This is a genomic window from Streptomyces sp. NPDC020597 (assembly GCF_044335095.1).
In the GTDB taxonomy this organism is placed as follows: domain Bacteria; phylum Actinomycetota; class Actinomycetes; order Streptomycetales; family Streptomycetaceae; genus Streptomyces.
The window spans coordinates 221,436-334,901 of sequence record NZ_JBIRUL010000003.1; the positions used below are offsets into that span (position 1 = coordinate 221,436).

A 113,466-nucleotide genomic window follows, 5' to 3' on the forward strand; every position below is an offset into this window, starting at 1 on the left:
TGGTGCGGCGGCAGCGGCGGCCGGCTGATCCCGCTGTGCCTGATCCCCCTGTGGGACGTCGGCCTGGCGGTCGCCGAGATCCGGCGCAACGCGGCCCGCGGGGTGCGCGCCGTGACGTTCTCCGAGATCCCGAGCCACCTCGGGCTGCCGTCGATCCACTCGGGCTACTGGGACCCGTTCTTCGCCGTGTGCGAGGAGACGGGCACGGTCGTCAACATGCACATCGGCTCGTCCTCGCAGATGCCGGCCGCCTCACCCGACGCGCCCCCGGCCGTCCAGGCGTCCCTGTCGTTCAACAACGCGATGGCCTCGATGATGGACTACCTCTTCAGCGGCGTCTTGGTGCGGTTCCCGCGCCTCAAGCTGGCCTACTCCGAGGGACAGATGGGGTGGATCCCGTACGCCCTGGAACGCGCCGACGACGTCTGGGAGGAGCACCGCGCGTGGGGCGGCGTGCGCGACCTCGTCCCCGAGCCGCCGTCGACCTACTACTACCGGCAGATCTTCTGCTGCTTCTTCCGCGACAAGCACGGCGTGGCGTCCCTGGACGCGGTGGGCCGCGACAACGCGACCTTCGAGACCGACTACCCGCACGTGGACTCCACCTTCCCGCACACCAAGGAGGTCGCCCTCGACCACGTCAAGGGCCTCGACGACGAGACGGTCTACAAGCTGATGCGCGGCAACGCGATCCGCATGCTGGACCTGGACCTCGACAAGTAGCCGGTACGGACCCGGGCAGGGATCAGGACCAGGCAGGGGGATCAGGACATGGACCTCTCGGACAGCCCCGAGGACGCGGAGTTCCGGGCCCGGCTGCGGGAGTGGCTGGGCAAGGTGCTGCCCACGCTCCCACCGAAGCCGTCGCCGGACGACTGGCCGGGCCGCCGCGCCTACGACCTCGGCTGGCAGCGGGCGCTGCACGACGCCGGATACGCCGACGTGCACTGGCAGGCCTCGCCGGGCGTCCGCCTGATCTTCCTGGAGGAGACCGAGAAGGCGGGCGCGCCGTACGTGGGCGCGGGCTTCGTCGGGCTGCTGCACGCCGGCCCGACGATCGCCGCCGAGGGGACGGCCGAGCAGCGGGCCCGCTGGCTGCCGCCCATCCTGCGCGGCGAGGAGGTGTGGTGCCAGGGCTTCAGCGAGCCCGACGCCGGGTCCGATCTCGCGGCGCTGCGCACGCGCGCGTGGCGCGACGGCGACGCCTACGTGGTGAGCGGGTCCAAGATCTGGACCTCGCACGCGGAAGTCGCCGACTGGTGCGAGCTGTTGGTCCGCACCGATCCGGACGCGCCGAAGCACCGGGGCATCAGCTGGCTGGCCATGCCCATGGACGCGCCGGGCGTGACGGTCCGGCCGCTGCGCACCCTCGCCGGGACCGCCGAGTTCGCCGAGGTGTTCCTCGACGAGGTGCGGGTGCCGGTCGGCAACCGGGTGGGGGCCGAGAACGACGGCTGGCGCGTCACGATGGTGACGCTGTCCTTCGAACGCGGCACCGCCTTCGTCGGCGAGGTCGTCGCCTGCCGGCGGGTGCTGGGCGAAATCGCGCGCCGGGCCCGGCGCACCGGACGCTGGGACGACCCCGTCCTGCGGCGCCGGCTGGGGTCCCTCAACGCCGAGTTCCGGGCGCTGTGGCGGCTGACGCAGTGGAACGTGAGCGCGGCGGAGGCCGCGCACGGCGGGGTGCCCGGCGTCGGCGGCTCGGTGTTCAAACTGCGGTACTCGCAGGCGCGCCAGGAGCTGTACGACGCCGCCGCCGAGGTCCTGGGCGACGCCGCCCTGGACGCCGACCGGCCGTGGACGGCCGACCGGCTCTCGTCGCTGTCGTACACCATCGCGGCCGGCACCTCGCAGATCCAGCGCGACATCGTGGCCGAGCGGATCCTGGGTCTGCCGAAGGGGAGGTGAACGGTCCGTGCGTTTTCGACTGACGGAGGACCAGCGGGCGCTGCGCGCCGGGGTGCGGGAGCTGCTGGCGCGCCGGTTCGACCGGGTGGCGCTGCGGGCGGCCGTGGACCGGCCGGGCGTGCTGGACCGGGCCCTGTGGCGGGAGCTGGGCGCGGCCGGATTCTTCGCGCTGCGGCTGCCGGAGGCGGACGGCGGGGTCGGACTCGGGCTGCCCGAGGCGGTGCTGGTCTTCGAGGAGGCGGGCCGGGTGCTGCTGCCGGGCCCGTTGGCGGCCACGCACCTGGCGGCCGGGCGTGTGCCGGGCGCGGCCGAGGGCGAGACGGTCGTGGCGGCCGCCGACGGCGGCGGGCTGGTGGAATGGCTGGCGCAGGCGGACGTCGTGCTCGGCGACGTCGAAGAGGCCGTGCCCCTGCGGTCGGTGGACCCGCTGACGCCGCTGCACGCCGTGCCCGCGCGCGGGAGCGCCGATCCCGCCGCCGTCCTCCTCACCGCGGCGGAGCAGCTCGGCACCGCCACACGCGCGTGCGAACTGGCGGTGCAACACGCCCGGGCGCGGGAGCAGTTCGGACGGCCGATCGGGGGCTTCCAGGCGATCAAGCATCTCTGCGCGGAGCTGCTCGTGCGGGTCGAGACGGCCCGTGCCGCCGTCTACGCGGCCGCCGTCACCGCCGACCCCGCCGACATCGCGGCGGCCCGGCTGCTGGCCGACGAGGCTGCCGTGCGCGGCGCGCGCGACTGTCTCCAGGTGCACGGCGGCATGGGGTTCACCTGGGAGGCGGACGTCCACCTGCTGCTGAAACGGGCCTGGGTGCGCACCCGGCGTGCGGGCGGTGTCACGGAGAGTGAGGAGCTGCTCGCGGCCGATCTGCTGGCCGAGGCGGACCGTTAGCGGTTCCCGCCTGCGCGGACGGGCGGGGTGACGGGCGGTCGGCCGCCCGGGTGTCGCGGATCGTGGCATACCGGAATCACGGAGCGTTGATATCGGGTTGTGTCCGATGCGTGACCCGTCACGGCCCGGAGTCGGCGGGCCGCTCCGGTACCTTCTGTGGGATGCGAGTGGTTCCGAGCATGAGCCATGCCGGCGGTGCCCCTGGGGCGATGCCGGATCCGGCGGTGCGCGCCGCCGCTCGCTGGGCGGACGGGCGTATGGCCCCCGCCTGTTCGACTCCCCGCAACGAGCGTCGCACAGTATGCCGCACGGGTACTCCTTCGCGCTGGAATATGCCCGAAGCGCTTGTTGGGGTGACTGTACGTCAACCAAGCTGTCTCGTAAGGGATTCACGTTCCGTCACCCTGCCTCTGACCGTTGTTCTGGTCATGCAGAAAATGGCTACGATCGTGGCCCCCGTCGTCATGGCGCACACGCGATCAGCGTGGCCGGCGTGGCGTACGGCCATGTGTCCGCCGGTTCGGATGGTGTGAGCGGTGCAGGTGCTTCAAGTGCAGCTGGAGATCCGGCCCGACCCCGCTGAGGTGGGGCGCGCCCGCAGGTGGGCCCGTTCGCGCCTCGTCGGGTCCGGGATAGGGGACGAGGAGCCGCTCGCCGAGACGTTGATCCTGCTCGTCTCCGAGCTGGTCACCAACGCCGTGGTGCACACCGGCTGTCCGGCCGTGCTGCGGCTCTCCCTGCCGGGCGGGGCGGTCGGGCCGTCCATCGTCCGGCTGGAGGTGGCCGACTCCAGCGACCGGGCCCCGGTGCCCCGCTGCGCGGGCGACGAGGCGACCGGCGGGCGCGGCCTGGCCCTGGTCGACGGACTCGCGGACCGCTGGGGATGGAGCGTCGAGGGCGCGGGCAAGCGCATCTGGTGCGAGCTGGACCGCTGTGCGGCCCCGGCCGAGGTCTCGGTGGACCGGGGCGGCGCGGCCGAGTGCGCAGGCATGGCCGACCGTGCGGCGGGCGTTCGGAAGGAGCCCCGGCCGGCCTACGGCGGACTGGCCTACGAGGCGGTCTGACGGGTCGGCCGGCGGGTGCACGGCGCACAGGTGCGGAAGCCCCGGCAGTCGTGGGGCGCGGGCGCGGAAAGCGCTGCCGGTCCGGGCCGGCCGCGGGATCGGTGCGCCCGGCCGTGCTTCCGTGCGCGCCCATCATGAATCGGGCGTAAGTAATAAATCCCCTTCCGGGTGTTGACGTCCGTTGTCCGTTTGATCACGCTTGTGGTCAGCGATTCGCCGTGAGGGGACGGCGAGGGCCTCGGTGACGGAGGTCCTTGCCGGGCGCGGATCGTGATTCGGCGTCGGATCCCTCAGGGGCGAGGGGAGTCGACGAGGGTCCCCCCGCCCGGTGGGTCGAGGGCGGGGAGGCACGCCGAAGTCGGATGGCGGTGCGCGGTGCCGTGCTCGGGGCGGACGGCCGCGCGCCGCCGGCCGACCTCGTCCGGGCGGCGGGCCCCGGGCCGTCAGAGAACCGCCACCGGGGCCACCGGCGTCCCCGTCCCGCCGACGAACGGCTCGGGCATCGCCGACAGCAGGAACGCGTAGCGGCCCGCTTCTCCACAGGCTGTGGACAACTCTTCGAGATTCCAGTTCTGGCCCTGCAGCATCCCCATCTCGACCAGGTGGAGCGCGTGCACGGGCAGCCACAGATCGTCGATCTCCGGTGGGAAGACCTCGAACGTGAGGGTGTCGTTGGCGACGGCCGCCACGTCGCGCGCGTGGAACCACTCCGGCGTACGCACCGACAGTCCCGGCGACGGGAACCCGTACCCCTGCCGGTCGCCCGCCAGGTAGACCTGGACCTGCCCCGTCCGCACCAGCACGATGTCCCCGGCGCGCACGCGCGTGCCGGCGAACTCCTCGGCCGCCTCCAGGTCCTTTGGCGTCACCGCGTGGCCGCCCGCCAGCCGGTCGACGCCACGCGCGCGTGCCACGTCCAGCAGCACTCCGCGCGAGACGACGTGCCGCGCCTTGTCGATGCCGCTGAACTCGGCTCCGCCGTGCGCGGTGACACTGGCCGCCGGGCGGCCGTTGTAGACCTTTCCCGAGTGCGACACATGGGTCAGCGCGTCCCAGTGCGTGCCCGCCTGCAGGCCCATCGTCACGGCGTCGTCGCTGCACGCCACCGTCCCCGGGCCGAAGATCTCCTGGTTGATCTGCACCATCGTGTGCAGCGGGTTGATCCGTCCCGGGATCAGACCCGTCTGCACCCCGTCCTCCCGCAGCGGGAGGGCGAGCGGGACGCGACGTCCGGAGCGGACCTCGGCCGCCGCCGCGCGGACGACGTCGTCGGTGACGAGGTTCAGCGTGCCGATCTCGTCGCCCGCCCCCCAGCGCCCCCAGTTGTTGACGCGCTTGGCGATGTCGTGGAACTCGGCCGGCAGTGTCATTCCATGCCTCCCCGGGGCTTGTCCCCGACTGTCCGACAGGTCAATCTGGTCCTCGCGTCTAGAATCTAACGGACCGTCAGAAACTGTGGGAGGGGGCTGGGCATGGCGAACTTCCTGGCCGGCAGGACCATCGCCGTCACGGGTGCGGGACGAGGCATCGGGCGGGCGGTGGCGCTCGCCGCCGCCGCGGAGGGCGCACGGGTCGTCGTCAACGACTACGGCGTGGCGGTGGACGGGGCCGCGCCCACGAGTGAGGTCGCCGAAGCCGTCGTCAAGGAGATCGAGGCGGCCGGCGGCGAAGCCGTGGCCGTCGCCGACGACATCTCCACCATGGCCGGCGGCCGCCGGCTGGTCGACGTGGCGGTGAAGTCGTACGGGCGGCTCGACGGAGTCGTGTGCGTGGCCGGCATCCTGCGCGAGCGGATGCTGTTCAACATGTCCGAGGAGGAGTGGGACCCGGTCGTCGCCACCCATCTGAAGGGCACGTTCACCGTGTTCCGCGCCGCCTCCGCGGTGATGCGCGAACAGCGCGGCGGCACACTGATCGGCTTCACCAGCGGAAACCACCAGGGATCCGTGTCGCAGGCCAACTACAGCGCGGCCAAGGGCGGCATCATCTCCCTGGTGCGCAGCGCCGCGCTCGGCCTGCACAAGTACGGGGTGACCGCCAACGCGGTCGCCCCCGTGGCCCGTACGCGCATGTCGGCCGGGGTGCCGACGGAACTGTCGGAGATCGGCGAACCGGAGGACGTGGCCGCGTTCGTGGTCTACCTGCTGTCGGACCGCGCGCGGGACGCCGGGATCACTGGGCAGGTGTACACCGTCGCCGGCCCGAAGATCGCGGTGTGGGCGCAGCCCAGGGAACTCCGCTCGGTCTACGCGGAGGGGGGCTCCTGGACGCCCGAACGGATCGCACAGTCCCTGCCCGCGTCCGTGGGGGTCGATCCCATGCCGATGCTGGCGCGGCTGGAGGAGATGGCCCGCGCCGCACGGGAGGGAAGCCGGCCCAACGCCCGGTGACCGGCCCGGGGACGCGCCCGGACCGGCGGGCGCGAGCGCGCAACCGGGGCCGGCGTGCGGTCGCCCCTTCTCGAGGAGGTCAGCGTGGATTTCGGATTCAGCTCGGCGGACGACTCCTTCCGCGTCGAAGCACGGGACTGGTTGGCCGCACACGCGCCGCAGGCCGCCGGCCGGCGGGCCTGGGAGCGGATGCTCGGGACGGCGGGGTGGATCGGCCTAGGCTGGCCGCAGGGCGGGTACGGGAACCGGACCGGGAGCCTCACCCAGCAGGTCGCCTGGGCCGAGGAGTACGCCAGGTCGGGCGCGCCGCCGCGCTCCGGGCACATCGGGGAGAACCTGCTCGCGCCCACCCTGCTCGCGCACGGCACCGCCGAGCAGAAGGCCCGCTTCCTGCCGCCGGTCGCCGCCGGCGAGGAGCTGTGGTGCCAGGGATACAGCGAGCCCGGCGCCGGTTCCGACCTCGCCGGCGTCCGCACGCGCGCCGAACCCAACCCCGGCGCAGGGTCGTACCGCGTCACCGGCCAGAAGATCTGGACCTCCCTCGCCCACGAGGCCGACTGGTGCTTCGTCCTCGCACGCACCGACCCGCAGTCGCGGCGGCACCACGGCCTGACGTTCCTCCTCGTGCCCATGGACCAGCCGGGCCGGATCGAGGTACGGCCGATCCGGCAGCTGACCGGAACCAGCGACTTCAACGAGGTCTTCTTCGACGGGGCGCACGCGCGCGCGGAGCACGTCGTCGGCGCGCCGGGAGACGGCTGGCGGGTCGCGATGAGCCTGCTCGGCTTCGAGCGCGGCGTGTCGACCCTCGCCCAGCAGATCGGCTTCGCCCAGGAACTGGGGCGCGTCGTGCGCGCCGCCGTGGAGACGGGCGCGGCCGGCGACCCCGTCGTGCGCGAGCGGCTGGTGCGTCTGTGGGCGGAGCTGCGGACCATGCGGTGGAACGCGCTGCGGACGCTGGGCGGCACGGGCGGGCCGGGCGCGCCGAGCGTGGCCAAGCTGCTGTGGGCGGGCTGGCACCAGCGGCTCGGAGAGGTCGCCGTGCAGGTGCGGGGCGCGGCCGCGAGCGTCGGACCGGCCGACTGGACGCCTGCCGCGCCGTACGAACTCGACGACGCCCAGCACCTCTTCCTGTTCTCCCGGGCCGACACGATCTACGGCGGCTCGGACCAGATCCAGCGCACGATCATCGCCGAGCGCGTGCTCGGCCTGCCCAGGCAGCCCAAGGGATGAGGCAGAGGGGAGCAGCGTGATGCGAGGCGTGGTGTTCGACGGGAAGCGGGTCGAGGTCGTCGACGACCTGGAGGTGCGGGACCCGGGCCCGGGGGAGGTGCTCGTCGCGGTCGCCGCGGCGGGGCTGTGCCACAGCGACCTGTCGGTCGTCGACGGGACGATCCCGTTCCCGGCGCCCGTCGTCCTCGGCCACGAGGGCGCCGGCGAGGTCGCGGCGGTGGGCGCCGGGGTCACGCACGTCGTGCCCGGAGACCATGTAGCGCTGTCCACGCTCGCCAACTGCGGCGCCTGCGCGGAGTGCGACCGGGGCCGCCCCACGATGTGCCGGCAGGCGATCGGGCGGCCCGGGAGACCGTTCACGCGCGCGGGACGCCCCCTCTTCCAGTTCGCGGCCAACTCCGCCTTCGCCGAACGGACGGTGGTCAAGGCCGTGCAGGCGGTGCCGATCCCGAAGGACGTCCCGCTGACGTCCGCCGCGCTGATCGGGTGCGGGGTGCTGACCGGCGTCGGCGCCGTGCTGAACCGCGCGCGCGTGGGCCACGGCGAGAGCGTCGTCGTCATCGGAACGGGCGGGATCGGGCTCAACGTGCTGCAGGGCGCGCGGATCGCGGGCGCCCTGCGGATCGTCGCCGTCGACGCGAACCCGGCGAAGGAGACGGCGGCCCGACAGTTCGGGGCCACGCACTTCCTGACGTCGGCCGACGGCGTGCGGGAGGTGCTGCCGACGGGCGCGGACCACGTCTTCGAGTGCGTGGGCCGCGTCGAGCTGATCCGGACGGCCGTCGACCTGCTCGACCGGCACGGGCAGGCGGTGCTGCTCGGGGTGCCGCCGGCTACGGCCGAGGCGTCCTTCCTCGTCTCCTCGCTGTTCCTGGACAAGTCGATCCTGGGCTGCCGCTACGGCGCCTCGCGCCCCCAGCGGGACGTCGCCCTGTACGCGGAGCTGTACCGCGAGGGCCGGCTGCTGCTCGACGAACTCGTCACCCGGACCTACCCGGTAGAGGACTTCGAGAAGGCCGCGGCGGACGCCGAGGAGGGACGGGTGGCACGAGCCGTGCTCACCTTCTGACGAGCGGCGGGGCCGGGGGTGAGGGTTGCCCACAGGCTGCGGAAAAAGTCCGGGACGGTGTCGGCACCGGCCCCTACGGTCGTCCCATGAGCTACCGCGATGTTGCCTCCCGGCAGGTCCTGGTCTGGGCCTGCACCGCCGTCGGCGCCCGCATGCCGGTGGCCATGGCCCCGCTGGCCCTGGTGTTCCTGGTGCGCGAACGTCCCGGCGGCTACTCGCTGGGAGCGGCCCTCGCGGCGGCCTACGTCATCGGTGAGATCGTGGGCGCTCCCGTGCTCGGGCTGCGGCTGCGCCCCGACCGGGCCCGCCTGCACCTGGCCGGGGGGCTGGTCTGCGGCGCCGTCGGCTTCGCGGGACCGGGGGCGGCGCCGGACGCGCCTCCGGCGGTGCTGTGCGGTTTCGCGGTTCTGGCCGGGGCCGCTCCCGCCGCCGCCACGGGCGCGCTGCGCACCCTGCTCACCGCGCTGGTGCCGGAGCGGGCGGCGAGCCAGGCGCTGTCGCTGGAGTCGATGCTCATGGCCGGGGTCTGGGCCGTGTCTCCGGCCGCCGTCGCCGGTCTGGCCCTCGGCGTCGCTCCGCGTGTCCCGTTGCTGCTGGCCGCCGCGTTGATGGTGTCGTCGGTCGCGGGTCTGTGGCTGCTTCCGGCCGGCTGGGGCGGGGAGAGCGGCACGGGGAGTGGCCGGGCGGCCGGAATGCCGCTGCTGCGGGTGCTGACCGAAGTCTGGCCGGTGTACGTCACGGGCGCGGCGAGCCTCGCCCTGCTCGGGCTGGCCGAACTCGTGCTGCCGGCCCTGCTCGAGCAGCGCGGCATCGGCGTGGGCTGGTCCGGCCCGCTGCTGACCGGCATGGCGGTGGGCGGGGGCATCGGCGGCTTCGTCCACGGCCTGCGGGTCTGGCCCGGGCTGCTGCGCACCCGCAGCGTGGTGCTGATGGCCGGGGTGTCGGTGTGCGTGACGACGGCCGCCCTGTCGCCGTCCGCCCTGGCGATGGCCGCGGCGCTGGTGGTGGGGGGCACGCTCCAGTCGGGTGCGATGCTCACCCGCAATCTTTCGCTGCGCGACGCCCTGCCGCCCGATGCCCTGGCCGCGGGCTACTCGGTCATGTACGCGGCCGCGGGCGCGGGTTACGCGGCGACGGGCTCGCTGGCCGGCGGGCTGCTGCGGGCGGTAGCGCCGTCCACGGCGATGCTGGCGGGGGTGGGGCTGACCCTGGCGCTCACCGCGGTCGGCTGGTGGGGCGAGGCCCGTGCGGCCGCACGGGCCTCGCGGGATGCCCGCCGGGCCGCGGACTTCGCCGAGGCGGAGGTCACGGGTCCCGCCGCCGGTGTGGAGGGCATGGGGGCGCGGGGCGTGGAGGGCTGTGGGTAGCTGGGGGCGCGGGCGGGGCAGGCGGAGGCAGCGGGCGAGGTAAAGGCGGGGAGGCGGTGTGCGGGCCGGGGTCAGCGGACGGCGTCGGTTCGGGTGGGGGCGGGTCGGGTGGTGTCGGGTCGGGTGGTGTCGGCGGTGCGGAAGGTGCGGCGGTAGGCGGTCGGGGTGACGCCGAGCGCCGCCTGCAGGTGCTGGCGCATCGACTGGGCGGTGCCGAAACCGGCGTCCCGGGCGATCCGGTCGACGGACAGGCCGCTGGACTCCAGCAGGTGCCGGGCCCGTTCGACCCGCTGCTGGGTGAGCCACTGGCCGGGGCTGATGCCGACCTCCTCGCGGAAGCGGCGGGTGAACGTGCGCACCGACATGGCCTCCCGTTCGGCCATGTCGCGCAACTGGATCGGCTCGTGCAGGCGGCCGAGCGCCCAGGCGCGGGCGGCGGTCGTGGTGGCCTGCTGCGGGTCGGGCACCGGCCGTGCGATGTACTGGGCCTGGCCGCCGTCGCGGTGCGGCGGCACGACCGTGCGGCGGGCCACGTCGTTGGCGACGGCGGTGCCGTGGTCGCGGCGGACCATGTGCAGGCACAGGTCGACGCCGGCGGCGACGCCGGCCGAGGTGAGCACGTCGCCGTCGTCGACGAACAGCACGTCCGGATCGACCCTGATCTGCGGGAAGAGCCGCTGGAGGTGTTCGGCGTCGGCCCAGTGCGTGGTCGCGGGACGCCCGTCGAGGAAGCCGGCCGCGGCCAGCACGTACACGCCGGTGCAGATGGAGGCGAGCCGGGCGCCGGGCCTGATGTGGGCGAGGGCGGCGGCGAGTTCGGGAGTGAGGACGCCCTCCTCGAAGACCGGGCCGAGCTCGTAGCTGGCCGGGACGATCACGGTGTCGGCGGTGGCCAGGGCCTCGGGACCGTGCTCGACCATGATCGCGAAGTCGGCGTCCGTCTCGACGGGGCCGGGCGGGCGCACGGAGCAGGTGACGACCTCGTACAGCAGCCGTCCGCGGGCGTCCCTGGGGCGGCCGAAGATGCGGTGCGGGATGCCCAGCTCGAAGGGCAGCAGGCCGTCCAGGGCGAGGACGACGACGCGATGGGGGCGGGGGGCGTGCTCGACGGGCATGGCCCGATCCTAGCGAACGCTGACCTTCGGGCCACTCGTCCGTCCCGCCCGGATGTCCGAAGCTCGGTGGCGTGCCTCAGTCGACCGAGACCCGGGAATCCGCCGGGGAACAGCAGCCCGTGTCCGACCGCGTCCCCGGCCGTCGCCGCGGACAGATCCATCGCGCCTGGTTCGTCGCCGCCGTCACCTTCGTCACGATCATCGGCGCGGCGGCCTTCCGCTCGCTGCCCGGCCTGCTCATCGACCCTCTGCACGCGGAGTTCGGCTGGTCGCACGGCACGATCGGCGCGGCGGTCTCGATCAACCTGGCCCTGTACGGCCTCACCGCCCCGTTCGCGGCCGCCCTGATGGACCGGTTCGGCATCCGCCGGGTGGTCGCCGCGGCGCTGACCCTGATCTCGGCCGGCTCGCTGCTCACGGTGTGGATGACGGCGGCCTGGCAGCTGCTGCTGTACTGGGGCCTGCTGGTCGGCCTCGGCTCGGGGTCGATGGCGCTGGCCTTCGCCGCGACCGTCACCAACCGCTGGTTCACCGAACGCCGGGGACTGGTCACCGGCATCCTGACCGCCGCCTCCGCCTCCGGCCAGCTGATCTTCCTGCCGGTGCTGTCCTGGACGGTCACCCGCTACGAGTGGCGCCCCGCGGCCGTCACCGTCGCGCTGGCCGCGCTCACCGTCGTCCCCTTCGTGTGGCTGCTGCTGCGCGACCATCCGGCGGACGTGGGCCAGAAGGCGTACGGCGCAAGGGAGTTCACGCCGAAGCCGCCGCCGGTGCGGGGCGCGGCACGGCGCACGCTGCGCGTCCTGTCCTCGGCGGTGCGCACCGGCCCGTTCTGGCTGCTGGCCGGCACCTTCGCGATCTGCGGCGCCTCGACGAACGGCCTGGTGCAGACCCACTTCGTGCCCGCGGCGCACGACCACGGCATGCCGGTGACGGCCGCCGCCTCGCTGCTGGCAGTGATCGGCGTCTTCGACGTGGTCGGCACGATCGCCTCCGGCTGGTTCACGGACCGCTTCGAGCCGCGCCGGCTGCTGGCGGTGTACTACGCGCTGCGCGGCCTGTCGCTGTTGTTCCTCCCGATGCTGCTGGGACCGTCCGTGCATCCGCCGATGGTCTTCTTCATCGTCTTCTACGGCCTCGACTGGGTCGCCACCGTGCCGCCCACCCTCGCCCTGTGCCGCGAGCACTACGGCGAGGACAGCGCCATCGTCTTCGGCTGGGTGCTGGCCTCCCACCAGCTGGGCGCGGCCGTGGTGGCCTTCCTGGGCGGTGCGGCGCGGGACGCCTTCGGCTCGTACGACGTCGTCTGGTACGGGTCGGGCGCGCTGTGCGCGGCGGCGGCGCTGATGGCCCTCGTGATCCGCCGCCGGCCGGCCACGGCGGCCCTCGCGCCCGCGGCAGCCTGAGCGCACGGTGACGGCCGGGGCGTACGGCCCCGGCCCGGGCGTACGGGCGTTGTGTCGCGCGTACGGGCGTTGCGTCGGGTCGCCCGCGCTGCGCAACCGCTCCCGGCCGGACACTCCGCGTACTGTGTGACTACATTCAGTGACGGGCGGCCGGGCTGCTGAGCGTCGTCCCGCCGTCCGCTGTCCGTGGAGGCGATTGATGACGTCGTTGGCCCGTCGTGACGTGCTGAAGTGCCTGCCGGTCGTGGCCGGCGCGGCCGTGACCGGGACGGCCGTGACGACCGGGACGGCGGCGGCCGGCGCGGTCCCCTCGCGTGCGGTCGCCCGGCCGGCGGCAGGCGCCGGGTTCCCGCAGCCGGAGACGCGCCGGGCGGACCCGGACACGGGGCGGCTGGTCACCGGACTGACCGTCGCGTTCACCGAGCTGGCGGTACCCGGCGCGGGCAGTGTGCTCACCCGCACCTACGAGGGGTCGGTCCCGGGGCCGACGCTGCGGGTGCGGCCCGGCGAGACCCTGGACATCACGCAGGTCAACGCGCTGCCGCCGAACGCCGATGCGAGGCGGGCAGGGCACGAGGACATGAACGTCCCGCATCACTTCAACACCTTCAACCTGCACACCCACGGCATGCACGTGGACCCCTCGGGCGAGTCGGACAACGTCTTCCGCGCGTTCGAACCCGCCGACGCTCCGGGGGGCACGACCGCCCACCGCAGCGTCGTCGACGTCCCGGAGGGCCATCCGGCGGGGACCTTCTGGTACCACCCCCACCTCCACGGATCCACGGCGAGCCAGCTGCTCAGCGGGATGGCGGGCGTGCTCGTCGTCGAGGGGGACGTGGACGAGGTGCCCGAGATCGCCGCGGCCAAGGAGGTCGTCGTCTGCGTCAGCGAGCTCAAACTGTCCGGCGGACGCGTGCCGGACCTGACCTCGCACGGCGTCTGGGACGACATCACCTCGACGTTCCTGGTCAACGGGGCGAAGAACCCCGTCCTGACCATCGCCCCCGGCGAGATCCAGCGCTGGCGGGTCGTCAACGCCGGAGCCCTCACCGCTCACTTCCTCAGCGTGGCCGGCCAGGAGGTGCACCAGATCGCCTGTGACGGCGTCACCTTCACGAAACCGGTCGCCACCACCGGGGTGACCCTTCCCATGGGCGGACGGGTGGACCTGCTGGTCCGCGGCGGCCGGCCCGGCACCTACAAGGTGACCGGCGGAGGGCCCTCCCAGCACCTGCTGACGCTCGTCGTCACCGGCGCCCCCCGCAAGATGTCGCTGCCGGCCGCCCTGCCGGGCCGGCGCACCGAGCTGCCCGAGCCGACCCGCACCCGGACGCTGATCTTCCGCAGCTACGAGAAAGTCTTCTCAGGCGCCTTCCCGAACGCCTACCGGATCCTGGGCGACGGCGAGACGCCGCCCGCCGACGCCCGGGCCGGCCGTGACGACTCCGCCTGGGGACGCCTCTCCGCCGACTACGTCAACCAGCGCGTGCGGCTGGGCGAGGTCGAGGAGTGGACGATCGTCAACGACTCCCACGCCCACAGCCATCACCCCTTCCACCTGCACACCAACCACTTCCTCCTCACGGCCGTCGACAACCGGGAGCTGGCCACGCCGGTCTGGCACGACACCGTCGCCGTCCCGCCGAACGGTTCGATCACCCTCCGGCTGCGGGCAGAGGACTTCACGGGACGTTCGATGCTGCACTGCCACCAGCTCCAGCACGGCGACGAGGGCATGATGCAGATCGTCGAGTACGTGCGCTGAGCGGCCCGCGCGCCGGCCGCCCGCCCGCCGGCGGCAGTGCGCCGGCGGTCAGCGGAACCGGCCCCGGTGGAACAGCAGGGGCGCCTCGTCCGCGCCGTCGGCCGTGCCGAGGGCGTTCACCCGGCCGACGACGATGAGGTGGTCGCCGCCCGTGTGCACGGCGTGGATCGTGCAGTCGATCCACGCGAGGGCGCCGGCGAGGCGGGGCGCGCCGGAGACCGGCGCCGGATCGTGGTCGACGCCCGCGAACTTGTCCGTGCCGCTCGCCGCGAAGGCGCGGCACAGCGCCTGCTGGCCCGCGCCGAGGACGTTGACGCAGAAGACGCCCGCGCGGGCGATCCGCGGCCAGGTCGTGGACGTCCGGGCGACCATGAAGGCGACCAGGGGCGGGTCGAGGGAGAGCGAGGAGAACGACTGGCAGGCGAAGCCGGCGGGGGAGCCCTCCTCGGCGGCGGCCGGCGCCGTCACGACCGTCACGCCCGAGGCGAAGCTCCCGAGCACACGGCGGAACTCGCCCGCGTCCACCGGCGCCCGCTCGTCCTCCCGGACACAGCGCAGCTCGGGCCGCGGCAGCGGTTCGACCGGCCGGCCCTCCGCCCGCAGATACCGCACGGCCGCGGCCGCCATTCCCGCATGTCCCATCACATCCCCATTGAAGCTGACGATTCGTCAGATAGGAAGGGGTGTGCGAGACCAGGGCGCGCAGGTCCCGGGTCCCCCGCGGTCAGCGGCGTCAGCGGCCCCGGAAGGCCGCCGCGCGGCGTTCCGCGAAGCTGCGCACGCCCTCCTGGGCGTCCGCCGTCGTCATGTTGATCTCCTGGGCGGCGGCCTCCGCGGCGAAGGCGGTCGCGCGGTCGGCGTCGAGGGAGGCGTTGACGAGCTGCTTGGTCAGGGCCAGGGCGCGGGTCGGGCCGGCGGCCAGCCGGGCCGCCCACTCGCGGGCCGTCTTGTCCAGTTCGCCGTCCGGGACGACCCGGTTGACCAGGCCGAGGCGTTCCGCGTCGGCCGCGGTGAGCGCGTCGCCGAAGAACATCAGCTCCTTGGCGCGTTGCGGGCCCACCAGGCGGGGGAGCAGATAGGCGCCGCCGCCGTCGGGGACCAGGCCGCGGCGGACGAACACCTCGATGAAACGGGCCGACTCGGCGGCCAGCACCAGATCGCAGGCGAGCGCGAGGTGCGCGCCCAGGCCGGCGGCCGTGCCGTTCACGGCGGCGACGACCGGCTTCTCGCAGTCCAGCACCGCGGCGACCAGGCGCTGGGCGCCCACCCGGAGGGTGCGCGCCACGTCCCCCGCGACCCGCTCGCCGGCCGTCGCCCCGCCCCGCAGGTCCGCCCCCGCGCAGAACCCGCGGCCCGTGCCGGTGAGGACCACCGCCCGCACCTCGGGGTCGGCGGACGCCTCCGCGAGCAGCGCGATCAGTCGGTCGCGCTGCTCCGGGGCGAGGGCGTTGAGCGCCTCGGGGCGGTTGAGGGTGAGGCGGGTGACGTGGTCGTCCGTCGTGGTCAGGATCGAGGGGGCGGGCATGCGTGTCCTCCGTTTCCGCTGGGGCGAACAGCCGGGGGGGCGGCCCCGCCCCTCGTCCCGGCACCGACCGTGACGGGTCCCGGGCCTCGGCCGCGCGGCGGACCTCACCGGCACACCGCCAGCGCGTCCAGCGCCACCGCGCCCTGCCCGCACGGCAGCACCACCAGCGGGTTGATGTCGAGCTCGGCGAGGTCGCCGCCGAGCTCCAGGGCCATGCGCTGCACCCGAAGCACGACCTCGACCAATGCGTCCACGTCGGCCGGCGGACGGCCGCGGACGCCGTTCAGCAGCGCCCGTCCGCGCAGGTCGTCGAGCATCGCGCGGGCCTGGTCCTCGCCGAACGGCGGCACCCGTACGGCGGCGTCCCGCAGGACCTCCACCAGCACTCCGCCCAGGCCGACCGTCACCGTCGGGCCGAACAGCTCGTCATGGGTGACGCCGACCACCGTCTCCACGCCCCGCTCGACCATCTGGCACACCAGGACGCCGTCCAGCGAGACGCCCTCGTAGCGGGCGATGTCGGTCAGCTCGCGGTAGGCGTCGCGGACCTGGCTCGCCGAGGTCAGGCCGATCTTCACCAGGCCCAGCTCCGTCTTGTGGGCGATCTGCGCGCCGGACGCCTTCATCACCACCGGGTAGCCGACCAGCCCCGCGGCCCGCACGGCAGCCGCCGCACTGGTCACCAGCTGCTCGCGGGGGACCCGGATGCCGTACGCGCGCAGCAGCTGCTTCGCCGCGTGCTCGCTCAGCTGCTGCCCGGGCCGCATCAGCAGCTGCGCCTTGCGGTAGGACGGCGACAGGGTGCGGGGGGCCTCGTCGAAGGGCGAGCGGTAGTCGCTCACGAAACGGTGGTGCCGCAGATGGGCGCGGACGGCCGTGATGCAGTTGGCCAGGGTACGGAAGGTCGCCACCCGGGAGGACCCGAGCAGCACGTCGCGGTAGGCCGGTTCGGTGCCCACCGGGGATCCCCAGACCACGCACACCAGCTTGTCGGTGTGCTCGGCGGCGTCCACCAGATCCCGCACGAGACGGTCGCTCAGCGGCGGGAACGGGCCGGTGATCGGGCAGATCAGAACGCCCACCCCGGGGTCGTCGAGAATCGCGTCGATGATCTTCCGGCCGCGTTCGTCGCCGACCGGATGGCCGCCGTTGTCGACCGGGTTGGCCACGTTCAGGTACTCGGGGATCCACTGGTGCAGCTCGGCCTGCTTCGCGGCCGACAGGGTGGGCAGCTCGAGGCCGGCCGTCGTCGCCAGGTCGGCCGCGTGGGCGCCGGTGCCGCCCGAGATGGAGTAGATCACCACGCCGGACGCCCGCGGCGGCCGGGCGCGCGCCAGCAGGGCCGCCGTGTCCTGGAGTTCGTCCAGGCCGTCGACGCGGATCACGCCGTACTGCCGCATCGCCGCGTCGACGACCTCGTCCGCGCCGGTCAGCTTTCCGGTGTGGGTGGCGGCGGTGCGGGCGCCGGTCTCGGTGCGGCCCACCTTGACCGCGACGACCGGCACCCCGCGCCGGGCGGCGCGGTCGGCGGCGAGGAGGAAGGAGCGGCCGTCCTTCAGGCCCTCGACGTAGCAGGCGATCGCGCCGACCTCCGGGCGCTCGGCGAAGTAGGAGAGGAAGTCCGCGGTCTCCAGGTCTGCCTCGTTGCCGGTCGGCGCCCAGTGGGAGAGACGTACACCGAGCTCCTGCAGTGCGAAGACCGGGCGGCCCTGGTGCCCGGACTGGGTGATGAGCGCGATCGACGGTCCGGTGAGATCGTCGCGGAACCGCTCGAAGGCGTTGAGGTTGGTGTTCGGGCCGAGAAGGCGGATGCCGGACCGCTCCACGGCCGCTGCCAGCCGCTCCTGCTCGGCCGCCCCCGCCTCGCCCGTCTCCGCGAAGCCGGAGGCGAAGACGACGGCGAACTTCACCTTCGTCTCCGCGAGCCCTTCGATCACCGGCACCGGGTCGGCGACCAGCAGGACGGCCAGATCGACCTGTTCGGGCAGCTCCGCGACGGAGGGGAAGCAGGGGATGCCGAAGACGGTGGCCCGGGTGGGGTGCACGGGATGCAGCCGCGCCCCCACCCGCTCGGCCCAGTCCACCAGTTGCCGGGTGACACCGGTGTTCGGGCGGCCTTCGGCGTCCGAGGCGCCGACGACCGCGACCGACTCAGGCCGGAAGAACCGGTCCAGGTCGGGGACGTCCGCGTAGAGCGGACGGCCGCTGACGTCGAGGTCGTCCGCCTGGGCCGGCCTGCCGTGGACGGCGGGCCCGGGTTGCTCGCCGCACGCGATGACCCGGGCCCGGCGGGAGTCGGTGGTGAGGGTGCCGTGGGTTGATCCAAGCATCGGTCCGCCCGCTCCTGTGTGACTGCCATGGGTGACTGTCAAGTAACTGACGCTCTGTCAGGTTACATTCCTGACGGACCGTCAGGAATGGTCGTGCACACAGTCGTCCACACCGAAACGAACGGAGGCGGCCGGACCGGACCGTCCCCGCCGTGCCGTCGGCGCACCCCGCCGACACCCTGCGGGTACTCCGCCTACAGCGCCGCCAGCACCTCCCTGGCCACCCGCTCGCCCGACCGCACCGCGCCGTCCATGAAGCCCATCCAGTGGACGGAGGTCTCCGTGCCGGCCCAGTGGATGCCGCCGACGGGCCGGCGCAGGGCCGGACCGTACTGGGTCAGCACGCCGGGCGCGCCGATGGAGACGGGGCCGCCGCGGGTGTAGGCCTCGTTGTTCCAGCGTTGCAGCACGAAGGAGGTCGGGGAGGCCGCTTTCGCGCCGAAGTACGTCACGTAGTCCTTCAGGACCGCGGCCTTGACCTCGGCCTCGCTCGCCGCGTCCAGCTTGCGGGCCTCGTCGGCCTCGATGAAGCCCATCAGCGCGCCGTACGAGGCGTCCGGCGGGGAGTTGTCGAAGGTCGAGCTGATCACGCCGGTGTCGCTGACCACCTGGCCGTTGAGGCCGTCCGCGCGCCAGAAGGGGGTGTCGTAGATCGCGATCGCCTTGCCCACCGAGGCCATCGGGAGGCGCTGGGTGAGCTGGTCGCGGTCGGCGGGCAGCAGCGGGTCGTACGTGATGCGCGCGGCGAGCGGCGGCGGCACGGCGACGACGACGCGCTTGGCGGTGACGGTGAGGCCGTCGGCCGTGACGACGTACTTGCCGCCGGACCGGCTGATCGTGCGCACGGGCGCGTTCAGCGCCACCCGGTCGCCGAGCGTCGCCGCGAGCTTGACCGGCACCAGCTGGGAGCCGCCGACGAAGCGCAGCTCCTGGGCGCCGTTCGCGGTCTCGGTGAGGCGCTCGAGGGTGCCGGGGGTCGACTCGTTGCCGGCGGCGGCGATGTAGAAGAGCACGAAGAGCAGCGACAGTTCACGGGGCTCGGCCGAGAAGATCGACGTGCAGGCCACGTCCAGCAGGAACTTGGCGGACGGGACGACGGCGTTGGCGCGCAGCCAGCTCTCGAAGGTCTGCCGGTCCCATTCCTCGGCCTTGGCCGCGGTCCAGGGCGCGTCGACCGGGACCGTCTTGGCCATGTCGTCCAGCGAGGCCTGCACGATCGCCGCGTTGGCGAGGCCCGCGACGTCGACCGGCGGGACCGAGCCGAGCGGGCCGTCCGTGGCGTACGGGGTCTTCTTGCCGTCCTTGTAGAGCAGGTTCTTGCCGGTGTTGTAGGTGGGGAAGGTGGCCACGCCCAGGGAGTCGGCGAGCGCCTTGATGCGGTCCTGGGTCGGGCCGATGAACTCGCCGCCGCCCTCGGTCACCCCGCCGTTCGCCAGGGGCAGGTTGACCACCCGGCCGCCCACGCGGTCGCGGGCCTCCAGGACGACGACCGTGCGGCCCGCGGCCACCAGGTCGCGGGCCGCGGTGAGGCCGGCCAGTCCGGCGCCGACGATCGCGACGTCGACGTCGCGGGTGGCCGCGGCGGCCGGACCGCCGGCGGTCGCGGTGAGAGCGGTCGCGCCGGCGGCCACGGCGGCCGTGCGGCCGAGCAGGGAGCGGCGGGACATTCTGGCGGTCGACTGGCTTTCACTTGCCACGTGCGTCCTCCGACGAGCTTGGGGAGCGAGAGGGGCTGGAAGAGGGTGGAACCTGAAAGATGAACAGGTCTCACATTCTGGCTCCGCGAGAGGGCGCGCGACAACGTTCTCGCCACATCTGGCACAGGTGTAACGAGCAGGTGATGCAGGGGAGTTACCGGTGGTTACACCAGTGGTCGCAAAGATTGCGCGGAGTCACCGGCTCCGGCGGCGCACCGCCTTGGCGATCCGCTCCGCGTCCCTCGCCAGCTCGCGGAGCGTGCCGCTGATGGGGGTGGTGTAGCCGGTGAAGAACAGGCCGGGGGCGTCGGCCGGGGTCCGGGGGCCGTGCGCCACGGGTCTGCCCTCGTCGTCGAGCACGCCGAGGTGGCCGACCAGGCCCTCCAGGGCACGGACGTACCCGGTGGCCGCGACGACGGCGTCCGGGGAGATCCGGGAGCCGTCGGCGAGCAGCACCTCGCCGCCGTCCGCGAAGCCCTCGACGGCGGCCACGATCTCCACCCGCCCCTTGCGCACGGCGTCGATCAGGCCGACGTCCTGCACCGGGATCGCGCCCTGCCGGGCCCGGGTGTACAGGCCGGTGTCGGGACGCGGCAGTCCGTGCGCGGACAGGTCGGGAATGCTCGCCTTCGCCATCACCCGCGAGATCCGGTCGACGAGGGCGACCGGGAGCCGCCGGATCATGATGCCGCTGTACTGGGCGGCCCAGCCGGCGGTCGAGCGGCGCACGATGTGCGGGACCGTGCGCACCGCCAGCCGCACCCGTCCCGCGCCGTTCTCCACCAGGTCGACGGCGATCTCCGCGCCGGTGTTGCCCACGCCGACGACGAGGACGTCCCGGCCGGCGTACTCCTTGCCGCTGCGGTAGTCGGCGGCGTGCGTCAGGTCGCCCGTGAACGCGTCGCGGCCGGGCCACCGGGGCAGGTGCGGGGTGTGGTTGTAGCCGGTGGCGACGACGACCGCCGAGCCGACGAGCTCACGCCCGCCGGTGGCGCGCAGCAGCCAGCCGTCGCCGTCGGGGGTGCGCTCGACGCGGGAGACCTCGACGCCGGTGACGATCTCCAGCTCATGGACCTCCGCGTACTTCTCGAGGTAGCGCACCAGGTCGTCGCGGGCCACCCACCGCCCGAAACGGCGCGGTATCGCCAGTCCGGGCAGGGCCGAAAGGCGCCGGGTGGTGTGCAGATGCAGCCGGTCGTAGTGGCGGCGCCAGGACGCGCCCACCGTGTCGGCCTTCTCCACGACGACGGCCCGTATGCCCTGGGCACGCAGTGCGTACGCGGTGGCAAGTCCGCCGGGGCCGCCGCCGATGACGTAGACGGGGCGGTCGGCCGGGTTCGCGGCAGTGATCGCCTGGGGGGCCGGGCGCGGTGCGGAGTCTTCCATAAGCGCGAGCGTATTCACGCAGGACGTTGATGGGTCTCGGTCAAGACCGGAATTGGTTGCGGATCGATCACGCATGCGTGAGATGCGGGTGGAGCCGGTGACGTAGACCACTCGCTTGTGTGTGAACGGAGAAAGAGGCGTTGCCTCTTGGCCGTCCCTTGGCAGTGCCGCGCCCCGCGGCTTCTCGTGGGGTTCCCGTGCATCGGCATCTGACGTACCGTCAGATTTATGGATGCTATCTGGCTCGGCGGGGCCGAGTGGCTGGCGGTGCTGCGGATCGGGCTCGGGCTGTGGTGGCTGGAGAGCTGGCGGCACAAGGACAAGAAGGCCTGGTTCGAGAGCGGCGCCGGCATCGGCTGGGCGGCGGACGTGGCCGCGAAGCACCGCTGGGGCGCTGTCCGTTCCGGGTTCGCCGCGGTGGTGCAGCCCCGCCCGCGCCTCATGGCGTACGTCGTGGTCTACGCCGAGTTATCGCTCGGTCTCGGCCTGGTCCTCGGGTTCCTCACCCCGGTCGCCCTCGCCGGGGGCCTGCTGCTCAACCTGCTCTACCTCGTTCTCATGATCCATGACTGGGCCGAGCAGGGGCAGAACTCGATGATGGCGCTGATCTCGGCGGTCGGGCTGGGCGGGATGGCCTGGCAGACATGGTCCCTGGACAGCGCGCTGGGGTGGTTCCGATGAGCACGCCCGCCCGGTACGACCTGCCCGAGGCAGACGCCTTCACCCGCACCTACTGGGACGCCGCCGCCGAGGGACGGCTGCTGATCCGGCGCTGCGGCGCCTGCGCGCGGGCCCACCACTACCCCCGCGAGTTCTGCCCGCACTGCTGGAGCGAGGACGTCACCTGGGAGGACGCGAGCGGCCGGGCCACCCTTTACACCTGGTCCGTCGTCCACCGCAACGACCTGCCGCCCTTCGGGGAGCGCACGCCGTACGTCGCGGCCATGGTCGATCTCGCGGAGGGGCCGCGCATGTCGACGGAGCTGGTCGGAGGAGCCGAGCCGCGCGCGGGCATGGCGCTGACGGTGGCCTTCCGGGACGGGGCGCCGGTGTTCCGGGCGGTGGCCGAGGGGTCGCCCGCGCGCTGAAGGGCCGCCCGCGCAGGTTCGGACCGGTGTTCAATGATCGGGTGACCGATATCCGTCAGCCCTCCGCCACGCCCTCGACGACGCCCGCGCCCTCTTCGCCGCCCGCGCTGCCCGCCGCGCCCGTCGTCGACGGCCACGGGCTGCGGCTGCGGGTCTGGGACCCGGAGTCCGCAGCCGACGTGGACGCCTGGCTGTGCGGGCTCACCGATCCGGAGTTCCTGCGCTGGAACACTCCGCTGCGGATGGTTTCGGACGCCGCCAGTGCGCGGGAGTCACTGGAGAGCAAGACGGCGGATGCCGCCGCCGGACGCTCGATGACGTTCTGCGTCACGGACGCGGCCGACGGCACGATTCTCGGGCAGGTCGGCGTCAGCGCGATCGAACGCGTGCCGAGCCACGCCAGCGTCGGCTACTGGGTGCTTCCAAAGGCGCGGGGCCGGCACGTCGCCACCCGCTCGCTGCTGCTCGCGGCCCGGTGGGCGTTCGCCGAGATCGGACTGCACCGGCTGGAGCTGGGCCACGCCCTCGGCCACGACGCCTCCTGCCGGATCGCCGAGCGCTGCGGGTTCCGTTACGAGGGAACCCTGCGCGGGGCGATGTGGGAGGCCGGCCGCCGGGACGCCTTCCGGGACGTCCACGCGCACGGCCGGCTGGCGACCGACCCCGAGCCCGAGTCCCCCTGACGGCGAGGTAATTGGCAGGCGGGGAGCGGCCCTCGCGCGTCACGATGGGCCATGCGCCCTGACGACTGGCACCTCACCCACGACCTCGACGCGTTCCTCGAGCGCGCCGGCGACTTCCTGCGCTCCCGCCCCGCGCTGCACACGGTCCCGCTGACCGTCGTCGACAGCCTGCGCCGCAGGGGCCCGCACGTGTACGGCACGGAAGACCCCCTGTTCGGCGCGCTCGACACGGGCGACGGCGTCACGGGGGTCTTCTTCCGCACGCCCCCGCACCGGCTCAACCTCACGTCTCTGACCGAGGAGGGGGCCGAAGCCCTCGCCGAGCGGCTGGCCGCCGACGGGCACCGCTTCCCCGGGGTGTCCGCGGACCGCGACACCGCCGCCCTCTTCGCGGCGGCCTGGGGACGCAGGACCGGCGTCGAGTCGCGGCCGGTCGAGCGGCAACGCCTCTACCGGCTGGGTGAGTTGACCTCCCCGGGACCGGTTCCGGAAGGCCGTGCGCGGGTCGCCGCAGCAGCCGACCGCGACCTGCTGACGCGTTGGCACGACGCGTTCATGGAGGACACGGGCGCGCACAACGGCCAGGACGCCGGCGCCTGGGCCGACTCCCGGATCGCCTACGGCGGGATCACCCTCTGGGAGACGCCCGACGGCACCCCCGTCGCCATGTCCGGCGTCACCCCGGAAGTGGCCGGCCAGGTGCGGGTCGCCCCCGTCTACACCCCGCCCGCACTGCGCGGCCGCGGCTACGCGGGCGCGGCGACCGTCGAGGTGAGCCGCGCGGCGCAGGCCTCCGGCGCGGCGGAGATCCTTCTTTTCACCGACCTCGCCAACCCGACGAGCAACGGCCTCTACCAGCGCATCGGCTACCGCCCGGTGACGGACTTCGCGGTGCACGCGTTCGGGTAGGGGCCGTGGGCGACTCGCGTTCCCTCCTCCGTTCGGGTGGAGGGGGCGGGCCTTTGAGCGCGGGCCCTGGAGACCGCGTCGCAGCGTCAGCGCCTGACGGCCACTGGGAGGTTCGCTTCGCCGACGCGGCCTCGGCGAAGGGCTGGGAGAACCCGGCGCAGCAGCCGCGCGAGAACACCTTTCGCGCATGGACCGTCATGCGCACCGAACCCGTACCTGCCGTCGAGACACCCCGCCATCACCGTCTCAAGGGCAGCCTGGCGCACGGCACCCACCGAGGGCGGACCTGCCATCAAGCGTAGATAGAGGTGACCGGGGCCGGGCGCGTCTGGTGCCTCCTCGACACATCCCGCGACACCTGCTGGATCACTTTCGCCGGGACCGGGCACCCGCGTGCCACCGACCGGCCCTGAGGGCGGCCTCAGGGCCACAGCCGGTCGGTGGACCAGGCGTCGCCCGTGCGGCGGTAGCGCAGGCGGGTGTGGCGGCGGGCGGCGTCGCCCTGGAAGAACTCCGCCTCGTCCGGGCGCAGCCGGTACAGCGTCCACGTCGGGGACTTGGCCGTCGGGTGGGCGCGGGCGTGCTCCCAGGCCGCCTCCGACGCCGCCGTCAGCTCCTCCGCCGAGGCCAGGACGTCGCTCTGCCGTCCGGTCAGGGCGGCGGCCAGCGCGCCGGTGGAGCGGGCGTGCAGGTCGGCCTGGGCCTCCTCGGAGGGGGCGGAGGTGACCGGGCCGCGGACCCGGACCTGGCGGCCCAGCACCGGCCAGTAGAAGGTGAGGGCCGCGTACGGGCGGGCGGCGAGCTGACGGCCCTTGCTGCTGGTGGCGTGGGTGGCGAAGGACCAGCCGGCCGCGTCCGCGCCGTGCAGCATGACGATCCGGGCGTCGGGCAGCCCCTCCCCGTCCGAGGTGGACAGGGTCATCGTGTGCGGTTCGCGCTCGCCTGCCGCGCTCGCCTGCGCGAACCACCGCGTGAAGAGGGACACCGGGTCGGCGGGGGCCGCCGACGCGTCGAACGGCGGCAGCTCCGTCACCTCCGGGTCCCACACCCGCAGCGTCCTCAGCAGTTCATGAAGATCCTCGGTCATGCACCGAGTATCCGGTCAGTGCCGGGCGAACTGGACCCGGGTCGGCTGCACCGCGTCCGGCCGGACCGAGATCCCGTCGACGGTCAGCCGCTCCCCGTAGATGTCGGTGAGCCGGATCGCGCCGCCGCAGCCGGTGCCGTGCTCGGAGAGGAAGTAGTTGTAGTCGGTGCGCGCCAGCCGGATCCAGGAGCCGCCGCTGCGGACCTCGAGCCGGGCCAGCGGGTTGCGGTGGCCGATCGCCTGGATGCCGCACCAGTACCGGCTGGAGCCGATCTTGTAGCGGATCGAGATGGTGTCCGACGTGGCCGGGCTCACCAGGCTCCAGGTGATCGGGATGCGGCCCGCCGAGAGCGGGGCGAGCTTGGCGAAGGCCTGCCGGCTGAGGTCGAGCTGACCGGGGGCGCAGGGCGCCGGGCACTCGTTGGTGATCCGGACCGTGATGGACGCCCCGCCCGCCGCGCGGACGGCCACGTACGCGCCGCACGCCTTCGACGTCTCGTAGTCGGCGGTGTTCATCGCCGCGGTCATCACGTCGGAGGTCGGGCCGAAGAGGCAGGCGCCGTTGCCGTCGGCGGCGTCGTAGGAGGTGGCGACGCCGGAGTAGGAGGCGCCGGGCCGGATCCGTCCGGCGAGCGGCCCCGCGCCGGAGGCCGCCCGTGCGGCGGGCGCGGGGGCCTTCGCCGAGGCCCGCTTGGACGGGGTGGCGGAGGCAGTCGTCGTCCCGCTCGCGGTCGGGCTCGGGCTCGCGGACGCCGAGGACGACGTGGACGGCGACGGCGAGGCGGACGTCCCCGCCGACGACGGCGTCGCCGACCCGCTCACCCGGGCGCCGGCGACGGGCGCGGCCGCCTCCCGCACGTCGTCGCTGCCGCCGCCCGGGCGGAAGGCCACGGCCAGGGACACGACGAGCGCGACGGCGGCCACGGCCACCACGGTGATCACGGGGACGCGGGCCTTGCGCCGTTCGGGGCGGTGGGAACGGCGGTGCGGGGAAGCTGCCACGGGAGAAGTCCTTACGCGTTTCGGCGGAGCCCGTCCGGCAGACGACCCTCCCGGACGCGGAGACCCCCGGACACGAAGGCCTCCGTCCCCTCAGTGGCCGCCGCCCCACGAAAGGTTGCCGCCCCTCCCGAAAAAGATCGCCGCCCCCGACTCGCCCCGGCCCGCGCTCCCGATTCGTCCCCCGGCCCGCGCTCCCGCCCCGGCCGCGCGGGTTCCCGCGCCGCCGTCGGCTTCGGCGTTCCGGCCGTCCCGGACGGCGGCCGCAGTTGCGCTTCTGCGCGGTCTCGCCGCACGGTCACTCCCGGCCCAGCACCACCGTGCCCGAGGAGCAGAACCAGCCACCGGTGCCGCAGGCCACGCCCAGACGGGGCAGACCGCCGTCACGGGCGTGCACCTGACGCGGGCCCGCCTCGCCCCGCAACTGCCGTACCGCTTCCACCAGCAGGAACAGGCCGCGCATTCCCGGGTGTTGGGCCGACAGGCCGCCTCCGTCCGTGTTGACGGGCAGGGCGCCGCCCTCGACCCGCAGCCGGCCCTTCTCCACGAACGGGCCGCCCTCGCCCTTCGCGCAGAAGCCCAGGTCCTCGAGGGTCACCAGCGTCATGTAGGTGAACGCGTCGTAGATCTGGGCGAAGTCCATCTCGTCCGGACGCACCCCCGCCCGGGCGAAGGCCAGCCGGCCCGAGGTCGCGGCCGGGGAGACCGTGAAGTCCTCCCACTCGGACATCGAGGCGTGCGAGACGTGCTCTCCCGTGCCCAGGATCCACACCGGCGCCGTGCGGCAGTCCCGCACGTACTCCTCGGCGGCCAGCAGCACCGCCGCGCCCCCGTCGGAGCGGACACAGCAGTGCAGCTTGGTGAAGGGGTCGGCGATCACGGGCCCGGCGAGCACCTCGTCGACCGTGACCGGGGTGCGGAACATCGCCTCCGGGTTCAGCGCCGCGTTCGCCCTCGCCTGTACGGCGACCTCCGCCAGCTGCTCGATCGTCGTGCCGTACTCGTGCATGTGGCGGCGGGCGGCCATCGCGTACTTGGCGATCAGGGTGTGCCCGTAGGGCGCCTCGAACTGGAGCGGGCCGCGTGCGCCGAAGGCGAACGTGCCGGCGCGGCGGCCCGCCCTGATGTCGGCCCGGGGCGTCGCGCCGTACGCCAGCAGGACGGCGTTCGCGTGGCCGGCGGCGATCGCGTCGGCGGCGTGCGCCGCCATCACCTCCCAGGTCGCGCCGCCGACCGACGTGGAGTCGACCCAGGTGGGCCGCAGGCCCAGGTAGTCGGCCAGCTCGACCGGGGCGAGCGTGCCCAGGCCGGCGGAGGCGAAGCCGTCCACCGTCTCCCGCCCGAGCCCCGCGTCCGCCAGCGCCCGGCGGGCCGCCTGGGCGTGCAGGGCGTGCGGGGTCGCCTCGTCGACCCGGCCGCAGTCGGAGAGTGCGACGCCGACGACGGCCACGTTCCGGGTCCGCACGGTCATGAGGGGCCACCTTCCTCTGGGCAACTCGCTGCCGAGCTTTTAATATGACGGACCGTCAGATCTGTAGGAAGGGGCGGCCATGGACCCCGGCTTCACCGCCGAGCAGGACGAGATCCGCCGCACGCTGCGCGAACTGCTCCACAAACGCTGCGGCCCCGCGGAACTCCGGGCCGCCCTCGACGCCCCGGCCGGGCACGACCCCGCCCTGTGGGCCGCCCTCGCCGAACAGCTCGGGCTGCCCGGACTCGCGCTTCCGGAGGCGTACGGCGGTGTCGGCTGCCTGCGCACCGATCTCGCCCTCGCCGCCGAGGAGACCGGCCGGGCCCTCGCCCCGAGCCCGCTGCTCGCGACCTCCGTGCTCGTCGCACCCCTGATCCTCGCCCTCGGCGCCGATGCCCAGCGGGCCGGCCTGCTGCCCCGGATCGCCGACGGCACGCTCACCGCCGCGCTCGCCGTGCCCGCGTCCGCCCTCGCCGCGGCCCTCGCCCTGACCGGACCGGGCGGCGGCGACTGGTCCGGCGGAGGGAGGGCGGGCGGTGTGCAGGCCCGCCGGTCGGGGGACGGCTGGCGGCTGTACGGGGAGGCCGCGCAGGTGCTCGACGGGCACAGCGCCGGCCTGCTGCTCGTCGCCGCGCACACCGGGGGCTTCGTACGGTCGCGGACCCTGCTGTTCCTGGTGCCGGGGGACGCCGACGGCGTCGTACGGACGCGGCAGACGGCCCTCGACGCCACCCGGCCGCAGGCGCGGGTACAACTGCGGGACGTCGCTGCCGAGTTGCTGGGCACGGAGGAGGGCGACGTGCCCGAGGCCCTTGCCGACACGGGGGACTTCGCCGCCGCCTTCCTCGCCTGCGAGGCCGTGGGCACGGCCGGACGGGCGCTGGAGCGGACCGTCGAGTACCTCGGGCAGCGGGAGCAGTTCGGGCGGCCGATCGGTTCCTTCCAGGCGGTGCAGCACCGGCTCGCCGATGTGTACGTGCAGCTCCAGGCGGCCCGCTCCGCCGCGTACTACGCCGCCTGGGCGGCAGGCGGGGACGCCCACGGCGCCGGGGGTGGCGCGGAGGGCGGAGCCGGCCGGCGGGAGCGGGTCGGCGGGCTCGCGCTCGCCCAGGCGCTGGAGGCGCTGCGCCGGGCCGCCGCCGAGGGCGTCCAACTGCACGGTGGCATCGGTTTCACCTGGGAGCACCAGGCGCACCTGTACTTCAAGCGGGCCTCCGGGGACGAGCTGCTGTTCGGGCCCGTGCACCGGTTGCGCGCCCACGCGGCCGAGCGGGCCGGACTGTTCGCGGACACGGAGGTGACGGTGTGATCGGCGTCAGAGCGGTGCAGAAGGTGTCCTCGACACGGGCCTTCGCGAAGGTGGCCCCGCACGTCATACCGGCCCTCGACCGGGCCGTGCACCGTCTCACCCGGGGAAAGGTGCTGCTCAGCGCCCAGTTGCTGCCCGGTGTGATCCTGACGGCCACCGGGGCTCGGAGCGGACTGCCACGGCGCACTCCGCTCGCCTGCATGCCCGAGGAGGGCGGCGGGAGCTGGATCCTGGTCGGCTCCAACTTCGGCCGCACCGGGCATCCGGCCTGGACCGCCAACCTGCTCGCCCACCCCGACGCCGAGATCAGCTGGAAGGGCACGGACATCCCGGTCACGGCCGTGCTGCTGGCGGGGGAGGAGCGGGCGGCGGTGTGGAAGACGCTGCTGACGTTCTGGCCGCCGTACGCCGCCTACCAGGAGCGGGTGGAGCGGGAGATCCGGCTGTTCCGGATCACGCCCCGGCCGTCCTCCTGACCGACGGGCCGCCCGCGGGCCGGTTCACAGTGTGGCCAGGCGCTGTACGAGCAGGAACGCGCCGATCCCGAGCATCGCCGCCCCCGAGGTGCGGGTCACCGCGCGGGCGGCCGCCGGGCGGGCGCTCAGCAGCCTGCGGGCCAGGACGCCCACCGTGAGGTAGACGGCCGCGCAGCACGCCATGTGCAGCAGGCCGAGGAGGGTCGTCTGCGCGGCCACCGGCAGGCGTCCGGGACCGGGGCCGAGGAACTGCGGCAGGACCGAGAGGTAGAGCAGCAGCCCCTTGGGGTTCAGGCCGCTGATCGTCGCCCCGCGCAGGAACACCCGCGGTCCGGCCGCCGCGAGCTCCTCGCCGGCGCCCGGCGTCCCCGGCCGGCGCAGCACGCTCCAGCCCAGCCAGACCAGATAGGCGGCCCCCGCCGCCGTCAGCCCGGTCAGCACCGCGGGCGACCCCGCGACCAGGACCGCCAGGCCCGCCGCGGCCAGCGCCGTGTGCAGCGCGTAGCCGCTCACCAGCCCGCCCACCGCCGCGCCCACCGAGCGGCCGCGCAGCCCGGCGGAGATCACATACGCCCAGTCGGCGCCCGGCACGCACACCAGCAGCAGGTCCACGGCGAGGAAAGAGAGGAGGGTTCCCGAGTCCATGGTGGGGACATTAGGCGCGATGCGGCCGAAAGTGTTCCCGATGTTTTCGCGGCCTCTCGCACAATGGGGGAAGATCTGCCCCATGGACGACGTGGACCGGAAGATTCTTGCGGAGCTGCAACAGGACGGGCGGCTGACGGTGACCGAGCTGGCCGCACGGGTGCGGCTGAGCGTCTCGCCGTGTCACCGGCGGCTGCGGGAGCTGGAGCGGTCCGGGGCGATCAGCGGCTACCGGGCCGTGGTGGAGCCGTCCGCCGTGGGACTGACCTTCGAGGCGCTGGTCTTCGTGTCCATGCGGCAGGAGGACCGGGACACGGTCGCCGAGTTCGAGCGGGCGGTGGGCGAGGTGGAGCACGTCCTGGACGCGCAGCGGCTGTTCGGGGAGCCGGACTACCTGCTGCGGGTGGCCACCGCCGATCTCGCGGCCTTCCAGCGGCTCTACGACGAGCGGCTCGCGACGCTGCCGGGGGTGCAGCGGCTGACGTCGACGCTGGTGATGAAGCATGTGGTGAAGGGACGGGCGCTGCCCGCCTAGGGGCTTCGTCGCGCACGTCCGGCCGGGCGCCGGCGGCCGGAGTGTGCCGCGGAGTGCGGCAGGCGGCAGCTCACCTGGGTGAACCGCCGCCCGGCAGACAGGACGTGACGTGGAGAACAGAGGCCGGCCGGCTACTTCGTCGGCTTCTTCCCGGTGATGCCGAGGTGCACCAACAGGGCCAGGTTCGGCTTGAGTTCAGCCTGCTTCACACCCCACGACTGGAAGCCCTTCTGGTGCGAGGCGACCGCCGCGAGCATCGCGACGAGCGCGCCGGCCACCGCCGCCGGGTTGACGTCCTTGTCCACCCTGCCCTTGGACTGGAGTTCGGCGACCGCGTCCGACAGGGAGTTGTTCACCGAGTTGAGGATCTTCATCCGGAGCTTGTAGAAACGCTTGTCGCCTTCGGCCGCGCCGAGGTCGACGACCCTGAGGATCGCGTCGTTCTTGCGCCAGAACTCCAGGAAGCCTTCGACGAGTTCCTGGGCCGTCTGCCAGCCCGTCTTGCCGACCCAGGAACGTCCCTCGACCAGAGCGGTCAACTCGGCGCCCTCGGCGGCCATTTGCTCGGCGATCTCCAGGACGGCGCCCTCGACGTCGGGGAAGTACTGGTAGAACGTCGCGGGCGAAGTGCCTGCCTTCCGGGCGACGTCGATGACCTTGACGTCCCGGTACGGAGAGGAGCTGAGCATCTCGCTGAGGCAGTCGAGCAGCTTCTGCCGCGTCGCCTGCCCGCGTCGACCGGCCACGCGGCCGTCGACGGTACGCACTTGTCCTGTCATGCCGTCAGCTTACCGAGGGGTGATCGGAGCGCGATTCGGCCGACTGCAAATGGGGTGCGCGGGGGTGCGGGGGCGGCTGTGCCTGGTCTGCGGCTTGCGTGAAGCGCCGTTAGTTTGGCTGCATGGCCGAAAACAGGGCATCGGTGTACGCAGAGGGCGTCCCCTGCTGGGTGGACGCGCAGCTCCCCGATGTGGACGCGGGCAAGCGGTTCTACGGTGAACTTTTCGGATGGGACTTCGAGGACGCCTACGGCTCCTCGGTGTGGGCCAGCCTGGACGGGGCACGGGTCGCCGGGCTCGCCCACAAGACGGACGGGCGGATGCCCACCGTCTGGACGGTCTATTTCGCCACCCCGGACGCGGAGGCGACCGCCCGCCGCATCCAGCGGGCCGGCGGCCAGATGGTGACGGCGCCGCTCCCGGTCGACGGGGGCGCCGCCGCGCTGGCCGCCGACCCCGAGGGCGCGGTCTTCGGCCTGTGGCAGGCGGCCGGCCACCCCGGCTTCGGCGTGCGGCACCGGCCCGGCGCGTTCGCGTGGGCGCAGCTCTACGCCCGTGACACCGAGGCCGCCAACACCTTCTACGGGCATCTCTTCCACGAGGCGCTGTTCGGCCCGCAGGCCGAGCCCGACTTCGGCCGGGCGCCGGTCGGCGACGTCTTCCCGGAGATCATGCCGGCGCACTTCCTCGTCCATTTCGGTGTGCGGGACTGCGAGGCCGCTCTGGGCGCGGTGAGCCGGCTCGGCGGGCGGGTGCAGGCGGGTCCGTTCACCGCTTCGTACGGAATCGTGGCCGTCGTCACAGACAATCAAGGGGCATCGTTCGCGCTGCTCCAGCGTTGAGCCGTGTTTTTTGCTCGGATATGACATGAGACACCCCGATTGCACCTGGGTTCGCAACCGGCCGCCCGGCCAGGAAGAATCAGGGTGCGTGCCGCCATGGCGGTGCGGTGGTGAGACGCTGCACGGGGCCGTGCGCACACGTGGGTGGCGCGGCTCGTACGGGGAGGTGGCAGGCAAGTGGTGGATCAGCTGACGCAGCACGATCCTCGGCGGATCGGGCCGTTCGAGGTGCTGGGACGGCTGGGTGCCGGCGGCATGGGGCTGGTCTATCTGGCACGTTCGGCCTCGGGCCGGCGCGTGGCGATCAAGACGGTCCGCACGGAGCTCGCCGAGGACCAGCTCTTCCGCGTGCGCTTCACGCGTGAGGTGGAGGCGGCCCGGGCGGTCTCGGGGTTCTACACGGCCGCCGTCGTCGACGCCGATCCGCGTGCCGCCGTGCCCTGGCTGGCCACCGCGTACGTGCCCGCGCCCTCCCTCGAGGAGATAGTGAACGACTGCGGCCCGATGCCGGCCCAGGCGGTGCGCTGGCTGGCGGCGGGCGTCGCCGAGGCGCTCCAGTCGATCCACGGCGCCGGGCTGGTCCACCGTGACCTGAAACCGTCGAACGTGCTCGTGGTCGAGGACGGTCCCCGGGTGATCGACTTCGGCATCGCGTCCGGCGTCTCGAACACGCGTTTGACGATGACGAACGTGGCCGTCGGCACCCCCGCCTACATGTCGCCCGAGCAGGCCAAGGACTCGCGGAGCGTGACCGGCGCGAGCGACGTCTTCTCGCTGGGCTCGATGCTCGTCTTCGCCGCCACCGGCCATCCGCCTTTCCACGGCGCCAACCCGGTCGAGACCGTCTTCATGCTGCTGCGCGAGGGCCCCGACCTGGAAGGCCTGCCCGACGAGCTGCGCCCGCTCATCGAGTCCTGTATGCAGATGGAGGCGACGGCCCGCCCCAACCCGGCCGACCTCCAGGCCCAGCTGGCCCCCCACCTCTTCGGCTCCGGCTCGGACGACAGCGGCACGGCGTCGGCGTGGCTGCCCGAGAAGGCCGTGGCCCTCATCGAGACGCGCCGCGGCGGCCGTCCCCAGGTGAAGCCCGCGCCCCCGAGCCCCCGCAGCGGCCAGGGCGTCGGCATGACCCGGCCGGTCGTTCCGCCCGTGCCGCCCCCGCCCTCCCACGACCCCGTGGTCCTGTCCCGTCCGGCGCCTGTCGGGGCCCCCGACACCGGCCCCGTCCGGCTGGCGGGCGCGGCGGTGCCGATCGGGCCCGGTCCGCGGGTCGCCGACGTCCGCGCCACGGCCGCCGTGAAGGCGCCGGTGGCCGAGCCCGGCCTGGTCGCCGGCTGGTCCCGCCCGCGTCCCGGGGTCAACGGCGCCGACACGACCATGCCGGCACCGCAGACCGCGCCCGCGGAGACCCCGGCGGGCTGGCGGCCCTGGCGGTTCCGCATGTCGAACGACGTGTGGGGCACGCCGTCCGTCGCCGGGGACCTCGTCTACGTCACCTCCTTCGAGGTGCACGCCCTGGACGTGGCGACCGGCCGCCGCCGCTTCAAGACGCGCGACGTCGCCTGGTCGATGGCGGTGGCCGACGGCCGGGTGCACGCCTCCGACGGCCCCACCCTGTTCGCCCTGGACGCCCGTGAGGGCGGCGACCTGTGGCGGCTGTCGACGGACGCCTGGGTGTACTCGCTCAAGGCCGACCGGGGCACGCTCGTCACGGGCACGCGCGGCGGCGGCGTGCAGGGCTGGGAGGCGTCCAGCGGCCACAAGCTCTGGGAGATCACCGGCTGCCAGACCGACTTCGAGTCGCCGGAGGCCGGTCCGGCGCTGCACGACGGCACGGTCTACGTGTGGCAGGACGCCCGGCTCAGAGCCCTGGACGCCCGCACCGGCGAGGAGCGCTGGTCCTACCCGATCGGCGACACCGCCTCCTGCGGCGGCGTCCCGGTCCGTGTCACCCCCGCCCCCGACGGGTACGTGTATCTCTCCGCCGGCACCCGGGTGCTCGCCGTCGACGTGGCGAGCGGCATGGTGCGCTGGCACTTCGAGGCCCCGGCGGTGTTCCTGTCCGCGCCGACCTTCGTGCCCGGGCCGGCGGTCACCGGCGGCGGCGTCTACCTCGCCGACTACCTGGGCACGGTGTATGCGATCGACGCGGTGGACGGCCGCGACCGCTGGCGCATCGCCACCGAGGCCCGGTCCTCCGTCGACCCCGTGCTGGTGGCCGCCGGCCATGTCCACGTCGGCAGCGGCAAGGGCCTCTACACCCTGGACGCGGTGACGGGCACCCCCAAGTGGCGCTTCCAGGCGGGCGGCGACATCGTGGGCGCCCCGGCCGTCGCGGAGGGCCGCATCCACTTCGGCTCCACCGACCATCTGCTGTACACCCTGAAGGCCGACGACGGGCGGCTGCGCTGGAAGCTGGCGACCGGCGGCGAGATCACCGGTTCCCCGGTGGTCCGCGACGGCGTCGTGTACGCGTGCAGCAAGGACCGCTGCGTGTACGCGCTGGACGCCGAGAAGGGCACGGGCACGGCCCGCACGGCCTGACCTCGGCGCCCCGCCCGGCCCCGGCCCCGGCAGGCCGATTCGACCCGCGTCCGGGACGGCCGTCGTGCCGGGGGTGCGGAAGGGGTCCGGACGGCGGCCGTCGCTGCGGGGAGCGGCCCGCCGGTCGCTCTCACCCCGGACGCTACGCCGGAGACCGGTCGGTCGCCATGCGGTGACATGACCGTGACAGCGTCCCCCTAGGCTGGCGGGATGGATCGACGGGGGCGCAAACTCAGGTTCACAGCGGTCGCGGTGCTGGTGGTGCTGGCGCTGACCGGCTTCTCCACCAGCCGGGGTCACGGGCACGGGCACAGCAGCGGTCACGGCAGCGGCGGCGGATGCAGCAGCTCCGGCCAGGACCACGACAGCTCGTCCTCGTCGTCGAGTGGCGGCACCTCGGGCTCGCGCTACCGCGACTACGACGATGACGACGACGACGACACGGGCGGCACGTCCGGCGGCTCCGCCCCGTCCGCCCCGTCCGCGACGCTGCGGGACGCCACGGTGAAGCTGCTGAGCTGCGCCTCGCAGAACCAGCCCTACGCCGTGGTCGAGATCACCAACCCGAACGCGACCGGCGGCCGCTTCACCGTGGCGGTCGACTTCCTCGACGCTGGTTCCGACCGGCTGACGAAGCAGACGGCGCAGCAGTACGTGGCGGGCAACGAGACGACGACGGTCCGGGTGGACCTGTCCGGCTCCGCCGCCGCCGAGGTCGACCACTGCGAGCCGGAGCCGTACGCACCGGCCGCCTGACGCCGCTCACCGCACCCGGAACCCCGCAGCCCGCCGGCCGGCGAACAGCTCCGCCTGCCGCTCGGCGGGCAGGTTGCCGAGGGCGATGAGGTGCGGGGCCTGCGCGAACGCCGTCGCGCGGGCCGCCTCCCTCGCCGACCACAGGGCCCGCACGGTGCCCTGGACGCCGCCCGGCGGATATCCGGCGACGACCGCGGCGCAGGCCACGGCGGCCGTCAACGCGCCTCCGGACTCCGTGAGTTCGCAGACGAGGCCGACCTCGTACGCGCGCCGGGCGGACATCCGTTCCGCGGTGCCCATCAGCATCATCCGGGCGACCTCCCCGTACGGCATGCGCTGCGCGAGCAGCACCGACTCGTACGCGCTGACCATCCCGTAGGCGGTGTGCGGGTCGAAGAACGCGGCGTCGGCCCCCGCGACGACGAACTCGCACTCCCCGAGCAGGTAGTAGGCGCCCCCGCAGGCCATCCCCTCCACCGCGGCGACGACCGGCTTCCACAGGTCGTTCGCCTTGGGGCCGACGGTGAGCAGGGGATCGTCCTGCATGAAGGGCGAGCCGGGCTGCGGCACCACGGCGTCCCGGTCGATCCCGGTGGAGAACGCCCGGCCGCCCGCACCGGTGAGGACGACGGCCCGCACGGAGTCGTCGAAGCGCAGCGCGCGCCAGATCCGCCGCAGCTCGTCGGCCGTCTCGAGATCGACGGCGTTGAGCCGCTCCGGCCGGTCGAGGGTGACGACGGCGACCGCGGTCTTCTCGTCGACGTCCAGACGCACGCTCACGGGCGCTCCAGGACCCACTGCACAAGCCCGTCCGCGTCGAACACGGCCTGCACCCGGGCGCCGATGCGCACCCGGTCGGGCGGGACGGAGCCGAGGGCCGCCCCGGGCTCGCTCACCAGGTTGCCGACCAGCCGGATCCGCGGCGCCTCGGCCAGCTCGACGAGGAGCACGACGTAGGGGGCGTGCGCGGCGTAGTCGGGCAGCAGGGGCGGATGCGGGACGACGTAGGACCAGATCCGCCCGCGTCCGGAGGTGGCCCGCCACTCGCTCGCGAACGACCGGCAGTGCGGACAGCAGGGGCGGGGCGGGAAGCGGGCCTCGCCGCAGTCGGCGCAGGCCTGGACCCGCAGTTCGCCTCGTGCGGCGTACTCCCAGAAGGGGGCGCCGTCGGCGTCGGGGACGGGGGTGAGCATCGTGGATCGCCTCCTCGGCGCGTTCAGTTGCGAAGCAGCAGGGCGGACGTCGGGACGCCTTCGCCGGCGGTGACGAGGCAGGTGGCGGCGCCGGGGACCTGGGAGGTGCTGGTGCCGCGCAACTGCTTGACGCCCTCGTTGATGAGGTTGAAGCCGTGCACGTAGGCCTCGCTGAGCCCGCCGCCGCCGGTGTTCAGGGGCAGCCGTCCGCCGATCTCCAGCGCGCCCCCTTCGGTGAACGCCCCTCCCTCGCCCCGGCCGCAGAACCCGTAGCCCTCCAGGGAGAGCGGGACCAGGGGGGTGAACGCGTCGTAGATCTGGGCGACGTCGACGTCGGAGGGGGTGAAGTCGGCGTGCTTCCACAGGTGTCGTGCGGCTGCCCAGGCGGGCCCGGTGAGCGGGTCGTCGTTCCAGTAGTTGACCATCCCGTGGTGCTGGGCGGGCAGGCCCTGGGCGGCGGAGTGGACGAAGACCGGGGTGCGGCGGCAGTCGCGCGCCCTCTCCCGGCCGACGATCACGCAGGCCAGCGCGCCGTCGGTCTCCAGGCAGTTGTCGTAGAGGCAGAGCGGTTCGCTGATCCACCGGGCGGTCATGTACATCTCGCGGGTGAGCGGCCGGTCGTACATGATCGCGTCCGGGTTCCGGTTGGCCCGGTTGCGGCAGGCGAGCGCGACGTTGAAGAGGTGGTCGCGGGTGGCGCCGTACTCGTGCAGGTAGCGGCGGGCCAGCATGGCTATCTCGTCGGCCGGCCGCAGCAGACCGAAGGGGCGCGTCCACTGGGCCGGGGTGGGCAGTTGGACGGACGTGTTGGTCCACGGGCGCGGCCCGCTGCCCCGCTTGCGCGAGCGCCAGGCGACGCCCACGGTGGCCTGCCCGGCGGCGATGGCGCCGGCGAGGTGCGCGACGGTGGCGCAGGAACCGCCGCCGCCGAAGCCGACCTTGCTGAAGTAGGTCAGGTCCCCGAAGCCGACGGCCTTCGCCAGCTCGACCTCGTCGGTCTCCTCCATGGTGTAGGAGGCCAGGGCGTCGACCTCGCCCGGGTCGATCCCGGCGTCGTCGAGGGCGGCGAGAACGGCCCGGCAGGCGAGGGCGCGCTCCGACTCGGGGAGGTGCTTGGCGAACACGGTCTGGCCGATGCCGACGATGGCGGTGGCGTCCTTGAGGGTCACGCTGCACGCACCTCCGCGATGCGAAATGGCGGCTGACAGGTCGTCAGGCTACAGCTAATCTGACGGGTAGTCAGCTAATGGGCGGGAGGCCGTGATGCGCGAAGACGCGGACGTGATGCGCGCGGACGTGGAGTGGGGCAGCATCCCGGGCCTGGTGCGCGCGGCGGCCGAGCGGTACGCCGACGCCGAGGCGGTGGTGGAGGGCCGCACCAGGATCGGCTACGCGGAGCTCGGCGCACGGATCGAGCGGGCGGCGGCGGCCTGCATGGCGAACGGGGTCGAGGCGGGCGACCGGGTCGGCGTATGGGCGCCGAACTCGCTCGACTGGATCGTCGCGGCGCTGGGCGCGGTGTCGGCGGGGGCCGTGCTGGTCCCGGTCAACACCCGCTTCAAGGGCGCCGAGGCGGCGGACGTGCTGCGCAGGAGCGGCGCGCGGCTGCTGTTCGTGACGGGCGCCTTCCTCGGCACGTCGTACGTGGCGTCGCTGCGGCGGGCGGCGGGCGAGGGAGAGCCCGCCGGGCCCGGCCCGCTGCCCGGACTGCCGGCCCTGGAACAGGTCGTCGTCCTCTCCGACGACGCCCCGGCCGACTTCCGGGCCTGGAAGGACTTCCTGGCGAGCGGCGAGACGGTCGGGCGGGCGCGGGTGCGGGAGCGGGCGGACGCGGTGCGCGGGGAGGATCCGTCGGACATCGTCTTCACCTCGGGCACCACGGGCCGCCCCAAGGGCGCGGTGATCACGCACGCGCAGACCTTGCGGGCGTACGGGATCTGGGCCGACCTGGCCGGGCTACGGCACGGCGACCGCTACCTCGTCGTCAACCCGTTCTTCCACACCTTCGGCTACAAGGCCGGCGTGATCGCCTGCCTGATGCGGGGCGCGACGATGATCCCGCAGCCGGTGTTCAACGTGGACACGGTGCTGGCGAACGTGGCCGCGGAACGGGTGTCGGTGCTCCCCGGGCCGCCGACCCTGCACCAGTCGCTCCTGGACCACGCGTCCCGGGACAAGCACGACCTCTCGGCGCTGCGGCTGGTGGTGACGGGCGCGGCGGTGGTGCCGCTGCGGCTCGTGGAACGGCTGCGGGGCGAACTGGGCGTGGAGACGGTCCTCACCGCGTACGGCCTCTCGGAGGCGAGCGGCGTCGTCACGATGTGCCGCCGCAGCGACGACCCGACGGTCGTCGCCGCCACCTCGGGCCGCGCGATCCCGGGCACCGAGATACGGGTGGACGCGGCGCCGGGGGAGCCCGGAGAGGTGCTGGTCCGGGGCTTCCACGTGATGCGCGGCTACTACGAGGACCCGGCGGCGACGGCGGAGGCGCTGACCCCGGACGGCTGGCTGCGCACCGGAGACGTCGGCGTCCTGGACGCGGAGGGCAACCTGCGCATCACCGACCGGATCAAGGACATGTTCATCGTCGGCGGCTTCAACGCCTACCCGGCGGAGATCGAGCAGCTGCTCGGCCTGCACCCGGACGTGGCCGACGTCGCCGTGATCGGCGTGCCCGACTCCCGCCTGGGCGAGGTGGGCAGGGCCTATGTGGTGCGGCGGCCGGGCGCGGTGTCCACGTCGGACGACCTGATCGCCTGGTCCCGGCGGGAAATGGCGAACTACAAGGTGCCGAGGTCGGTGGAGTTCGTGAGCACGCTCCCGCGCAACGCCAGCGGCAAGGTCCTGAAGGGCGAACTGCGGCGACTGCGCCGACGTCCCCCGGTGGAGTGAACGGGCACAGAACCCGCCCGGCAGACTTAATGCTTGCATTAATTTCCGGGGCATGGCTCAATGGGAAGTGGTTCTGGTCGCCGAAGTGGTGACCTGGTTCGAGGCGCTGGCGCAGTCGGACCCGGCCGGTGCGAGGCAGATCGAAGTCGCTGTGGACACGCTGGCGGATGAAGGTCCGGCTCTCGGCCGCCCTCTCGTCGATCGGATCAAGGGCTCTGAGTGGCATCACATGAAGGAGCTGAGACCCGGTTCGTCGGGTCACACGGAGATCCGCATCCTCTTCGCCTTCGACCCGGTTCGCCGAGCCGTTCTCCTGCTCGCGGGAGACAAAGCCGGAGGCTGGTCCAGCTGGTACGAGGTCAACATCCCGATCGCCGAGAAGCGTTACCAGGACCACATCAGCGAGCTGGAAACGAGGGAGTACGAATGAGCACCGTCGGCTGGGAGGAAGTCAAGCGTCGGGTCCACGAGCAGCAGCGGGCCGCCGGAATCCCGGTGATGACACCGGAGGAGAAACAGGAGGCCAAAGACCGCCTGCTCGCCGAGGTCCGGGCCTACAAGCTCGCGGAGCTCCGCCGGGAGCAGGATCTCACCCAGCGTGACATCGCCGACTCCATGGGGGTCTCCGCCCCCCGGATCTCGGCGATCGAGCACGGGGAGATCGATCGCACGGAGGTCGCCACCCTGCGCTCCTATGTGCGGGCCCTGGGCGGCGAACTCAGGATCGTCGCGGACTTCGGGGACACGCACTACACGGTGGCGTGACCTGCCGCGGGCAGCCGGCCGGCTCCGGACACGCCTCGGCCGCGGCGGCTCCCCTCCGCGCCGCCGCGGCCGATCCCCGTGCGATGTGGCTCTGTGTCAGGCCGTCTCGTCGGTCGCGTGGAAGTCGGCCGGCTTGTTCAGCGGCTCGGTCGTGGCGTGGAAGTCCTGGGTGGTGATCTCCTCGCCCGCGGCCTGCGCCGGCTTCGAGTCGGCGACGACCGCCGGGGCCTCGGCCTTCTCGCTCGTCGCGTGGAAGTCGGCGGGCTTGACGGTGCCGGTGTTGTCGGCCATGAGGTGACTCCTAGGAACGTGAAGCGGGATGGAACGGAGTGGGGCGGGACCCACCCGGCAGTTCCCCCGTGGATTGCCGGGCGGGTCTCGCAAGGCCGTTCACCCTAGGGGGTGTCCCGTGGCCTGATTCACGGGACCCCCGCCCACTGGCACGGCCGTCGTGCCGAGCCGTCTGCCCCCCGACGCGACGGTCCGGCCCAACTGACAGTGCCGGACGGCGATAAACAAACGATGAACGCGTTTCGGAACCACCGGCCGGACCCCCTCGGGACCACCGGCCGGACCCCCTCGGGACCGTCGGCCGGATCCCCTCGGGACCGTCGGCCGAGCTCCACGCCGGTCGCCGCTCGCGCACCACCGCCCGGTCGCCGCTCGTGCGCCGTGCCGCGTCGCCGGCCGTGCGCCGTGCCGGGCCGCCGGACGCGCCTTCGGGTCGCCCGGTCCCGCCCGCCCGCCCGTTCGGTCCCGGCCCGGTTCGGCCCGGCCGTGCGGGGGTCCGGCGCGCCCGCCGCTCATCCCACCGGCGCCGAGGCCAGCAGCGCGCGCACGTCCGCCGCCTCCGGGGACCCCAGCGTCTCGAACACGGACAGCGCCTCCTGCCAGCACACCCTCGCCCGGTCGAGCTGGCCGACGCCGTGCAGGCCGCGGCCGAGGGCCGTGAGCACGTTGGCGCGCCGCCAGTCACCGCCGATGCCGTGCAGGACGGCGAGGGCCTGTTCGGCGCAGGCCGCGGCGCGGGCCGGGCCGTGATCGGCGAGATGCAGCTCGGCGAGCCGGAACAGGGTCATGCCGTGCCACAGCTGCTGCCGGGCGTCCTGGAACATGCCGAGCGCGTCGGTGAGCGTGCGCAGCGCCAGCGTGATCTCGCCCGCGCTGGTCAGGGCCAGCCCCAGCGCGTACTTCCCGTTGGCCAGCCGCAGCGCCATGCCGGTGTCGTCGCGCTCGTAGATGGTGACGCCCTGCCGGGCCAGGGACACGGCGCTCTCCGTGCGGCCGGTCGCCAGGTGGACCCGGGACAGGTTGCACAGGGCGCTCGCCTCGCCCGGGGTGTTCCGGTCGGCGCGGAAGGCGGCCAGCGCCCTGGTGAGGTGCTGCTCGGCCTCGTCGTGCCGCCCGTTGTAGAGGGCGATGATGCCCTGCTGGTTGGGAGCCTGGGCGCAGACCACGGGGTCCCCGGCGGCGAGGCCCAGCGTCAGCGCCGCGCCCGCCTCGCGGTCCGAGTCCGCGAACTGGCCGGACACGCCGAGGATATGACTGTGCATCAGTCGTGCGCGGCCCTCCGCGTAGGGGTCCCGGGCCCGCTGGGCGGCCGCGACCACCGCGGTGGCGGCCAGCACGTACTGGCGTGAGCTGATCCCCGACTCGCCGAGGTCGACGGCCGCGAGGAGCAGATCGGCCGCCCTCCGCAGCGCGCCCGCTGTCCCCGTCTGCTGCACCGCCGCGAGCAGTCCGCTCGCCTCGGTGAACAGCCAGTCCAGCGCCTGGCCCCGGTCGGCGAAGGCCAGTCCGGGGTAGTCGGCGCGGCTCAGATGGTCCAGTACCCGCTCCCCGGGCCGCTCGATGGCGTAGACGCCCGTCGCGGTCGCCAGATAGAAGTCCAGCAGCCGCGACATCGCCACCTCCCGCTCGCCGGCCGCCTGTTCGTCCCGTTCCGCGCATGCCCGGGCGTACAGCCGGACCAGATCGTGGTACCGGTAGCGGCCGGGCGCCGCCGATTCCAGCAGGGAGGTGTCCACCAGGGACTCCAGCAGGTCCTCGGTGTCCTCCGGCGGCAGGTCCAGGACCGCCGCGGCCGCCCGCAGGGAGACGTCCGGGCCGTCCGCGAGGCCCAGCAGGCGGAACGCACGGGCCTGGGCCGCGTCCAGCGCCCCGTAGCCCAGCTCGAACGTCGCCTTCACGGCGAGGTCGCCCGCCTGGAGCTCGTCCAGCCGCCGCCGCTCGTCGGCCAGCTTGGCGGCGAGCACCGAGACCGTCCAGGTGCGGCGGGACGCCAGCCGGGACGCGGCGATGCGGATCGCCAGCGGCAGGAAGCCGCAGGCCGCGACCACGTCCAGGGCGGCCTCGCGTTCCGATGCCACCCGTTCCTCGCCGACGATCCGGGTGAACAGGGCCAGCGCCTCGTCCGGGGACATCACGTCCAGGTCGACCAGGTGGGCCCCGGCCAGGTCCACCATCCGCACCCGTGAGGTGACCAGCGCCGCGCAGCCCTCCGTGCCCGGCAGCAGCGGACGTACCTGGGCGGCGTCCCGCGCGTTGTCCAGCAGCACCAGGATCCGGCGTCCGTCCAGCAGCGAGCGGTACAGCGCCGCCCGTTCCTCCAGGGAGTCCGGTATCGCCGACTCCGCGGCGCCGAGGGCGCGCAGGAACGCGCCGAGGACGGTCTCCGGCTCGGCCGCCCGTGCGCCGGCGCCCTGCAGGTCGACGTACAGCTGCCCGTCGGGGAAGACCGGGCGGGCCTGGTGCGCCACGTGCACCGCGAGGGTCGTCTTGCCGACGCCCCCGATGCCCGCCAGCGCCGACACGGCCATCACCCCGCCGGCGCCGCCGCCGCCGGCCGCCGCCAGCACCTCGCTGAGCTCCGCCACGAAGGCCGCCCGGCCGGTGAAGTCCGGCACGGTCGCCGGGAGCTGTGCGGGACGCACCCGTACCACGGCCGGTTCCGCCGCGGGCGCGGAAGGCTCCGCCAGCTCCGGGTCGGCCTGCAGGATGCGGCGCTGCAACTCCCGCAGCCCCGCCCGGGGATCCACGCCCAGCTCCTCGGCCAGCAGCCGCCGGGTGTCCGCGTACACGGCCAGCGCCTCCGCCTGCCGACCGCTGCGGTACAGCGCCAGCATGAGCAGTTCGCGCAGCCGCTCGCGCAACGGGTAGGCCGCCGTCAGCGCGGTCAGCTCCGACACGGCGTCCGCGTGGCAGCCCTGCTCCAGGTCCATGTCCAGGCGGGATTCCAGCAGCCCCAGCCGCCACTCCTCCAGACGGACGCGCTGCGCCTCCGCATACGGTCCGGGGACGCCGGCCAGCGCCTCGCCGTCCCACAGGGCGAGCGCCCGGTTCAGCGTCTCCCGGGCCCGCCCCAGGTCGCCGGCCGCCCGCGCCTTGTCCGCCTCCGCGGCGAACTCCTGCGCCGCCGCCAGGTCCAGGGCGCCCTCGCCCAGCCCGCGCACGGCGTATCCGCCGGACTCGGTCACCAGGACGCCCGGGTCCAGCGCCTTGCGCAGCCGGGACGCGTACGTCCGCACCGCCGCCAGCGCCTGCGAGGGCGGGTCCTCGCCCCACAGCGCGTCGATCAGCTCGCCGGCCGTCGCGGTACGGCCCTCGCGCAGCAACAGGGCGGCCAGCAGCGCGCGTTGCTGGGGGCTGCCGGTGGGCAGCTGCTCCTCCCCGCGCCGGGCGCGCACCGGGCCGAGCACATCGAAGCGCAGCGCGGCCGGCTCCCCGGCCGAGCCGGAGCGCCTCTGCTGCGGCACACGCGGCTCGTCGTGCTCTGCGCGGTCGTCCATCAGGGCTCCCCTTAGGCATTCGAAGTACCGAGGCCCAGTTTGCCCTGTCCATGCCGGAACCGTCAGTCGCGCGAGACGCCGATCACAGACAGGCGCACGGGAGTCCACAGAGCCCACACAGTCCGCGCGCACACATCCGGCCACCGCCGGCCGGCAGCGGCGGCCGCACGATAGCTGACGCACCGTCAGATCGGCGCTACCGTGCCTTCCATGGACACCTCACCCGCCGGCGTCGCGCCGCCCGCCGCCGTCCCGCTTCCGCCGATCATCTCCGTCGACGACCACACCGTGGAGCCGAGCACCGTCTGGCAGGACCGCCTGCCGAAGAAGTACCTCGACACCGGACCCCGCGTCGTCCGGGCCCCGCTGAAGGAGATGACGTTCCTCGGCGGCCGCTTCAAGCCCGTCATGGGCGAGCCCGGCGACGACGGACCGATCGGCGACTGGTGGGTCTACGAGGACCTGCACCGCCCGCTCACCCGCCTCGACACCGCCGTCGGCTTCAGCCGCGACGAGATCAAGCTGGAGGTCATCACCTACGAGCAGATGCGCCCGGGCTCCTACGACGTCCCCTCCCGGCTCGCCGACATGGACGTCAACCACGTCCAGTCCGCCCTCTGCTTCCCCACGTTCCCGCGTTTTTGCGGACAGACCTTCACCGAGGCCGCCGACCGTGAGCTGGGCCTGCTGTGCGTGCGCGCCTACAACGACTGGACGGTGGAGGAGTGGTGCGGTCCGCAGGCCGCGGGGCGGCTGATCCCGCTCACCCTCGTCCCGCTGTGGGACGCCGAGCTGGCGGCCGCGGAGGTCCGGCGCAACGCGGCCCGCGGGGTGCGCGCGGTCGCCTTCTCCGAGATACCCCCGCACCTCGGCCTGCCCTCCGTGCACACCGACTACTGGGACCCCTTCCTCGCCGCCTGCGACGAGACCGGCACCGTCGTCGCCATGCACATCGGCTCCAGCAGCCGTATGCCGTCCACCTCGGAGGACGCCCCGCCCGCCGTCGGATCCACCATCACCTTCGCCAACTGCTGCTTCTCGATGGTCGACTGGCTGATGAGCGGCAAGTTCGAGCGCTTCCCGAACCTGAAGGTGATGTACGCGGAGGGCCAGATCGGCTGGATCCCCTACATCCTGGAGCGCGCCGACGTGGTGTGGGAGGAGAACCGCGGCTGGGGCGGGGTCGCCGACAAGGTCCACCGGCCGCCGTCCGAGCTGTTCGCCGACCATGTCTTCGGCTGCTTCTTCGACGACGCCTTCGGTCTGCGCAACCTCGACTCCGTCGGTGCCGGAAACGTCCTCTACGAGACCGACTACCCGCACTCCGACTCCACCTGGCCGAAGTCGCGTGAGGTCGGCGAGGCGCAGATGGGGCATCTGGCCCCGGACGTGGTGGAGCGGATCGTGCGGGGCAACGCGATCAGGCTGCTGGGACTGACCGAGGACGGCCTGTGGAGCCCCCGGTGAGCCTCGCGTACGGCATCCAGCTGCCGGTCCAGTCCCAGTCGACGATGTTCGCCGAACCGTGGGAGGCCGACGCCGGACCCGCCGACCTCGTCGAGATCGCCCGGGCCGCCGACCGGGCCGGCTTCGCCTACCTCGCCGCCTGCGACCACGTGGCGATCCCGCGCCGGCTGGCCGAGGCCATGAGCACGGTCTGGTACGACCCCGTGGCGACCCTCGCCCACCTCGCGGCCGTGACGACGCGCGTCCGGCTGCTCAGCCACGTCGCCGTCGTCGGCCTGCGCCACCCCCTCGTCACGGCCAAGCAGTACGCGACCCTCGACCATCTCAGCGGGGGCCGGCTGATCCTCGGGGTCGGCGCGGGGCACGTGCGGGAGGAGTTCGAGGCGCTGGGCGCCGACTTCGAACGGCGCGGCACGGTCCTGGACGAGACGATCGACGCCCTGCGCGCCGCCCTCGGCCCGGACGAGTTCCCCTCCCACCACGGGAAGGCGTACGACTTCGAGGGGCTCGGGCAGCGGCCCCGCCCGGCCCAGGCCCGCGTCCCCGTGTGGGTCGGCGGCTCCTCCCCGGCCGCCGTGCGCCGGGCCGCGCTCAAGGGCGACGGCTGGCTGCCGCAGGGCGATCCGAGGGAGCGGCTCCCCGCGCAGATCGAACGGATCGGGCGGCTGCGCGCGGAGGCCGGCGCCGAGGAGCCGTTCACCGTCGGCGCCATCACGGAGCCCCTGTACGTCGGCACGCCCTCCTGGAACGTCGGCCGCCGCACCCTCAGCGGGCCCCCGCAGGCCCTCGCCGCGTCCCTGCGCGCCTACCCGGCGATGGGCGTCGGCCAGATCCAGGTCCGGTTCCGCTGCCGGAGCCGCTCCGAACTCATCGACCAGATCAACGCGTTCGGGGCCGAGGTCGCCCCGCACCTGTGAACCCCGCGTCAGGGAGGACAGTCATGGGCAAGCTGGACGGTCGTGTCGTCATCGTCACCGGAGCCGCACGCGGCCAGGGCGAGCAGGAGGCGCGGCTCTTCGCGGAGGAGGGCGCGCGGGTGGTCGTCGCCGACGTCCTCCAGGAGCAGGGCCGGGCGCTGGCCGAGGAGATCGGCGCGCTGTACGTCCCGCTCGACGTCGCCAGCGAGGAGTCCTGGCAGTCGGCCGTGCGTGCCGCGCAGCAGGCGTACGGGCACGTCGACGGCCTCGTCAACAACGCGGGCATCCTGCGCTTCAACGCGCTCACCGACACGCCTCTCGACGAGTTCATGCAGGTCGTCAAGGTCAACCAGGTCGGTTGCTTCCTCGGCGTCAAGACGGTCGCGCCGGTGATGGCCGACGGGGGCACGATCGTCAACACCGCCTCGTACACCGCGGTGACCGGGATGGCGGCGGTGGGCGCGTACGCCGCGTCCAAGCACGCGATCCTCGGGCTCACCCGGGTCGCCGCGCTGGAGCTCGCGCCGCGCGGCATCCGGGTCAACGCCGTGTGTCCGGGCGCGGTCGACACCGCGATGTCCAACCCCTCGCTGCTGGACCCGGACGCCGACCGGGAGGAGAGCGCGAAGGCCGTCGACGGGCTGTACCGCAAGCTCGTGCCCCTGGGCCGGATCGGCCGCCCGGAGGAGGTGGCCCGTCTGGCGCTGTTCCTCACCTCGGAGGACTCCTCCTACATCACCGGGCAGCCGTTCGTGATCGACGGGGGATGGCTCGCGGGCGTCGCCATCATCTGACTGTACGTCAGCTATTGACCCTCCTTGCGGGTGGTGCGACAGTCGGGCCAGCTGATCTGACGGTCCGTCAGAATCAGATTCGTGGACATCAGAACCGGGGACGGTGAACCTCCTTGGAATTCGGGCTCTTTGTACAGGGATACGTGGGCAAGCGCGCCGAGACCGATCCGCTCGCCGAGCACAAGGCGCTGATGGAGGAGACCGAGTACGTCATCCAGGCGGACAAGTCCGGGTTCAAGTACGCCTGGGCGTCCGAGCACCACTTCCTGGAGGAGTACTCGCACCTCTCCGCCAACGACGTCTTCCTCGGCTACCTCGCCCACGCGACCGACCGCATCCACCTCGGCTCGGGCATCTTCAACCCGCTGGCGCAGGTCAACCACCCGGTGAAGGTCGCCGAGAAGGTCGCCATGCTCGACCACCTCACCGGGAACCGCTTCGAGTTCGGCAGCGGGCGCGGCGCCGGCTCGCACGAGATCCTCGGCTTCCTCCCCGGCATCACCGACATGAACCACACGAAGGAGATATGGGAGGAGACCATCGCCGAGTTCCCCAAGATGTGGCTCCAGGACGAGTACGCCGGCTTCCAGGGCAAGCACTGGCAACTGCCGCCGCGCAAGATCCTGCCGAAGCCGTACGGGAGGTCGCACCCGGCGATGTGGTACGCGGCCGGGTCGCCGCCCTCGTACGCGATGGCCGCCCGCAAGGGCCTCGGCGTGCTGGGCTTCAGCATCCAGAAGGTCTCCGACATGGAGTGGGTGCTGGAGCAGTACAAGACGGCCGTCGTGAACGCCGAGCCGATCGGGGACTTCGTCAACGACAACGTGATGGTGACGACGACCGCGATCTGCGCGCCCACGCACGACGAAGCGATCCGCATCGCCGTCGAGGGCGAACTGCACTACCTGCCCTCGCTGGTGTTCCGCTACCACGACACCTTCCCGCGCCCCGAGGGCTTCCCGGTCTGGCCGGAGACCCTGCCCGAGTACAACGCCGAGTTCGTCGAACTGCTCATCGAGGAGGAGCTGCTGATCTGCGGCGACCCCGACGAGGTGACGCGGCAGTGCAAGCGGTGGGAACAGGCGGGCGCGGACCAGCTGTCGTTCGGGCTCCCGGTGGGGGTGCCGAAGGAGGAGACGCTGCAGACGATCCGGCTGATCGGGGAGCACGTCATCCCGAAGATCGACACGGACCCCGTCCACCGCACCACGCGGTTCCGGCAGGGCGCGTAGCCGCTGTCGCGGACCGGCGGGGCGTGCACGCGCCGCAGGCGTGCGGGCCGTTCGGCGGCCGCGAGCCCGTCGTGGCCGGTCGCGCCCGGGGCGGAGCCGCACATCGATACAGTCCCGCGCCCCCTGAGCGGTGCTGCCGGCAACGGAGTTGAGGAGGAGCTCTCATGCTCGATCACGTCATCAAGGGGGCGACCGTCGTCGACGGGACCGGTGTGCCCGCCTTCACGGCCGACGTCGGCATCCGGGACGGGCGGATCGCCGTCGTCGGCACGGTCACCGAGGAGGCCCGGACGTCCGAGGACGCCGCCGGCCTCGTCCTCGCGCCCGGCTTCGTCGATCCGCACACCCACTACGACGCCCAGCTGTTCTGGGATCCGTACGCCACCCCGTCCCTGAACCACGGGGTGACCACGGTCGCGGCCGGGAACTGCGGCTTCACCCTCGCGCCGCTGCACCCGGACCGCCCCGAGGACGCCGACTACACCCGCCGCATGATGTCCAAGGTGGAGGGCATGTCGCTGGTCGCCCTCGAGGAGGGCGCGCCCTGGAACTGGAACGGCTTCGGGGAGTACCTGGACGCCCTGGAGGGGCGGATCGCCGTCAACGCCGGCTTCATGGTGGGGCACTGCGCGCTGCGGCGGTACGTGATGGGCCCGGACGCGGTGGGCGGGCAGCCCGACGAGGCGCAGCTGGCGGAGATCGTCCGGCTGCTGCACGACGCCATGGACGCCGGCGCCTGGGGATTCTCCACCACGCAGTCCTCGACCCACTCCGACGGAGACGGACAGCCGGTCGCCTCCCGGCACGCCCGGCCCGCGGAGCTGCTGGCGATGTCCCGGGCGGTGGGCGAGCACGAGGGCACGCAGATCGAGGCGATCGTGGCGGGCTGCCTCGACCAGTTCAGCGACGCCGAGATCGATCTGTTCGCGGAGATGAGCGCAGCCGCCGGACGCCCCCTGAACTGGAACGTCCTCACCGTCGACGCGGCCGTGCCGGAACGGGTGCCCCGGCAGCTCATGGCGAGCGAACGCGCGCGCAAGGCCGGCGGCAGGGTGGTGGCGCTGACCATGCCGATCCTCACGCCGATGAACATGTCGCTGGGCACCTTCTGCGCGCTGAACCTGATCCCCGGGTGGGGCCCGGTCCTCGCCCTGCCGGTCCCGCAGCGCATCGAGCGGCTGCGCGACCCGGCCGTCCGGGCGGAGATGCTGCGGCGGGCGGACTCGAAGGAGGCGGGCGTCTTCCGGCGGCTGACCGACTTCGGGCGGTACGTCATCGGCGACACCTACAGCGCGGCCAACGCGGGCCTCACCGGCCGGGTGGTACGGGACATCGCCGCCGAACGCGGCCTGGACCCCTTCGCCTGCCTGGTCGAGATCTGCGCCGCCGACGGACTGCGCACCGTCCTGTGGCCGATGCCCACGGACAACGACCCCGACTCGTGGGCCCTGCGGGCGGAGGTCTGGAACCACGAGGACGTCCTGCTCGGCGGGTCCGACGCGGGCGCCCACCTGGACCGCATGTGCGGCGCGCCCTACACCACCCGCTTCCTCGGCGACTGCCTGCGCGGCCGGAAGCTGGCCGGCCTGGAGCAGGCGGTGAAGATGCTGACGGACGACCCGGCGAGGCTGTTCGGGCTGCGGGAGCGGGGCCGGATCCAGGAGGGCTTCCATGCCGACCTCGTCCTGTTCGACCCGGAGCGGATCGACGCGGGCAAGGCCACCCTGGTGCACGACCTGCCGGGTGACGGTCCGCGGCTGGACTCCAAGGCCGTCGGGGTGCGCGCGGTGTGGGTGAACGGCGTCGCCGCCATCCGCGACGACGTGGTGACGGGCGCCGTGCCGGGACGGGTGCTGCGCTCGGGGCGGGACACCAGGACGGTGAGCACCAGGTGAACGACGCTCAGCGGCCGGTCGCCGGTGACGCGCAGCGGCTGTTCCTCGGCGGGGACTGGGTGGAGCCCGACGGCGGACACTACGACGTCGTCGACCCGGCGACCGAGAGGACCGTCGGCCGGGCGCCGGAGGCTTCGCCGGATCAGATGCGCGAGGCCTGCGCGGCGGCCCGCGACGCCCTCGGCCCGTGGTCGCGCACCCCGCCGGAGGAGCGGGCGGCCGTGCTGGCCCGGGCGGCCGACCTCATCCGGGGCCGGCTCGTGCCGTACGCGGAACTCGCGCAGGCGGAGACCGGCGCCACCACCGCGACCGCGCGCGCGATGCAGGTCGGGGTGGCCGCGGCCCGCTTCCGCCGGTACGCGCGCGTGGAGCCCGCCGAGTGGCCGATCGCACCGCAGGTCAACGAGGCCGGGCCGATGGGGAAGGCGGGCGTCATGGGCGCGCTGGCCGTGCGCCAGCCGGTCGGCGTCGTCGCCTGCGTCACCTCGTACAACAACCCGTGGGCGAATCCCGCGGGCAAGGTCGCGCCCGCTCTCGCCATGGGCAACACGGTGGTGGTGAAACCCGCCCCGCAGGACCCCCTGTCCGTCTACCGGATGGCGGAGGCGCTCCAGGAGGCGGGCGTCCCGCGCGGCGTCGTCAACGTCCTGTCCGGACGCGCGGTCGCGGTCGGCGAGACGGCGGTGTCCTCGCCGGACGTCGACATGGTGAGCTTCACCGGCTCGACGGCCGTCGGACAGCGCATCGCCGAGGCGTGCGGCCGGGACATGCGGCGTCAGCTGATGGAACTGGGCGGGAAGGGCGCCGCGGTCGTCCTCGACGACGCGGACCTCGCGTCGGCGGTGGCCGGCATCGGCACCACCTTCTCCTTCTACAGCGGCCAGATCTGCACGGCCCCCACACGGGTGCTGGCGCAGCGCGGGGTGTACGACCGGCTGGTGGAGCAACTCACGATGTACGCACGCCGGTTGAAGGTCGGCGATCCGAGGGAGCCGGACACGGTGGTCGGCCCGGTGATCTCGGCGGCGCACCGGGACCGGGTGGAGTCGTACGTCGAACTGGCGCGCAAGGAGGGCGCGGTGGTCGTCACCGGCGGCGAACGCCCGCCTTCGGAACGCGGGTTCTACGTCGCCCCGACCGTCCTCGCCGACTGCACCAACGACATGCGGGCGGTGCGGGAGGAGATCTTCGGCCCCGTCGTGGCGGTCGTGCCGTTCGACGACGAGGAGGAGGGCGTCGCCCTCGCCAACGACAGCGACTACGGCCTCATCGACTACGTCTGGTCGGCGGACGTGGCCCGCGCCTTCCGCGTGGCCCGCCGGCTGCGGGCGGGCGGCGTCGGCGTCAACACCGTCGGCCGCAACATGGAGGCCCCGTTCGGCGGGTTCAAGAAGAGCGGGGTGGGCCGCGACGTCGGCTCGTACGCGCTGCACGCCTACAGCGAGGTGCAGGCCATCGTCTGGCCGGGCTGAGCCCCCGGCCCGCCGGACAGGTGCGGGCCGGGGCCTGTCTGCGCGCGTAACCGAGCTGGAGGCAAAGGGAGTTGAGAATCCCCCTGTGGGGTTCGATGATGTACGAACAAGGCATCGAATGCCGACGGGGACTGCCGGTTTCCGGCAGTGCATCAGGTGGCGCACGGGGGTGAAGATCCTCGCAGCGACCGCCACATCACGGAGGAACACACTCATGCGACAGCATCGCGTTGCCCTGCTCGTCACCGCCACCGCCCTGGGCCCGGCCCTGCTCTTCGCCTCCCCGGCGTTCGCCACCGGCGGCGCGGCGACCGCGACCGCGGCGACGGCGACGACGGCGACCGCGGCGACGGCGACCGACACGCCCGTGGACGAGATGTCGCTGGACGACCTCCGCGTCGCGGTCGCACGCATCCTCGGGGACAAGACCTCCGGCAAGGCCGTCGTACGCGAGGCCAACAAGGCGCTGGACGCCGGCACGGCGGACGCCCTGCGCGCGTTCCTGAAGACCGGGTTCCGTCTCGCGCAGGCCGAGGACGACCGGGTCGCCGTCTTCCGCATCCTGGGGGACAAGACCTCCGGCAAGGCGGTGGTCCGGGAGGCCAACAAGGCGCTGGACGCCGGTACCCCGGAGGCGCTGCGCACGTTCCTGGAGACTGGGTTCCGTCTCGCGCGGGCGGAGGACGACCGGGTCGCGATCGCGCGCATCCTCGGCGACAAGACCTCCGGCAAGGCGGTGGTCCGGGAGGCCAACAAGGCGCTGGACGCGAATACCCCGGAAGCGCTGCGCACGTTCCTGGAGACCGGGTTCCGTCTCGCGCGGGCGGAGGACGACCGGGTCGCCGTCGCGCGCATCCTGGCCGACCCGAAGATCAGCAAGGCCCTGCGCGCCGCGGCCCAGAAGGCCATCAACGGCACGCCGGAGGAACTGCGCTACTTCCTGGAGGTCGGCCAGTACGAGGCCACGGCCAAGCGCTGACGTCCGAGCCCGCGCCCGCCCGAGGCTCCCTGGGCCTCGGGCGCGCACGGCGCTGTGGGCTCGCAGCGGTAATGCCGACCAGTCGGTATGGACAGGTGCCGTGTCGCCCGGTACAGATGGGGATCGCACCCGCACTCCCGGGGTCACCACCCCGCGACGACGCCGTCGACCGAGCCGCACGCAGCGAAAGGCCCGCCCATGCGCATCGCCGTCACGATCTTCCTCACCGACGAGACGATCACGCCCGTCCGCCTCGCCCGTGAACTGGAGCAGCGCGGGTTCGCCGGGCTCTACCTGCCCGAGCACACGCACATCCCCGTCGAGCGCACCACCCCCTACCCCGCCGGCGGCGACCTGCCCCGCGAGTACGGCCGCACCCTCGATCCCTTCGTCGCGCTCGGGCAGGCGGCGGCGGTGACGGAGAGGCTGGGCCTGGGCACCGGCATCACGCTCGTCGCCCAGCACGATCCGATCGACCTGGCCAAGCAGATCGCCACCGTCGACCACCTCTCCGGCGGCCGGTTCACCCTGGGCCTCGGCTACGGCTGGAACGTCGAGGAGGCCGCCGACCACGGGGTGCAGTGGCGGACGCGGCGCGAGCTGGTCCGGGACCGGATGCGGCTGATGCAGGCGCTGTGGGCGGACGAGCCGACGGCGTACGAGGGCGAGTACGGGAGCGTGCGGGCCAGCTCGGCGTATCCCAAGCCCGTGCAGAAGCCGCGCGGCCCGGTCGCCGGACCGCGCACGCTCGTCGGCGGGGCCGCCGGGCCGAAGCTGTTCTCGCACATCTGCGAGTACGCCGACGGCTGGCTGCCGATCGGCGGCCGCGGCCTGTCCGAGTCGCTGCCCGTCCTGCGGGCGGCCTGGGCCGACGCCGGCCGCGAGCCGTCCGCACTCCAGGTCGTGCCGTACGCCGTCCACCCGTCCCCGGGCAAGCTCGCCCACTACGCGGAGCTCGGCATCGACGAGGTCGTCGTCCAGCTCCCGCCCGCCGGCGAGGCGGAGGTGCTCGGCCTCCTCGACGGGTACAGCACGTACCTCGCCGACGCCAGTGGCACCGCGCAATGACCTCGCGCGAGGGACGGGCCGGGCGACCCGTCGGCTCTGATCAGCCCGAACGTATGCTCAAAGGATGACGACTCCCGAGAGCTCCGGTACCGGCCCCGGCCCGATTCCTGGCACGCACCCCGGCCCCACCGAGAACTCCCTGCGTCGCGCCCTCAAACGCGCCCGGGACGGTGTCGCCCTCGACGTCGGTGAGGCGGCCGTCCTGCTCCAGGCGCGCGGCGAGGCCCTCGAGGACCTCGCCGCGTCGGCCGCCCGGGTGCGGGACGCCGGCCTGGAGGCGGCCGGCCGGCCCGGGGTCATCACGTACTCGAAGAGCGTCTTCATCCCGCTGACCCGGCTGTGCCGGGACAAGTGCCACTACTGCACGTTCGTCACCGTCCCGGGCAAGCTCCGCCGCGCCGGGCACGGCATGTTCATGTCCCCGGACGAGGTGCTCGACATCGCCCGCAAGGGCGCGGCCCTCGGCTGCAAGGAAGCCCTCATCACCCTCGGCGACAAGCCGGAGGAGCGGTGGCCCGAGGCCCGGGAATGGCTCGACGCGCACGGCTACGACGACACCATCGCCTACGTGCGCGCCGTCTCCATCCGCATCCTCGAGGAGACCGGGCTGCTCCCGCACCTCAACCCGGGCGTCATGTCCTGGACCGACTTCCAGCGGCTCAAGCCCGTCGCGCCCTCCATGGGCATGATGCTGGAGACCACCGCCACCCGGCTGTGGTCCGAGCCCGGCGGGCCGCACCACGGCTCCCCGGACAAGGAACCGGCGGTCCGGCTGCGCGTGCTGGAGGACGCGGGCCGTTCCTCCGTCCCCTTCACGTCCGGGATCCTGATCGGCATCGGGGAGACGTACGAGGAGCGGGCCGAGTCGCTGTTCGCGCTGCGCAAGGTCTCCCGCGCCTACCACGGCATCCAGGAACTGATCATCCAGAACTTCCGCGCCAAGCCGGACACCGCGATGCGCGGCATGCCGGACGCCGAACTCGACGAGCTGGTCGCCACGGTGGCCGTGGCCCGGCACATCATGGGCCCGTCCGCCTGCCTCCAGGCCCCGCCCAACCTCGTCGACAGCGAGTACGGGCGGCTGATCGGCGCGGGCATCGACGACTGGGGCGGGGTCTCGCCGCTCACCATCGACCATGTCAACCCGGAGCGGCCCTGGCCGCAGATCGAGGAGCTGGCCGCGAAGTCCGCGGCGGCCGGCTTCACGCTGCGCGAACGCCTCTGTGCCTACCCGGAGTTCGTGCGGCGCGGCGAGCCCTGGCTGGATCCGCGGCTGCTTCCGCACGTGCGCGCGCTGGCCGACCCGGAGACCGGGCTCGCCCTGCCGGACGCCGTCGTCGAAGGACACCCGTGGCAGGAGCCGGAGGAGGTGTTCGTGTCGTCCGGGCGTACGGACCTGCACGCCTCGATCGACACCGAGGGCCGCACCTCCGACCGCCGCGACGACTTCGACGAGGTGTACGGCGACTGGGGCGCGCTGCGCGAGGCCGCCGCCCCCGGCATGGCGCCCGAGCGCATCGACACCGACGTGCGCGAGGCCCTGCGCACCGCCGCCGACGACCCGGAGAAGCTCACCGACGCCGAGGCGCTCGCCCTGCTGCACGCGGACGGCCCGGCCCTGGACGCCGTCTGCCGCATCGCGGACGACGTCCGCCGCTCAGCGGTCGGCGACGACGTCACCTACATCGTCACGCGGAACATCAACTTCACCAACGTCTGCTACACCGGCTGCCGTTTCTGCGCGTTCGCGCAGCGCCGCACCGACGCCGACGCGTACACGCTCTCCCTCGACCAGGTCGCGGACCGCGCCCAGCAGGCCTGGGAGCTGGGCGCGGTGGAGGTCTGCATGCAGGGCGGCATCCACCCGGACCTGCCCGGCACGGCGTACTTCGACATCGCGAAGGCGGTCAAGTCCCGCGTCCCCGGCATGCATGTGCACGCCTTCTCGCCGATGGAGGTGGTCAACGGCGCGACCCGCACCGGTCTTTCGGTCCGCGAGTGGCTGACGGCGGCGAAGGAGGCGGGCCTCGACTCGATCCCCGGCACGGCGGCGGAGATCCTCGACGACGAGGTCCGCTGGATCCTGACCAAGGGCAAGCTGCCGGCGGCGACCTGGATCGACGTCGTCACCACGGCCCACGAGCTCGGCATCCGGTCGTCCTCGACGATGATGTACGGCCATGTCGACCAGCCCCGGCACTGGCTGGGACATCTGCGGACCCTCGCCGGCATCCAGCAACGGACCGGCGGGTTCACGGAGTTCGTCACACTGCCGTTCATCCACACCAACGCGCCGGTGTACCTGGCGGGCATCTCCCGTCCCGGCCCGACCATGCGGGACAACCGGGCGGTCACGGCGATGGCCCGGCTGCTTCTGCACCCGCACATCCCCAACATCCAGACCAGCTGGGTGAAGCTGGGCACGGAGGGCGCGGCCGAGATGCTGCGCTCGGGGGCGAACGACCTGGGCGGCACGCTGATGGAGGAGACGATCTCGCGGATGGCGGGCTCGTCCTACGGCTCGTACAAGGCCGTCAAGGACCTGATCGCCGTCGCCGGGGCGGCGGGCCGTCCGGCGAAGCCGCGCACGACGCTGTACGGCGAGGTGTCCGAGGAGCGGCAGCGGGCCGCGGCGGCGTCGGACGGGCATCTGCCGGAACTGCTCCCGGTGCTGGACTGAGGACAGTCCTGGGGCATCCCCACAGTACGATGATCGGACCCCTCGTGGCCGAGGGGTCCCGTAGCTGAGGAGATGCGTGCCCGTGCCTGCCCGACGGCTTCCCTCCTGGGCCTGGGTCACCGGCCTGACCGCCGGTGCGATCGCCGCGGTCGTCGTGCTGACGGCGCAGGCCGAGAACGGCCCGCACCCGAAGGCGCCGGCGGCGAGGAAGCCGCACGCCTCGGCGTCCGCGACCGCGAGACCGCAGGCCTCGCCGAAGCCGTCCGCCTCGTCACAGGCGGCCGGGGCGCCCGCGAAGTCGGGCACGGGCCGCAGGGTCGTCTACTCCCTGGCGCAGCACCGCGTCTGGCTGGTCGACGCCGACGACACCGCCCGGCGCAGCTTCACGGTCTGGCCCGGCACGGTGAATCCGGCCGTCGGCAGCTACACGGTGTCGCTCCGCAAGGACGCCCTCAAGGGATCCGACGGCGTGCAGATCGAGCACGTCATGTACTTCACTGTCGCCTCGGGCGTCAACATCGCCTTCTCCAACGCCGTCGACGGCTCCTCCCCGCCCCCGGCCGCCGCCGGCGCGCAGACCGGCGGCATCCGGATGGCCAAGGCGGACGGGACGGCGCTGTGGGCGTTCGGCGAGACGGGGACGAAGGTCAGGGTCGTCGAGTAGAACGGGTCCCCGGAGCCCCCGGCCGCCCGCGGTGGCGCTCCCGCCCGGACGCACTCGTGCGCGGTCGACCGCCGGCGGTCCACCACCCCACCGAGTCTGCGCCACCCCTTCACCCGTCGGCCGGCGCACCGGCCGGAATCCGCGCGGCGTTCGATTACAGTGACGGACGTCGTACACACGGACGGTGGCCGGGAGGGCTTGGTGGCTGCGACTGCCGGTCCCGTCTGGGGCCGCACCGAACAGCAGGACTTCCGCAGCAGGGTGCGCGGCACGCTGCTGGGCGCGGCCGTCGGCGACGCGCTGGGCGCGCCCGTCGACGGGCTGGATCTCGAGGAGATCCGGCAGGGACACGGGCCCGAGGGCGTGGTCGACCTGGCGCCCGCCCACGGGCGGCGCGGCGCGGTCACCCACCTCACCCAGCTGACCCTGTTCACGGTGGACGGTCTGATCCGCGCCCATGTGCGGCGGGACACCGGCGCCTGGCACCCGCCGACGGATCTGCACCGGGCGTATCTGCGGTGGGCGGCCACCCAGCGCGACTGGGGCCCAGACCTGCGGCGCAAGGACGACGGCTGGCTCGCCCGCGAGGAGTGGCTGTACGCCCGCCGGGACCCGACCCGCACCCTGCTGCTCGGCCTGGGCGACGACGTGATGGGCACCCTCGAATCACCCAAGAGCCCCGGCGCGGCCGGTCCGGAGGTCGTCCCCCGCTCGGTGCCGATCGGGCTGCTCGTCGGCTGGGAGCCGCAGCTCGTCGCGCAGCTCGCCGTCGAGTGCGCGGCCCAGACCCACGGTCACCCCACGGCGTATCTGGCGGCGGGCGCGTACGCCGTCACCGTGCACGCGCTGGCGCGCGGCGAGAGCCTGGACGGCGCGGTGCGACTGGCGCTCGCGCTGCTGGCGGCGCGGCCGGGACACGAGCCGGTGTCCCAGGCGCTGCACGGCGCGCTGGGCGCCGTGCGGGAGGGGCCGCCGGAGCCGGCGCGGGTGGAGGAGCTGGCGCGGGCGGGGACCGCGGACGCGGTGCTGTCGGGCGCCGTCTACTGCGCGCTGGTCGCCGAGGACGTCCGGCACGGGCTGCGGCTCGCCGTGAACCACGGCGCCCCCTCGGGCCCGACCGCGGCCCTCGCCGGCGGTCTGCTCGGCGCCCTGCACGGCGAGACGGCCCTCCCGCCGGCCTGGCTGGCCGAGCTGGAGGGCCGTCCCACGATCCTGGAACTCGCCGACGACTTCGCCATGGAGATGACCCAGGGACCCGCCCTGCACGGCCCCTCCGGGGCTTCGCCGGGATGGCTGGCGAGGTATCCGAGGGGCCTGCCGAGTTGAGGCGGGGCCACACCCCGGCCGGCAGGCGCCGGCTGCTCAGACTCCTCCGGAGGGGGCGCTCCCGGACGGGCTGATGAGCTTGCCGTCCACCGTGTCCCGCGGTTCCGGCGCCGCCGCCGCTCCCGCCGAGCCCCCGTCCCCGTCGGTGTTGATGGTCTCGATGACGGCGAGGCGCTCCGGGGTGTCCTCGGGCTTGACGAACCCGATGACGACGTAGAGGACCAGCGACACGGCCAGCGGGATCGACACCTGGTACTGGAGCGGCACGCCGCCGTCGACGTTCCAGTTGATCGGGTAGTTGACCAGCCAGAAGGCCAGCAGACCCATCGACCAGCTGCCCAGCGCCGCCGTGGGACCGGAACGGCGGAAGGGGCGGAGCAGACCCAGCATCATCGGGATCGCCATCGGGCCCATCAGGCCGGCGACCCATTTGATGACGACGGTGATGATGTCCTTGAAGGCGGGGGAGTTGACCTGCGTGGCCGCCGCCATGGACAGACCGAGGAACACGACGGTCGTCACGCGCGCCGCGATCAGTCCCGAGCGCTGGTTCCACTCCCTTGCCCTGGCCCAGATCACGGGCGCGCAGTCCCGGGTGAAGACCGCGGCGATGGCGTTGGCGTCGGAGGAGCACATCGCCATCGTGTGGGAGAAGAAGCCGACGATGACGAGGCCCAGCAGGCCGTGCGGCAGCAGCTGTTCGGTCATCAGGGCGTAGGAGTCGGAGCCGTCCGGCTTGTTCGACGTCACCAGCAGCGGGGACATCCACATCGGGAAGAACAGCACCAGCGGCCAGACCAGCCACAGCACCGCCGACAGCCGGGCGGAGCGCTCGGCCTCCTTCGGGCCGGAGGTGGCCATGTACCGCTGGGCCTGGTTCAGCATGCCGCCGTTGTACTCGAAGAGCTTGATGAAGAGGAACGCGAGCAGGAACACCGTGCCGTACTGGGCGACGAGCGGTTTGTCGTGGCCCTGGAGCGCCGGCTGGTCCCAGGCGTCCAGGAACCCGATGCCCTTGTCGTTCAGCTTCAGCACGACGGCCACGAACATCGCGACGCCGGCCAGCAACTGGATGACGAACTGGCCGAGTTCGGTCAGCGCGTCCGCCCACAGGCCGCCGATGGTGCAGTAGACGGCGGTGATCGCGCCCGTGATGAGGATGCCCTGGTTGAGGGAGATGCCGGTGAAGACGGACAACAGGGTCGCGATGGCGGCCCACTTGGCGCCCACGTCCACGATCTTCAGCAGCATCCCGGACCAGGCGAGCGCCTGCTGGGTCTTCAGGTCGTAACGGTTCTTCAGGTACTCCAGCGGGGAAGCCACATGGAGCCGCGACCGCAGCCGGTTGATGCGCGGCGCGAACAGCTTCGAGCCGATCGCGATGCCGAGGGCGATGGGGAAGGACCAGGTGACGAAGGAGGTGACGCCGTAGGTGTAGGCGATGCCCGCGTACCCGGTGAACATCACCGCGCTGTAGCCCGACATGTGGTGCGAGATGCCCGACAGCCACCAGGGCATCCTGCCGCCGGCGGTGAAGAAGTCGCTCACGTCGTCGACGCGTTTGTGCGACCAGACGCCGATCGCGATCATCACGCCGAAATAGCCGATGAGCACGGCCCAGTCGAGACCGTTCATGTGCGCCCTCCCAGGGATCAGCCCGGCGCTCATCGTGGGCGCTCACGCGTGGACACGGCAAGTAACCGCGAGGTCAAGGAGAGGTAAAAGAATTCGGTATGATGACTTGCGTTCACCCATGTGAACTCAATGCATCAGCTCCCCGGCGTTGACCAGCAACGACTGTCCGGTGATGGCCCGCGCCCGGTCCGACGCCAGGAACACCGCCGCATTCGCCACATCCCCGTCCGTGGCGAGCTCGGGCAACGCCATCCGTCCCGTGAGCCTCCCCAGCACCTCCTCCTCGGGCGTCCCCTCGGTCTGCGCGGTGAACCGCACGTACGCCTGCACCGGCGGCCCCCACATCCACCCCGGCAGCACCGTGTTGACCCGGATCCGGTGCGGCCCGAGCTCCCGTGCGAGCGAGTACATCGCGCTCGTCAGCGCCCCCTTGGAAGCTGCGTACGCCGCCTGCCGCACCTGCGAGGGCGCCGCCACGGCCGACTGCGTCCCGATGAACACGACCGACCCGCCCCGCTCCTTCAGCGCCGGCAGGCAGGCCCGCGTCATCCGCAGCGTGCCCAGCAGATTGACGTCCAGCACCGCCTGCCACGTCGTGAAGTCGGCGTCCTCGACCCCTCCGAAGTAGGAGTCCCAGGCCGCCACGTGAACCACCGCGTCGATCCCGCCGAACCGCTCCCGCGCCAGACCGGCCAGCGCCTCGCAACTCCGCTCGTCGGTGATGTCGGCGGCCCGGTACGCGGTGCGCGCCCCCGCCGGGTCGATCTCGGCCGCGCTCTTCGCGAGGTTCGCCTCGGTCCGCGCCCCGAGCACGGCGTTGCCGCCGTCCCGCACGACCGCGGCGGCGACCTGGTGACCGAGTCCGGCGCCGACCCCCGACACGACGACCGTCCTGCCCTCCAGCGATGACATAGGTCCTCCCTGCCTCTTCCGCTCTATCTGACGGAGCGTCAGAGTATGGGCCAGTCACCGAGGATGGGGAAGAGCATGAGCGAGGAGACGCACGGCGACACGCACAGCGGGACGTACGCGGAACTGGCCGCCGTCGGCCCCTACGGGGTCCACCCCGGGCACGCCCTGATCACCATGGTCGAACCGCACCCGGGCCACGAGTACGCCTACAACCGCTGGTACGAGGACGACCACTACTACGCCGGCGCGATGGCCATGCCGTGGATGTACGCCGGCCGCAGATGGGTGGCCACCCGCGACCTGCAACTGCTGCGCTACCCCGAGAAGTCGGCGGTCGCCCAGCCCGTCACCGCCGGCTGCTACCTCTCCACCTACTGGATCACCGACGGACGCCACGGCGACCACATGAAGTGGACGGTCGCCATCAACAAGCGCCTCAACCGGGACGCCCGCGTCTACCACGACCGCACCCACGTGTTCACCGCGTTCCAGGACCACGCGACGACCGTCTACCGGGACGGCGCGGCGGGACCGAGGGACTTCCACGCCCTCGACCACCCCTACGCGGGCCTCGTCGTCGAGGTGATCGACGCCGACTCGACGCAGCAGCGCGCCGAGCTCCTGCACTGGCTGCGCGCCCGCCACCTCCCCCGGCGGCTGGCCGGCTCCCCGGCCGCCATGGTCACCGTCTTCCGCCCCACCCCGCTCCCCGGCGACCGCATGACCTACGTCAAGCAGGTCGAGGGCGTCGACACCCGGCTGACCCTCCTGTGGTTCCTGGAGGCGGCCCCCGGTGACTGCTGGGACCCCTGCTTCACCGGCCTGGAGGAGGCGGTCGCGGAGTCCGGTCTCGGACGCGTGGAACTGGTCGCGCCGTTCATCCCCACGATCCCGGGCACCGACCGGTACGTGGACCGGCTGCGCTGATCACCGCTTGTCCTTCAGCTCGTCCGGGCACGGCGTCCCCCGGGGCAGCTGGTAGGGCGCCGCCAGCCGGTACGTGCCCGCCTTCGGCGCGAGCAGCACCGTCCACTTGTCGCCGTCCGCGTCCTCCGCCGTCTCGAACAGGCAGCCGTTGACGTTGTCGAACGTCTTCGGCTCGCCGTCGGACCGGTCCTTGGACTCCTGCGTCTCCTGCGGCGGCTTCAGGCTCTTGCCCTTCGCGTCCACCACACTCAGCCAAGGCGAGTACGGGATCCGGATCAGGATCCGTCCCGCCTTCTTCACGTCGATCGTCATCTCGCCCTGCTCGGCCCGCTGCACCACCGCGTTCGGCTCGGCCAGCGGGGCGGGATCGACGACCTTGAACAGCTGCCAGTTGGCGTCGCCCCAGATCTGCTCCAGATACGGCAGGCCCCGCTGCACCAGCTGCCGCTCCCGCTCACCGCCGTCCCCGTCCAGCGCCTCCTTGGGGACGACGACGAAGTGCACCGCCCACCGCTTCAGCCAGTCGTGGTAGTTCGCCGAGTTGAGGGTGTCGTCGTAGAAGAGCGGGTTGCGCTCCATGTCGGCCTGGCGGTTCCAGCCGCGGGCGAGGTTGACGTACGGCGCGAGCGCGGACGCCTCGCGATGCGAACGCGCCGGGACGACCTCCACCCGGCCCTTCTCCGCGCCGACCCCCTGAAGTTCGTTGACGAGCGGCGCCAGCTCGCGCGCCCAGGAGGCCGCCGGGGTCGTCCGCACGACGTCGTCGACCGACTTGAAGCCGATCCAGCCCACGAACGTGAGCGACGACAGGACGATCACGTACCACTTGCGGCTGCGCGGCACGGCGAACGGCAGCGCCGCCATCAGCACGACGCCCGTGAACATCATCGCGAGCCGGGTGATGTTGGACCCGATCTGCGAGCTGATCAGCCACACCATCAGCACCCCGAGCCCGTACACGGCCGCCGTGATCCGCACCGTCTTCCAGTCGCGCGGGACGACGGCGAAGACGACCAGCGCCGACAGCAGCGGCAGCGACGCCGAGCCGAAGGACATCGGCTGGGTGCCGGAGAACGGGAACAGCCAGGCGGAGAGGGCGACGACCACCGTCGGGGCCAGCCCGAGCGCCCAAGCGCCCGGCCGCCGCTTCTGCAGGAACATCGCCACGGCGACTATCCCGACGAAGAGCCCGGCCACCGGCGACCCCATGGTGGCGAGCGCGGCGAGCGGAGCCGCGCACAGCGCCTTCGCCCACCGTTTGTAGCGCCAGCGGTGCGGCCAGCAGAACACGACGGCGACCGCGCCCAGCGCGAACATGTTGCCGAGGCCGAAGGTCACCCGGCCCGAGGCGGCGTTGCACAGCAGCGCGAAGATCCCCGCGAGCGCCGGCCACACGGGGTTCTTCACCGGCCGACAGCGCAGCAGGATCAGGGTGAGCAGCCCCGCCGACAGCGTCCCGGCGACCATCATCGTCGTCCGGACGCCGAGCAGTGACATCAGGTACGGCGACACCATGCTGTACGACACCGGGTGCATGCCGCCGTACCAGGCGAGGTTGTACGCCGAGTCGGGATGCCGGCCGACGAACTCGGCCCAGGCGTCCTGCGCGGCGAGGTCGCCGCCGCTGTTCGCGAACGTGAAGAACCAGACGAGGTGCAGGACGCCCGACAGCGCCGTCATGGTGAGGACGAGATGGCGGCCGAGAGGCCCGCCGACCCGGTCGAGGGCGCCGCGCACCCGGGACGTCCCGCGCGCGGACTCCGTACGGCTCTCCCGGGCGCTGTCCCGGCCCCGGTCCTGCCCGACGTCTACCATCGCGCCGCCGGCCGGGTCACGGTCGTGCTCGCCCGACTGGGGTGCGGGCACCCTGGTGCGCGGGCCGGCGTCCCGGTCCGGACCGGCTTCGTCGGCGCGTGTCGGCTCCGCAGTGGCCACCTGAAGGCACTCCCCGTGTCCCGTCTTCTGTTCTCGGCCGCGTACCGTTCGCGTCCGCTTCACGGCTACGCCCTTGCGACCGGCGGCCTGTCCCGTTTCGCGACGCTAGCACGCACCCCGCCGGGCGGCTGCCCGACGGGGTGCGGAAGGCGTGCGGACGGGCGTGGCGGTCAGCCGACGCGGGTCAGCTTGTCCGAGAAGCCCGGCTCGGCCAGGTCCGTCTGCAGGGCGACCGGCACCTTCACCGCGCTGCTGGTGCCGTCGCCGACGGTGAGCGTGCCCACCTGGGTGCCGGCCTTGGCCGTGTGCGGCACCTCGCCGGAGGTGAACGACAGCTTCACCGTCATGCCCGCCCAGCCGGCCGCCGAGACGTCCTGGGTGATGACGACGGGCGTGTGGCCGCCGAGCTTGTCGTCCACGTACCCGACGACGTCGCCCTTCTTCAGGATCTTCGCCGAGGTCAGCGCGTCCTCGGCGGCGACCAGCGCCGCCTGGCTGACCACGTTGGCCGTCTTGAGGATCTCGCGCTTGTGCTGCCCGAGGATCGCCCCGACGAGGGTCACCGACTTCCCGTCGACCTTCTTGCGGGAGGCGAACAGCAGGTTGCCGCCGGCAGCGCTCGTGCTGCCCGTCTTGATGCCGATCGCGCCGATCCTGAGCGGCAGCTCGTTGTAGTTGTTCCAGTACTTGCCGGTCGGGTCGGTCCAGCTCGCCGCACTGGAGATGGCGACCAGGGCGGGCACCTTCACGAACGCCCGGCCGAGCTTGACCTGGTCCTCCGCCGTGGAGACGGTGGTCTCCTTCAGGCCAGAGGGGTCGGTGTACGTCGTGTGCGTCATCCCCAGTTCCCTGGCGGTGGCGTTCATCTTCTTCACGAACGCCTCCACCGAGCCCGCGTCCCAGCGGGCGAGCAGCCGCGCGATGTTGTTGGCGGAGGGGATGATGACGGCCGACAGGGCCTGCTTCTCGGTGAGTTTGTCGCCGGCCTTGACGGTGTTGAGCGTCGACTCGTCGAGGGTGACGTCGTAGCCGCCCTCCTTCGCCGCCGTCGCGTCGACCTCGATCTCCGGGCCTTCCTCCCCGGCCTTCATCGGGTGGTCCTTGGCGATGATGTACGCGGTCATGGTCTTGGCGACGGAGCCGATGGCCACGGGCGTCTGCTTGCCGAAGCTGCCCATCGTGCCGACGCCGTCGGCGTCCATCCAGCCCTGCCCCTCGTTCGGCCAGGGCAGCTGCGTCTTGCCGCCCTCGAACGTGTAGGAGTCCTTCGCGGTCAGCGTGAGCGCGGTCGCCGGCAGCGGCCGCATGGCCTGCACGATCGCAAACACGATGACCAGCAGGAGGACCAGCGGCGTCCAGATCTTCAGCCGCCGGCCGAGGGTGCGCAGCGGGGTCGGCGGGGGCGGCGGGGTGTTCGTCAGCTCGGCCAGCAGGTCCAGCGGCGGCTTCGGCGGCAGCGGCTGCTGCGTGGTCCGCTCGGGGCCGACCTGCGGGACGAACGCGGTGACGTCGGCGGGCGCCTGGGCGGCCGGCTTCGGCGGACGGGGCTCGTCCAGCGGCTTGAGCGCGACGAACCTGCTCGTCCGCTCGGCCGGCGTCCCGGGCTCGTCGTCCGCCTTGTCGGCCCCGTCGGTCTTCGCGGCGGTGTCGGCCCCGTCCGTCGCGTCGGCCGTGCCGGGTGCGTCGGCCGCGGCCGCGTCGGCCTTCTCGCCGCCCGGCCGGGGCTTGACGTCGCCGAGCTTCAGCATCGTGGTCGGCTGGTCGACGGCGGGCTTGGGGCGGGGGGTCTTGAAGACGGCGGTGGGCTGGTCGACGGGCGTGCGGTCGGCCTTGGCGTCCTCGGGCTCGTCCTCGGCGTCCGGCTCGACGTCGGGCTCGGCGTCGGACTTCTCCGGCTTCTCGGGCTTCTCCGGCTTCTCGGTCCCGGCGGCGTCCGACGCCCACTTCGGCGCGCGCTTGGCGGCCGGCCCGGCGTCGGCCTCGGCCTGCGGCTCGGCGGACTCGGCGGACCGGTTCGCGTTCTCGGGCCGCGCGTCCTCGGGCTCGGCGGTGGCGTCGGCCCGCTCTTCGGCCTTCGCGTCGGCGCGCTCCGAACGTGCGTCGTCGTCGGGGGCGGCGTCCGCGGGCTCTCCCGCCTCCTCGCCGGCCGGGTCGGTCGCGTCGGTCGCGTCGGCTGCGGGGCCGTCCTCGGGGCTCTCGTCGTCCGCCGTGGCGACCCACTGGGCGACGGCCGCTCGCAGACGGTCCTCCTCGCCCTCGGGAGCCTCGCCGGGGGTCCCGGCCTCGCCGACGGTCTCGTCGCCGCCCTCAGGGCCGTCCCCGGCGTCGTCGCCGGCGCTCTGTCCGGCCGCTGGAGCCGTCCCGGCGTCGCTCGCGTCCTCGGAGTCGTCCGACGCGGCCGCCGGGGTCTCCTCGGCGGCCTCCGGCTCCTCCTGCGCCTCCGGCTCCCCGGCCGGCTCGCTCTGCGCGGACCCGGCCCCGGCGGACCCGGTCCCGGCGGCGTCTGCGCCGGACCCCTCGGCGCCGGGCTCCTCGGCCTCCTCGGTCTTCAGATCCCGTACCGAGAACACCCGCGTCGCCGTGTCCACGCCGCCGCGGGCCGGCGAGGGATCGCTGTCCCGCGCCACCGCGACCCGCGGATCGCGGATCTCGCGAGAATCCCGTGCCTCGGGAACCGTGCCCGCGCTCCCCGACGTCGGTTCTGCCGACGACTCGCGCTGCTTCGACCTGTCGGGGGACTCGCCCGCCACCGATGCCTCCTCCTGTGCCGCACGCCGTCCGCGCGCCTGCCGAACCGTGAACCGCCCGCCCGGGACCCGCCTCGCGGCGCTGTCCGAACCATGTACCAGTGTCCTGTGTAGAGGGCTTGGCTCCTGCGGTAGACGAGAACGACATACCTACTGGTTCCACTACAAACAGGTCACGCACCCTCGACAGATGAATGTGAGAGGGGTCACCCTGTCATTCATCCACGCGGGGAGGCATGGATGGGCAGGAGCCGCAGAACGATTCCGGAAGAGCTTCTTCTGCTGGCGTTGGACCCGACCACGGGTACCACCGCACAGCCGCAGTCGCTCGACCTTGGTCTGGCCGGAGCACAGCTAGTGGAGCTGGCGCTGGCCGGGCGGATAGCCCCTGACGGGGATCGTATCGCCGTGGTGTCCCCACGGCCGACTGGAGACCCAACGCTGGACTGCGCGTTGGAGTTGCTGCGAAGGCGCGGCGCTCCCGTACGGGCCGTCCACTGGATCGGCGGGCCGCGTCTCGGGCTACGCCAGACCTACCTCTCGCATCTGGAGCGGTGCGGCATGGTGCATGCCGTGGCGGGTCAGATGTGCGGAGTGCTGCCGACGACTCGCTACCAGGCGACGGACACCGACATCAGCCGGGAGATCAAGGCCCGGCTGGACTCCGCGATCCGCACCGGCGTGCCGCCGGACCCGCGGACCGCGGCGCTCGCCGCCCTGGCGCACGCGGTCGGCCTCGGCAAGCACCTGTATCCGGGCAACGAGGGACGCTCGTCCCGCTCCCGGCTGCGGGACCTGATCAGGCACGACCCCATGGGCGGCCTCGTGGCGCACGCCGTGATGGACGTCCAGAACGGCGCGGTGGCACAGCCGCGCCGCAACCAGGCGCCCCCCGGCCGGCAGGCCGGACCGGGAGCCAGGCCCGCTCCGGAGCCCGCCCGTGGCGTTCCGGCGCAGCCGCACCGCAACCCCATGGCGCGTGTGGTGGCCCTCTGAGCCCACAGACCTGAGACCTGTTCGGGAGCCGACGCGGCCCGCGCGGGGCGGTGCATCTGCCGCCCCGCGCGGACGTGTGTCGGGAGCCCTGCCGGGTTCGGCCCGAACTGGCGCGCAGCGGCCGCATATCCACCGTTTTCCAGCGGTGGAAAGCGCCTTGGTGGCAGTCTGCTGAACAGCAGATACGCAAAGTGTTTGAGACAGACACGCAGCCGGAGGTGCACGTCCCGTGGCGTCCAATGTCAATCCCACCGTCAGACGACGCCGGTTGGGCCAGGAGCTGCGCAGGCTCCGTGAGCTCAAGGGCATGACGGCCGAAGAGGTCGCCGAGCGCCTGCTGGTGTCCCAGTCGAAGATCAGCCGTCTGGAGAACGGCCGGCGCAGCATCAGCCAGCGCGACGTCCGCGACCTGTGCGGGGTGTACGAGGTCGAGGACCAGCGGATGGTCGACTCGCTGATGGAGATGGCCAAGGACTCCCGCCAGCAGGGCTGGTGGCATGCCTTCGGTGACGTCCCGTACAGCGTCTACATCGGTCTGGAGACGGACGCGGCGAGCCTGCGCGTGTACGACCCGCAGGTGGTGCCCGGACTGCTCCAGACCCGTCAGTACGCGGAGGCGCTGATCTCGGGCGCGCTGCCGGAGACCGCGCAGGCGGAGATCGACAAGCGGGTGCAGGTGCGCATGCGCCGCCAGGAGCGGGTCTCGTCGGGCGAGAACCCGCTGCGGCTGTGGAGCGTCATGGACGAGTCCGCGCTGCGGCGCGTCGTCGGCGGCCGTGAGTTGATGCGGGACCAGCTGGAACACCTCGTCGAGCAGTCCCAGCTGCCGCATGTGACGGTCCAGGTGATCCCGTTCGAGATGGGAGCGCATCCGGGCCTCAACGGCCAGTACGCGATCCTCGAGTTCCCCGACACGGCCGACTCCAGCGTCGTCTACATCGAGGGAGTCACCAGCGACCTCTATCTGGAGAAGCCGAACGACGTGCAGAAGTACAGCGTGATGTACGAGCACCTGCGCGCCCAGGCCCTCAACGTGGAGCAGTCCCGCCAGTTGATCGCCGACATCGCCAAGGGCTACGTGCGGTGAGGTCCGGCGGGAAGTTGCGCATGATACGCGTTAACCCCACCGGTATGGAAGTTTCCACTGGAATATGTCATCCGGTCGAGTGAATAGTCGCTTCGTCAGTCGATGTTGGCGAGTAGCGTCGATCACGCCATCAAGCAACAAGGTTGGCGTGAAGACAGCAACTCAACAACTGCACTCCGGAGCAAAAATGGCAATTCGTCAGGGCAGCGCGCACACGTGGACCAAGTCCTCCTACTCCACGGGCAACGGTGCGTGCGTCGAGGTCAAGTCGCCGGCCGTACAGGCTCTGTTCGTCCGCGACTCCAAGGTCCAGGACGGCCCGACCCTGGTCTTCCCCGCCGACGCGTGGAGCGACTTCGTGGCGTCGGTCAAGGCATAGGGCGGAGGACTTCCTGACCCTCAGCCGGATACCGAACACCACTGCGGAAGAACCACCCACGGGCCCTCTCGTCCAGATCGCCGTCCTAGCCGAGGGGGCCCGTCGCATGCCCGGCGGCCGAGCCGCCCGCCTGCTCAGCCCAGACGGCTCTCGATCGCCGCGACCACCTCGGGGGCCTCCGGCTCGGTCTGCGGCGAGAACCGGGCGACGACCGAGCCGTCCCGGCCGATCAGGAACTTCTCGAAGTTCCAGCGGACGTCGCCGGTGTGGCCCTCGCCGTCCGCGAACCCGACGAGCCGCTCGTACAGCGGGTGCCGGCCGTCACCGTTGACCTCGACCTTCTCGGTCAGCGGGAAGCTCACGCCGTAGGTGGCCGAGCAGAACTCCGCGATCTCCTCGGCGCTGCCGGGCTCCTGCCCGAGGAACTGGTTGCAGGGCACGCCGAGGACCGTGAAGCCCTGCCCGGCGTAGCGCTCCTGGAGCCGCTCCAGGCCGGTGTACTGCGGGGTGAGGCCGCACTTGGAGGCCACGTTCACCACCAGCACGACCTGGCCGGTGTACTGCGAAAGCTCCGCGGAGCCGCCCTTGAGGGCGTCGATCTGGACGTCGAGGGGGGAGGTGCCGGCATCAGTAGTCATGCTCCGGATGCTAACTCCGGGCAGCGCCTCCGGCTCCGGCCGCCTCCGCCAGGGCGTCCCCGGCCGCCGTCCGCGAATACAGCACCGACCGCCCCGCGCGCCGCCGCCGCACCAGGCCCGCGTCCAGCAGCACCCGCACATGGCGGCCCACGGAACCGAGGCCCTGGCCCGTCAGGGCGACCAGCTGGGTGGTGCTCGCGGGACGGGCGAGCAGCACCAGCACCGCGGCCCGGCCCGGCCCCAGCAGCGCGCCGAGCGCCGCCGGGGCCGAAGCGGCGCGGCCGCGGCCGTCCCCGGCGAGCACGCCGGTGCACGGGTAGACGACGGCGTACCGCTCCCGTCCCTCCCACGACACCCAGCCGGCCTTCGGCGTGACCGGCACGAACAGCAGCTCGGCCCCGGAGATCTCGCGCGGTGGATACTCGTGCGGGTTCACCTGGAAGCGGCTCTCGCCGAGCCAGCGCGTCCCCGGCCGCAGCGAGTCCAGCACGGCCGCCCAGCCGCCCCGGCTGACCTGCGCCGTCCGCGCGACGACGTCCGCCTCCAGGACGCGCCGGCGGCGCTCCCAGTCCGGCCGCACGGCCGTCTCCCACACGTGCTCCATGAGCGCCGCAGCCCGCTCGGGCAGGTCGTCCCGGTCCAGGGCCGCGGGCAGCGGCCCGGCCAGGGACGTCCGCAGATGCGCCCTCGCGTCCGCGGGATCGGCCGACCGCACCCGGGCCACGCCGTCCTCGAAGCTCTCGCCGTCCCTCGGCGTGGGCGTCAGGAAGTCGGCGATCCAGCTCCTCCCGAGCCCCGCCCTCACCAGCAGGGCCGTCACCGGGTCCGCGGCGAGCACGGCCCGGTAGCCGGGGAGGCGGGCGTGCAGCCACTCCCGCTCGCCGGGATGGTGGCCCACCCCCGCGTGCAGCAGCTTCAGCGTCGCGAAGGTCTCGGTGAGCGGCGAGATCACGAACCGGCTGCCCGCCAGGGTGTCCGCGTTCACCTGCCACCAGCCCACGTCTGCCCCTCCGTCCCCGCCGCCGTGCCGACGCCGCCGTGCCGATGCCCGTGTGCCGCCGCACGGCCGTTCCGCTGTGCCGCCGTGCCGCCGTGCCGTGCCCGGACGACCTTTCGCACGACCGCGAAACAATAACCGGGCCGCTCGAGGCCGTCCGAGACTCCGCGCATGCCTCGTTACCGACCGCTGTTCCGCACCCCGGAATTCACTCCCCTCTTCCTCTCCTCCGCCGCGCACACCGCCGCCTCGACGGTGGGCGCCCTGGCGCTCGGCACGCTGGTCTACCGGGCCACCGGCTCCCCGCTGCTCTCGGCGACGAGCATGTTCGGTCCCTCGCTCACGCAGGTGCTGGGCGCGACCCTGCTCCTCTCCGGCGCCGACCGGCTGCCCCCGAGGGCGACGCTGGCGGGGATCTCGCTCGGCTTCGCCGTCACCACCGTCGTTCTGGCCGCCCCCGGCCTGCCGGTCCTCGGCGTCCTCGGCGTCGTCCTGCTGCAGGGGCTGATCGCCTCGCTCGGCGGCGGGGTCCGCTGGGGACTGCTGAACGAGATCCTCACCAAGGACGGCTATCTGCCCGGGCGTTCGCTGTTCAACATCCTGCACGGACTGATGCAGATCGCCGGATACGCCGCCGGCGGCGTCCTGGTGGCGGCGCTCTCCGCACGTCGGACCCTGCTGCTCGCGGCCCTGCTGTACGCCGTCGCCGCCGCGGTCGCCCGGCTGGGGCTGACCGCCCGCCCGCCGCGCGCCGCGGGCCGCCCCTCCGCCGCCGCGACCCGGCGCACCAACGCCGTCCTGTGGTCCTCGCGCCCCCGTCGCCTCACCTACCTGGGGCTGTGGCTTCCCAACGGTCTGGTCGTCGGCTGCGAGGCCCTGTTCGTGCCGTACGCCCCGGACGCGGCGGGCACGCTGTTCGCCTGCGCGGCGCTGGGCATGCTCGTCGGCGACGTGACGATCGGCAGGCTGGTGCCGCCGGCGGCGCGCACCCGGCTGGCGACTCCGCTCCTGCTTCTGCTGGCCGCGCCCTACGCCCTGTTCGTCCTGCGCCCCGCGCTTCCGCTCGCCGCGGTCTGCGCCGCCCTCGCCTCCGTCGGCTTCGGCGCGAGCCTGGTCCAGCAGGAACGGCTGATGGCGCTCACCCCGCCCGAACTCAGCGGCCACGCGCTGGGGCTGCACTCGTCGGGGATGCTCGCCATGCAGGGCGCGAGCGCTGCCCTCGCGGGCATGGCGGCCCAACTCACCTCGCCGGCAGCGGCGATGACGGCGATGGCCCTGACGTCGGTCGCGGTGACTGTGGCGCTGCACTCCGCGGGACGAACCGGAGCACGACCCACGGCGCGCACGGGGACGGGCACGGCCGAGTGAACGCCCTCAGCCGTGGGCGTGTGTGTGGGCGACGGCGTGGCCCTTGCCGCGGGCGATCATCCACTTGTTCACCGGCGTCGTGATCAGAAAGGCCACCGCGAAGCCGCCGAGGAGGGCCGCCCAGAACAGCCCGTCCGACAGCTGGGCGTCCATCGCTCCCGGCGTGAAGGCGACGATCGCGTTGTCGACCAGTTCCATCACGGCGATCGAGACGGTGTCGGCGGCCAGCGCCACCTTGACGGCGGCGCGGAGGCTCAGACCCGCCCTGCGCACCGAGAGCAGGGTGAGGGAGTAACCGAAGAGGAACGCGAGCACGATCGCGACGACCATGGTCGGCACGTTGCCCCAGCCGAGGGCGGTGCCGATGACCATGCCGAGGATCTCGCCGATGGCGCACCCGGTGAGGCAGTGCAGCGTCGCCGTGACGGCCATGGCCCATGAGGCGTGGCCGTCGTGCTGTTCGTGCCGGCCGGACGCCCCGAGACCGCCGTGGTGCTCCTGACCCCCGGAGCGGTCGGCCCGATGGGGCCGCTCGGGCCGCTCGGGCTGATGGTGCTGGTGAGGCTGATGGAGCTGATGGGTTTCCTGGGGTTGCTGGGGCTGGTCGGACTCCGCGTGCTGGTCGTGAGACATGCCTCCTGTATACCCCTGGGGGGTATACAGGGCAAGCGGTGACGCACTTCTTCACGGGTGACGGGTGACGGGTGACGGGTGACGGGTGACGGGTGACGGGTGATGGCTGAGGGGCGACGGGTGATGGCTGACGGGCGACGGCCGGCCGCCGGGAATCCGCCGCGAACGCGGTCGGCCGTTCGGCGCGCGGCGGCCTTCACGGCGGCCTTCGCAGTGGGCTTTGCAGTGGGCGATGGAATCGGGGGCGCGCCGGGCTTTCCGATGTGAGCGCATCGCCGGGGCCGCGCAGGGCGTGACGGGATTGACTCCTGGTCAAATCGGGAGCGGCGCCACCGGAATGCCTTCCTCCGGGGTTCCAAGGGCGACCCAAAGCGATTTTAAACACCTTCAGAAAACGGTTTCGTTCGCCCCGTTGACACCTTGCGCACCCCCTTTTAAGGTCACGCCAGCATTCTGACCAGGTGACGAGATTTCGAACGTTTGAGAGGCAAGTGCCCTGCGCATCACCGGAGTCAGCACACCCGTGACCGGAAACCGGTGGCGCAACCTTGGGTATTTACAGGTGCGTACCGGCAAACCGGTCGGTGGGGTGGGCGAAATCCGCGCACGCGGCCGCGCCGGGACGTTTTTCGGTGACCTGAGGGCCACCGAGGTGTCCGAAATTCGACCCCGGCGATCCGCCGGGCGAGCGGCCCCTCACATCCCACTCTCCGTTCGCACCCCTCAGGCCCCTCAGACCCATCACGCTCCTCTCGGACCTCGTGCCACGCGGTCGACCTCTACGAGATCCGCCGACCGTTCACGGCCGAGGGGCCCGGCGCACCACGATCCCCGACGACCTCGGCGGCCGCGTGCGCCCGCGAGGGCGGCGGGCGCCTCGCCCCCGTCGCTCCGCGCCGCCGCAAACCCCTCCGCCGGCCCGTGCGGCGCCTCGGCTGTGCACACCGCTCCCGCACGCGCCCGGCCTGTCTCCGGCCCGCCGCCCCACTGCTTCTTCCCCACCGACGGCTGACACTCCGTCACCCACCCCCCTCAACGACGAGAAACTAGGAACCATCGCCATGCGTAACCGAAGAGCCTTCCTCGCCGCCCTCACGGGAGTCGCTTCTCTGTCCCTCACCCTGTCCGCCTGCGGCGAGACCAACAGCAGCGGGGACAAGGCCAAGGGCGGCACCATCGGCATCGCGATGCCGACCCAGGCCTCCGAGCGCTGGCTGACCGACGGCAAGAGCGTGGTCAAGGACCTGAAGGGTTACGGATACCAGACCCAGCTGGTCTACGGGCAGGACAACCCCAAGACGCAGGTCTCCCAGATCCAGGCCCTGATCAAGCAGGGTGTGGACGCGCTGATCATCGCGGCCATCGACAACAAGTCGCTGAACGGCGTACTCGAGGAGGCCGCCGCCGCGAAAATACCGGTGATCTCCTACGACCGGCTCATCCTCGGCACCGCCAACGTCGACTACTACGTCTCCTTCGACAACGAGCAGGTCGGACGGCTGCAGGCGCTTTACATCATCGACAAGCTCGGCCTGGAGGACGGAAAGGGACCGTTCAACATCGAGCTTTTCGCCGGTTCTCCGGACGACAACAACACCCAGTACTTCTTCGAGGGCGCGATGCACCTTCTGCAGCCCTACCTGGACAACAAGCAGTTGGTCGTCCGGTCCGGCCAGACCGCTCTGAAGGAGGTCACCACCCTGCGCTGGGACGGCCCCACCGCGCAGAAGCGCATGAACGGTCTCCTCTCCGACTTCTACCGGACCAAGAAGGTCGACGCGGTCCTGTCGCCGTACGACGGCATCTCCATCGGCGTCCTGAACGCGCTGAAGGGCGACGGCTACGGTTCCAACAGCAAGCCCCTGCCGATCATCACCGGTCAGGACGCCGAACTGGCGTCGGTCAAGTCGATCATCGCGGACGAGCAGTCGCAGACGGTGTACAAGGATGTCCGCCAACTCGCCTCCGCGGCCGCCGACATGGCGAACGACATCCTCACCGGCAAGACGCCGAAGGTGAACAACAGGCTGGGCTACAAGAACGGCGTCAAGGCCGTCTCCGCCTACCTGCTGCAGCCGACCAGCGTCGACAAGACCAACTACAACTACGTCCTGGTCGCGGGCGGTTACTACACCGCCGCCGAACTCAAGTAGCCGTACGAGCACACCTCGGCGCACACCTCGGTGCTCACCGGCCGGGCGACGGGGCAGGGGGAGGGGCCACGGGGACGGGGGGATCGGGTGGACAGGGATCGGCGCCAGGTGCCGGACGCGGCGGATCTCGTCGTGGCCGGCTGCGGATGGCTCCTGACGGTGACCGTCGTCGCCCTGCCGGCTCGTCCTGAACGACGGGACGGGCCGGCTCGGTGACTCAGGACGGCGTCCCGGTCCCTGCGCCCGGTGCCGGACGGCGGCGCGGACGGCCGAGCGCCAGGCGCGCCACGCGCGGCCAGTCCACCACTGCGGCGGTCGCCCCGGGCGCCCCGGGACGGCGGCGCGGCACGCGGACCCGCAGCGCACCGGGCGCGCTGCGGCACACGACGGGTGACGGCAGCACCGTGTGCTCCCCGTCGATACCGACGGGGAGGGTCGCCGTGTCGCCCTCGACGACGACTTCCCCCGCACTCAGCCGCATGACTCCCGGCGCACGGGGACCGCGTACCAGGCGCGCCGCGTCAGCGGCGTTGTCCACCCGCACGCCCACCACGCCCAGCTCACCCGAGTCCAGCCGCTGTCTGCGTCCCGGATTGGCCGCTTCCACGGCCCGCCCGTAGGGGTTGTTGCTGACGAGCAGCGCCTGAAGACCGTCGGCCCGGGCGGCCCCCTCGGCCGCCTCAGCCCCCTCGGCCCCCTCAGCCTCAGCCTCGACCGCGGCCTCGACCCCGGTCGCGGCCGGACCGGACGGTCCGGCCGGACCGTGCCCCCGGGCCTTGGCGGCCCTCATGCGCAGCCTGGGTGCGTCCTCGGCGGTGAGGAGGCCGGGGAGCGCCTGGAGGACGGTGTGCGCCTTCGCGTCCCGGTAGGCGGGGTCGGCGACCACGGCCGCGTACGTCCCGAAGGAGGCATTGTTGACGAAGACCCGGTTCGCCGCGAACCCGAGGTCGACGCGGAGTTCGACGCCGTCGGACAGGGCCTCGAGAGCCGCCGCCGGGTCCCCGCGGTCGAGGCCGAGGTCGAGGGCGAAGTGGTTGCGGGTGCCCACGGGAATCACCATGAAGGGCAGATCGTTGCGGGCCGCGACTTCGGCCACCAGGGCCTGGGTGCCGTCGCCGCCCGCCACCGCGAGAAGGTCGGCTCCCTCGGCGACGGCCCGCCGGGCCAGCTCGGCGACGTCCTGGCGCCCGTCGAGCAGCACCACCCGGCAGCCCGCGTCCCGGGCCTTCTCCACGAGATGGAACCGGCCCACCTTGCCGCCGCCCGAGCGCGGATTCATGAGGATCCAGGGGGCGTGGGGCGCTTCCGCGACCTCCCCCTCGAAGTCGGCGCGGCCACGTGCAGAGGACGCCCGTGCAGAGGACGCCCGTGCAGAGGACGCCCGTGCAGAGGACGCCCGTGCCGAGGACGCCCGTGCAGAGGACGCCCGTGCCGCTGTCAGGGCCAGCATCCACAGGGCCACGGAGAGCAGCGCAGGCCCCAGCATGTCGAACGCGGCGTACAGGGCGAGCACGGTGACCGGAGCGACCACCGCCAGGGCCGCCCCGAGGCCACGGACCACCCCGGTGTGCGCCAGCGCCCACCACGTGCCGACGGCGGCGAGCGTCAGCCCGGCGACGCCGGCCAGGGCCCACAGCACGCTCCGCAGACCGGCGGCGACGAGCGGTACCAGGACGCTGCCCAGCAGGGCCAGCAGGGCCAGGCGAGCCCATCCGGCGCCGCTGCCGCCTCGCGCGCGTCCGGTCCCGCTCCCTGCCCCTCCGGCTTCCTCGGCGTGCCCTACGTGTCGTCCCACCTGCGGCCCTTTCGTCGTCCCAGCCGCCGGCCCCCGGCGTCGTTGAGCCGCTCAGCGACCGGAGGCGGGGAGGGTGGTGGAGCCCGGACGCTCCGCCGGGCCGTGGCCGCTCAGAACCAGGTTCTTGGCCCTGCGGAACTCCTCGTCCGTGAGGTCGCCGCGGGCGCGGATCTCGGACAGCCGGGCGAGCTCGTCGACGCTGCCGGTCCCGCCGCCGGCCGCGGCCTGCCTGATGTAGGCGTTGAAGTCCTCCTGCTGCGCACGTGCCTGCGCGATCTCCCGGCGGCCCATGTTCCTGCCGCGGGCCATCACGTACACGAACACGCCCAGGAAGGGCAGGACGATGCAGAACGCCAGCCAGCCGGCCTTCGCCCAGCCGCTCAGTTCGTCGTCGCGGAAGATGTCGCCGACGATCCGGAAGAGCAGAACGAACCACATGATCCACAGGAAGAGCCAGAGCACGCTCCAGAAAGCTCCCAGCAGGGGAAAGTCGTACGCCAGAGAGGTCTGCGCGCTGTGCTGACCGATGTCGCCCATGTCGCCTCCGTTCCGGGCGCTCGCCCGGCGGCCCGGGCGCTGTGTTCGACGCCCGGCTACAGCGTGCGCACGCCGAAGCCGCCCCGGCCTCACCCGGCACGGGTGAGCGTGTGCGCACGCGCGATGCCCTCGGCGCACGGCGCACGCAGCCCGTGGCGGGAGGGGGAAGGCCTTCGACGGGCGCGAAGGCCGGACGCGGGCGCCGGTGTGCGCCCCCGTCCGGCGTCGCCCACGTCAGTCGTGGATCTTCACGCTGCGCTCGGCCGTCGGCCCGGCCGGCGTCCGGTCAGAACTTCAGGATCTCGCGGTCGAGCGGATACCGGTCACGGTGAGGGCCGTCGTACGGCGAGGGCGTGATCGGCAGGACGCCGGTCGGCTGCAGGCCCAGGTTGTCGTCCCAGATCCGGGGTTCGACATGCCCGACGACGCGGAAGCGCCGGAAGGTGAACGGCGGACTGTCGGTCGGGAAGAAGTGCGCTGTGGTCATCACCTGGAAGTGCAGGTGCGGCGTGGTGGAGTTGCCGCTGTTGCCGATCAGCCCGAGGACCTGTCCCGTTGCGACCCGGTCGCCCTTGCGGACCCTGAGCGAGCCGGGCTTCATGTGGGCGTAGAGAAGATAGCGGCCGGGCGCGACCTGCACGGTGACGTGGTTGCCGACGGTGTCCTCGATCGGCGGGACGGGCGGCGTGAGAGGCGGCGTGTTCTCCGCTACTCCGTCCTGCACCTCCACCACTCTGCCGCCGGCCGAGGCGACGATCGGCTGACCGTAGCTCAGGTAGCTGGTGAGCCGTGCGGGGTCGCCTTCCCAGGTCTGCCCCTGCCTGCCGACCCGGTACCAGTCGATCGCGAAGCGCTGCGGCACGTAGAAGCGGCCGTTGATCGGGGCGAGGCCGCGCCGGTGGTGGGTGTTGCCGCAGCAGGACTCGCTGGAGTACCAGGTACCGGGACGGACCGGCGGGTTCAGGTTCAGCGGCGGCCTGCCGGAGATCCGGGTGGCCTGCACCGTCTCCTCGAAGGGGGAGGGGCCGGAGGGGGCCAGGACGGCGCCCGAGAGACGGTGCTCGAGGACCCTGGGCGCCGGCCGGCCGCGGTCGAGGACCAGGTCGAGCCAGACGATCCACTGCTGGGAGCCCTGGACGACGGTCGGCGTCGGCCCCGGAGGCGCCGGGGTGTACCCGTCCGCACCCGGCAGCGGGTCACCCACCGGGTTGGCGGCGTCGGCCAGCGCCTGCCCGCTCAGCGAGCCGATGACCCGGTGGGTGCGGGCGTCCCGGACGTCGACGCGGTCGAGCCGCAGCGGCGTGCTGCTGGGCAGCGCACTCGTGGTGAGCAGCTCGTACGAGATGTGCGTCCTGCCGTCCGTGGCGGCGAACGGCGTCGGTTTGGTCAGCACTGCCGCCGTCAACGGCGTGAACTGTGCCTCGGGCGCCGGAGCGGCCGGGCCGGTTGCCTGTCCTTGTCCCGCCGAGGCCACCAGCATGCCGGCCGCGAGCACGGCAGCGGCGAGCCCGCGAAGTAGCGGGCCGCGGCCAGTGCGGTTGCGAGGGTCGCGCTCTGCCATTGCGCTCTTTCGTTCGTCGGGTCCGGAGCCGCGAACGACGCCGGCACGCCCCGCGCCGAGGCGCACGCCCATGTAATCCCGCGGCACGCCGCTCCGGGCGCAGGGCGTCTGACGCAGGCGCCGAACTACACCCGTCCAGCCGCAGCGACCACGGAGCTTCGCCTGTCGCTCTCGACGTCGCTGTCGGCATTTATGTCATGTCATGTCAATGTCAGTGTCAGGGGGATGTGGACCGCCTCGCGGTTTCGGCGCCCAGCGGCAGTCAGCGGGCTTTTCGCGGCCCGGCGGCTTGCGGCCCGGCGGCTTGCGGCGCCGCGGTGTCGCGTACGAACACGGGTTTGAGGTGCTTCTCGGGCAGGGCCTGGGGAAGTCGCTCCCAGTCCAGGACGTGGGAGACGACCCGCTCGGGGGCGACCTTCCCGGACGCGGCGAGGCCGAGGGCGTCGGGAAGGTGGTGGCGTACGTTGTCGCGGGCGATGCGCAGGGTGACTCCGGTGAGGTACATGTCGAGCAGCGGCAGTTCGCCGGGCCGGAAGTGGTTGCCCGCCGATTCGCAGATTCCTTCGGGGGCCAGGGAGTTGAGCGCGAGGGCGAGTTGGTCGACGCGGCCGGTGGCTTCGACGGCGATGTCGAAGCCGTGCCGATCGGCTCGATCGTCTCGGCGGTGCGGGCGCCGAAGCCCTCCGCGATCCTGCGGTGTTCGGGGTCGGGGTCGACGTAGAGGACGTCGCCGGCGCCGAGCGCGCGGGCGATGTCGCACACGTACAGGCCGATGCTGCCGCGCGCGACGACCAGGACCCTGGCTCCGGGCCGGGCTTCGAGGTGGGGGGCGATCAGGCGCCAGGACAGGGACCAGTTGTCGCTCGCCGAGGCCATGGCGACCGGGTCGGCGCCGGCGGGGAGCGGGACCAGCATGGCGTCCGCGTACGGGACGCGGACCAGGTCGGAGAAGAGACCGCCCCAACTGCCGCCGATGGGTGCGCCGTACATGGCCATGTACGGGACCGAGGTGCAGTGCGCGGTGAGTCCCCTGCGGCAGTGGGCGCAGGCGCCGCAGCTGATGGACCAGGGCACGACGACGAGGTCGCCCGGGGCGACGGCGACGACGGCGTCGCCGGTCTCGACGACCCGGGCCACGCACTCGTGGCCGAGGGCGAACGGCGGGTCCAGGAAGCCGTGCCCGGCCAGGATCGCGGAGTCCACGTCGCACGAGGTCGCGGCGACCGGTGCGACGATCGCCTCGCAGTCCGCCCGGAGCTCGGGGTCGGGCACTTCGCGCCACTCGACGGTGCGGCGGGCGACGTAGGCCAGTTCACGCATCGCTGCGCTTCTCCTTCGCCAGCGCCACCAGGTCGGCGTAGCGGACGACGGAGCCGCCCGCACCCCAGGCGCCGTCGGGCTGTTCGTTCACCAGCACCCACACCCGAAGGGCGTCGTCCGGACCGAGGCCGGCGGCGGACAGGACGGTCTTCGTCGCCTCCTCCACCAGGCCGGCCCTGCGGCGCTCGGACAGGGCCCCCTGGGGGACGGTGACCTCCACGAGGAATCGCGGGGCGTCGTCCTCCCCCGTGATCTGCGCGCCCGCGGGCAGCTCCACCAGGTAGCTCCACGCCTGGGCGCGGAAGAAGGCGGTGTCGGGCGCGCCCTCCCAGCGCAGCAGCACGGCGGCGAGGTCCCGCTGGACGGAAGTGCGGCCCTCCTCGCTCAGGGAACCGGTCGGGGCGGTCAGCCGGATCATGGGCATGGCGGCTCCTTCGTTCTACGACGGCCTTTCGCTATGACGATCGTTATAGCGAAAGGCCACAGTAGAATATGACGACCGTTATAGCCAGTGGGCGCGGATCACCAGGGCATCTCGCCGTGACGGTCACGGAAGGCTCCGGTCGGCCCGTCCACGCCGATGGTGGCGAGTTCGACGATCGCGTCGGTCCCCTCGGTCACCGTCTGCGGGCCGCTGTGCCCGTTGAAGTCGGTGGCGGTGTAGCCCGGGTCGGCCGCGTTCACCTTCACGTCCGGCCAGGACTTCGCGTACTGCGTGGTCAGCATGGTCACGGCGGCCTTCGACGCCGTGTAGAGCGGCGCGACCGCCCGGCCCTCGGCGCGCCCGGTGTCATGGGTGGCCGCGAAGGACCCCATGCCGCTGGACACGTTGACGACGACCGGGTTCGCGGACCTGCGCAGCAGGGGCAGGAACGCGTGCGTCACCCGGACGATCCCGACCACGTTGACCTCGAACACCTCGGCGGCGTCGGCAGCCGTGATCTCGTCGGCGGGATGGTGCGTTCCGAAGACGCCGGCATTGTTGATCAGGACGTCGATGCCGCCCTCGCGGGCCTCGATGTCGGCGGCGGCCGCAGCCACCGACGCGTCGTCGGTCACGTCGATCTGGACGAAACGGGCGCCGAGTGCGTCGGCGGCCGCCCGGCCGCGCTCCGGATCACGAGCGCCGACGACGACGGTGTGACCGGCGTCGATCAATCGGCGGGCGGTCTCATAGCCGAGGGACTTGTTGGCTCCGGTGATGAATGTTGTCGTCATGCGCTCACTCTCGGCCCGCGACGAGAGGGCAACCAGTGCCCCCTGCGACGGTAGGACGGCCAGTACCAGGCACAACGGCGGTCCGGCGGACACAATGGCCGGGTGGACGAGACCCTTGGCACGGCGTTGCGCCGCTGGCGCGACCGGCTGTCACCCCTCGACGTCGGGCGGCCGGCACGACCCGGCCGACGTGCGGTGGGGTTGCGGCGCGAGGAACTGGCCGAGCTCGCAGGGCTGTCGGTCGACTACGTGGTGCGCCTGGAGCAGGGACGCGCCAAGAGCCCGTCGGCGCAGGTCGTCGAGAGCCTGGCCAGGGCGCTGCAGCTGCAGCCCGTGGAGCGCGATTACGCCTACCGCCTGGCCGGCCTCCTGCCTCCCCAGGAGGGGACGATCTCCACGCACGTTCCGGCGGGGGTCCAGCGGATGCTGGCCCGCCTCGGGGAGTTCCCCGTAGGCGTGTTCAGCGCCGACTGGACCCTGTTGTCCTGGACCCCCGGATGGGCGGTGCTGCTCGGCGACCCCGTCGCACGCACGCCCGCCCAGCGGAACCTGGCGCGCGCGGTCTTCGCCGCGGGCCCCTCGGGGCTCGCGGCCTGGCCCGTGCTCCAGGAGGGCGACGCCCTGCGCCCCGCCCTGGTCGCCGATCTGCGCACGGCTCTCGTCACCTACCCCCGTGACCGAGGACTGAACGACCTCATCGAGGAACTGCGGTCCGCCAGCGCGGAGTTCACCCGACTGTGGGACGAGGGTGCGGTCGGGCGCCACGTCTCGGCCCGCAAGACCGTGGTGCACCCCCAGGTCGGCGAGGTGACCTGCGACTGCGACGTGCTCACCGTCCCGGGCTGCGACATCCGCCTCGTCGTCTACACGGTGGCCGCAGGCTCCGCCGACGCGGAGAAACTGGAGTTCCTGCGCGTCACGACCGGAGTCCGCACCGACGGCTCCTCTTAGGTACGGCCCGCACCCCAGGGCGGCTGCGGGAGTGTGCCGCGAACGCCGGCCTCTCTCCTGCCGGGTGGCTCGCCCCCTCCGGAGTACGTACCAGGAGCAGCCTGGTGCGGTGGACGGGCGTGTGAACACACTGACCGAAGGGCGTTCACTCAGGCGGGAGTTGAGTACGCGTACTCATACGCTGCGCCCGCTGCGCGGCCAGGATGGGTGCACGGCGCCGACAAGAGCGCTGATGTGATCCAGCCGGGCGGGTGATCGTGCCGCGCGTACGGTCGCAGCCACGGCAGGACGGTCACCGGGGAGGGACGACCTCGGTCGGCAGGCCCTCTCGAGCTGCTCGAGAGCATCACTCCAGTGAGCGGTTGACGGCGGACATGACGGCGTGGACCGATGCGGTCAGAACCGAGGTATCCCGGCCGGCCCCCCAGCAGGTCACCTCGTTCACGCGGCACTCGGCGTACGCGACGGCGGGGCTGCCCGGCCCCGTGCCGGTGGAGTGCTCGGTGTAGCCGAGGATGTCGACGGTGATTCCGACACTTCGGAGCACATCGGCGAGGGCGGACAGCGGCCCGTTTCCGGTGCCCTGGCAGGTGTGCTCCTGTCCGCTGACGTGCAGCGTGCAGGTGAACCGGTGCTCGCCGGGAAGCGGTTCCGTGGCGCTCCAGGATGTCAGTGCGACGGGGCCGTCCAGAGCCGAAGTGATGTAGGTGGTGCGGAAGAGGTCCCACAGGTCCTGGTGCGACAGCTCCTGGCCGGTGGCGTCGGTGACGCGCTGGACCGCGCGGGAGAAGTCCGGGCGCATGCTCTGGGGCAGGTCCAGGCCGTGGTGGGTGTGGAGGAGATGGGCGATGCCTCCCTTGCCGGACTGAGAGTTGATGCGGATGACTTCCTCGTACGTGCGGCCGATGTCGCCCGGGTCGACGGGCAGATACGGCACGGCCCACGGGGCTTCCTCGACAGGGTGGCCGGTCTCGGCGGCCTGCTTGGCATGGTGGGCCATTCCCTTGGCGATGGCGTCCTGGTGGGTGCCGGAGAAGGCCGTGTGAACGAGGTCGCCCCCGTAGGGGTGGCGCGGGTGGACCGGCAGCCGGTTGCAGTACTCCACGGCCTCGCGAACCGCGTCGATGTCCGAGAAGTCGATCATGGGGTTCACGCCCTGCGCGTACAGGTTCAGGGCCAGGGTCACCAGGTCGACGTTCCCGGTGCGCTCGCCGTTGCCGAACAGGCAGCCCTCCACGCGCTGCGCCCCTGCCAGGACGGCGAGTTCGGCACAGGCGACGCCGGTGCCCCGGTCGTTGTGCGGGTGGACCGACAGAATCACGGACTCGCGGCGCGCCAGATGGCGGTTCATGTACTCGATCTGGTCCGCGTAGACATTGGGAGTAGCGATCTCCACCGTCGCGGGCAGGTTGTGCACCACGGGCCGGTCCGGGCTCGCTTCCCACAGCTCGGTCAGGCTGTTGCACACCTCCAGGACGAAGTCCGGCTCTGTGAGGTTGAAGACCTCCGGGGAGAACTCGAAGCGGATGTCGGCGCCCGGCCGTTCTTCGGCACGGCGCATCAGGTAGGCGGCGGCGTCCCGGATCAGCTCGTACACTTCGACGCGTGAACGGCCCAGGACCACGTCCCGCCACGTGGGCGCGGTCGCGGTGTAGAGGTGCACGAGGGTGCGGGGCAGTCCTTCGACGGAGGCGATGGTCCGGTCGATCAGGTCCTGGCGGGCCGCGGTGAACACGGAGACGGTCACGTCGTCGGGGACGGCGCCGCTGTGGGCCAGGTGACGCACGAAGTCGAAGTCGGTCTGGCTGGCGGAGGGGTAACCCACCTCGATCTCCTTGAAGCCCATGGTGACCAGGAGGTCGAACATCCGGCGCTTGCGCCCGGTGTCCATCGGCTCGGCCAGCGCCTGGTTGCCGTCGCGCAGGTCGACCGGCACCCACAGCGGGGCCCGCTCGAGCCGGTGCGACGGCCAGGTCCTGTCCGTCAGGGGCAGTGCGACGCGCTGGTGCGCAGGCTGGTAGCGGTGATGGGGCATCGCGCTCGGGCGCTGGGGATTCCAGTGGGGTGCATCCGCCGGGATGTCACCGTTGGGAGTGCGCAGGGTGGGGAACGCCGCGCTCTGGAAGGAGGGAGCCATCGTGCGGAACTTCTTTCGGTCGGCCACAGGTTGACCGGCGCAGCCCGGTACCCCGCTGCGGGGTGCCGGTCGCGTCAGGCCCCGCAGCGGCAGCCGAGAAGAAGAAGCTCGTGCAGCAGCATGCGGGTACAGTAACGACAACTCAGCTCCTCAGACAACCTGAGAGGTGCGGGAGGGTGAACCTCACATGCCACTAGGTGCCTTGCGGCCGTCCCCCTTGGTCGAGCAGGCCACGGAGCGCCTGCGCGAACAGATCACCGGGGGCGAATGGGCCGTGGGGACGAAGCTCCCCGGCGAGACCACTCTGGCCAAGTCCCTTGGTGTGGGGCGCTCGACCGTTCGCGAAGCTCTGCGGGCGCTGGCCGGCGCCGGGCTGGTGCAGGCACGCCAGGGAGCCGGCGTCTTCGTCATCGCGACCAAGCCCAAGGAGGACTGGGCCGTCCAGCTCCGCCAGGCGGCCATCACCGATGTCTACGAGGTCCGGATGCTCGTGGAAGTCGAAGCCGCGCAGTTGGCCGCGCAGCGCCGCACCGACGACGACGTCACCGCCCTGCACGGCGCCCTGGCCAGGCGCCGGGACGCTGCGGACGCAGGCAACGCCGAATTCGTCGAGGCCGACATCGCCTTGCACGAGGCCGTGGTCGCCGCAGCGCACAACCCCGTGCTCACAGGATTGTTCACCGAGTTCGTACCCGTGCTGCAACGACGGCTTCTCGATCTGGTCGAACTGCTCGACCTGCGCTCCGACAATCCGAACCACGGCGACGAGGGGCACACCGTACTGATCAACGCTGTCGTGCAGGGGGACGCCGAGGCAGCCGGAAACGCGCTGCGGGACGAGCTCAGGCGAACTCTCGCCCTGCTTCACTCCCTCTGACCTCGTCTGCCCATCAGAGAACGGCAGTCATGCCCGACGCCGAAACGCGGATACGGCACACTTCCCCGTCTCCGCACCGCCCACCACCACGCCCTGGACGGAGCTCTCGAGGCAGGGGCCTTCGTCGTCGCGGCGCTCGCGTCGAGCATGCCCACGCAGCGGTCGGTCAGCAGGCGCAGCAAGTCCATGAGGTCGAAGTCGGCGACCAGGTTGTCGCCGTCGAACCGGCGGCTATCGCGGAGGCCGAGCCGCGCGGCCTGAACCGGCTGTGCGTCGTCCTGACCCGCGCGGTGTCCCGGCTGGACGTGGTCCACGCTCGCGCGCTTCCCTGGTGACGTACGGGACGCCCGGGGCTGATGTGACGTAGGTCACCGGAACTCGCCTGCTCCGACCGTCAGTTCATAACGTGACCACAGATATGCGAACCCGGGTGCGAACCGGAGATCCGAACGCGTTTGCGGAACTCTTCGACGACCATGCCCGCGCCGTGTACAACCACGCCTTCAGGCTGACCGCCGACTGGTCCGCGGCCGAGGACGTCATGTCGACGACGTTCATGGAGGCCTGGCGGCGCCGTGCGTCGGTCGTGCCCGAAGGGGGTTCGCTGCGGCCCTGGCTGCTGGGTATCGCCACCAACGTGGCCCGCGCCCAGTACCGCAGCAACCGGCGCTACCGGAACGCCGCGAGCGCGGCAGCCGCCGCGAACGCCGCGGACGAGCACGTCGAGGACCACGCCGAGGAGACCGCAGGCCGGCTGGACGACCGGCGCCGCATCAGCGCCACGCTCACCGCCCTCAGTTCGCTCAAGCGCCCCGAACGCGAGGTCCTGACCCTGTGCCTGTGCGAGGGCATGGAGTACGCCGAGGCCGCCCGCGCCCTCGGCATCCCCGTCGGCACCGTCCGCTCCCGGCTGTCCCGCGCCCGCGGCAAGCTGCGAAAACTCGCCGACGCGGAACTGCTCCGAAAAAAAAGCGAACTCGGCAGGAAAAAAACGGAACCCACCCGCACAGACCGGCAGATAACAGGTGATCGCGGATACGTGATCCGGTCCGCACAGGAAGGAAGCCGATGAACGCCAGCCCCTCCCAGCCGCACCCGGCTGAGTGGACGGAGACCCAGGACCTCCTGCCCTCCGTCGAGCGGGATCTGCCGGCGGGCCGCCACCAGTTCCACAAGGAGCACATGATGGCCCAGATCCACGAAGACCTCCGCGGCAGCCGCACCCCCGCCCCGCAGCGGCAGCGCAACCCGTTCCTGCGCCGCGCGATCCTGGTACCCGCCGCCGCCTTCGCCGTGGCCGGCGCGGTCGTGGCCGGCCTCGCCCTGTCCGGCGGCGACGGAGACGGCGGCAGGACCGCCGTGGCCACCGGCCCCGCCCTGACCACCCAGATCGGCGCCGTCGACACCAAGGGCGCCCCCCAGTTGCTCGACCGCATCTCGCTCGCCGCCGCCGACACCTCCGGACCGACGGCGCACGACGGCCAGTACATCTACATCGCCTCGAAGGTGGCCAGCACCTATTCCAAGACCGTCGGCGACAAGACCACGATCGTCAGCAAGGAACTGCACTCCCGCCAGGTCTGGATGTCCACCGACGGGAAGGACGGCTGGCTGATCGAAGCGGGCGAGGAGGACATCACCCTGGCCGGGTCCACCCCGCTCACCGGGGCGTACGACAGCCTGGTCAAGCTGCCCACCGACCCCGACGTGCTGCTGAAGCAGATCTACAAGGAGTCGGACGCCGTCCGGGACCCCGAAGTCCCCCGCGACCAGGCGGCCTTCGTCGCCATCGGCGATCTGCTGAACGAGAGCTACCCGCCCGCGGACGTGGCCGTCGCCCTGTACAAGGCCGCCGCCAAGATCCCGGGGGTCGTCGCGGTGGACGACGCGGTCGACGCCTTGGGCCGCCACGGGGTCGCCATCGCGCGGCAGAACGACACCGACGGCCAGCGCACCGAGTGGATCTTCGACAAGAAGACCCTCCAGTTGCTCGGCGACCGCACCGTCCAGGTCAAGGCCGAAAAGGACGGGGAGTTCAAGCCCGGCACCGTCCTGTTCACCTCCGCGATCACCCAGCGCGCGGTCGTCGACGCCAACAAGCAGGTCCCCGGGAAGGCGAGCTGACGTGCGCCTCGGTTCCTCCTCGGCGGCGCTGGCCGCCCTGCTGGTCGCGGGAGTGATGACGGGCGTCTCGGTGTCGGCCACCGGCTCCGGCCTCGGCGTGCGGTCCGCGGCGGCGGACACCGCCGCCCGGCCGGCCACCGGCTCCCCGGCCCGGTACGTCACCCTCGTCACCGGCGACCGGGTCCAACTGGACGCCGGGGGCCGGGTGACCGGCGTCCGGCGGGCCCCTGGCCGTGGACACGTCCCGTTGTCCGTTCGCCGCCTCGGCGACGACCAGTACGTCATCCCCGCCGACGCCGCCGCCCTCATCGGCCAAGGCGTCCTGGACAAGCGGCTGTTCGACGTCAGCGGTCTGATACGGGCCGGCTACGACGACACCCGGCGCGGCACACTCCCCCTGATCGTGTCGTACGAGGGGAAGGCCGCCCAGCGCAGGAACACCCAGAGGTCGCTGCTCGCGCACGGACAGGGGGCCGTCACCGTCCGCCGTGAACTGCCCAGCGTGGACGGCGCCGCGCTCAGCGTCCGCAAGGAGGAGGCCGAGGACACCTGGCAGGCCCTCACATCCGCACCGGGCGTGGAACGGGTCTGGCTGGACGGCCGGTTCAAAGCGGCTGCCGTTCAGGGCGACAGTGACAAGGTCAGCGACAACGTCACGCGGATCGGCGCGCCGACCGCCTGGAACGCCGGGTACGACGGCAAGGGCGTCAAGGTCGCCGTCCTGGACACCGGCATCGACACCACGCACCCGGACCTCGCCTCGGTGGTGACGGAGTCGAAGGACTTCAGCGGCACCGGCAGCACGGACGACAGGGTCGGCCACGGCACGCACGTCGCGGCGACGGTGGCCGGCTCGGGTGCCAGATCCGACGGCCTCCACAAGGGCGTCGCACCGGGCGCGCGGCTCCTCAACGCCAAGGTGCTGAACGACGACGGCGAGGGCACCGACTCCAGCGTCATCGCCGGCCTGGAGTGGGCCGCCGCGCAGGGCGCCGAGGTGGCCAACCTCAGCCTCGGCCAGACGGACGCCCCGGGGGCAGACCCGGTGGAGGCGGCCGTGAACGCCCTCTCCGAGAGCACCGGCATGCTCACCGTCGCCGCGGCCGGCAACGAGGGCCCGGGCGCCGGGACCGTCGGCTCCCCGGGCGACGCGGAGTCGGCGCTCACCGTGGGAGCGGTCGACGGCGAGGACCGGATCGCCGAGTTCTCCAGCGTCGGCCCGACCGCCGACAGCGCGCTGAAGCCGGACCTCACCGCGCCGGGCGTCGACATCGTCGCGGCGAAGGCGGCGAACGGCGTTCTGGGCGACCCGGCCGCCGACGGCTACGTCTCCATGTCCGGTACGTCGATGGCGACACCGCATGCCGCGGGCGCCGCCGCGATCCTGGCGCAACGGCACCCGGACTGGACGGGGGCGCGGATCAAGCAGGCTCTCACCGCGTCCACCACGCCGACCGCCGGCCTGACCGGCTATCAGCAGGGCACCGGCAGGCTCGACGTGGCCCGGGCGCTCGGCCAGAGCGTGGTCGGCGAGCAGATGTCGGTGTCCTTCGGCAAGCAGCTGTGGCCCCACACCGACGACCGGCCGGCCACCCGCCGGGTCACCTACCGCAACGACGGCGACCGCCCCGTCATCCTGGACCTGACGGCCACCGCGACCGGCCCCGGGGGCAGCACCGCCCCCGACGGCATGTTCACGCTCAGCACACGGCAGCTCACCGTCCCCGCGGGCGGCACCGCAAGCGTCGACCTCACCTCGGACACCCGCACCGAGGCGGCGGACGGCGCGTACTCGGGCACGGTCGCCGCCACCGCGCAGGGCGACGGCGACGGCAGGTCCGTGCGGACCTCCTTCGGCGTGATCCGCGAGGCGGAGGCGTACGAGCTCACCCTGAAGTTCCTCGACCGTGGCGGCAAGCCCGTCAGCTCGCCGCTGACCGAGATCATCGGCTACTCGGGTGAGTACGAGACCAATGTCCTGGAGGACTCCCAGCAGATCGCCAAGGGCGTCTACAAGGTGCGCGTCCCGCGCGGCGACTACGTCCTGGACACGCTGATCGGCGACGGCGGCAGCGAGGGCACCTCGGCGCTCGTCCGGCCGAAGCTCTCGCTCACCAAGGACACCACGGTCACCTTCGACGCCCGTAAGACCAAGCCGGTCCGGATCACCGCCCCCGGCGGCGCGAAGATGTCGGCCGGCTACCTCAACTACCGCATGGACACCGGCGGCACCCTCTACAACACCACCCTCCTGTTCTCGGACTCCTTCACCGACCTGCGCACCGCGAGCCTGGGCCCGGCGCCCGCCGCGGGGAGGCTCAGCACCCAGCTCAGCGGCCTGTGGCAGAAGGGCAGCACCACCTACAACCTGCTCTACAACCTGCCCGACCGCTTCCCCACCGGCTACCAGCACACGGCGCGGACGAGTGAACTGGCCCTGCTGAAGCGGAACATCGGCTCCTCCGTCGCGCACCGCAAGGGTTCCGTCAACGCCCTGTGGTACGGCCCCGATCTGGGGCTGGGCACGATCAGCGACCCGTTCCCGCTGCCGACGACGGCGAAGACGTACGTCACCACGCCCAAGGGCTTCCGGTGGACGGTCAACGTCGGCCAGCTGAACGCCGCCGGTGAAGAGACCGACGTGTTCTACGACGACCAACGGGTGTCCTACCGGGCGGGCCGGACGTACGAGTCGACGTACAACGTCGGCGTCTTCAGCCCCATGGTCGGCGAGGGGTGGGGCGCGCAGCGGGTCGGCGACACCCTCGACCTGTGTGTCCCCGACCTCGTCGACGCCGCCGGACACCCCGCGTCCTCCGTCGCCGCACGGCACACGACGGTCACCGCGGGCGGCCGTACCCTGCTCGACAACGACGGCGACCTCTGCCAGACGGTGGAGAACCTCCCGGCGGCGTCCACCCGCTACACGATCCGCACGGACCTGACCCGGCCGGCCACGGTCGCCGGCACCACCAGCCGTCTGACCGCGGCCTGGACCTTCACCTCGAAGCAGCCCGCCCAGCCGTCCGACTCGAAGGCGATGCCACTCTCCACCGTCCGCTTCCACCCGAAGCTGACCCCGGCCGGCACGGCCCGCGCCGGCCACCGCACCACGGTCCCCCTCTCCATCGAGGGCCCGGCCGCCACCCACCTCAAGTCCCTCGCGGTGAAGGTCTCCTACAACGGCGGAACGACCTGGTCCGACGCCCCCGTCACCACCAGGAACGGCAAGAGGACCCTCACCCTGACCCACCCGAAGACGGCCAGGTCGGTCTCCTTCAAGGCCACTCTGACCGACACCACCGGCAATACGTACACGGTGACGATCCTGAAGGCATACCTCCTGACACACGTCCTCCCGTAGGTTCCACGGCATGGCTGACGAACCTGACGAATGCTCGGGGAATCCACGCCTCGCCGAGATCCACGACACCCTCGACCCCGATCGCGGCGACCTCGACCCCTACCTCCGGATGGCGGAGGGGGTCGGGGCTCGCCGCGTTCTGCACATCGGCTGCGGGACCGGTGTCCTCGCGCTGCTGCTGGCCGACCGCGGCATCGAGGTCGTCGGCGTCGACCTCGCCGGAGCCTTTCTCGACGTGGCCCGGGGCAAGCCGGGCGCCGAGCGGGTCCGCTGGATCCGCGGCGACGCGACGGCACTTCCGCCGCTCCGGATGGACCTGGCGACCATGACGGCGAACGTCGCCCAGGCCATCGTGGATCCGTAGACCTGGCGCCGGACCCTGCGAGGCGCCCACGAGGCCCTGCGCCCCGGCGGCCACCCGGTGTTCGAGACCCGCGACCCGGCCAGGCGTGCCTGGGAGGAGTGCAACCGTGAGACCTCGTACCGGGTGACGGACGTCCCCGGTGCCGGCGCGGTCGAGTACTGAGTCCAGCTGACCGAGGTGCACGGCCCGTTGGAAAGTGCCGGTCGCGCTGCGGGAGGACGCCATGCCCTTCGTACGCGACTACCGCGGAAGCGGTGCCGGCCGCCTGCACCATCGCCCCTGAGCGTCCCGGCCTCGCCGTCGCGGGCGACACCTCCGGCGGCTGGTCCCGCATCCGCACCCCCTACCTCTCCCTCGGCGACGCCGCCGACGTCTGCCGGGAGACGGCCCACCTGGTGCCCGAGCTGCCCGCGCTGAAGCCCTTCCGACCCGACATCCCCGTACGGCCCGCCGAGACCTCGGCCCCCGTCGTCCAGCCGAACCCCGTCACCGACTGACACCCCGAACACGACGAAGGGCCAGCCTGGGAGGAAACCCTCCTGAGCCGGCCCTTTCTCTGTGCCCCCGGCAGGATTCGAACCTGCGACACCCGCTTCGGGAGTGGGATCGAATCCTTGCCGGGGGATGCCTGGCGCTGCCGCGCGGTGCTGTTTCTCCTGGTCAGGACCGCGCGGCGAGCCACTTGATCCGGATCATGCCGCGCTGTCTCGGGCAGTCCGCTCACGCATCGCTCACGCGCTGCCGGCTGCTGAGCAGCGCGTGGGTCAGACCTGGCCGAGGTCGATCTGCACGGGGAAGGGGGCCGCTACCTTGAGGACGCCGGTGAACACGTCTCCGTCCCGGTAGGTCTTCGTCGCGGGGTCGAGAACGTAGGTGTACACGAGGGGAACGCCTGTCGCAGCCTGCTCGATCCTCCAGTAGAAGCCGATGCCCGCCTTGGCGTACTGGTCGACCTTCACGATCCGGTCGGTGGTCTCCGAGCCCGGCGACACCACCTCCGCGACAAGCAGCACGTGCTCAGGGCGGGTGGGGGTGATGTCGATCGTATCTGCGCGGTACACGATGACGTCCGGGCGGCGATTGGTGAGGGGGACGTCCTGAAGCCGGACGTCGAAGTCCGTGTCGGCGTTCCACTCCGGGCCCGCGGCGGCATCCAGGGCGTTCGCCAGAATCCGGGCGAGCCGGTTGTGCCGCTTGGACGCGCTCGGACTCACGACGACCATCCCGTCCACGATCTCGATGCCGGCGCACTGCTCCTCGGACCAGGACGCGTACTCCTCTGCCGTGATCTGTTCATGCATCCATGCCGGGGCCACCATCTCGGCCGTCATGAAGCACCTCCCGGACACTGTGCTGCGGGCCCGATCCCGCTGGATTCAGCGTACTGTCTGCCGTCCGTCCGGCACGCTCGTCCCGCTCGCGCACCCTCCCCATCGGCCGCCATCCGACCAGCGCGCCCACGGTAAGAGTGAGGAACCGGCACCGTGGCCTCGTCACCAGGGGACCGGAACAGGCCAGCGGCACCACTGACCCGGTGCGGCAGCCGCCGCGGTACCGCTGGCGAGGATACGGCCCGGCGGGGACCTTGTACCGTTCGGTACGCGTCTGCTGCCCAAGGCGGATCGGGCGATCGCTGAGACCGCCGCCAGGCTTGTACCGCACGCCGTCGCCCCCTCTCGTCGGTGGCTGTGTGCCCGGCCCCGGAGCACGTGCCGGACGGCGCCGATTCGTTGGGCGCCACGGGAACAGTCCCGTCGCGCAGCTTTGTGGGTGGGCGCGAGGTAGCCCCGACAGCCGCAGTACTCGTAGCAGCGCGAGTAATCCGGGGCGGGGGCGGGACGCTCTGGTGGACGCCGCGGTGACCGCAGCCCGGGCGGTTCAGGGGGTAGTGCTGGTTGTCGTGGCGTGGGCGGAGAGGCCGGTCCGGGCGGTGCCGCGGGTGGGTTCGGTATCGGCGAAGGCGAGGACGCCGCAGCGTCCGCAGCGGTATCGCGGCATTCCGTGCTCGTCAGGCGGGACGGGCTCGCCGGATCTTGTGCACTTTGGTTCGGCGGTGTCCCCGCTCGCCGGTCTGCTTCGAGTGCCAGAAAAGGAGACCGAGCCCGTAAGAAGTGTTCATCTCCGTGCCCGTCCCTGCTCAGTACGTCACTCGTGTCTTACGCCCTGCTTGCCGAACTGGACCTGAAGGAGAGCGAGATGAGCAGCCCGCTGCCCGGCGGGACCCAGAGGGACGAGCCGGACGGAACCTGGCCGGTGGAGGAGTGGACCGTTGAGAACTTCAGGTCGCTCATCGCCACGGATCTGCCGTCGATCCAGCGCGTTGCGGCCATGCTGGACCTTCTCGCCGCTGAGCCGGAGCGCGCGTACAGCACCACCGCCCTCGTCGAGCGCATCAACCTCGACCGTGGTCAGATCAAAGGCGCCCTGGCTGCCTTCACCCGGCACCTGCACGCGCACTACGGGCGCGGCAACCGGCCGATGAAGTTCGAGTGGGCTACCGACCCCGACTCCACCTACCCGGCTGAGGCGTTCTACCGTCTCGACAAGACGAACGCGGCTCGCTGGCAGGAAGCACGCGCCACGGCGTAGTGCGCTCGGCGGGGTGGGACCGATGCAGCGGCCCACGGTAGCCGAGCCGCCGGCTCCGCTACCGCTTCGGCCGTACCGACACCGAGAAGCCGGCCTCCAACAGCTCTGCCGCGAACGCCGAGACCTCGTCCGCCGAATGCCGACCCTGTCGGAAGGGCCTGTCTTCCGGCAGTGGCGGCGGGTCCGGGCTTCGGCTCCGCCGTGGGCTGCCGGCCCGGGGCTTGATCTGCTCACGCTCGCCCGCTCGGATGCGGTCGGGTCCCGGCCTGAACGGTTGCCCGCCCGCACCGCTCACGCAAACGGCCCCGGACGAGGAGTCCGAGGCCGAGTAGGAGCCCCCACTGGGGGAGAAATCCCAGGTCAGAGCGGCAATGCGTTGCGCCCCCGGCAGGATTCGAACCTGCGACACCCGCTTCAGGAGTTTTCCCTGGGCGGGGCTGTGACCTGCGGAACCGTAGTCTCCAGTGCGCCTGAGCTGGGAAATCACCCCTCCACGGTCTTTGCGAGTTCTCAGCCATTCCCGGCCTCATGTGTGCCGTATCCGTTCCGGCCAGCCACTTGGTTGGGGGCGGTACTCGCTGAGGAGGACGACCAGGGGCACGCCGAAGAACTGCGGCTGTCGTTCGGCGGCCAGGCATGACGCATGCCCCGCTCTCGTCCCAAGGTTGTGAGCGGGCAGGCGGAAACCCGTAGCCTGGTACCAGCAGCAGTACGCAGCCCGATGCACGCGGAGGGGATGCCGATGACCACAGCTCCGAGCGGTGACCCTCACCCGCCGCGCCCGTCCTCGCATCCGCTGCGGACCATCCGAGACATCCGGGAGTCCCTGCCTGAGGACCAGCGTCGGCACTTCGACGCTGAGCTCGCCGACACGGAGATCGAGGCTCTGCCCGAGATGCTGCACCGCTGGGTCACGCTGAGTAACGATGGTTTCGAGGAATTCCTGCTCTCCCGGCCCTTCGAAGGGCTGGAGTTCGGCACCCGCTCCTACGATGCGCAGACGGACGCCGAGTGATCTACCTGTTCGACACCAATGTCGTCGCCGAGCTCACGACCCGGGCGAAGCCCGACCCGCGCGTCCTTGCCTGGTTTCGGTCCACGGCCCGCCCTAACCGCTTCCTGAGCGTGATCACTGTGGCTGAGATCGAGGCCGGCGTTGCCGCCGCCCCGGATCCCGTAAGGCAAGCCCGCTACGCACAAGCCCTCGCTGCGGTACGGCAAGAATTCCGTGACCGCATCGCACCGATCGGCGAACCGGAAGCCGCCGCCTACCTCACCATCCACAGGACGCTCAAGCTTGCCGGCACCAGCATCGACCCACCGGACGCCCTGATCGCCGCCACCGCCCTGGCCAACGGCTGGACAGTGGCCACACGCAACATCAAGCACATGTCCCGAACCGGGGCTCTGGTGGTCAATCCGTGGGAGCAGCAGCTGTAGGAGCCGCGGCTTCGGTGCTGTATGTGTGCTGCAACCGCAGAGGCCCTCCCGTCCGCAGGACGGAAGGGCCCCTGACCAGGTCTTTCTCTGTGCCCCCGGCAGGATTCGAACCTGCGACACCCGCTTTAGGAGAGCGGTGCTCTATCCCCTGAGCTACGAAGGCGGGGCTTGGGTGAAACCTTGCGCGGGACTCGGTGCACGAGTCGCGGCCAGGTCTCTCGGTCAAGCCCTGAGCGACCTGAGGCGGCAGCTGCGGCGAGGCGGTGGGCGGAGCCCGCGTGACACGTCGCAGCGCCCGTCGGGGCGCTCGATCAACAGACTACCGGATCGAGGCTCGGACGGGCGCTGGTGTATCGGAGCGGAGGGGTGGCCAGGCTGTGTGGCACGCGTGTCGCCACGAGGGAGCGCCCTCCCGAGCCGGAGGCGTGGCCCACTGGACCTCCGGTTCGGACGGGACGGGAGTCGGGGCCGTCACACGCGGGCGGTCATGACCTGCCGAGGAGGCGCCAGATCTGGTTCTTCTTGGTGGTCAGCGTGCTGCCGGTGTCGCAGGTCCACTGGTGGATCTTGGCTCCGGGCGCGGTGGAGACGGTGCTGACGTCGACGCACTTGCCGCTGTGCACGGCGACGAGCTGGTAGTCGTGGCTGTTGCCGAGCGCGGTGACCGGCCTGAGCGTGAAGCGCTGGTTGGCGCCGTTGAGGCACGTCCATTGCTGGACGGCGGCTCCGTCGGCCGTGGAGAGGGCGGAGACGTCCAGGCACTTGCCGCTGGAGTGGTTGACGACGGTGTAGGTGTCGGCGGCGCCGGCGACGGGGTGGAAGTCGAAGGTCTGCTCCTGTCCGCCGGTGCAGGTGTTCTGCTGGTACTGGGTGCCGTTGGCGGTGGACTGGCCGGGGTTTTCGAGGCACAGCCGGCTGTGTTGGGCGACGGCCGTGGAGGAGAAGCCGGTGGCGGCGCCGATGTGGAGGTTCCGCGGCGCGAAGGAGATCTCGTCCAGGTGGGGCGCGGAGCTGGAGCGCATGGGCTTGCCGATGTCGCTTCCGCCGCCGGAGTAGACCAGGCCGATGGTCGTGCCGTCGTAGTTGTAGAGCTGGGAGGCGGTGAACTTCACCGTGTTGGCGCCCTTGGCCAGGGTCACGGGGACGGTGTGGGTGGCGAACTGGTTCCAGTGAAGCGTGCTGGCGAAGTTGACGCGGGTGGCGGCGCCGCCGTTGACGCTGACGTCGGCGTGCTCGGCGTACAGGTCGGGGTTGTAGTGGTTGGAGGGCAGTTCCTCGGCGTTGGCGTAGCGCATGGTCATGGCGTAGACGCCGGCCGTGGGCGCGTTGACGTCGAGAGTGAGGGAGTTGGCCGGGCCGTTGCCGATGCCGGTGACGACTCCTCCGTCGGCCTGGGTGTAGCCGGTGTCCGTGGCCGCGGTGCCGGTCAGGGCGCCGTTCTCGGCCTGGTAGGTGACGACGTTGCCGGTGGTGACCGGGTCGGCGGCGCCGAACGGGGTGACGGCGAGGTCGTCCAGGGTCAGGGTGCCGCCGGCGCCGGTGACCTGGACCTTGTTGATGCCGGCGGTCAGGTGGACCCGGTTGGCGGAGGTGGACCAGGCGCCGGTCGTCGCACCGGAGAGGGTCTGGTCGTCGACCGTCCCGCCGTTGACGGCGAGGGCGGCCTGGCCGGTGTTGCGGTAGCGGGCCGACAGGTCGGCGTAACCGTCCTGCGCGGAGTAGACCCAGAACGTCGCCGACTTGCCGGAGGTGAGGTCGACCGCGCCCGCGCCGGACTGGCCCTGGGAGGTGTAGGCGGCGGTGGCGCTGTCGGAGAGGACGGCCTGCTCGGCCTCGTAGAGCGTGGTGCCCTGGACGGCTGCGTCCTCGTACCGCAGGTCGATCTTGTCGATGATCGCGTCGCCGACGGTCGTCGCGCCGTTGTCACCGGTGGTGGCGAGGGTGATGGTGTGACTGCCCGCGGTGAGGTGGACGGTGGTGTCGCCGTGCCCCCAGACCACCCACTGGAAGCCGACGGGTATGTCGATCCTGGTCGAGGCGCCGCCGTCGACGCGCGCGTACACGTTCGTCGGGCCCTTGACGTCGGCGTCCCTGGCGTAGCTGTTGCCGAACACCGACAGGTCGTAGTCGCCGGTGGCGGGAACGGAGACGGGGAAGGAGATCACCGTGGTCGAGCCGGTGCGCAGACCGCCGACGTCCTTGGTGCCGGAGGTGGCGAACTTGCTGACGTTGCCGGTCGTTCCCTCGGTGTTGATGTTGTAGCCGCTGCCGCTGAGCGTGGCGTTCTCGGCCTCGTACGTGCCCGTCCAGGTGCTGTCGGAGGCGGTGGCGCTGCCGGTGCCGCCCGGGGAGACGATCACCTGGTACGCCGACATGCGGTCGAGAGCGATGGGGACGGTGATGGAGCCGTCGGATCCCACGGCGACATCGGCGTCGGAGAGCCGGGTCGGGGTCGCCGCCGCGCCGATGTAGCCGCTGTAGCGGTCCTGGAACACGCTGACGTGCACGGTGCTGCCGAAGACCGCGGGGTCGATGTTCTTGATCACCGTGCTGGAGGCGCCGCTGGTGCCGCCGCCGGCGAGGATCACGCGGGCCTGCTTCTTGGCCGTGTCCAGGCTCGCCACGCCCTGGAGGGTGTACGCGGCGTCGGCCTCGGTGCTGGTGACCTTGACCGTGTTGCCGCCCTTCATGGAGCTGTACCAGTTGTACAGCCACCACTGGGCGTTGGGGGTGTTCTGGGCGGCGGCGGAGTCGCCGAGGTTGCCGTTGATGTTCCAGTACGGCAGGTTGCCGTCGACCTTCTCGTCCTCGATGGCCGAGATCCACTGGACCATCTGGCCGGGGTCGGTCAGGTGGTAGCGGTGGGCGTACTCGTTGAGGTTGACGGGGATCGGGGAGGTGATCCCCGCGGCGGTCTCCACCGCCCGGTAGGCGTCGACGGTGTCGCGGACGCCGGCCGGGCTGCCGAGGGTGTGCCAGGTCACCACGTCGGGCAGGCAGTTGTTGGCCTTGCAGTAGGTGAGGAATCCCTTGAGAGAGGAGTCGCTGTAGCCGGCGCTGTTGGGTCCCGCCAGCCGCGCCTGGGGCCAGAGGCCCTTGATGAAGTCGTAGGTCTGGCGCCACTCGGCGTTGAAGTCGGCGAGCGCCGTCGCGTTGGTGCGCATGCCGTTGAACCAGCCGATGTCGGGCTCGTTGTAGGGCACGAAGACGATGTGGCTCGCGTACGGGCTGGCCTTCGCCTGCTCGACCTGGGTTCTCATGTACCCCTGGTACTGCGCGTAGCTGGTCCGTTCGTAGACCCCTCGGTACACGTCCGTCATGTAGATCATGACGTCCCTGCCGCCGCTGTCGACGAACGGCTCGGCGACCTCCAGGGCGTCCGAGCCGGGGTGCTGCTGGCCGTCCTGGTACTTGGTGTTGGTGGTCTGCAGCCCCATTCCCTCGATGAGGTTGTTCGTCGGCACGTCCGGTCCGTACAGGCCGTACAGCGCCCCGGACGCGCCGCCGCGGAAGGCTCCGGTGGAGGTGCCGAGGTCGATGGTGAGGGTCGGGGTGGCCGCGGAGGCCGGCGTCGCCGTCACGGTGGTGACGCCGGCCACCACGGTCAGCGGGAGCAGCGTCCTGGTGATGCCGTGGAGGAGGCGTCTCTTGGCCGAGCGCCTCTGCCCGAGTCTTGGCATGTGCTTGCGTCCCTTCAGGGATGGGGCTGGTTGTTGCTGCGCCGGCCCCCGTGCCGGACGTGTGGGTGGGTGTCGCCCGAGGGTCAGGCGACGGTGGTGGTGACGCTCGCCCCGGCTTCCGCGCCGCGACGTGCGTGGTCCCGGGCGAGGAGGAGGTAGCTGCTCGCGGTCCAGGTGTAGGCGCGGTCGCGCAGTCCCTCGCCGGTCAGGGCGTCGAAGTTCTCGGCGAAGCCCGAGGTCTCGCACAGGGCGCGGAAGCGGGCGCTGATCTCGTCCGCGAGGCGGACGTGCCCGGCGCGCCGCAGGCCGTCCTCGACGAGGACGGTGGCGGGGGCCCAGACGGGGCCGCGCCAGTAGCCGTCGGGCTCGTAGTGAGGTGAGCCGTGGTGTTCGGTGGCCAGGCCGAACGCGGTGAGGTGGGCCTCGATCCGGTCGGCCAGCCGGTCGCGGACCGGTGCCGGCAGGCGGTCGCCGAGCACGATCGGCATCAGGTCGAGCAGGCTGGCGCTGGGGGTGCGGGCACCGCCGTGGGCCGGGCGGCTCAGGAACCTTTCGCCGTCCCACAGTTCGTCGAGCAGGGCCGCCTGGAGGTCGTCGGCGGTGGCGGCCCTGCGGTGTGCGTCGTCGGAGAAGCCCAGTTCGTCGGCCAGCCGGGCCAGTTCGTCGAGCTGGAGGATCAGCAGGGCGGTGAGGTCGGCGGTGACGGCGAGACGCCCCGGGTCGAAGGTGGTGGCGTTGTCCCAGCCGCTGTCGTTGCCGTGCTGGTAGTGCGGCAGGGCGGCGCCGGGCGCGCGCCGCGCGGTGAGCCAGAAGTCGCTCCAGCGGGTGAGCCGGTCGTACGCCTCGGTCAGCTGCGCCCGGGTGAGCGGCTTGGGGAGACGTCGGCGCAGGTGGCCGAAGGCCCAGCCGTGGATGGGCGGTTTGACGAAGTTGTAGAGGACCTCGGAGTGGGTGACGGAGTCGGGCAGCGCGCCGCTGTCGTCCTGATGGTCGAAGGGGAGGGAGAACTGGTCCCAGGCGAGTTCGGGGCAACCGGGGGCCAGGGCAAGGGCGTTGAAGCAGTGGTCCCAGCTCCACACCTTGTCCATCCAGTGCTTGGACATCAGTACGGCGGGCCGGGTGACCAGGCCGGCCGGGAACACGGTCGCCGACCACACCACGTAGGCGGCGAGTCCGGCGGCCGGGGTGGCCTGCGAGCGCCAGGGGGCGACAGTGTCGGCGAAGCCGGCGAACAGCTCCCGCGCCGCGTCCCGGACCCCGGCGAACGTGGCCGGGGAGCGGAAGGGCACCCGTGCGGCGTCGAGTTCCTCGACCGCGACCTCCCACGAGCCGTCGGCCCCGGCGGCGACCGTGAGGCCGCGGTCGGCGGCGCCCAGCGCCTGGGAGCCGCAGACGGCGATGACCGTGCCCGACAGCACGGTGATCCGGTAGCGGCGGCCGGTCTCGTAGGAGGTGAACACGTGCGCGTCGTCCACCGGGTCGCGGTAGAAGTAGGTCCCGCCGAACGGGGTCAGGGCCCGTGCTGCCGCGCTGATGCGCAGGTGCAGTCCCTCGCCGTGCACGCGCACGGTGTCGGGCGACTCGTAGGCGAGGTCCACGCGCCCGGCCGCCGCGGTCCAGCAGAGCAGGCCCGGCGTCGCCTCGACGGAGGTCGCCGCCCGCTCGCCCGTCGCCGCGTCGAGGGGGACGAGGCGCAGGACGGCGTGCATGCCGTTCTGGTGCGAGACGAGGTGGAGGTCCTCGGCGCGGGTCCGCTCCGACAGCACGGGGGAGACGCCGAACCAGGAGCCGTGCGTGCTGAAGGGGATGTCGTGGACGGAGAAGGCCGGGCCGGCCGGTGCGGCGGTCATGGAGGCGGCACTCATTTCTTGTGCGGGGGTGGTCGGCGGTTAGCGTCCGCCGGACGGGTCACGGTGCTCGCGCGGCCGCTCGTGGGGAGGGCGGGGAGCCGGGCGGTGCGGGGCGGCGCGCGGGGAGCCGGGGTCAGTCCTTGACGGCGCCGGCGGTCACGCCTGCGGCGACGTACCGCTGGGCCAGGACGAGGATGACCGCGGCCGGCAGCGAGGCCACGACGGCGGTGGCCATGATGGCGTTCCACTGCTGGTTGTTGTTGCCGATGTAGTGGTAGATGCCCAGGGTGATCGGCTCGTGTGCGCCGCCGTTGACGAGGGTGCTCGCGAAGACGAAGTCGGACCAGGACCACAGGAAGGCGAACAGGGACACCGTGACGACGGAGTTGCGGCTCATCGGCAGGACGATCGCCCAGAAGGTGCGCAGCGGTCCGGCTCCGTCCGTCTTCGCGGCCTGCAGCAGTTCGCCGGGGATGCCGGACATGAACGCGGTGAAGATGAGGACGGCGAACGGGACGGCCAGGGTCGAGTCGGCGACGATCAGGCCGGGCACGGACTGGAGCAGGCCGAGCTGCAGGTAGACGGCGTAGAAGCCCATCGCCATGATGATGCCGGGGATCATCTGGGCGGCCAGCAGGACGAAGCCCAGGACTCCGCGGCCGCGCGGGCGCAGCTTGGCCAGCGCGAAACCCGCGGGTGCGGCGAGTGCCACGGTCAGGGCCACCGTCCCGAGGCCGATGACGAGGCTGGTGCCCAGATAGGGCAGTTGCTGGTCGACGACGGCGCGGTAGCCCTCGAGGGTCGCGTGGGCGGGGAACAGGTCCGGCGGGCTCTTGCGCATGTCCTGGTCGGGGGTGAAGGACACGTTGAGCATCCAGTAGACCGGGAACAGCATGACCGCGGTCAGCAGCAGGCCGACGGCCGTCTTCACCCAGGTGCGGCGGCGACGGTTCGGGACCGTCCGTGCGTGCGTCATGACAGTGCCTGCTTTCGCTGGACCCGGACGTGGATCAGGCCGAAGACCAGGGCGGCGACGACCAGCAGGTTGCCGACGGCCGCTCCGGGTCCGAAGGCGGGCAGCAGGTTGCCGAAGCCGAGCCGGTAGGACCAGGTGGCGAAGGTGGTGGACGAGTCGGCCGGACCGCCCTTGGTCATGATCCAGATGATGTCGAAGACCTTGAGCGTGTAGACGAGGCCCAGCAGCAGGGTGATCGCGGACACCGGACGCAGCAGGGGGAAGGTGATGCGCCAGAAGCGCTGCCAGGCGTTCGCCCCGTCGAGCGCGGCCGCCTCGTACAGGCCGGCGGGGATGGACTGCAGACCGCTGTAGAGCACGACCAGGTTGAAGGGGACGCCGATCCAGACGTTCGCGATGATCACCGAGGCCAGCGACCAGGACGGCGAGGTCAGCCAGTTCACGGAACCTACGCCGACGGCGTGCAGGGCGGCGTTGACGATGCCGGAGTCGCTGTTGAGCATCCACGACCAGGTCGACGCCGACACGATGAGCGGCAGCAGCCACGGCACCAGGAACAGCGCCCGCAGCGTGGCGGAGAGCCGGAAGTGCTGGTTGAAGAAGACGGCGAGCCCCAGACCGATCGCGTACTGGAAGACCAGGCACACGGCGGTGAACACCGCCGTGTGCAGCAGCGCCGGAGCGAACGTCGGGTCGTCGAGGACGATCCGGTAGTTGGCCAGGCCCGTGAACGGCGCGTCGCCCCGGACGAAGGAACGCACCGTGTAGTGGCGCAGGCTCAGGTCGATGTTGCGGTAGAGCGGATAGGCGTAGAAGAGGACGAGGTAGAGGGTCACCGGGGTGAGGAACGCCCAGGCGGCCCACTGCGGGGAGGCGGGACGGCGCCGGGCGGGGGTGCGGGACGGGGGCGGGGCGGTGGTCGCCGCCCCGTTCCGGTCGCGTACCGCCCGGCGGTCCGGCGGCGCTGTCGTGTGTCTCATGGGTTGACCGGCGTCCTGGTCACTTGGCGGCCGACTGGGCTGCGGTCAGCGCGTCCTTCGGCGACGCGGACCCGCTGAGGGAGGACTGCACGGCCTTCCACAACTGCTCGGAGATCTTCGGGTACTTGGTGCCCAGGTCGTCACTGGTGCGTCCCTTGGCGGCGCGCACCGCGTCGACCCAGGGCTTGAGTCCCGGGGTGGCCGCGACCTGCCGGCCCTGGACCTCGGCGGTGGGAGCCACATAGGACAGCGTCGTGTCGGTGGCGAGCAGGTTCTGGCTGCTGCTCAGGCAGGACACCAGCTTCTGCGTGGTGGGGTAGCGGCCGGTGTCGTCCTGCACCGGGACGGTGACGAACTCACCGCCCGTCGGAGCCGCGGCGTTGCCCCCGGTGGCGGCGGGGACCGGGATGACGCCGTAGTCGAAGCCGGCCTTCGCGGCGTTGGCGAGCTGCCAGGTGCCGTTCTCCGCGAACGCGTAGTCGCCCGTCGCGAACTCCTGCCAGCTGGTCGTCTGGGTGTTGTTGATCACCGAGTTGGGGGCGTAGCCCTTGTCCAGCCAGTTCTTCCACAGCGACAGCGCGGAGACCGCCTGGTCGGAGTCGAGCGCGGTGAGCTGGGCTCCGGACCCCCAGAACCAGGGCAGGAACTGGAAACTGCCCTCCTCCGTGCCGATCGCGGAGAACGTGATGCCCTTCTTGCCCGCTCCCTTGACCTTCGCGAGCGCCGCCGTCAGCGACTTCCAGTCCTTGACGGAGGAGACGTCCACGCCGGCCGCCTTCAGGACCGCCTTGTTGTAGTACAGGGCGAGGGTGTTGGCGCCGATGGGGGTGCCGTAGGTCTTCCCGCCCGACTGGCCGGCCGCGAGCAGGTTGTGGTCGACCTTCGCGACGTCCAGCTTGTTGTCGTCGGTGGAGGTGAGCACGCCCGCTTCCGCCAGGGTGGACACCACCGGGTTGTCGACGATGAGGACGTCCGCGGAGTTGCCCTGCTGCGCCGCGAGCAGCGCCTTGTTCGTGAGGTCACCGGTGTCGAACGCGGTTCGCTTGATCTTCACGCCGGCCTTGGCGCCGCAGCCGTCCAGCAGCTCGGCCCACGCCGACGTCTTGTCGAACTGGGGGTAGGGGTCCCAGATGGTGAACGTGCCGCCGTCCGAGGCGTTCGTGGACGTGCCGCTCCCTGCGGAGGAGCACGCGGTGGCGCCGGCGGTGACGGCGACGACGGTCAGGACTGCGGCGGTGAGACGCCGTCCGGCGGATCTGTTCATGGCGAGTCCTCCATGGATTTCGGCACGGGTGTGCCCTGGGAGCGGCACGGATGTGCCCGGGGGATCGGCACAGACATGGGTGTGCCGTGAGATCGGCACGGGGGTGCCGGGGGAGGGGAGGGCGGAGGCGGAGAGGGAGGGAGAGGGGGAACGGGAGGTGGAGCGGCGGGCGCGCCGGGAGGGCGCCCGCCGGTGAGGGCTAGGGGTGGGTGGAGTCCGCGGGGTCCGCTCCCGGTTCGGCGGGAGCGGCCCCGGCGGGGAGGGAGCCGGCGGGTGCGGTGCTGGCCCGCAGCGAGATCGGCGGGGCGAGGAGGTGGTGCCGGGCCGGTGAGTCGGGATGGTCGAGCCGCTCGACGAGCAGGTCGACGGCGATGCGGCCCATCTGCTCCGCCGGCACGTCGGCCGCGGTGAGCTGCGGGGTCACCGTCTCCGCCCACCGGGCGGCCACGACCCCCGTGACGGAGAAGTCGCGCGGCACATGGCGGCCGGCCTGCGCCAGCCCCCGGTAGAGGCCGCCGAGCGCGGCTTCGTTCAGGGTGACGAGCGCCGTGGTGGCGGGATCGTCGTGCAGGATCCGCTCCAGGCAGGCGAGGCCCGAGGCGGCGTCGTCCCCGCAGCAGTACGTCCTGACGGCGAGGCCGCGTTCCGCGGCGGCCTTGGTGAAGCCGTCGAGGCCCCGGTGGGCCGATTCGTAGCCGGCCCGCAGCAGCTGCTCGGGCCGGTTGACGAAGGCGACCCTGCGATGGCCCAGGTCCGCGAGGTGGTGCACGCAGGCCGCCGCCAGCGCCGTGTGGTCCAGGCCCACCCACCAGCTGCCCTGCGGGTGCGCGGTGCGGCCGATGGCGACGGAGGGGAAGTCCAGCGCGGTGAGATGGTCGAGCCGGTCGTCCTGCAGCCGGATCTCCATCAGGATCGCGCCGTCGACCCGCCGTTCGCCCAGCAGCCGCTGGAACGAGCGGTCGCTGTCCATGCCGCTGGGTGAGAGCAGCACGTCGTAGTCGTAGGCCGCGGCGGCCTCCGTCACGCTGCCGATGAAGTCGAGCTGCATGCCGGTGTAATGGTTGCCGGCGGGCGGGAAGACCAGGCCGATGGTGTTGGTCCGGCCGTTGGCCAGGGCTCGCGCACTCGCGTTGGGCTGGTAGCCCAGCTCGTCGATGACCCGCTGGATCTTGTCGCGGGTCTCCTCGGACACGGGGCGCTTCCCGCTGAGGGCGTACGACACGGTGCTCCGCGAGACACCGGCCCGCTTGGCGATCTCACCGATGTTCACGGGACTCCTAGCCGGGTTGATCGAACCGGTTCGACTGTTCTGGGGAACGACCTCGGCCGGGTGGCCGATCGTCGAACCGGTTCGCGTGAAGTGAAGGTAGGAGCAACCCGGACGGGTGTCAACGCTTCGCGCCGGATTTTCGTAATGTCCCGGAAACGCCGTCGGAGTGCGGACGCCCCACCCCGAACCGGTGGGGTGCGAGCCCGCCTGTCGTCGGGCCGCGGGTGATCCGCGGGAGCGGAAAAGCCCTCGTCCCCAGTGGTGGAAGGCCCTGCCGGGGAGAACAGACGGCGTCGGGGTGAGCCTGCGGACCGGCCCGGGGTCGGCTCCGGGATGGTCCTCGGGGGCTCGCCTCGGAGGCGGCGGGGGCGACCGGGGGCGGTGCCGGTCCAGTGGGGAACTGTGCGTGGAGGTGCGGAAGGGGCGGCGTCCAGGATGTTGTCGGTCCGCGCCGCCGGTGCTAACTTCATCGAACCGGTTCGATCCGCTTCCCGCGCACGGGTTGAGCTGAACCGAGCGGACCGGAAGCGAGGTTCTGTCAGGTCAGCGGGACGTGGGTGAAGCGGGCTGCCGTGTGGAGGTCGGCCTCGATGCGCGAGGCCGACGACCGCAGGGCCGGGAGGACGTCCCGCACGCACTCCTCGGCCGTGCGCCGGGCGACATGACTGGCCGCGTTCAGGGCGGCGACGGTGCGGCCCGCACGGTCGTGGATCGGGACGGCGATCGCTCGCACCCCCTGCTCGAGTTCCTCGTCCGCCAGGGCGTACGACGACGCGGGGTCGGTGGGCGCCGCCAGCAGCACCCGGCCCAGGGACGTCGAGTGGGCGGGCAGCCGCGTGCCGACGCCGACGTCCACGCTCATGACGTGGCTCGCGGCGGCACGGGCCGTGTACTGGATCTCCTCCCGGGACCCGGTCAGCACCGCCAGCGAGGTCGTCTCCCGGACCTCGTCCGCCAGTGCCGCCATGTGCGGAGCCGCGATCCGGGGGAGCGAGGTGCGCGAGAGCGGGGGGAAGCCGAGGGCGAGAACGCGGGGCGTGAGGGCGAAGGTGCGGGGGGCGGCCGGTGTCACCAGACCCAGGTGCTGGTAGGTGATCAGCGCACGGCGGGCCGTCGCCCGGGCGAGCCCCGTCGCCTTCGCGACCTCGGTGAGGGTGAGTTCGGCCCTGCCCTCGCCGAACGCCGTCAGGACGGTCAGCCCCCGGGCGAGGGACTCGACGAACTCGCGGCCCAGTGCCTGCTTGGACGCCCCCGTCCAGACGGCCAGCCCCGCGGGCGGCGGGCCGGACTCCGCGGCCGGCGCCCGGCGCAGCTCGTCCTCCATCGCGGCGACGGCCGTGCGCAGCCGAGGGAGGAGGGTGGCGCGCAGATCCGCCGCCGTGTGCCGGCTCGTGTGGCTGACGACGCTCGCCACGCACGCGATCCGCGCGGTGCGCGGGTCGCGGACCGGGACGGACACGGCGACCAGGCCCGCTTCGATCAACTGGTCGTCCAGGGCGCAGTCCTCGTCCGCGGCCAGCGCCGTCCTGCGGGCGAAGCCGAATCCGTCGTCGTCCGAGAGCGAGGGGGGCGGCGGGACGGCCGGGAAGGCCCCGTCGTGCGGGTCCGCCGTGCGGCGGGCGCGCCAGGACCGCCACTCCTCGTCGGTCCACTCGGTGGCGAACAGCGGTCCCGGCGCGGTGCGTTCGGCCGGGAGCAGGTCGCCGATGCGGAAGCTCAGGGACATCGCGCGGCGGCGGGTCGCCTGGTGGATGAAGCGGATGCCGTCGCCGTCGGCGACCGCCAGGGACACGGACTCGTCGAGTTCGTCGGCCAGGGCGTCCGCGGCGGACGACAGCAGCGCCGGCAGACGCAGGGCGGCCAGGTAGGCGTTGCCCAGTTCCATGACGCGGGGGGTCAGCACGGCGTTCCGGCCGTCGAGGCGGACGTATCCCATGCGGGCGAGGGTCGCGACGATCCGGTCGACCGTCGAACGCGCCAGACCGGTGCCGCGCTCCAGGTCGCTCGGACTCGCCGTGCCGCCCTCGGCGGTCAGTCGCCGCAGCACGTCGACACCGCGGATCAGCGGCGTGACGGCCTCCGCCGGAACGGGTGCGGCGGCTTCCGGAGGCGGGCCGGGCGCGGCGGCCCCGGGCTGCGGGGCGGGCGCGGGCGTCCTGGTCGCGGGCATGCGGTGAATTCTCCGATACGGGCGGTACGGGGGTGCGCCCTAGGGGGCCGGCGCCGCGCACTGCGGGGTCGACGGGGCGGTGTGCCTGCCGCCCTGCGGCTGCCGCCCTACGGTAGCCCCGGGGGCGTCCCCGCACCGGCTCGAGCCACCACCCGGGGCCTTGGTGCGAGCCCGGCCGGGCGGGGGAGGGGAGAGGCGGGAGTCGGGTGGTGACCGGGGCCGGAGTCCGGGCGGACCGTGCCTACCGTCGGGTCACCCGCACCCGGTAACCGTCCGCCGAGTCCGCCTCCGTGACCGCGATCCGGATGCCCCTCTTCGCGTCCTTGAAGGTCTCGCCCGGGGCGAAGGGGGCGTCGGAGAGCTCGGCGTGGACGTTGGGGCTGCGGGTGCAGCCGCCGCTGTCGGGGCGGGAGTCGTAGACGGTCACCGGACCCATGCCGGTGTCGACGTCGGCGTCCACCTTGTAGACGAGGACGCCCGGGCGGCACACCGCCTCGTCGTTCCCGCCGCGTGCGCGCATCTCGACGGCGTAGCCGGTGCGGGCGCTGAGCGGGACGAACACGAGTTTCGGGCCGCCCGCGCGCGCGAGGGGCGTCAGTGGGTACTCCGTCGTGCCCGGTGTGGCCGCGCAGGCGATCTGGGAGGCGTCCAGCCAGCCGAGTTTCCACTTGTGCCAGCCGAGCAGGTCGTTGTTGGCCCCCCAGTCCTCGCTCATGATGTCCCAGTGGCCGACGGCGCCGCCGCCCTCCTGGGTGTAGAGGTCGGGCAGGCCGAAGACATGCCCGTTCTCATGGGGCAGGACCCGGTAGCCGGTCCGGTCGTAGGAGCCCGAGCCGTCGTCCTGGCGGGAGTACACGAACGAGGCGTTCGCCACCGACACCCCGTCGGCGACCGGCGCCTCCGCGTTCCCGGCGAACGTCACCGACAGCACCGTGTCCAGCGCGGAGGGGCCCGCGTTCGGGGTGATCAGCACGTTCAGCAGGTCGTAGTGGCGGAAGTCGACCTCCGGGTCGGCGGCGCCCACGATGTCCTGGACGAGTTCGCGGTAGCCGGGCTCGAACGGCGCGCCGCGCTCTATGCCGTACGCGTGGAACGACTTGGGCATGCGCAGCCAGTGCCGGACGGGCGTCTCGGCGCGGTAGTCGAGACGCCCGTAGGAAGCCGTGCGGAACCACTGCTCCGTCTGCGGGAAGAACTCGCGGTAGCGGCTCAGTGCGCTGCCCCGGCCGGGCGCGTCGGAGAAGTCGATCATCAGGGTGAGGGCGCGGACGACGCCGGTGGAGCGGGAGTAGCCGCCTGCGGTGGGCAGGCCTTCGGACATCTGCACGGACGCGCGCCCACTGATCATGCAGGGGGCGAGGGCGGCGGTGCGGGCCACGGTGAGGGGGCCGGCGCCGGCCGTCGTCGAGCCGGGGACGGGGGCGAGGTGACCGCTGCCGGCGGACGAGCTGAGGGCGAGCGTCAGGACGGTGACGGAGGCGAGGGCGGCGGCGCGGCGCGTGCGTATAGGGCGGCGGCGTGGGTCCCGGGCAGTGCGCGCGGACTGCGGCTGCATGCGGGGGCCTTTCGCTCCGGCAGCCACCGGTCGCCGGCTGCGTCCTGATCACCTCCTGATCACCCTCTGGTAGGGCGCACGCGGGCGCGCGCTGGAGGAGACCGATCGTGGGTTACCGGCCGGTACAGGGCCGGGGCGAGGCAGGTACGGGGCTGGTGCGGGGCTGTACGGGACCGGTGCGAGGCGGGTGTCAGGCCGGTACGGAGGGCGGCGGCAGCGGCGCGGGGCGGGGCCGACGGGACTGTGGTCCAGGTCACATCGAAAACTTCCGGGTCCGGGAAATAACCGGGGACGCCGTCCCCGTTTAGCTAGGTGTCCGAGTGAAACGGGGACTGGCTCCCCGGATCGCAGCAACAGACGTCCGTGGCGCACCGCGCGTCACACGAACCGCAGACAGGAGTACGCCGTGCAGACCGCGACCGCGACCCCCGCAGAGCGCAAGGCGACCCGGCCCCGCGCCGACGCCCTGCGCAACCGGGAGCGGATCGTCTCCGCCGCCCGCGAGATGTTCACCGAGTTCGGCCCCGACGTGCCGCTCGACGAGATCGCCCGCCGGGCCGGCGTGGGCAACGCCACGGTGTACCGCAACTTCCCCGACCGGGACGCGCTGGTCCGCGAGGTCGTCTGCTCGGTGCTGGACCGAACGGTCCGGGCCGGACGGACCGCCCTCGCGGAGACGGGCGACGCGTTCGAGGCGCTGGAGCGCTTCGTGCACGCCTCGGCCGACGAGCGGATCAGCGCGCTGTGCCCGATGATCTCCAGCACCTTCGACGAGCACCACCCCGACCTCGAGGCCGCCCGCGAACGGTGCGAGCGGATCATCGAGGAGGTCATGGACCGCGCGAGGGCGGCCGGGCAGCTCAGGCCCGACGTCGGCGTGGGGGACGTGATGATCGCGGTGGCGCAGCTCAGCCGGCCCCCGGCCGGCACGGCCTGCCCGAGCGCGGACCGCTTCCTCCATCGCCATCTGCAGCTGTTCCTGGACGGACTGCGGGCTCCCGCCCCCTCCGTGCTGCCAGGGGTGGCAGTGACCATGGAGGACCTGCGCCGTCCCTGAGCGATCCTCCCTCAACGACAGGCCCTGAACGACCGGCCCTGAACGACCGGCCCTGAACGACAGACCGAGAGCGGCCGGTCCGCAGGCCGCCGCACTCCGCCCCTCTTCTTCCTCGACCTCCCTACCTTCTCGTCCTCGTCCTCTTCCTTCTCTCTCCATCCCTGTACTTCTGTTCCTTCCGTTTTTTCCGTCACGAAGTCCCGAAGCGGGTATTCCCATGTCTGAAACAGCCCAGAAGGCCTCGGCCCCGGTCCCCGGCAAGGGGGGCGGGCCGGACGCCAACCGCTGGAAAGCGCTGGCCTTCATCGCTCTCGCCCAGCTGATGGTCGTCCTCGACGCGACCATCGTGAACATCGCGATGCCCTCCGCCCAGCAGGACCTGGGCATCTCCGACGGCAACCGGCAGTGGATCGTCACCGCCTACGCCCTCGCCTTCGGCGGTCTGCTGCTGTTCGGCGGACGCATAGCCGACCTGTGGGGACGCAAGCGCGCCTTCGTCGTCGGCCTCGGCGGTTTCGCCGCGGCCTCCGCGCTCGGCGGCGCCGCCGTCAACGAGGCGATGATGTTCGGCGCCCGTGCGCTCCAGGGCGCGTTCGGCGCGCTGCTCGCACCCGCCGCGCTCTCCCTGCTCGCGGTGATGTTCACCGACGCGAAGGAGCGCGCCAAGGCGTTCGGCATCTACGGTGCGATCGCCGGTGGCGGCGGCGCCGTCGGCCTGATCCTCGGCGGCTTCCTCACCGAGTACCTGGACTGGCGCTGGACGTTCTTCGTGAACATCCCGTTCGCGATCGTCGCCGCGGCCGGCGCGTACTTCGTCATCCGTGAGCCGGAGGGCGGCCGCAACCGTTCGCCGCTCGACATCCCGGGCGTCATCCTCTCCACCCTCGGTCTGGTCTCCCTGGTCTACGGCTTCACCCGCGCCGAGTCGGAGGGCTGGAGCGACTCCGTGACCATCGGCATGTTCGCCGCGGCAGCCGTCCTGCTGGCCGCCTTCGTGATCGTCGAGTCGAAGGTCAAGGCCCCGCTGCTGCCGCTGCGCGTGATCACCGAGCGCAACCGCGGCGGGATCTACCTCTCCCTCGGTCTCGCGATCATCGCGATGTTCGGCCTGTTCCTCTTCCTGACCTACTACCTGCAGATCGTGAAGGGCTACACGCCGGTCAAGACCGGGTTCGCCTTCCTCCCGATGATCGCGGGCATGATCACCGGCTCCACCCAGATCGGCACCCGTCTGATGACCCGGGTCGCCCCGCGTCTGCTGATGGGTCCCGGTTTCCTGGTCGCCGCCCTCGGCATGTTGCTGCTGACCCGGCTGGAGATCGACTCCTCGTACACGGCCGTGCTGATGCCGGCGATGCTGCTGCTCGGCCTCGGTATGGGTACGGCGTTCATGCCGGCCATGTCCCTGGCCACGTACGGCATCGAGCCGCGGGACGCCGGTGTCGCCTCCGCGATGGTCAACACCTCGCAGCAGGTGGGCGGCGCGATCGGCACCGCCCTGCTGAACACCATCGCCGCGTCCGCGACGACCTCGTACATCAAGGACCACATCGCCGGCGCCGCCTCCAAGCCCCAGCAGCAGCTGGTGCAGCTGGAGGGCATGGTGCACGGCTACACCAGCGCCATCTGGTTCGCCGTCGGCATCCTGGTGGCGGCCGCCGCGATCGCCATGACCCTCATCAACGCCGGCAAGCCGGACATGGGCGCGGTCACGGGCTCGGGGTCGAAGGACGCCGAGGAGACCGTCCCGGTGATGGTCCACTGACCCGCCCGTGGCATCCGGCCCGCCCGGCCGGCTGACCCGCCCACGGGTACGGCGGAGCCGGGCGGGTCCGCCGGTCTAGCGGAGCCAGGGCAGGTCCGCACCCGCTTCGTTCGGCTGAAGTCCCTCGGCGATGATCTGCATGATCTCGCCGAGGGACTTCTGCTGTTCCGGGGAGAGCCGGTCGAACAGGGCGTTGCGCACGACGGCGACATGGCCCGGCGCGGCGCGCTTGAGCATGTCCAGACCCTCGTCGGTCAGCACGGCGAACTGGCCGCGCTTGTCGGAGGGGCAGTCCTCGCGGCGCACCCAGCCGTTCTTCTCCAGACGCGCGATGGCGTGGGAGAGGCGGGAGCGGGTGATCTTGGCGTGCATGGCCAGTTCGGTCATCCGCAGCCGCCGGTGGGTGCACTCGGCGAGCTTGACCAGGAGGCCGTAGTAGACGTGCGGCATGCCCGCATCACGTTGCAGCTGCCGGTCCATGTGGTCCTCGAGGAGGGTGGTGGCGTGCACGTAGGAGCGCCAGACGAGCTGTTCCTCTGCGGTGAGCCAGCGCGGCTGCGGCTCGTCGGCGGATGTGGGTGCCTTCTTCATGTACTCCACTGTAAACGCCAGCTCCTTGAAATTTAAATCATTTAGGAATATGCTCATGGCCGTTGACGTTTTAGATTTCAATCAACCATCGCGACCGATGTCGTCCGGTGACCCGGCTCGGTCCCACCCCGGGAAGGAGTGGCTGCCATGTCCGCCGCAACTCAGGAGCTCACCCTCCCCCAGGAGCGCATGCCCGCGCTCTACCTCAGTCATGGCGCCCCGCCGCTCGCGGACGACCCGGTGTGGCCCGGCGAGCTCGCCGCGTGGTCGGCGGACCTGCCCCGCCCCAAGGCGATCCTGATGGTCTCCGCCCACTGGGAGGAGGCCCCGCTCGCCCTCGGCGCCGTCGACCCCGTCCCCCTCGTCTACGACTTCTGGGGCTTCCCCGAGCACTACTACCAGGTGAAGTACGACGCCCCCGGCGCGCCCGGACTCGCCGAGAGCGTGCGCAAGCTGCTGCGCGCCCCGGGCATCCCCGTACAGGACATCCCCGACCGCGGACTCGACCACGGCGCCTACGTCCCGCTCGTCGAGATGTTCCCGGCCGCCGACATCCCGGTCCTGCAGATCTCCATGCCGACGCTCGACCCCGTGAAGCTGATGGACATCGGCCGCAAGCTCGCACCGCTTCGGGACGAGGGGGTCCTGATCGTCGGCTCCGGGTTCTTCACCCACAACCTGGCCGCGCTGCGGCATCCCGGCGGGGGCGTGCCCAGCTGGTCCGCGGAGTTCGACGACTGGGGCCGGCGCGCGCTGGAGACGCGTGACTGGGACGGTCTGCTCGACTTCCTCCACAAGGCCCCGGCCGGCCGGTACGCCCATCCGCGCACCGAGCACTTCGCCCCGCTCTTCGTGACCATGGGCACCGCGGAGGTGACCGGCGAGCTGGACGCCCAGAAGTCCGTGATCGACGGGTTCTGGATGGGCCTGGCGAAGCGGTCCGTGCAGTTCGGCTGACCCGCCCGCCCGCGCCGGCCGAGGGGTCCGAGCGCCCCGGACGGCGGACCGCCGTCGGCCCGCCTCGGCGGCCGGGCGCGGGGACGGCTCCGCCGGTGCTCAGAGGTCTTTCTCGTACCAGGCCACGTCCCAGTAGCGGCCGAACTTGCGGCCCACCTCCCGGTAGGTGCCGACGTGCCGGAACCCGAAGCGTTCGTGCAGCCGCACGGACGCTTCGTTGGGCTGTGCGATGCCCGCGTACGCGCGGTGCAGGTCCTCGTCCGCG

At 72.4% G+C, this 113,466-nt stretch carries 93 protein-coding genes, 1 tRNA gene and 3 pseudogenes (2 of these 97 running past the window's edge); 53 read left to right on the forward strand and 44 right to left on the reverse strand.

Annotated features, from left to right (window positions below; genetic code table 11):
- From ACH4ZA_RS07160 to ACH4ZA_RS07175, 4 genes are all read left to right on the forward strand, one after another.
- Positions 1 to 723, forward strand: partial view of an amidohydrolase family protein gene (locus ACH4ZA_RS07160; RefSeq protein ID WP_319276066.1) — the 3' portion only. Its footprint begins 474 nt before the window's first position; the window shows 723 of its 1,197 coding nt (coding positions 475-1,197); its start codon lies beyond the left edge, outside the window; the stop codon is at positions 721 to 723.
- 48 nt (positions 724 to 771) lie between these two features.
- Positions 772 to 1,908 (forward strand): acyl-CoA dehydrogenase family protein, encoded by a 1,137-nt coding sequence (locus tag ACH4ZA_RS07165; RefSeq protein WP_319276067.1) that lies wholly within the window; start codon positions 772 to 774, stop codon positions 1,906 to 1,908.
- A 7-nt stretch (positions 1,909 to 1,915) separates the two neighbouring features.
- Positions 1,916 to 2,797: an acyl-CoA dehydrogenase family protein gene (locus tag ACH4ZA_RS07170; RefSeq protein WP_398428386.1), complete on the forward strand. Its 882-nt coding sequence runs from the start codon at positions 1,916 to 1,918 to the stop codon at positions 2,795 to 2,797.
- A gap of 551 nt (positions 2,798 to 3,348) precedes the next feature.
- Positions 3,349 to 3,861: an ATP-binding protein gene (locus ACH4ZA_RS07175; protein WP_398428561.1), complete on the forward strand. Its 513-nt coding sequence runs from the start codon at positions 3,349 to 3,351 to the stop codon at positions 3,859 to 3,861.
- Positions 3,862 to 4,304: 443 nt separating this feature from the next.
- Here the strand turns inward: ACH4ZA_RS07175 and ACH4ZA_RS07180 are convergent, their stop codons facing one another.
- Positions 4,305 to 5,231: a cyclase family protein gene (locus tag ACH4ZA_RS07180; protein WP_319276069.1), complete on the reverse strand. Its 927-nt coding sequence runs from the start codon at positions 5,229 to 5,231 to the stop codon at positions 4,305 to 4,307.
- 102 nt (positions 5,232 to 5,333) lie between these two features.
- Here ACH4ZA_RS07180 and ACH4ZA_RS07185 point away from each other — a divergent pair, with 102 nt between their 5' ends.
- The 4 genes from ACH4ZA_RS07185 (at position 5,334) to ACH4ZA_RS07200 (ending at position 9,920) form a co-directional block, all read left to right on the forward strand.
- The gene (locus ACH4ZA_RS07185; protein WP_319276070.1) at positions 5,334 to 6,251 is read left to right on the forward strand and encodes an SDR family oxidoreductase; all 918 of its coding nucleotides are present in this window, start codon (positions 5,334 to 5,336) and stop codon (positions 6,249 to 6,251) included.
- An 84-nt stretch (positions 6,252 to 6,335) separates the two neighbouring features.
- Complete coding sequence (locus ACH4ZA_RS07190) at positions 6,336 to 7,484, forward strand: acyl-CoA dehydrogenase family protein (protein WP_398428388.1); 1,149 nt, start codon at positions 6,336 to 6,338, stop codon at positions 7,482 to 7,484.
- A gap of 19 nt (positions 7,485 to 7,503) precedes the next feature.
- Entirely contained in the window at positions 7,504 to 8,553 is a 1,050-nt protein-coding gene (locus ACH4ZA_RS07195; protein ID WP_319276072.1) for a Zn-dependent alcohol dehydrogenase, read from the forward strand.
- A gap of 86 nt (positions 8,554 to 8,639) precedes the next feature.
- Positions 8,640 to 9,920 carry an MFS transporter gene (locus ACH4ZA_RS07200; RefSeq protein ID WP_319276073.1) on the forward strand — a complete coding sequence of 427 codons (1,281 nt, stop codon included), beginning with the start codon at positions 8,640 to 8,642 and terminating at the stop codon, positions 9,918 to 9,920.
- A 71-nt stretch (positions 9,921 to 9,991) separates the two neighbouring features.
- Here the strand turns inward: ACH4ZA_RS07200 and ACH4ZA_RS07205 are convergent, their stop codons facing one another.
- Positions 9,992 to 11,035 carry a GlxA family transcriptional regulator gene (locus ACH4ZA_RS07205; protein WP_398428389.1) on the reverse strand — a complete coding sequence of 348 codons (1,044 nt, stop codon included), beginning with the start codon at positions 11,033 to 11,035 and terminating at the stop codon, positions 9,992 to 9,994.
- Positions 11,036 to 11,106: 71 nt separating this feature from the next.
- Between ACH4ZA_RS07205 and ACH4ZA_RS07210 the strand changes: the two genes are divergently transcribed.
- Both ACH4ZA_RS07210 and ACH4ZA_RS07215 read left to right on the forward strand, forming a co-directional pair.
- The gene (locus ACH4ZA_RS07210; RefSeq protein WP_398428391.1) at positions 11,107 to 12,441 is read left to right on the forward strand and encodes an MFS transporter; all 1,335 of its coding nucleotides are present in this window, start codon (positions 11,107 to 11,109) and stop codon (positions 12,439 to 12,441) included.
- A 199-nt stretch (positions 12,442 to 12,640) separates the two neighbouring features.
- Positions 12,641 to 14,209 carry a multicopper oxidase family protein gene (locus tag ACH4ZA_RS07215; protein WP_398428392.1) on the forward strand — a complete coding sequence of 523 codons (1,569 nt, stop codon included), beginning with the start codon at positions 12,641 to 12,643 and terminating at the stop codon, positions 14,207 to 14,209.
- Positions 14,210 to 14,257: 48 nt separating this feature from the next.
- Here ACH4ZA_RS07215 and ACH4ZA_RS07220 read toward each other — a convergent pair whose 3' ends face one another.
- The 5 genes from ACH4ZA_RS07220 to ACH4ZA_RS07240 form a co-directional block, all read right to left on the reverse strand.
- Positions 14,258 to 14,851 carry a flavin reductase family protein gene (locus ACH4ZA_RS07220; protein WP_319276076.1) on the reverse strand — a complete coding sequence of 198 codons (594 nt, stop codon included), beginning with the start codon at positions 14,849 to 14,851 and terminating at the stop codon, positions 14,258 to 14,260.
- 91 nt (positions 14,852 to 14,942) lie between these two features.
- Complete coding sequence (locus ACH4ZA_RS07225; RefSeq protein WP_398428394.1) at positions 14,943 to 15,734, reverse strand: enoyl-CoA hydratase/isomerase family protein; 792 nt, start codon at positions 15,732 to 15,734, stop codon at positions 14,943 to 14,945.
- A gap of 104 nt (positions 15,735 to 15,838) precedes the next feature.
- A complete protein-coding gene (locus ACH4ZA_RS07230; RefSeq protein WP_398428395.1) occupies positions 15,839 to 18,064 on the reverse strand; it encodes an acetate--CoA ligase family protein in 2,226 nt (741 codons plus the stop codon).
- A 194-nt stretch (positions 18,065 to 18,258) separates the two neighbouring features.
- Positions 18,259 to 19,731 carry a flavin monoamine oxidase family protein gene (locus ACH4ZA_RS07235; RefSeq protein WP_398428562.1) on the reverse strand — a complete coding sequence of 491 codons (1,473 nt, stop codon included), beginning with the start codon at positions 19,729 to 19,731 and terminating at the stop codon, positions 18,259 to 18,261.
- 225 nt (positions 19,732 to 19,956) lie between these two features.
- Positions 19,957 to 21,147 (reverse strand): flavin-containing monooxygenase, encoded by a 1,191-nt coding sequence (locus tag ACH4ZA_RS07240; protein ID WP_398428397.1) that lies wholly within the window; start codon positions 21,145 to 21,147, stop codon positions 19,957 to 19,959.
- 228 nt (positions 21,148 to 21,375) lie between these two features.
- On the opposite strand from ACH4ZA_RS07240, the gene ACH4ZA_RS07245 reads away from it, so the two are divergent.
- Genes ACH4ZA_RS07245 through ACH4ZA_RS07260 form a run of 4 tightly spaced genes read left to right on the forward strand, consistent with a single transcriptional unit; the run spans position 21,376 to position 23,827 of the window.
- Complete coding sequence (locus ACH4ZA_RS07245) at positions 21,376 to 21,828, forward strand: DoxX family protein (protein WP_398428398.1); 453 nt, start codon at positions 21,376 to 21,378, stop codon at positions 21,826 to 21,828.
- The gene (locus ACH4ZA_RS07250; RefSeq protein ID WP_319276081.1) at positions 21,825 to 22,235 is read left to right on the forward strand and encodes an OB-fold domain-containing protein; all 411 of its coding nucleotides are present in this window, start codon (positions 21,825 to 21,827) and stop codon (positions 22,233 to 22,235) included. The genes ACH4ZA_RS07245 and ACH4ZA_RS07250 overlap by 4 nt, the downstream gene beginning before the upstream one ends.
- A 41-nt stretch (positions 22,236 to 22,276) precedes the next feature.
- A complete protein-coding gene (locus ACH4ZA_RS07255; RefSeq protein ID WP_398428400.1) occupies positions 22,277 to 22,918 on the forward strand; it encodes a GNAT family N-acetyltransferase in 642 nt (213 codons plus the stop codon).
- 51 nt (positions 22,919 to 22,969) lie between these two features.
- On the forward strand, positions 22,970 to 23,827 hold the full coding sequence (locus tag ACH4ZA_RS07260; RefSeq protein WP_398428401.1) for a GNAT family N-acetyltransferase: 858 nt from the start codon (positions 22,970 to 22,972) through the stop codon (positions 23,825 to 23,827).
- 421 nt (positions 23,828 to 24,248) lie between these two features.
- On the opposite strand, the gene ACH4ZA_RS07265 is transcribed toward ACH4ZA_RS07260, so the two are convergent.
- The 3 genes from ACH4ZA_RS07265 to ACH4ZA_RS07275 form a co-directional block, all read right to left on the reverse strand.
- Positions 24,249 to 24,914: a pyridoxal 5'-phosphate synthase gene (locus tag ACH4ZA_RS07265; RefSeq protein WP_398428403.1), complete on the reverse strand. Its 666-nt coding sequence runs from the start codon at positions 24,912 to 24,914 to the stop codon at positions 24,249 to 24,251.
- 15 nt (positions 24,915 to 24,929) lie between these two features.
- Positions 24,930 to 25,916, reverse strand: coding sequence for an expansin EXLX1 family cellulose-binding protein (locus tag ACH4ZA_RS07270; RefSeq protein ID WP_319276085.1), 987 nt, complete (start codon positions 25,914 to 25,916; stop codon positions 24,930 to 24,932).
- 295 nt (positions 25,917 to 26,211) lie between these two features.
- A complete protein-coding gene (locus ACH4ZA_RS07275) occupies positions 26,212 to 27,384 on the reverse strand; it encodes a thiolase C-terminal domain-containing protein (RefSeq protein ID WP_319276086.1) in 1,173 nt (390 codons plus the stop codon).
- A gap of 79 nt (positions 27,385 to 27,463) precedes the next feature.
- On the opposite strand from ACH4ZA_RS07275, the gene ACH4ZA_RS07280 reads away from it, so the two are divergent.
- Both ACH4ZA_RS07280 and ACH4ZA_RS07285 read left to right on the forward strand, forming a co-directional pair.
- Entirely contained in the window at positions 27,464 to 28,693 is a 1,230-nt protein-coding gene (locus ACH4ZA_RS07280) for an acyl-CoA dehydrogenase family protein (protein ID WP_398428406.1), read from the forward strand.
- The gene (locus ACH4ZA_RS07285; RefSeq protein WP_319276088.1) at positions 28,690 to 29,169 is read left to right on the forward strand and encodes a nitroreductase/quinone reductase family protein; all 480 of its coding nucleotides are present in this window, start codon (positions 28,690 to 28,692) and stop codon (positions 29,167 to 29,169) included. The genes ACH4ZA_RS07280 and ACH4ZA_RS07285 overlap by 4 nt, the downstream gene beginning before the upstream one ends.
- Before the next feature lie 24 nt (positions 29,170 to 29,193).
- On the opposite strand, the gene ACH4ZA_RS07290 is transcribed toward ACH4ZA_RS07285, so the two are convergent.
- Positions 29,194 to 29,814 (reverse strand): LysE family translocator, encoded by a 621-nt coding sequence (locus ACH4ZA_RS07290; RefSeq protein WP_319276089.1) that lies wholly within the window; start codon positions 29,812 to 29,814, stop codon positions 29,194 to 29,196.
- A gap of 82 nt (positions 29,815 to 29,896) precedes the next feature.
- Here ACH4ZA_RS07290 and ACH4ZA_RS07295 point away from each other — a divergent pair, with 82 nt between their 5' ends.
- On the forward strand, positions 29,897 to 30,349 hold the full coding sequence (locus tag ACH4ZA_RS07295) for an Lrp/AsnC family transcriptional regulator (RefSeq protein WP_057578957.1): 453 nt from the start codon (positions 29,897 to 29,899) through the stop codon (positions 30,347 to 30,349).
- Between the two features lie 131 nt (positions 30,350 to 30,480).
- On the opposite strand, the gene ACH4ZA_RS07300 is transcribed toward ACH4ZA_RS07295, so the two are convergent.
- A complete protein-coding gene (locus ACH4ZA_RS07300) occupies positions 30,481 to 31,116 on the reverse strand; it encodes a TetR family transcriptional regulator (RefSeq protein WP_398428563.1) in 636 nt (211 codons plus the stop codon).
- Between the two features lie 134 nt (positions 31,117 to 31,250).
- Here ACH4ZA_RS07300 and ACH4ZA_RS07305 point away from each other — a divergent pair, with 134 nt between their 5' ends.
- From ACH4ZA_RS07305 to ACH4ZA_RS07315, 3 genes are all read left to right on the forward strand, one after another.
- Positions 31,251 to 31,970, forward strand: a complete 720-nt coding sequence (locus tag ACH4ZA_RS07305) for a VOC family protein (RefSeq protein ID WP_319276090.1) — start codon at positions 31,251 to 31,253, stop codon at positions 31,968 to 31,970.
- 177 nt (positions 31,971 to 32,147) lie between these two features.
- A complete protein-coding gene (locus ACH4ZA_RS07310) occupies positions 32,148 to 34,514 on the forward strand; it encodes a PQQ-binding-like beta-propeller repeat protein (RefSeq protein WP_319276091.1) in 2,367 nt (788 codons plus the stop codon).
- Between the two features lie 210 nt (positions 34,515 to 34,724).
- Positions 34,725 to 35,270: a hypothetical protein gene (locus ACH4ZA_RS07315; RefSeq protein ID WP_398428409.1), complete on the forward strand. Its 546-nt coding sequence runs from the start codon at positions 34,725 to 34,727 to the stop codon at positions 35,268 to 35,270.
- 6 nt (positions 35,271 to 35,276) lie between these two features.
- On the opposite strand, the gene ACH4ZA_RS07320 is transcribed toward ACH4ZA_RS07315, so the two are convergent.
- The 3 genes from ACH4ZA_RS07320 to ACH4ZA_RS07330 are packed head-to-tail and all read right to left on the reverse strand — an operon-like array spanning position 35,277 to position 37,632.
- Positions 35,277 to 36,050, reverse strand: a complete 774-nt coding sequence (locus ACH4ZA_RS07320; RefSeq protein WP_319276093.1) for an enoyl-CoA hydratase/isomerase family protein — start codon at positions 36,048 to 36,050, stop codon at positions 35,277 to 35,279.
- Positions 36,047 to 36,463, reverse strand: a complete 417-nt coding sequence (locus tag ACH4ZA_RS07325; RefSeq protein WP_398428410.1) for a Zn-ribbon domain-containing OB-fold protein — start codon at positions 36,461 to 36,463, stop codon at positions 36,047 to 36,049. Before ACH4ZA_RS07325 ends, ACH4ZA_RS07320 begins: the two co-directional genes overlap by 4 nt.
- Before the next feature lie 23 nt (positions 36,464 to 36,486).
- On the reverse strand, positions 36,487 to 37,632 hold the full coding sequence (locus ACH4ZA_RS07330) for a lipid-transfer protein (protein ID WP_398428411.1): 1,146 nt from the start codon (positions 37,630 to 37,632) through the stop codon (positions 36,487 to 36,489).
- Positions 37,633 to 37,747: 115 nt separating this feature from the next.
- Here ACH4ZA_RS07330 and ACH4ZA_RS07335 point away from each other — a divergent pair, with 115 nt between their 5' ends.
- From ACH4ZA_RS07335 to ACH4ZA_RS07345, 3 genes are read left to right on the forward strand one after another with little or no spacing between them, the layout of a single operon-like run.
- Entirely contained in the window at positions 37,748 to 39,355 is a 1,608-nt protein-coding gene (locus ACH4ZA_RS07335) for a FadD3 family acyl-CoA ligase (protein WP_398428564.1), read from the forward strand.
- A gap of 52 nt (positions 39,356 to 39,407) precedes the next feature.
- Positions 39,408 to 39,785, forward strand: a complete 378-nt coding sequence (locus ACH4ZA_RS07340; protein ID WP_319276096.1) for a type II toxin-antitoxin system RelE/ParE family toxin — start codon at positions 39,408 to 39,410, stop codon at positions 39,783 to 39,785.
- Positions 39,782 to 40,120, forward strand: coding sequence for an XRE family transcriptional regulator (locus ACH4ZA_RS07345; protein ID WP_319276097.1), 339 nt, complete (start codon positions 39,782 to 39,784; stop codon positions 40,118 to 40,120). Before ACH4ZA_RS07340 ends, ACH4ZA_RS07345 begins: the two co-directional genes overlap by 4 nt.
- A 96-nt stretch (positions 40,121 to 40,216) precedes the next feature.
- On the opposite strand, the gene ACH4ZA_RS07350 is transcribed toward ACH4ZA_RS07345, so the two are convergent.
- Both ACH4ZA_RS07350 and ACH4ZA_RS07355 read right to left on the reverse strand, forming a co-directional pair.
- On the reverse strand, positions 40,217 to 40,411 hold the full coding sequence (locus ACH4ZA_RS07350) for a hypothetical protein (RefSeq protein WP_319276098.1): 195 nt from the start codon (positions 40,409 to 40,411) through the stop codon (positions 40,217 to 40,219).
- A gap of 512 nt (positions 40,412 to 40,923) precedes the next feature.
- Complete coding sequence (locus ACH4ZA_RS07355; RefSeq protein WP_319276099.1) at positions 40,924 to 43,908, reverse strand: BTAD domain-containing putative transcriptional regulator; 2,985 nt, start codon at positions 43,906 to 43,908, stop codon at positions 40,924 to 40,926.
- A 210-nt stretch (positions 43,909 to 44,118) separates the two neighbouring features.
- On the opposite strand from ACH4ZA_RS07355, the gene ACH4ZA_RS07360 reads away from it, so the two are divergent.
- The 11 genes from ACH4ZA_RS07360 to ACH4ZA_RS07410 all read left to right on the forward strand — a co-directional run bounded on the left by ACH4ZA_RS07360 (position 44,119) and on the right by ACH4ZA_RS07410 (position 58,402).
- Positions 44,119 to 45,375 (forward strand): amidohydrolase family protein, encoded by a 1,257-nt coding sequence (locus ACH4ZA_RS07360; protein ID WP_319276100.1) that lies wholly within the window; start codon positions 44,119 to 44,121, stop codon positions 45,373 to 45,375.
- Positions 45,376 to 45,419: 44 nt separating this feature from the next.
- Entirely contained in the window at positions 45,420 to 46,292 is an 873-nt protein-coding gene (locus tag ACH4ZA_RS07365; RefSeq protein WP_398428565.1) for an LLM class F420-dependent oxidoreductase, read from the forward strand.
- A gap of 23 nt (positions 46,293 to 46,315) precedes the next feature.
- Entirely contained in the window at positions 46,316 to 47,086 is a 771-nt protein-coding gene (locus tag ACH4ZA_RS07370; protein WP_398428413.1) for an SDR family NAD(P)-dependent oxidoreductase, read from the forward strand.
- A 113-nt stretch (positions 47,087 to 47,199) separates the two neighbouring features.
- Positions 47,200 to 48,318 carry an LLM class flavin-dependent oxidoreductase gene (locus tag ACH4ZA_RS07375; RefSeq protein ID WP_398428414.1) on the forward strand — a complete coding sequence of 373 codons (1,119 nt, stop codon included), beginning with the start codon at positions 47,200 to 47,202 and terminating at the stop codon, positions 48,316 to 48,318.
- A gap of 164 nt (positions 48,319 to 48,482) precedes the next feature.
- The gene (locus ACH4ZA_RS07380) at positions 48,483 to 50,213 is read left to right on the forward strand and encodes a D-aminoacylase (RefSeq protein WP_319276103.1); all 1,731 of its coding nucleotides are present in this window, start codon (positions 48,483 to 48,485) and stop codon (positions 50,211 to 50,213) included.
- On the forward strand, positions 50,210 to 51,685 hold the full coding sequence (locus ACH4ZA_RS07385; protein ID WP_398428416.1) for an aldehyde dehydrogenase family protein: 1,476 nt from the start codon (positions 50,210 to 50,212) through the stop codon (positions 51,683 to 51,685). The genes ACH4ZA_RS07380 and ACH4ZA_RS07385 overlap by 4 nt, the downstream gene beginning before the upstream one ends.
- Before the next feature lie 214 nt (positions 51,686 to 51,899).
- Positions 51,900 to 52,664 (forward strand): ALF repeat-containing protein, encoded by a 765-nt coding sequence (locus tag ACH4ZA_RS07390; RefSeq protein WP_398428418.1) that lies wholly within the window; start codon positions 51,900 to 51,902, stop codon positions 52,662 to 52,664.
- Positions 52,665 to 52,862: 198 nt separating this feature from the next.
- Positions 52,863 to 53,732 (forward strand): LLM class F420-dependent oxidoreductase, encoded by an 870-nt coding sequence (locus ACH4ZA_RS07395; protein ID WP_319276106.1) that lies wholly within the window; start codon positions 52,863 to 52,865, stop codon positions 53,730 to 53,732.
- A 64-nt stretch (positions 53,733 to 53,796) separates the two neighbouring features.
- Complete coding sequence (locus tag ACH4ZA_RS07400; RefSeq protein WP_319276107.1) at positions 53,797 to 56,412, forward strand: bifunctional FO biosynthesis protein CofGH; 2,616 nt, start codon at positions 53,797 to 53,799, stop codon at positions 56,410 to 56,412.
- 76 nt (positions 56,413 to 56,488) lie between these two features.
- Positions 56,489 to 57,076 carry a hypothetical protein gene (locus tag ACH4ZA_RS07405; protein WP_319276108.1) on the forward strand — a complete coding sequence of 196 codons (588 nt, stop codon included), beginning with the start codon at positions 56,489 to 56,491 and terminating at the stop codon, positions 57,074 to 57,076.
- A gap of 201 nt (positions 57,077 to 57,277) precedes the next feature.
- Positions 57,278 to 58,402, forward strand: a complete 1,125-nt coding sequence (locus ACH4ZA_RS07410) for an ADP-ribosylglycohydrolase family protein (RefSeq protein ID WP_319276109.1) — start codon at positions 57,278 to 57,280, stop codon at positions 58,400 to 58,402.
- Between the two features lie 36 nt (positions 58,403 to 58,438).
- Here the strand turns inward: ACH4ZA_RS07410 and ACH4ZA_RS07415 are convergent, their stop codons facing one another.
- Both ACH4ZA_RS07415 and ACH4ZA_RS07420 read right to left on the reverse strand, forming a co-directional pair.
- On the reverse strand, positions 58,439 to 60,037 hold the full coding sequence (locus tag ACH4ZA_RS07415; protein WP_319276110.1) for a sodium:solute symporter family protein: 1,599 nt from the start codon (positions 60,035 to 60,037) through the stop codon (positions 58,439 to 58,441).
- 126 nt (positions 60,038 to 60,163) lie between these two features.
- On the reverse strand, positions 60,164 to 60,949 hold the full coding sequence (locus ACH4ZA_RS07420) for an SDR family oxidoreductase (protein ID WP_319276111.1): 786 nt from the start codon (positions 60,947 to 60,949) through the stop codon (positions 60,164 to 60,166).
- Positions 60,950 to 61,024: 75 nt separating this feature from the next.
- Between ACH4ZA_RS07420 and ACH4ZA_RS07425 the strand changes: the two genes are divergently transcribed.
- Entirely contained in the window at positions 61,025 to 61,876 is an 852-nt protein-coding gene (locus tag ACH4ZA_RS07425) for a hypothetical protein (RefSeq protein ID WP_319276112.1), read from the forward strand.
- On the opposite strand, the gene ACH4ZA_RS07430 is transcribed toward ACH4ZA_RS07425, so the two are convergent.
- Together ACH4ZA_RS07430 and ACH4ZA_RS07435 are read right to left on the reverse strand one after the other, a co-directional pair.
- The gene (locus ACH4ZA_RS07430; protein ID WP_398428421.1) at positions 61,877 to 63,811 is read right to left on the reverse strand and encodes an MFS transporter; all 1,935 of its coding nucleotides are present in this window, start codon (positions 63,809 to 63,811) and stop codon (positions 61,877 to 61,879) included.
- 170 nt (positions 63,812 to 63,981) lie between these two features.
- A complete protein-coding gene (locus ACH4ZA_RS07435) occupies positions 63,982 to 66,561 on the reverse strand; it encodes a D-alanyl-D-alanine carboxypeptidase (RefSeq protein WP_398428423.1) in 2,580 nt (859 codons plus the stop codon).
- 237 nt (positions 66,562 to 66,798) lie between these two features.
- Here ACH4ZA_RS07435 and ACH4ZA_RS07440 point away from each other — a divergent pair, with 237 nt between their 5' ends.
- The 3 genes from ACH4ZA_RS07440 (at position 66,799) to ACH4ZA_RS07450 (ending at position 69,020) form a co-directional block, all read left to right on the forward strand.
- Complete coding sequence (locus tag ACH4ZA_RS07440) at positions 66,799 to 67,554, forward strand: GPP34 family phosphoprotein (RefSeq protein ID WP_319276115.1); 756 nt, start codon at positions 66,799 to 66,801, stop codon at positions 67,552 to 67,554.
- A gap of 229 nt (positions 67,555 to 67,783) precedes the next feature.
- The gene (locus ACH4ZA_RS07445; protein ID WP_319276116.1) at positions 67,784 to 68,641 is read left to right on the forward strand and encodes a helix-turn-helix transcriptional regulator; all 858 of its coding nucleotides are present in this window, start codon (positions 67,784 to 67,786) and stop codon (positions 68,639 to 68,641) included.
- A gap of 187 nt (positions 68,642 to 68,828) precedes the next feature.
- A complete protein-coding gene (locus ACH4ZA_RS07450; protein ID WP_306951378.1) occupies positions 68,829 to 69,020 on the forward strand; it encodes a DUF397 domain-containing protein in 192 nt (63 codons plus the stop codon).
- Positions 69,021 to 69,154: 134 nt separating this feature from the next.
- Here ACH4ZA_RS07450 and ACH4ZA_RS07455 read toward each other — a convergent pair whose 3' ends face one another.
- Positions 69,155 to 69,658 carry a glutathione peroxidase gene (locus ACH4ZA_RS07455; protein ID WP_057578906.1) on the reverse strand — a complete coding sequence of 168 codons (504 nt, stop codon included), beginning with the start codon at positions 69,656 to 69,658 and terminating at the stop codon, positions 69,155 to 69,157.
- 10 nt (positions 69,659 to 69,668) lie between these two features.
- Positions 69,669 to 70,658 carry a transcriptional regulator gene (locus ACH4ZA_RS07460; protein WP_319276117.1) on the reverse strand — a complete coding sequence of 330 codons (990 nt, stop codon included), beginning with the start codon at positions 70,656 to 70,658 and terminating at the stop codon, positions 69,669 to 69,671.
- A 168-nt stretch (positions 70,659 to 70,826) separates the two neighbouring features.
- On the opposite strand from ACH4ZA_RS07460, the gene ACH4ZA_RS07465 reads away from it, so the two are divergent.
- Positions 70,827 to 72,023 carry an MFS transporter gene (locus ACH4ZA_RS07465; RefSeq protein WP_398428426.1) on the forward strand — a complete coding sequence of 399 codons (1,197 nt, stop codon included), beginning with the start codon at positions 70,827 to 70,829 and terminating at the stop codon, positions 72,021 to 72,023.
- A 6-nt stretch (positions 72,024 to 72,029) separates the two neighbouring features.
- On the opposite strand, the gene ACH4ZA_RS07470 is transcribed toward ACH4ZA_RS07465, so the two are convergent.
- Positions 72,030 to 72,656, reverse strand: a complete 627-nt coding sequence (locus tag ACH4ZA_RS07470) for a DUF4396 domain-containing protein (RefSeq protein ID WP_398428427.1) — start codon at positions 72,654 to 72,656, stop codon at positions 72,030 to 72,032.
- 1,061 nt (positions 72,657 to 73,717) lie between these two features.
- On the opposite strand from ACH4ZA_RS07470, the gene chvE reads away from it, so the two are divergent.
- Positions 73,718 to 74,809, forward strand: coding sequence for a multiple monosaccharide ABC transporter substrate-binding protein (gene chvE / locus ACH4ZA_RS07475; protein WP_319276119.1), 1,092 nt, complete (start codon positions 73,718 to 73,720; stop codon positions 74,807 to 74,809).
- A gap of 217 nt (positions 74,810 to 75,026) precedes the next feature.
- On the opposite strand, the gene ACH4ZA_RS07480 is transcribed toward chvE, so the two are convergent.
- The 6 genes and pseudogenes from ACH4ZA_RS07480 to ACH4ZA_RS07505 all read right to left on the reverse strand — a co-directional run bounded on the left by ACH4ZA_RS07480 (position 75,027) and on the right by ACH4ZA_RS07505 (position 81,240).
- On the reverse strand, positions 75,027 to 76,604 hold the full coding sequence (locus ACH4ZA_RS07480; protein ID WP_398428429.1) for a diacylglycerol/lipid kinase family protein: 1,578 nt from the start codon (positions 76,602 to 76,604) through the stop codon (positions 75,027 to 75,029).
- 51 nt (positions 76,605 to 76,655) lie between these two features.
- Entirely contained in the window at positions 76,656 to 77,141 is a 486-nt protein-coding gene (locus ACH4ZA_RS07485) for an SHOCT domain-containing protein (RefSeq protein WP_319276120.1), read from the reverse strand.
- A gap of 286 nt (positions 77,142 to 77,427) precedes the next feature.
- Positions 77,428 to 78,702: a M23 family metallopeptidase gene (locus ACH4ZA_RS07490; protein ID WP_319276121.1), complete on the reverse strand. Its 1,275-nt coding sequence runs from the start codon at positions 78,700 to 78,702 to the stop codon at positions 77,428 to 77,430.
- 262 nt (positions 78,703 to 78,964) lie between these two features.
- Positions 78,965 to 80,022, reverse strand: a pseudogene (locus ACH4ZA_RS07495) (zinc-binding dehydrogenase).
- The gene (locus ACH4ZA_RS07500; protein ID WP_319276123.1) at positions 80,015 to 80,446 is read right to left on the reverse strand and encodes a tautomerase family protein; all 432 of its coding nucleotides are present in this window, start codon (positions 80,444 to 80,446) and stop codon (positions 80,015 to 80,017) included. Before ACH4ZA_RS07500 ends, ACH4ZA_RS07495 begins: the two are co-directional and overlap by 8 nt.
- A 98-nt stretch (positions 80,447 to 80,544) precedes the next feature.
- Positions 80,545 to 81,240, reverse strand: a complete 696-nt coding sequence (locus ACH4ZA_RS07505; protein WP_398428431.1) for an SDR family NAD(P)-dependent oxidoreductase — start codon at positions 81,238 to 81,240, stop codon at positions 80,545 to 80,547.
- A 102-nt stretch (positions 81,241 to 81,342) separates the two neighbouring features.
- Between ACH4ZA_RS07505 and ACH4ZA_RS07510 the strand changes: the two genes are divergently transcribed.
- On the forward strand, positions 81,343 to 82,191 hold the full coding sequence (locus ACH4ZA_RS07510; RefSeq protein ID WP_319276125.1) for a helix-turn-helix transcriptional regulator: 849 nt from the start codon (positions 81,343 to 81,345) through the stop codon (positions 82,189 to 82,191).
- Between the two features lie 346 nt (positions 82,192 to 82,537).
- On the opposite strand, the gene leuA is transcribed toward ACH4ZA_RS07510, so the two are convergent.
- Positions 82,538 to 84,328 carry a 2-isopropylmalate synthase gene (leuA, locus tag ACH4ZA_RS07515; RefSeq protein WP_398428433.1) on the reverse strand — a complete coding sequence of 597 codons (1,791 nt, stop codon included), beginning with the start codon at positions 84,326 to 84,328 and terminating at the stop codon, positions 82,538 to 82,540.
- A 187-nt stretch (positions 84,329 to 84,515) separates the two neighbouring features.
- On the opposite strand from leuA, the gene ACH4ZA_RS07520 reads away from it, so the two are divergent.
- A complete protein-coding gene (locus ACH4ZA_RS07520; RefSeq protein WP_319276128.1) occupies positions 84,516 to 85,205 on the forward strand; it encodes a FadR/GntR family transcriptional regulator in 690 nt (229 codons plus the stop codon).
- Here the strand turns inward: ACH4ZA_RS07520 and ACH4ZA_RS07525 are convergent.
- Positions 85,193 to 85,519: a hypothetical protein gene (locus ACH4ZA_RS07525; protein WP_398428573.1), complete on the reverse strand. Its 327-nt coding sequence runs from the start codon at positions 85,517 to 85,519 to the stop codon at positions 85,193 to 85,195. The genes ACH4ZA_RS07520 and ACH4ZA_RS07525 overlap by 13 nt on opposite strands.
- A gap of 92 nt (positions 85,520 to 85,611) precedes the next feature.
- Between ACH4ZA_RS07525 and ACH4ZA_RS07530 the strand changes: the two genes are divergently transcribed.
- The 5 genes and pseudogenes from ACH4ZA_RS07530 to ACH4ZA_RS07550 all read left to right on the forward strand — a co-directional run.
- A complete protein-coding gene (locus ACH4ZA_RS07530; protein ID WP_398428435.1) occupies positions 85,612 to 86,277 on the forward strand; it encodes an RNA polymerase sigma factor in 666 nt (221 codons plus the stop codon).
- Positions 86,274 to 87,329 (forward strand): CU044_5270 family protein, encoded by a 1,056-nt coding sequence (locus ACH4ZA_RS07535; RefSeq protein ID WP_319276131.1) that lies wholly within the window; start codon positions 86,274 to 86,276, stop codon positions 87,327 to 87,329. The genes ACH4ZA_RS07530 and ACH4ZA_RS07535 overlap by 4 nt, the downstream gene beginning before the upstream one ends.
- 1 nt (position 87,330) lies before the next feature.
- Positions 87,331 to 90,693 carry a S8 family peptidase gene (locus ACH4ZA_RS07540; RefSeq protein WP_398428437.1) on the forward strand — a complete coding sequence of 1,121 codons (3,363 nt, stop codon included), beginning with the start codon at positions 87,331 to 87,333 and terminating at the stop codon, positions 90,691 to 90,693.
- Positions 90,694 to 90,703: 10 nt separating this feature from the next.
- Positions 90,704 to 91,216, forward strand: a pseudogene (locus ACH4ZA_RS07545) (class I SAM-dependent methyltransferase); the annotation flags it as partial.
- A gap of 89 nt (positions 91,217 to 91,305) precedes the next feature.
- Positions 91,306 to 91,554 (forward strand): annotated as a pseudogene (locus ACH4ZA_RS07550) (conjugal transfer protein TraS); the annotation flags it as partial.
- A 267-nt stretch (positions 91,555 to 91,821) separates the two neighbouring features.
- On the opposite strand, the gene ACH4ZA_RS07555 reads toward ACH4ZA_RS07550, so the two are convergent.
- Positions 91,822 to 92,388, reverse strand: a complete 567-nt coding sequence (locus tag ACH4ZA_RS07555; protein ID WP_319276133.1) for a Uma2 family endonuclease — start codon at positions 92,386 to 92,388, stop codon at positions 91,822 to 91,824.
- Positions 92,389 to 93,208: 820 nt separating this feature from the next.
- Between ACH4ZA_RS07555 and ACH4ZA_RS07560 the strand changes: the two genes are divergently transcribed.
- The 3 genes from ACH4ZA_RS07560 (at position 93,209) to ACH4ZA_RS07570 (ending at position 95,086) form a co-directional block, all read left to right on the forward strand.
- A complete protein-coding gene (locus tag ACH4ZA_RS07560; RefSeq protein ID WP_319276134.1) occupies positions 93,209 to 93,646 on the forward strand; it encodes a hypothetical protein in 438 nt (145 codons plus the stop codon).
- Between the two features lie 742 nt (positions 93,647 to 94,388).
- Entirely contained in the window at positions 94,389 to 94,661 is a 273-nt protein-coding gene (locus ACH4ZA_RS07565; RefSeq protein ID WP_398428439.1) for a hypothetical protein, read from the forward strand.
- Positions 94,658 to 95,086: a type II toxin-antitoxin system VapC family toxin gene (locus ACH4ZA_RS07570; RefSeq protein ID WP_398428441.1), complete on the forward strand. Its 429-nt coding sequence runs from the start codon at positions 94,658 to 94,660 to the stop codon at positions 95,084 to 95,086. The genes ACH4ZA_RS07565 and ACH4ZA_RS07570 overlap by 4 nt, the downstream gene beginning before the upstream one ends.
- A 90-nt stretch (positions 95,087 to 95,176) precedes the next feature.
- Here ACH4ZA_RS07570 and ACH4ZA_RS07575 read toward each other — a convergent pair.
- The 9 genes from ACH4ZA_RS07575 to ACH4ZA_RS07615 all read right to left on the reverse strand — a co-directional run bounded on the left by ACH4ZA_RS07575 (position 95,177) and on the right by ACH4ZA_RS07615 (position 108,831).
- Positions 95,177 to 95,249, reverse strand: a tRNA-Arg gene (locus ACH4ZA_RS07575).
- Positions 95,250 to 95,571: 322 nt separating this feature from the next.
- Complete coding sequence (locus tag ACH4ZA_RS07580) at positions 95,572 to 98,766, reverse strand: RICIN domain-containing protein (protein ID WP_398428442.1); 3,195 nt, start codon at positions 98,764 to 98,766, stop codon at positions 95,572 to 95,574.
- An 83-nt stretch (positions 98,767 to 98,849) separates the two neighbouring features.
- On the reverse strand, positions 98,850 to 100,616 hold the full coding sequence (locus ACH4ZA_RS07585; RefSeq protein ID WP_398428444.1) for an amylo-alpha-1,6-glucosidase: 1,767 nt from the start codon (positions 100,614 to 100,616) through the stop codon (positions 98,850 to 98,852).
- Positions 100,617 to 100,749: 133 nt separating this feature from the next.
- Complete coding sequence (locus ACH4ZA_RS07590) at positions 100,750 to 101,592, reverse strand: carbohydrate ABC transporter permease (RefSeq protein WP_319276259.1); 843 nt, start codon at positions 101,590 to 101,592, stop codon at positions 100,750 to 100,752.
- Positions 101,589 to 102,572: a sugar ABC transporter permease gene (locus ACH4ZA_RS07595; protein ID WP_319276260.1), complete on the reverse strand. Its 984-nt coding sequence runs from the start codon at positions 102,570 to 102,572 to the stop codon at positions 101,589 to 101,591. The genes ACH4ZA_RS07590 and ACH4ZA_RS07595 overlap by 4 nt, the downstream gene beginning before the upstream one ends.
- A 19-nt stretch (positions 102,573 to 102,591) precedes the next feature.
- Positions 102,592 to 103,836 (reverse strand): extracellular solute-binding protein, encoded by a 1,245-nt coding sequence (locus tag ACH4ZA_RS07600; RefSeq protein ID WP_398428445.1) that lies wholly within the window; start codon positions 103,834 to 103,836, stop codon positions 102,592 to 102,594.
- A gap of 199 nt (positions 103,837 to 104,035) precedes the next feature.
- The gene (locus ACH4ZA_RS07605; protein ID WP_398428447.1) at positions 104,036 to 105,106 is read right to left on the reverse strand and encodes a LacI family DNA-binding transcriptional regulator; all 1,071 of its coding nucleotides are present in this window, start codon (positions 105,104 to 105,106) and stop codon (positions 104,036 to 104,038) included.
- A 538-nt stretch (positions 105,107 to 105,644) separates the two neighbouring features.
- Positions 105,645 to 107,276 carry a helix-turn-helix domain-containing protein gene (locus ACH4ZA_RS07610; protein WP_398428449.1) on the reverse strand — a complete coding sequence of 544 codons (1,632 nt, stop codon included), beginning with the start codon at positions 107,274 to 107,276 and terminating at the stop codon, positions 105,645 to 105,647.
- 241 nt (positions 107,277 to 107,517) lie between these two features.
- A complete protein-coding gene (locus ACH4ZA_RS07615) occupies positions 107,518 to 108,831 on the reverse strand; it encodes a M6 family metalloprotease domain-containing protein (RefSeq protein WP_319276264.1) in 1,314 nt (437 codons plus the stop codon).
- Between the two features lie 406 nt (positions 108,832 to 109,237).
- Here ACH4ZA_RS07615 and ACH4ZA_RS07620 point away from each other — a divergent pair, with 406 nt between their 5' ends.
- Positions 109,238 to 109,888 (forward strand): helix-turn-helix domain-containing protein, encoded by a 651-nt coding sequence (locus ACH4ZA_RS07620; RefSeq protein WP_319276265.1) that lies wholly within the window; start codon positions 109,238 to 109,240, stop codon positions 109,886 to 109,888.
- Positions 109,889 to 110,105: 217 nt separating this feature from the next.
- The gene (locus ACH4ZA_RS07625; RefSeq protein WP_398428451.1) at positions 110,106 to 111,653 is read left to right on the forward strand and encodes an MFS transporter; all 1,548 of its coding nucleotides are present in this window, start codon (positions 110,106 to 110,108) and stop codon (positions 111,651 to 111,653) included.
- A gap of 75 nt (positions 111,654 to 111,728) precedes the next feature.
- Here the strand turns inward: ACH4ZA_RS07625 and ACH4ZA_RS07630 are convergent, their stop codons facing one another.
- The gene (locus ACH4ZA_RS07630; RefSeq protein ID WP_319276360.1) at positions 111,729 to 112,244 is read right to left on the reverse strand and encodes a MarR family transcriptional regulator; all 516 of its coding nucleotides are present in this window, start codon (positions 112,242 to 112,244) and stop codon (positions 111,729 to 111,731) included.
- A 147-nt stretch (positions 112,245 to 112,391) separates the two neighbouring features.
- Here ACH4ZA_RS07630 and ACH4ZA_RS07635 point away from each other — a divergent pair, with 147 nt between their 5' ends.
- A complete protein-coding gene (locus ACH4ZA_RS07635) occupies positions 112,392 to 113,201 on the forward strand; it encodes a class III extradiol ring-cleavage dioxygenase (RefSeq protein WP_319276267.1) in 810 nt (269 codons plus the stop codon).
- Positions 113,202 to 113,300: 99 nt separating this feature from the next.
- Here the strand turns inward: ACH4ZA_RS07635 and ACH4ZA_RS07640 are convergent, their stop codons facing one another.
- A protein-coding gene (locus ACH4ZA_RS07640) for a GNAT family N-acetyltransferase (protein ID WP_319276268.1) crosses the window boundary here: on the reverse strand, positions 113,301 to 113,466 show its end. 374 nt of this gene lie beyond the right edge of the window; only the last 166 of its 540 coding nucleotides appear in the window; the start codon falls outside the window, past its right edge; it ends in the stop codon at positions 113,301 to 113,303.

What these genes read in the sequence shown, in the direction of transcription:
- ACH4ZA_RS07165 (WP_319276067.1), top strand. Translation starts at nt 772, where the DNA reads ATGGACCTCTCGGACAGCCCCGAGGACGCGGAGTTCCGGGCCCGGCTG.
- ACH4ZA_RS07180 (WP_319276069.1), bottom strand. Translation starts at nt 5,231, where the DNA reads ATGACACTGCCGGCCGAGTTCCACGACATCGCCAAGCGCGTCAACAAC.
- ACH4ZA_RS07185 (WP_319276070.1), top strand. Translation starts at nt 5,334, where the DNA reads ATGGCGAACTTCCTGGCCGGCAGGACCATCGCCGTCACGGGTGCGGGA.
- ACH4ZA_RS07195 (WP_319276072.1), top strand. Translation starts at nt 7,504, where the DNA reads ATGCGAGGCGTGGTGTTCGACGGGAAGCGGGTCGAGGTCGTCGACGAC.
- ACH4ZA_RS07200 (WP_319276073.1), top strand. Translation starts at nt 8,640, where the DNA reads ATGAGCTACCGCGATGTTGCCTCCCGGCAGGTCCTGGTCTGGGCCTGC.
- ACH4ZA_RS07205 (WP_398428389.1), bottom strand. Translation starts at nt 11,035, where the DNA reads ATGCCCGTCGAGCACGCCCCCCGCCCCCATCGCGTCGTCGTCCTCGCC.
- ACH4ZA_RS07215 (WP_398428392.1), top strand. Translation starts at nt 12,641, where the DNA reads ATGACGTCGTTGGCCCGTCGTGACGTGCTGAAGTGCCTGCCGGTCGTG.
- ACH4ZA_RS07220 (WP_319276076.1), bottom strand. Translation starts at nt 14,851, where the DNA reads ATGGGACATGCGGGAATGGCGGCCGCGGCCGTGCGGTATCTGCGGGCG.
- ACH4ZA_RS07225 (WP_398428394.1), bottom strand. Translation starts at nt 15,734, where the DNA reads ATGCCCGCCCCCTCGATCCTGACCACGACGGACGACCACGTCACCCGC.
- ACH4ZA_RS07230 (WP_398428395.1), bottom strand. Translation starts at nt 18,064, where the DNA reads ATGCTTGGATCAACCCACGGCACCCTCACCACCGACTCCCGCCGGGCC.
- ACH4ZA_RS07235 (WP_398428562.1), bottom strand. Translation starts at nt 19,731, where the DNA reads ATGTCCCGCCGCTCCCTGCTCGGCCGCACGGCCGCCGTGGCCGCCGGC.
- ACH4ZA_RS07240 (WP_398428397.1), bottom strand. Translation starts at nt 21,147, where the DNA reads ATGGAAGACTCCGCACCGCGCCCGGCCCCCCAGGCGATCACTGCCGCG.
- ACH4ZA_RS07245 (WP_398428398.1), top strand. Translation starts at nt 21,376, where the DNA reads ATGGATGCTATCTGGCTCGGCGGGGCCGAGTGGCTGGCGGTGCTGCGG.
- ACH4ZA_RS07250 (WP_319276081.1), top strand. Translation starts at nt 21,825, where the DNA reads ATGAGCACGCCCGCCCGGTACGACCTGCCCGAGGCAGACGCCTTCACC.
- ACH4ZA_RS07260 (WP_398428401.1), top strand. Translation starts at nt 22,970, where the DNA reads ATGCGCCCTGACGACTGGCACCTCACCCACGACCTCGACGCGTTCCTC.
- ACH4ZA_RS07265 (WP_398428403.1), bottom strand. Translation starts at nt 24,914, where the DNA reads ATGACCGAGGATCTTCATGAACTGCTGAGGACGCTGCGGGTGTGGGAC.
- ACH4ZA_RS07275 (WP_319276086.1), bottom strand. Translation starts at nt 27,384, where the DNA reads ATGACCGTGCGGACCCGGAACGTGGCCGTCGTCGGCGTCGCACTCTCC.
- ACH4ZA_RS07280 (WP_398428406.1), top strand. Translation starts at nt 27,464, where the DNA reads ATGGACCCCGGCTTCACCGCCGAGCAGGACGAGATCCGCCGCACGCTG.
- ACH4ZA_RS07290 (WP_319276089.1), bottom strand. Translation starts at nt 29,814, where the DNA reads ATGGACTCGGGAACCCTCCTCTCTTTCCTCGCCGTGGACCTGCTGCTG.
- ACH4ZA_RS07295 (WP_057578957.1), top strand. Translation starts at nt 29,897, where the DNA reads ATGGACGACGTGGACCGGAAGATTCTTGCGGAGCTGCAACAGGACGGG.
- ACH4ZA_RS07305 (WP_319276090.1), top strand. Translation starts at nt 31,251, where the DNA reads ATGGCCGAAAACAGGGCATCGGTGTACGCAGAGGGCGTCCCCTGCTGG.
- ACH4ZA_RS07315 (WP_398428409.1), top strand. Translation starts at nt 34,725, where the DNA reads ATGGATCGACGGGGGCGCAAACTCAGGTTCACAGCGGTCGCGGTGCTG.
- ACH4ZA_RS07325 (WP_398428410.1), bottom strand. Translation starts at nt 36,463, where the DNA reads ATGCTCACCCCCGTCCCCGACGCCGACGGCGCCCCCTTCTGGGAGTAC.
- ACH4ZA_RS07335 (WP_398428564.1), top strand. Translation starts at nt 37,748, where the DNA reads ATGCGCGCGGACGTGGAGTGGGGCAGCATCCCGGGCCTGGTGCGCGCG.
- ACH4ZA_RS07340 (WP_319276096.1), top strand. Translation starts at nt 39,408, where the DNA reads ATGGCTCAATGGGAAGTGGTTCTGGTCGCCGAAGTGGTGACCTGGTTC.
- ACH4ZA_RS07345 (WP_319276097.1), top strand. Translation starts at nt 39,782, where the DNA reads ATGAGCACCGTCGGCTGGGAGGAAGTCAAGCGTCGGGTCCACGAGCAG.
- ACH4ZA_RS07350 (WP_319276098.1), bottom strand. Translation starts at nt 40,411, where the DNA reads ATGGCCGACAACACCGGCACCGTCAAGCCCGCCGACTTCCACGCGACG.
- ACH4ZA_RS07355 (WP_319276099.1), bottom strand. Translation starts at nt 43,908, where the DNA reads ATGGACGACCGCGCAGAGCACGACGAGCCGCGTGTGCCGCAGCAGAGG.
- ACH4ZA_RS07360 (WP_319276100.1), top strand. Translation starts at nt 44,119, where the DNA reads ATGGACACCTCACCCGCCGGCGTCGCGCCGCCCGCCGCCGTCCCGCTT.
- ACH4ZA_RS07365 (WP_398428565.1), top strand. Translation starts at nt 45,420, where the DNA reads ATGTTCGCCGAACCGTGGGAGGCCGACGCCGGACCCGCCGACCTCGTC.
- ACH4ZA_RS07370 (WP_398428413.1), top strand. Translation starts at nt 46,316, where the DNA reads ATGGGCAAGCTGGACGGTCGTGTCGTCATCGTCACCGGAGCCGCACGC.
- ACH4ZA_RS07380 (WP_319276103.1), top strand. Translation starts at nt 48,483, where the DNA reads ATGCTCGATCACGTCATCAAGGGGGCGACCGTCGTCGACGGGACCGGT.
- ACH4ZA_RS07390 (WP_398428418.1), top strand. Translation starts at nt 51,900, where the DNA reads ATGCGACAGCATCGCGTTGCCCTGCTCGTCACCGCCACCGCCCTGGGC.
- ACH4ZA_RS07395 (WP_319276106.1), top strand. Translation starts at nt 52,863, where the DNA reads ATGCGCATCGCCGTCACGATCTTCCTCACCGACGAGACGATCACGCCC.
- ACH4ZA_RS07400 (WP_319276107.1), top strand. Translation starts at nt 53,797, where the DNA reads ATGACGACTCCCGAGAGCTCCGGTACCGGCCCCGGCCCGATTCCTGGC.
- ACH4ZA_RS07415 (WP_319276110.1), bottom strand. Translation starts at nt 60,037, where the DNA reads ATGAACGGTCTCGACTGGGCCGTGCTCATCGGCTATTTCGGCGTGATG.
- ACH4ZA_RS07420 (WP_319276111.1), bottom strand. Translation starts at nt 60,949, where the DNA reads ATGTCATCGCTGGAGGGCAGGACGGTCGTCGTGTCGGGGGTCGGCGCC.
- ACH4ZA_RS07425 (WP_319276112.1), top strand. Translation starts at nt 61,025, where the DNA reads ATGAGCGAGGAGACGCACGGCGACACGCACAGCGGGACGTACGCGGAA.
- ACH4ZA_RS07440 (WP_319276115.1), top strand. Translation starts at nt 66,799, where the DNA reads ATGGGCAGGAGCCGCAGAACGATTCCGGAAGAGCTTCTTCTGCTGGCG.
- ACH4ZA_RS07450 (WP_306951378.1), top strand. Translation starts at nt 68,829, where the DNA reads ATGGCAATTCGTCAGGGCAGCGCGCACACGTGGACCAAGTCCTCCTAC.
- ACH4ZA_RS07455 (WP_057578906.1), bottom strand. Translation starts at nt 69,658, where the DNA reads ATGACTACTGATGCCGGCACCTCCCCCCTCGACGTCCAGATCGACGCC.
- ACH4ZA_RS07465 (WP_398428426.1), top strand. Translation starts at nt 70,827, where the DNA reads ATGCCTCGTTACCGACCGCTGTTCCGCACCCCGGAATTCACTCCCCTC.
- ACH4ZA_RS07470 (WP_398428427.1), bottom strand. Translation starts at nt 72,656, where the DNA reads ATGTCTCACGACCAGCACGCGGAGTCCGACCAGCCCCAGCAACCCCAG.
- chvE (WP_319276119.1), top strand. Translation starts at nt 73,718, where the DNA reads ATGCGTAACCGAAGAGCCTTCCTCGCCGCCCTCACGGGAGTCGCTTCT.
- ACH4ZA_RS07485 (WP_319276120.1), bottom strand. Translation starts at nt 77,141, where the DNA reads ATGGGCGACATCGGTCAGCACAGCGCGCAGACCTCTCTGGCGTACGAC.
- ACH4ZA_RS07490 (WP_319276121.1), bottom strand. Translation starts at nt 78,702, where the DNA reads ATGGCAGAGCGCGACCCTCGCAACCGCACTGGCCGCGGCCCGCTACTT.
- ACH4ZA_RS07500 (WP_319276123.1), bottom strand. Translation starts at nt 80,446, where the DNA reads ATGCCCATGATCCGGCTGACCGCCCCGACCGGTTCCCTGAGCGAGGAG.
- ACH4ZA_RS07505 (WP_398428431.1), bottom strand. Translation starts at nt 81,240, where the DNA reads ATGACGACAACATTCATCACCGGAGCCAACAAGTCCCTCGGCTATGAG.
- leuA (WP_398428433.1), bottom strand. Translation starts at nt 84,328, where the DNA reads ATGGCTCCCTCCTTCCAGAGCGCGGCGTTCCCCACCCTGCGCACTCCC.
- ACH4ZA_RS07520 (WP_319276128.1), top strand. Translation starts at nt 84,516, where the DNA reads ATGCCACTAGGTGCCTTGCGGCCGTCCCCCTTGGTCGAGCAGGCCACG.
- ACH4ZA_RS07535 (WP_319276131.1), top strand. Translation starts at nt 86,274, where the DNA reads ATGAACGCCAGCCCCTCCCAGCCGCACCCGGCTGAGTGGACGGAGACC.
- ACH4ZA_RS07555 (WP_319276133.1), bottom strand. Translation starts at nt 92,388, where the DNA reads ATGACGGCCGAGATGGTGGCCCCGGCATGGATGCATGAACAGATCACG.
- ACH4ZA_RS07565 (WP_398428439.1), top strand. Translation starts at nt 94,389, where the DNA reads ATGACCACAGCTCCGAGCGGTGACCCTCACCCGCCGCGCCCGTCCTCG.
- ACH4ZA_RS07580 (WP_398428442.1), bottom strand. Translation starts at nt 98,766, where the DNA reads ATGCCAAGACTCGGGCAGAGGCGCTCGGCCAAGAGACGCCTCCTCCAC.
- ACH4ZA_RS07585 (WP_398428444.1), bottom strand. Translation starts at nt 100,616, where the DNA reads ATGACCGCCGCACCGGCCGGCCCGGCCTTCTCCGTCCACGACATCCCC.
- ACH4ZA_RS07590 (WP_319276259.1), bottom strand. Translation starts at nt 101,592, where the DNA reads ATGACGCACGCACGGACGGTCCCGAACCGTCGCCGCCGCACCTGGGTG.
- ACH4ZA_RS07595 (WP_319276260.1), bottom strand. Translation starts at nt 102,572, where the DNA reads ATGAGACACACGACAGCGCCGCCGGACCGCCGGGCGGTACGCGACCGG.
- ACH4ZA_RS07600 (WP_398428445.1), bottom strand. Translation starts at nt 103,836, where the DNA reads ATGAACAGATCCGCCGGACGGCGTCTCACCGCCGCAGTCCTGACCGTC.
- ACH4ZA_RS07610 (WP_398428449.1), bottom strand. Translation starts at nt 107,276, where the DNA reads ATGCCCGCGACCAGGACGCCCGCGCCCGCCCCGCAGCCCGGGGCCGCC.
- ACH4ZA_RS07615 (WP_319276264.1), bottom strand. Translation starts at nt 108,831, where the DNA reads ATGCAGCCGCAGTCCGCGCGCACTGCCCGGGACCCACGCCGCCGCCCT.
- ACH4ZA_RS07625 (WP_398428451.1), top strand. Translation starts at nt 110,106, where the DNA reads ATGTCTGAAACAGCCCAGAAGGCCTCGGCCCCGGTCCCCGGCAAGGGG.
- ACH4ZA_RS07630 (WP_319276360.1), bottom strand. Translation starts at nt 112,244, where the DNA reads ATGAAGAAGGCACCCACATCCGCCGACGAGCCGCAGCCGCGCTGGCTC.
- ACH4ZA_RS07635 (WP_319276267.1), top strand. Translation starts at nt 112,392, where the DNA reads ATGTCCGCCGCAACTCAGGAGCTCACCCTCCCCCAGGAGCGCATGCCC.